A 114,908-nucleotide genomic window follows, 5' to 3' on the forward strand; every position below is an offset into this window, starting at 1 on the left:
AGTTTTATCTTGCTCTCTAGTCAGAAATACCCTTAAACGGCTGCCCATATCGCTGTTACCTTTGTAGACACATTGTACGTATTTACTTATCTTTACATAGTTTGGTTTTTTCACCTTGTTCTACTTAGTACTAAGAATCAATCATTATCTAGGATCAAACTCTTTAAAACTGCTTTGTCTACAAAGAACTTGGAGAGCAAATTACTGTTTAGAACTATTTTAAAAGTTTAATTGTGAATCAAATGGTATTATTTAAAAATATTCATAAATTCTGATTAATACTTAATTACAAATACTGTAATCTGAAAATATGCAAGTTAAATGCTTATTAGCAGCTCACATGATTTTTTAGTTTTATGAGAACTATCTGGTGCTGGGGGCAATGGCAAGAAAGGTTATATTTGTCAGATACTTCCACCCTCCACCTAAACCCCCTCTATTTGCTAGGTTATAGATATTGAGAAAAAACGTGTTTTATGCTTTAGTGATTGGACTTACTTTTAGTAAGTTCAATGCTAATTTTGCCACCAAAGTCTGGAATAGGTGCGCCAGGTTTGCTTAGAATGACTTGGACTTGTGTTACACGATCGCATTCTTGGAGAATAGAATCTGCGATCGTTGCTACCAATTTCTCTATCAAAGCAAACTTAGACGTTTTGACCAGATGTTGTATCAAGCTGATGACGCTGCGATAATCTAAAGTGTCTTCGATCGCATCAGTCTTGGCCGCTGTGGAGATATCCAACCATAACCTCACATCCACCTCAAACCATTGTCCTAGTACCTGTTCTTCTGGCAGATACCCAGTGTAACCATAGCAGCGAATTCCCGTTAAATGAATGCAGTCCATAAAAGTTTGAGAGCAAATTGGGCATTTTGTAGAAAGTGGAGCAAGTTTGTTTGGAGATTTTCTTCCCCACAAACTTGCGTGGCGTGTTGGGTTCCATCTCCGTATTTGTGAAACTTTCCCAGATGGATTTTAAATTGAATTTCCTTAAATAAAATCTAAAATTTAAGATTGTTTTATAGCTATGTTTGATTTCATGCCGATCGCCTTTAGAAATGTTAATCAAGTTTGGGCTTATATTTTAACAGAGACGCTAAAGCGGTTGGGATTGAAGTGTGCCATCATTTGTCCTGGCTCGCGCTCTACACCCTTAGCAGTAGCCTTTGCTCAACAAGCACCTGAGATTGAAGCGATTTCCATTCTTGATGAACGCTCCGCCGCCTTTTTCGCCTTGGGACAAGCTAAAGCAACCGGACGCCCTGTGGTACTACTTTGTACCTCTGGAACAGCAGGAGCAAATTTTTATTCAGCAGTAATCGAAGCCTCATATAGTGGTGTACCACTGTTACTGTTAACTACCGATAGACCGCCAGAATTGCGAGATTGTCACTCTGGGCAAACTGTAGATCAATTGAGATTATATGGAAACTACCCAAATTGGCAAACAGAGTTAGCCTTACCCTCTGCTGATATGGGAATGCTAGCTTACCTGCGACAAATGGTAATTCATAGCTGGGAAAGAGCGCAAACTCCTACAAAGGGGCCAGTACATTTGAATATTCCCTTTCGCGATCCTTTAGCACCTCTTCCTGATGGAACCGACTTGAGTTATTTGCAATCACACTTCCACCCAGAAGACTTTTTCGCAGGAGTAACAACTAATACCCCATTCCCCATTCCCCATTCCCCATTCCCCATTCCCCAACAATGGAAAGAATGCGATCGCGGCATTATTATCGCAGGTGTTGCCCAACCGTTGCAACCAGAAGAGTATTGTAGAGCGATCGCGCACCTTTCCCAAACTCTCAAATGGCCAGTGCTAGCTGAGGGACTTTCCCCAGTGAGAAATTATGCTGAACTCAACCCTTATTTGATTTCCACTTATGACTTGATTTTGCGAAATCAGCAACTAGCAAAGCAGCTAGCGCCCGAAATGGTGATTCAGGTTGGAGAAATGCCTACAAGTAAAGAACTACGAACCTGGATAGATGCAACACAACCGCGACGTTGGGTAATTGACAAGAGTGACCAAAACCTTGACCCTTTGCATGGAAGGACGACGCATTTGCGGATATCTGTAGAAGACATCAAGGTAGAGGAGGGAAATTTATCTTTATCCTCAGACTATGGAAAGCAATGGTGTGATGCGGAAGCTAAGGTTAGGTTAGCTGTTGACCAGACGATGGAGAAAATAGATGAAATAATTGAGAGTAAAGCAGCTTGGTTAATTTCTCAGATTTTACCGCCAGGAACGCCTCTGTTTATTGCCAATAGTATGCCTGTGCGGGATGTGGAATATTTCTGGAAACCGAATAATTTAGGAGTGCGATCGCACTTTAACCGGGGTGCAAATGGCATCGATGGCACATTATCCACAGCTTTAGGAATTGCCCATCGCCAGCAAAGTAGTGTGATGTTGACGGGAGATTTAGCTTTGTTGCATGATACCAATGGTTTTTTAATCCGCAATAAGTTTGTCGGACATTTGACGATTGTATTAATCAACAACAATGGCGGTGGAATTTTTGAAATGTTACCTATTGCCAAATTTGATCCACCATTTGAAGAGTTTTTCGGCACTCCCCAGGATATTGATTTTGCTCAATTGTGCGCTACTTATAATGTGCAGCATGAATTGATTACTTCTTGGGAATATTTGCAGCAAAAATTAAATCCGCTTCCAACTAAAGGGATAAGGGTTTTAGAGTTGGCGACAAATCGGAAATTAGATGCTAAGTGGCGACAGGAAAATTTGAGGAGATTTGCCGCAGATATTTAATATTTAAGTATGTCGTTAGATATTGCTAAATAGAAGTATGAAATATACCGATTAAGTCAAAGACTTTATAGTTCTAAATGTTAAGTTTATTCTTGGCATTACAGGCTTTGAGGTTTTAGGTATTTGGTGCTGCCAATATTCTTGTGTTTTACCTTTCATAATTAAAAGGCTACCATGAGTTAAAACCAACTCTACTTTTTTTAATTTTTTATCTAATTTATGCCTAAGTTGGAATTTTCTTTCACCTCCAAAACTAACAGAATAAATAATAGGATATTTACCTAATTCTGGCTCATCATCAGAATGCCAAGAAACACTATCTTTGCCATCACGGTAAAAATTGAGAAGAACACTATTAAAGGAGAATTGTGCTATCTCTTCAACTCTCTTCTTTATTAATAACAACACTGGTGTCCAAGGCATTGGATTCATTTTAATTTTTGAATATGTATAACATTTACCAGTGTCGCCATACCATGCAGTCAGTCTGGGTAAGTCTATCTCTTTGCCATAGCATTTTATTTTGTCTTGTTGCCAATTAACTTCTATAAATAACCTCTGGAGTATTTCATCACTTTCCTCCACTGTAAAATAGCTAGGATAGTATGTAATTTCTGCATCAGATACAGAAAGTTGGTCTACCTGCAAGTGTGAAGAATGTGCAGATTGCTGCCACAAGTTCAGGCTTAATTGATTATCAGTATCATATTCCATTCAATAAATGAAATCTTTATTTTAGATTATTGCTTAACGCCAATACTAGATACAACATTCCAAGTCAAATGCGGTTTTCCGCTTTCTTGAATAGCATCATAAATTTGACCTAAATTGCTTGGCTGTTCACTAACTAGTCTATCAGTCGCAGATATCACCCTCCTCTGCGCTTCCAGGTAAAACTTACCCCCTTACTTCACCTCCTAACCACCCTTCCAAATCAGCAAGAGTAGAGAAATCCAACAAAGCATCACCTAAAGCTTCCAACTGTTCGACCGATAACCCTTGAATCTGAGACAGAAGCGCATCAGGAATTGCACCCACAAGTCGGTTTAACTGTCGTAAAATGAGCGATCGCGCTTCTTCCTCTCGTCCTTCTTCCTTTGCTTCCCGAATCGCCCGTGGTTCTTCCAAATTTAGTCCTAACATCGTTGCAATCTCCTCTCGACTCAGGTTAGAAAACTTGTAGACAATTATCGTCGTCACTAAATCAATTATCGCTTGCTCCGATTGTTGCCGTGCTTGCTCCAGCAAAAACCGCGCCCCTTCAACTGCTTCCGTTTCAGAAGTAACATTTGTTAGCAACATCAAACCCAATCCTAAAGGTTGTTCTCGCAAATCCCCCAACTCATCCAGATAAACCCGCCTAATTTGACCACTTTCCAGCAAAGCGCGGTGAATCGTTGAGTTGGAAGGTTCTAGGCTGCCAGAGCCAAAAATTATTACACCAAACCAGTCATCGTAACGAATCGAGTTGCGGTAGAGAAACAAAAATAATTCGCTGAAGAAACGGTGATATAGGTCTTCGTCCTTTTGAAACTGCACTTCAGCAAAAAAGACGGTTTTGGAAACTGCATCAACCGGAGGTAAAAATACTCCATCAATCCGAAACGCGGTTTCTTTCACTTCAACTGATTCAAACTGGTAGTTTTCTGCTTCTGGGGGTGGTTCATCTACTAATTCAAACAGCAATCCCGGAAATTGCTTAAATAATTTGTAGAAAATGGTGTCAGGTCGCATTTTTATTCCTCAGCACCCAGACAATTACCAGATTGTAAAGGCTTGAGACACCAATTTTAGTGTAGGCGTAGCCCACTGCAGGTATCGCTTGTCCCTGCGTCCGCGATAAAATTCTCAAGCACAACACCGCATTCCATACCAATGCAAATTAACTGGCAAACTGCCAAAATCTACGAAGATATTCTGTATCACAAAACTGATGGTATTGCGAAAATCACCATCAACCGTCCCCATAAACGCAATGCCTTCCGTCCTGAAACAGTCTTTGAACTGTACGACGCTTTCTGTAATGCTCGTGAAGATACTACTATTGGTGTTGTCCTATTTACAGGCCATGGCCCACATACCGATGGCAAATATGCCTTCTGTTCTGGTGGCGATCAAAGTGTGCGGGGACATGCGGGTTATGTAGACGATACTGGCATCCCCCGCTTGAATGTGTTGGACTTACAACGCCTGATTCGTTCCATGCCGAAAGTGGTGATTGCTTTAGTAGCTGGATATGCGATCGGTGGTGGACATGTCCTACACTTAATTTGCGACCTTACCATTGCTGCCGATAACGCTATTTTCGGACAGACTGGTCCGAAAGTCGGCAGTTTCGACGGTGGTTTTGGAGCCAGCTATCTCGCCCGCGTTGTGGGACAAAAAAAAGCTAGAGAAATCTGGTTTCTTTGCCGCCAATATGATGCACAACAAGCGCTAGAAATGGGCTTAATTAATTGTGTCGTCCCAGTCGAACAACTAGAAGCGGAGGGTATTCAATGGGCGCAAGAGATTTTAGAAAAAAGTCCGATCGCAATTCGGTGTCTCAAAGCCGCGTTCAATGCTGATTGTGATGGACAAGCTGGTTTACAAGAACTTGCTGGCAATGCCACCCTACTCTATTACATGACAGAAGAGGGTTCTGAGGGCAAACAAGCCTTTCTCGAAAAGCGGCCACCAGATTTCCGCTCTTTTCCTTGGCTACCTTAAAACTGCAAAAATCGCACCCCGCTCAAGGGTGCGATTTTTGTATATATCAACTTTTACAGCACTAAAAATCTTAAAAACAAATCTTATTTTAAGCAAACTAAAAAATCAGTTCAGTAATAATGGATGACTAAATAACCACTGCTTTAGTCTTTACCTGTTCAGATACAGAGGCAGTTATTTCCTCTACAGGGATAAGAGCAGCATTGTCTAAATCTGAGGCTAAGGAATGAGAAGATGTTAAAACTGGGGCTGCATCTGGCAAACTCCAAGCATCTTCCAAGGTTTCCCAAGAAGGTGCAAAAGGTGGAAGCGCTAAAGAGCAAGCCTTCCAAGTTCCTTGAACTGGCGCTCCCAATTGCTGGCACGTTCCGCCACGGCGACCTTCTGGCTGGTAATGACGGCAATATTTACAGGCAGATGCTAAAAATTTAATGGGTTTCATTTGGATTTATTTTTAGTGCCGTTTCCGGCTGAATCTCACCTCTATATTTTGCTTCTATATATAAAGACGTATAAAAGCCAAAAAGCCATTATTTTCTATAGGTTTCAGCGATCCCAACGAAAAAATAAACTTTAGGATATTTTTATATTCTTGTTATATTTTTAAATAATGCTTAGAGCGGTTACCTATGGATTTTGGCTAAAACTTATTAGGGATCAAGACTAAAACTAAAGCTTTTGATTTCTTTAGCCTTTTAACTTCCTCCTTAACAATAGCTTAAGGCATATAATTTCAGATAAATAGTCTGATTTTATTACCACATTAGATAGATGTTAGCGGCAAAACACATTTTTTCTTAAGAATTAGAACTATTTTATATGGCAGCAGCAAGTTACTTTAAGATAAATTCTGCTTAATAAATAATCGCTAACTATTTTGCTTTTAATTTAGGTCAGGGCTGATTAGTTTCAAAACTGTTTAGCCGCACAGACAGAACAGACTTTCCAGCGCTCTAGTTCACCGGGTGGGGTGGGAGATTCACATTGGGGACAAAGGGGTAAGCCATGCAATCGCGATCGCATGATCTTCGCCCAATGCCCAAAAGCAGCATCCACACCCTTGGCGGGTGTAACATCAGGGCGGCTAATCTCATCACCAAGGTAACTGGGATGCTCATGGGGCGAAACCGTTTGTTGTTGTTTTCTCTCCACAGATGGATTCTGCCAGCCAGCAGTAGAGAAGCGAATATCAACCAAAGGCGTTGGCAGCTTTTTATTCAACTTTAAAAGCAAAGACGTGCGACCAAAAGTTAGGTTTTGCGCCCAAGCAGCACTAGAAGTTGCTACCGACAAAACATCGCGTTGAATCGACAATGGTCGAGTATGTGCAGCAACCACTGGGTCAACAACTTCTGCCCAACACTTGAGCAGCCGTTGGAATGGTTGTTCTTGCCATTTAGCCTGCTTTTCGAGAACGCCTAAAATATCATTAATTGATTTCAACGACATCGTTAAAAGTGGGGAGTAGGGAGTGGGGAGTGGGGAATGGGGAAGATAAGGGAGATGAGGAAAAAGAAAGAATAACTAATGCCCTATGCCCAATTCCCAATCCCCAATCTATTTAGATAATTTTCGCTACTATTGTCACAAATATATCTAAAGTTAATTCCAGCAATCTACGTTTGAGGCACAGAAGCAATGACTCAAAACCCCCTGAACGGTTCCGATTCCGATACTCAATCGTCTAAAACACCTGGGTTGAAACCAGCACTAGCAGCAGCACTAGCGAGTTTAGAGGTGCCCCTAGATCAAGAGTTAGCTCGATACCGACGCACGCGAACTGGTTTGGTGTCATCAAAGCAGCTGCGTGTTGCAAATTACATGAGCAGTCAACGGCTGGGGTTGACTGCCATCCCTACAACATTGGGCACAACTCAGTCATCAGTAACGGAAATTAAAACTGAGGTGCCACCTACACCTGCATTTGTAGCTGTGAATCCTCAAAGTAACCCAGCGCCAGCTACGGCAAAAACTGATGTACCACCTCCACCTCCGTTTTCTCTAGCTGTGAATCCTCAAAGTAACCCAGCGCCAGCTACGGCAAAAATTGAGGAACTAAATAATCTCAACGTGCCTTCCACTCCCAATTCTGCGAAAACACAAACTCAACTTCCACCACCCCCACCCAACTTTAGTAGTAGCATCGTACCAGTACTCGTTAAAGATACTAAGAGCGAAAATCTCTTGCAGCCAAATGACACCCCTAAGCACCCAGATGACTATTTAGAATCTAGTGAAGCACTGCTGCGAAGTCTGGCAGAAGAACAACCAGAAACTAAAAAACCAAGTAATTATAGTGACAGTCTGCTATCACCTTTGGGTATCGGCTCGATGTTGCTGCTATTGATGGCAAGTCTTACCTTAGGTTATGTAGTATTCAATCCCAAAGGCTTGTCACAATGGAATTTAGGAAAGTTATTTGACGGAAACTCGTCTCCCATACCAGAAAATGCTGAGAAAGTTGGGAGTAATGTCCAACCTCAGATCCAGTCAGCAAAAACATCTATACCCAAGTATCCCAATCTAGCTGCCCAAGAGTTTCCAGAGGTGAGAAGCCCCAATGATCTAGTTGGCTTAACACCCAAAGCAGTAGTGCCTAATCCAGCCGTTCCCCAAAACCCCGTAAATCCTCAAGCGGCATTACCTGACCCCAACACAACCCTAAAACCGACAAATCCGATCGCTTTAGCACCAGCACCGACGGTACAGCCCTTGCCTCCCTTGAATTTGCCTCCCACTTCAACGGCAAAAACCTCGCCTAACCCAATCGCAACTTCACCAGAGCCGGATGCAGAAATCAAACCAGCAACAGATGGGTTCTATCATGTAGTGATAGATAATAAAGGCGAAGCTTTAGCCTCAGCACGGGAAATCATTCCCGATGCTTATTTATCACCTAGCAAAGAATTGGTTTTTCTGGGTGCTTTTAAGACTAAAGAGCAAGTACAACAACATATAAAATTGTTAGAGGCAAAGGGAATCAAGGCACGGGTTCAGCAGCCATGAGTTGTAAAAATCTACGATACCATGAGATAACAGTCCTGAGTCATGAGTGCTGAGTCCTGGATCAAGAGTCTTGAGTTAAAAGATTGCTACGCCATTTTGAGGCGACTGCTCTGCGTATGTCTTACTAAAGTACATCAGTACGCAGTAGTTTTTCTTTACTCAGCACTCAGATAGTTGAGGTGTGGCATCCAAATTATACGGTGATGAGTAATTATCAAAACTCATTACTCAGCACTGAATTTCGTGAATGGAGAGCCGACATGGAATTAATCAAGCGTATCCTGCGAGTGATTCGCGCTAATCTCAATAGTTTGATCGGTGGTGCAGAAGATCCAGAAAAGATTCTGGAGCAAACTGTCCTAGAGATGCAGGAAAATTTGGTGCGGTTGCGGCAGGGTGTAGCACAAGCGATCGCTACCCAGAAACGCACTGAACGACAAGCAGCAGCTGCCAACTCTCAAACGGAAGAATGGTATCGCCGCGCCCAGTTGGCCCTGCAACAAGGCAACGAACCTCTAGCACGGGAAGCTTTGACTAAGCGCCAAGCCTATAAAGAAACCACTACAGCCCTCTTTTCCCAGATAGAGCAGCAAAACGATATAGTAGCTAGGCTAAAAAAGGATATGCGATCGCTAGAGTTAAAAATTTCCGAGGCGAAAACAAAAAAAGATATGTATATTGCTCGGGCCCGTTCTGCTGAAGCGTCTTCTCGCCTCCAGGAAATGCTGGGCGGGGTTTCTGCCACCAGCAGCCTGAGTGCTTTTGAGCGGATGGAAGAAAAAGTTTTACAGATAGAAGCTCAATCAGAAGCGATCGCTCAACTCAGTAGCGACGACTTGGAAACACAATTTACTTCCTTGGAATCTAGTAATAATGTAGATGCCGAATTGGCGGCGATGAAGGTACAGGTTTTAAATGGGGCAGAAAACACACAGCACAACAATCTCCTCACCCCGGAGAGCCAGAATACACAGCCTCCCCAACAGCAGTTACCCAAAACTCAGGACTCTTGAAGTTCGGCTAATTACCCCACTTTGGAGATATCTTAACAATTAAGAGCTGTTTGAAGGTACTGATTTAAACCGGAAAGATTACATTGAAATAGGTAGCTATTAAAAAATAAAAAAGCTAACTGTCCAGCAAAAAGCGTAAACCACACAAGGAAAAACAAAGTTATGGGATTATTCGATCGCATTAAGCGAGTAGTTAGTTCTAACCTCAACGACCTGGTTAACAAAGCCGAAGACCCCGAAAAAATGCTAGAACAAGCCATCCTGGAAATGCAGGAAGACTTGGTTCAGCTGCGTCAGGGAGTAGCCCAGGCGATCGCCGCCCAAAAACGCAGTGAGAAACAGTACAATGATGCCCAAAATGAAATCAATAAGTGGCAACGCAATGCCCAATTAGCGCTGCAAAAAGGTGATGAAAACTTAGCAAGGCAAGCTCTAGAGCGCAAAAAAACTTATACCGACACCAGTGCCGCCCTCAAAGCTAGTTTGGATACCCAAAGCACTCAAGTTGAAACCCTCAAGCGCAACTTAATCCAGCTGGAAAGCAAGATTTCTGAGGCTAAAACCAAGAAAGAAATGCTCAAAGCTCGGATCACTACTGCCAAAGCCCAAGAGCAACTCCAAGGCATGGTACGTGGGATGAATACCAGCAGTGCAATGTCTGCCTTCGAGCGGATGGAAGAAAAAGTCTTGATGCAAGAATCCCGGGCCCAGGCACTAGGAGAGTTAGCAGGTGCAGATTTAGAAACCCAATTTGCCCAGTTGGAAGGTGGTAGCGATGTTGATGATGAGTTGGCAGCTCTAAAAGCGCAAATGCTACCACCTGCCACTCCAGTAACTCAAGCACAACTGCCACCGCAACAAGAAACCACTGCTCCTAAGTCTAATGAGGTGGTTGATGCCGAGTTGGATTCCTTACGCAAGCAATTGGATCAACTGTAAAATTGGTAGAAAACTTATTTGAACCAGTCCCACACCTGTTGGTTGTGGGATTTTACGTCATTAGTCAATAGTTAATAGTCAAAATCACTATGAATTATTGACTATTAACTATTGGCTACTTTGGGATAAAGTATTGTGTGTGCCAACTTTGATCGCCCCCTGATGGAGACTGCAATGAGTAAGGCTGTAATCACCATAACTGATGCTGAGTTTGAAACAGAAGTGTTAAAAGCTGAACAGCCTGTATTAGTTTACTTTTGGGCTTCCTGGTGTGGGCCTTGTCAATTGATGTCGCCCCTGATTAACTCAGCTGCTACCAAATATAGCGATCGCCTCAAAATCGTTAAAATGGAAATTGACCCTAACCCAGTGACTGTTAAGCAGTACCAAGTGGAAGGTGTACCAGCCCTCAGATTATTCCACGGCCAGGAAGTTTTGATATCAACTGAGGGAGTCATCGGCAAAGATAAATTACTCGAACTCTTAGATACGCACTTAAATAGTAATTAGTCATTGGTCATTAGTCATTGGTCATTAGTCACTTAGTACTGAGCATTGCCGTAAAGCCTGCGGCATAGCTACGCTTAGGGCGCACCCTCTCCAAGAGTTGTAACAAAGGACAAATGACAAATGACAAAGGACAAATGACAAAGGACAAATGACTAATATGCAATTTGCAAAGCGTTTACAACCCCTGCAATCTAATGTATTTGCTGATATGGACAGAGCCAAGGCAATCGCTTTGGCATCTGGACAACAAGTAATTGATTTGTCGCTGGGGTCTTCTGATTTACCAACTGAGGCACACGTCATTGAGGCGATCGCCCAGTCTCTCCATGATCGCAGTACCCACGGCTATCTGTTGTTTAACGGTACCTTTGGGTTTCGCGAAGCAGCAGCCAAATGGTACGAAGAAAAATTTGGTATCAAAGTCGATCCTCAAACTGAGGTATTACCTCTAATTGGTTCTCAAGAAGGCACAGCCCATTTACCCCTAGCAATACTCGACCCAGGAGATTTTGCGCTGTTGCTCGATCCAGGTTATCCCTCCCATGCGGGGGGAGTCTACCTAGCTAGTGGTCAAATCTATTCAATGCCACTACGGGCAGAAAACGCTTTTTTACCAGTGTTTGCTGATATTCCTGCCCCAGTCTTGGCCCAGTCGCGGATGATGGTATTAAGTTATCCTCACAATCCCACTGCTGCGATCGCTCCTTTATCTTTCTTCCAAGAAGCTGTCGCCTTTTGTCAGCAACACAATCTCGCCCTGGTTCACGATTTCCCCTACGTAGACTTGGTATTTGAAGGGGCTGGCGAGTGGGCAATGAATTCTTCCCAATACCCAATACCCAATACTCAGTCACTAGCCCCTTCAATTCTGCAAGCTGATCCAGAGAAAAGCGTCTCGATTGAATTTTTCACCCTTTCCAAGTCCTACAATATGGGTGGCTTCCGTATTGGGTACGCCATCGGTAATGCCCAGTTAATTAACGCCTTACGCCAAGTAAAAGCAGCCGTTGATTTTAATCAGTATCGGGGAATTTTGAATGGTGCGATCGCAGCCTTGACTGGCCCTCAAGCTGGGGTAAAATCTGCTGTCGCTACCTTCCAGCAGCGCCGTGATGCTTTCATCACTGCTTTACACCGCATTGGCTGGAATGTTGCCACTCCCAAAGCCACAATGTACATTTGGGCAAAATTACCCTCAGCTTGGAGTCAAAACTCCATCGAATTTTGTACTCAGTTAGTCAAACAAACTGGTGTAGCCGCTTCCCCAGGTGCTGGCTTTGGTAAATCCGGCGAGGGGTATGTTCGTTTTGCCTTGGTGCATGAGCCACCTTTGTTAGAAACTGCTGTGGAAAGAATGGCTGAGTTCCTTCATTGAATTTCTTCTTAAACTGAACATCAAGAGTTTGAAACCCGCCTGCGCGGGTTTTGTTTTGACTGTGTAGACATGGTTTATAACCGCCGATTTCAGGTTAAGTTGACACCAATGACAGACGTGCGCTTTTATTATGTATGTTTTATAACTTGCTAAATTCAATAAAATATGTAATTAAACGTATAAAAATATAAAAACATTCGTCATTTTTTCATTGATAATCAGCATTAACTTTACCCAATCAAGTCTCCCCGTTTCTTAAACTGGTTTTGTACGCTCAACTACCAAAGATGGCTAAAAATGCAGGTCGCGCTTTAAAGCCGCCGTATTGCTAAAAAGCCTGTAGCCAAAACAGCTCAAGCCTATAAGTAGCAGTAGTTTAAAACTTAACTTTCAAACTGGCAGAGACTTGAAGAAATGAAAATGACTTTTCACAAACTTGTAATTGGTGCTTCAATAGCTATTGGCGTGAGCGTTGCCACTACACCAGCACACGCTACATCTTTTAGTTTTAACAACCCAAACGAAATTAAAACTTATACTGGTGGGTCAAATGGTAATTTTATAGCAAATGATACTGTAGCTGCTTCCCAAGCCCTGAGTGATGGTAATCCTTCCTCTAACGTCGAGCTTTGGTATAGCAGCGAAAACCCAACTTCTAACGTTGGCTTCACCGCCACACAAGGAAATTACAGCGCCACAGTTAGCAGCGTTACTGCTAGTGACTGGAATAGTTTTGGTTCGCAATGGCTGGGTGATTTGTTGAGTGCTTATACTCCATTCCAGTCAGTGTGGAATGGGTTTTCAGCAAATACCCAATTATTAGTAGCAAGTTACTTTCCTTTATTGGGGATGGGAGATCCTAATATTGGTAGCTTCCAATTCGGTCAAAATGGCGGTGTAGAACTGACATTAGTTGGTCACTTGGATGTCAAGACTAAACTCTCAGATACACTTTCTAGTAAGCTTACCGAAGCGTGGAATGGAGGAGTTAAATTACTATTTTTAGGTGCAACAAGTTTACCAACTGCTTCAGAAGTTCAAACTAAGATTTCTGCACTTCAACAAACGCTGAACTCGCCTTTAACTTCTGCTTTCATAAAGCCAACGCTACAAACTCAAATAGCTCAACTGACGTCATTCAAAGATGTACTCACCCTGCAAGCTACATTAAACGCCTACCAAGGTAAAATCGGAGCTAGTGAAATTGCCAAGGTAGTTAATAACAATAACACTTACTACGCCTATAGCTTTAACCCTACTGCATCTGGAATTACAGCCTCTGATGATGGCATATCCTACAGCGCCTATTACACTTGGAACACGCCTGGATATACACCTCCTTCAACTCCAGTACCAGAACCATCAATAATACTAGGTCTACTCGGTGTTGCTGGCGTTTTTGCCACACAACGCAAATTTAAAAAAGTATCTATTTAAGATTGGGGATTCAAAACGACAAATAAGTAAGGGAGCTAATGGCTCCCTTTTTTTATGAATACTTCCTTCCAGCTAGAAGATGATTTTAAATTTAAAACTTTTAAACTTAAAAATGGATAGGTTATGAGAGCCTACATCTTTATGCTCTAACAATATAAGAGGGTTTTCATAAAATGGTATTATTTAGCTTCACAACTAGATAAAAACTGTTTTACAAAGGAAAATTACCTTACCGTTCTTACAGTATTGCTGAAGTAGCGTTACTCATCACAATTAGACTATTTTAATTTTAAAAACAGTATTTTATTTAATACTATTAAATATAAAAATAGCGTAAAGTAACCTTTAAGTTTTAATTAAAAGGTTATTAATATTATTATTTACAATTATAATAGTACAGTTAAATTGAATTAGTTAACATTTTTCAGTAGATTACATAAATAAGGTTTATATCTATTTCACTATTTAAATGCAATACGTTTTAGTTTATGGTAATAATTGTTGGCTTTTACTTAAGATAATAGGTAGCAATGACAGCACAATTACTCAACATAGATCAGCCATTGCGGTCACACAAGGTTAGACGAGTTTTGTTAGTTGAAGACCATTATCTCAATCGGATGTTGCTGAGTGACTATCTGAGTTACTGTGGGTACGATGTCGAAAGCTTATCAGAAGGCTCTACTTTTTTCTCAACTATAGATAAATTTGAGCCAGATTTGATTTTATTAGACTTAAAATTACCAGATATTGACGGTTATTCACTCTTAAAACAAGTCCAGCAAAGACCTGATTTGTCAAAAATACCTATCATTGTAGTTTCAGCCTTTGCTTTTAAAGCAGATCAAGAACTAGCTCTGAGTTTGGGCGCACGTCGCTATTTTGTAAAACCTTTAGAACTCAAGGATCTCATTCTTACAATTGAAGAAGAGTTTACTTTTAGCCACAGATAAGCTTTTCTGCTGGACGTGCATTTATTCAGCTTTTTGCTCTGCAATAAACTCTTCTACTTGCTCACTAATATGTTGCATAGAACTGCCAATTTTTGAAATTTTATGTTGTACTTGCACTAACAGCAAAACTGCTGTTTGCAGATCGTTGAGTGTTTCAGCCATAGCTTCCCGGTACTGGGCTTCAAAGTCTTGCGGGTTCATAGTTTAGATATTACTTGAAATTATTATAATTGCTATATTTCTATTTCCAATCATATTCGTAAATTTAACTTACTAAATCCGTTAAATCGCTTAATGTTATAAGTTTGCCTAAAAGTCAAAAAGATTGTTTAACAACAACTATTTGAATAATATTTATACAATTGATATATTAAAAATATAATTACTTTCAATAATCAAAATACAAGTTTATCTGAATTAATAAAAAACTATTTTATATATAAGAATGAGTTTTTAAATAAGAAATTATTGCCGATTTTAAAATCTTAGTTATAGATTCAAAAAGCCAATTTTTTATTCTGACAGTAGTAGTCTGCGACTAAAATCACGGCTAGACAAACTCTCATCTACTTCAAAGCTCTGACGGTTGTAGCAGAATGTATAGCAGGCTATGGCGGAATTTGCACCTTTAACAAGAGGATTTTGCCCCAAGTCTTGTTAATTGAGATGGTAGCTGGATTTACGCCATGCTTGCTGCACTATCTCAAAAACCGAGCCATGTTGCGGGAAGTGCAGACTAAAAGCCTACCTAATTTACATTTACTTGATAAATACTCTGTTAAATCGGCAGGAAGAAATAATTTTTCTTAAAATAGAGAAAGATTACCTAATTTTGGTTGTGGCAATATCTACTCAAATATTATCGTTGGTTAAAGAACCAGAACGACTGGAAAATCGTCTAGCTGAAATTCCACCGGAACCGGGGGTTTATTTCATGCGGGACAGTAGCGATCGCATTATATATATAGGTAAATCACGTAAGTTGCGATCGCGTGTCCGTTCCTATTTCCGGGATGGCTACAACAAGAGTGAACGCATCGCCACGATGGTGAAGTTGGTGGCAGAAATTGAATTCATCGTCACTGATACCGAAGCCGAAGCGTTAGCCCTAGAAGCAAATTTGATCAAGCAGCACCAGCCATACTTTAACGTGCTGCTCAAAGATGATAAAAAATATCCCTATCTCTGCATCACTTGGTCAGAAGATTATCCGCGAATTTTTATTACCCGTAAACGTCAATTCGGCAAAGAAAAGGATAAATTTTACGGGCCTTATACTGATGCTGGTCTTTTACGAGAAATTGTCCGCCTGTGCAAGCGGATCTTCCCACAGCGACAACGACCTCAACCACTTTTTAAAGACCGTCCTTGCTTAAATTATGATTTAGGGCGTTGTCCGGGTGTATGTCAACAGATGATTTCACCAGAAGAATATCGCAAAATTGTACAAAAAATAGCGATGGTCTTCCAAGGGCGAACTCAGGAACTGATTGATATTTTGACTCAACAGATGAATGCAGCAGCTGAAAATTTGAACTTTGAGTCAGCTGCGCGGATTCGTGACCAAATTTCTGGGTTAAAGTCGCTGACAGCCAATCAAAAAGTCTCTTTACCAGATGATACAGTTTCGCGGGATGCGATCGCGCTGGCAGCTAACGAAGAATACGCTTGCATTCAACTATTCCAGATTCGCGCTGGGCAATTGGTAGGACGCTTGGCCTTTGTAGCGGATGCTCACGCAGAACCGGGAGCTATTTTACAACGAGCTTTAGAGGAACATTACCAAACTGCTGACTCAGTGGAAATACCTTTAGAAATTCTGGTACAGCATGATTTACCAGATAGCGAAATATTGGCGGATGTCTTAACTCAACGTAAAGGGAAAAAAGTTACAATCTTGACTCCTTTGCGGCAAACTAAGGCAGAATTAATTGAGATGGTAGAGCGAAATGCCCAGTATGAATTGCAAAGAATGCAAAAACTAGGCGATCGCAACGACCAAGCAATGCAAGACTTAGCAGCCATTCTCGATTTACCAGATGTACCCCACCGCATCGAAGGTTATGACATTTCCCATATTCAAGGGTCAAATGCAGTAGCTTCGCAAGTCGTGTTTATCGATGGATTACCTGCTAAACAGCATTATCGCCACTATAAAATTAAAAATCCCACTGTGACGGCAGGACATTCAGATGATTTTGCTAGTCTTGCTGAAGTTATTCAACGGCGGTTCCGTAAGTATGGGGAAGATCCACAGTTGTCACGTTTGGGTAATCCAGATTGGCCTGATTTAATCATGATCGATGGCGGTAAAGGTCAATTATCATCAGTTGTCGCCGTTTTGCAAGAGATGAATTTATTAGAAGACTTGCGAGTTGTGAGTCTGGCGAAGCAACGAGAAGAGATTTTTTTACCGGGAGAATCTAAACCCTTAACAACTGATTCAGAACAAGCAGGGGTGCAGTTGTTGCGGCGGTTGCGGGATGAAGCGCACCGATTTGCAGTGACTTTCCATCGTCAGCAACGCAGTGATAAATTGAAGCGATCGCGTTTAGATGAAATTCCTGGCTTAGGACATCATCGACAAAAGCAGCTACTAGGGCATTTTCGCTCAGTTGATTATATTCGGCAAGCTGCACCCACACAACTTGCTGAGGTTCCAGGAATTGGGCCGCGTTTGGCTCAAGAAATTTACGATTATTTTCATCCTTCTTGATATGGGTGAAAAGCATAAGCTATTATGCCTTTAAATTACACAATAACTCATCAGATTTGTTGACTGCTGACCGTTGATTCTTAACTGTCAGCAGTCAACAGTCAACACAGAAAAATGTGCAACTTAGATGGGCGATAGCTTATGACATAAGTAGTTGAAATTTTCAACGAGTGAAGTCTTAATTCCAAGGCAGCAGTATTACTCAGCATCTATACTGTAGTATCGATTCTCAAAAGTTGTCGAATTCTTCTGTGCTTCCCTAGAAAGCCAAAGCATCACGTAGAGGCCAAAATATTGTTGTTTTTCTTTTTCGTTATAATTCACAAATTTTTCAGCCTGTTGATATCGCTCTAAGGCTTGCCGAAAATTCTTTTTTGTAACTTTCTCTCCTAATGCTTGAGATAGCAATTGCCATAACGTAGACCCTACATCCTTCTTTATATAATCAAGGCAGTAGCCGCGATCGTTGGCAAACTGTTCGTATGTCTGATTTTCAGAAGATGCTTTTAACAAATCACTTTGTAAATCAGTCAAATGTCTGCCAGATGACTTCTTTACCACTTTATCCGCAATAGTTAATAACTCTTGAATGCTCATACTTAAAATGAATCTAATGAATTTTATGCAGATGTTTAATTATCGAAAAAAGAGTTTAAAATACCTTCTATCAAAGTGAATTCACTACGTTGCTGGGGTTCTTTGAGTTGTAAAAAGTGGTGTAAGAGGCTGCACCAAAGCACACGGTTATTTTAAATTGTTAATAGTTGATATAGCAATGCGGTTGAATTTATCAACTTACTTGTGAAGACCGAGAACACGAAAGAAGAGAGGTAGAGGAATTGGACATTTTTTCAAAAGCCAAATAGGAGTCATATAACATTTATGAATTTGAGATGAACTCAACTCTAGTTTCTCTAAGTATCACTAATGGTACAATGGTATTAACTTATTTTTCAGGAAGTTTATTTGATCTTTAACAAATTTTCTTTTATTGATTAGTTTTTAAAAAATTTTATTTAAGCTTCATTTTATCTTTAAATTTTTATCATCATTGCTTTAAATTTTTGCTTATTCTCTCCTCATTTATAACGGCTAAATCACCATTAGTAGTATTATCGGCTTGGATCGATATTTCTACAGATGACAATAGCGATCGCAAGTGCTTGTAGAAAATCCACCGATAACAAAGTTACTCGAAAAACAAATTTTGAGAGATTTTGAGCAAATTATCTTCATCTAGCTCAAATTAATAGCTAATAGCGTAATTATTTGAGATGCTGCGTGTAGCTTGCTTCATTTTCCGTACAGCGTCCAGTATGGAAGGAGTACGCAAAATTTTAAATTCAAAATGCTTGTGACGGCAGCCTTTTGACTGTCTTTATCGCAACTTCCTTTCTGCCGTGTTGTACTAATTAGCAAATGACAGAGCCAAGTTAATAAACTCGACTAGAAGCTTGATATAAGAATGTTACTTGTTTTTTGAAAACGCAGATTAGTAAAAGCTTTATTTAAACCAAGCTATATAGTCTCAGTATATTAGCAGAAATCAAGCTGGAATTTTATATTTGCTCTATGAATATTAATATTTGCCAACTTCCCACTTAATCCCACAAAACCCCCCTGGTGTTTTTATTTGATCATTGGGAATATTAATTTGTCAGAGATAACGAACAGCAAAAGTTCATAAACCTGAGAACCGAATAGGTCAGCATAAAAATTTGTCGTTGGGATAAGGCAGGAAGTAGGAGGTAAGAAGCAAGAAGAAAGACAATTTTTTCTTAATTTATCTTTCTTCATAGAGTTTGGTTTAATTCTGCCAACTTACTTAAGCCATGACTCTTAACATCCTTACTTTGCAATATCTAAAAAACTTCAAATGTTTAAAAAAGCTCTACGATTATTTACTAACCATTCCTTATTATGTCTACTTGGAGTAGCTAGCATAAATCTCGAAGCCCAAGCACAATCTGTAACTAACTCTGTTAATTCTCAATCTCAGCCTAATCAAGAACAGACTCTTGATAACCAACAAAGGAACTCGGCTGCAATTAATCAAACAGGAGTTTATAACCTTGGTGAATCGGCTACTTATAAGATTCAAGGATTAGCTGGAATACATGTTGTGTGTCCGCGACCATCTTTAATATTAGGGACTTCTTTGAGTTCATATGACGGGATTAGTTTTTCCAATAATGCCTCTTATGGTGTGAATGCTGCTATAGTTTTCCCTCTTGGCGGAAGCCTAGAGAATACTTGCAAGCGAATGGCTGAAACTATTTCTCGTAAAACTCAATATGATGTAGAGATTATCAATGCTCGTGCCTGTGCTGAACTAATCGGTGCTGGTATCCAACTAAACTCCGACAGCTTTCCTACTATTTCTGCTGTCTGTCAAGGGGTTGCTATAAACAGAACTAATACAAAAGAACCTAACAAACTTCCCCGGTTCCAGTCTCAAGAATTACCCAACAATGAGGCTGAAAAAGACAACTAATTTATAACGAGGATAAACTCATGAAAAAAATTCTTGGTTTGGCCATCCTTGCTACCTTCTTTGCTACCCCTGCTTTTGCTGGTGAAACTTTTGTTCGTAATGAGTGGACAGATAGTCACACCAAAAAATACACTGACTTAAATCTCCATTCAACAACCCATTCAACTCGAAATGAAGATTATAGTTCTTGGGCTGATAAGGTTTATATTGATGGTGGTCTTGATACTAAAGGCAAAAAAGGAGTTTCCTTTAATGAGTTCACTGTTCATTCTGCTGGTTCTGAACTAGAAGGTAGCTTTCATGAAAGCATTTTTAGCAAAATAGAAGGTACTATTAAGACCATTACTAATACTGATACTACTGCTCACGAAACCAGTGCAGGTGTTCGTTAATCCTAATAGGATTTGATACTGATTGCAACGATTCTAGGGTGGATTAACCACCCTGGAACTTCCTTTAGTTCCTTTGACGAATTAATTTTTCTGATAAAGGCAACTAATTTATCATGAGGACGAAGTAATGAAGAAAGTTCTTTGTTTAGCTATTCTTGCTACTTTGTTTGCCAGCCCTGCTAAAGCAGGTGAAACTTTTGTCTTAAACCACTGGACAATTCAGCAGAGCAGAACAGAGACTAATTTAAACATCGATAATGTAACCAATTCAACTCGCACCCAAAATTATAACTCTTCGTCCAATCAGATTTACATGGATGGTAAGGTTGAGAACGAATACAACAATGGTAAAGTCGAAAAAGTTTTTAAGGGTTTTACTATTCAAAATACTGGTACTGAACTAAATGGTAGTTTTCATGAACAGATGACAACTAGAGTATGGGGTACAATCAATACTATTATTCATTCATATACCAGCATCCACGAAAGCAGTGCAGGTATTCGTTAGTTGTGACCACGCTTGATATAGTTTGAGATAATTTTAGGGTGGTTATTCCGCCCTTTTTTTATGAAATATTCAATATTATTAGCTGTTGTTTTATTGGCATGGATTACCTTTATCTATGTCCATAGAGTTGTTTCTATTACTCCGATGTCTACCTTTTTTATAAACTCTATGTTCAAAATTTTTCCTCAAAAGCCCAATAAGGCTATACAGATTAAACAAATAAATTTGTCATCTGAAATCAGGGAAAATTTATATAACTCTATATCTACGGGTATGTCATATGATGAAGTTCGTTCCATTCTAGGCTGGGATGGTATCTTGATTTATGAAAACAATATCGATTCTGCTGATGGACAAATACATGAAAAGATTTACCAGTGGAATAATCAAGATTTTTATTTGACTGATTACGAATCTCAAAGAGCAGATGTTATCAATCCATACTGGAGTTTCACACTTAGATTTCAAAACGGTATCCTTATCAATAAAGCATCCTTTAACCCACAAACCTAGAGGGGCGATCGCTAATACTATCTGTATGAACACTTAGTACTTATTGATATGAGGCAGGGAGTAGGGGAAAAGGTACAAACCTTGCCCCTTGTGGGCAAAAGCCCCTCTGCTCCAATTCTTTCGAGGGTTGAGAGCAACACCCGCAAGTGGCGTAGTTTTTCTCCCCTGCTTTTTCACTAATGCTACCCAGCAACGGTTAACCATACTTATAAACACTACATTGCTAACCTGTTGCTAAAAATCTTCTTGCACAGTCGAAACCTGATCGACAATTTTATCCCTTGCTAAAACGCCTATTCAGTAATCCTGGAAGAACCTCTCCCCCAACCCTGGTAGGGTAGTTAGGTTTTGATTACTGAATCAATGCTCTAGGTTGCGCTTGTACCCCCTAGTAGTGCAGAAATCATACGCCAAGAGAATCTTGAGCGAAAAAAGCTGTTGCTTTAGAAGTTCGCTAGTTTTAATGAAACTACCTCACCAGAATTAATCTTATAAATCTTGCTAACAAATATTAACTAAATCTTAAGATAGATATTTTGTGACTAAATATACAGTATTTTCCGGGTTTTAATTTTTGAATACAAGAATGGCTTTTTTTGTATCCGTCTGAAATAGCTATAAATAAGGCTCTCTCAAGGCATTACCCATAGGGATCAGTAAATATCTAAGCAGCATTTAATTAAAAAACAATTTATGTATCTAAAGCGGGAGGGTAATATCACTGAAATCATAGGATAATATACAAAGATATCAAAAAGTTTTGAAATCTGAAATTTTGTTTAAAATAATCAACAAATATTACAGCAGTTTGTTAAGTTGGGTCGAGCCAGAATTTTTACTGGTTTAACTTCTACCTTTCCCAAATAAAAAATAATTACAACCAGGGGTTTTAAAATGCAGATAGTACAAAAAATTTACTGCCCCAATTGTGGCAGCAATGCTGAACGTTATTATATTTCTGATAGTCAATTAACTCGGACACAATGCCCAAGTTGTGACTATTTAATGATTAGTTGTACTCGCACTGGCAAAGTGATTGAGGCTTATGCTCCAGGAATTATTGCACACCGCTAGATAAGAAAAATTAAAAATTGGAGAATGTTTTCTCGAATTTTTAATAATAAAGCTATTACTCAGAAATTTTGAAGACTTTACAAATTGTTTTTCTGTTGTCTGAGTTGTTGCTGTCGTATCTGTTCTTGTAATCTTAAATCTTGCTGTTGTCTAATTTGTTGATCTTGTCTGAGTTGTTGCTGTTGTATTCTTAATTGTTGCTGTCGTGTAAATTCTTGCTGTTGTAGTCTTGTTTCTTGCTGTCGTATTCTCAGTTGTTGCTGGCGTATTAGTTCTTGCCGTTGTTGCGTAAATTCTTGCTGTTGTAGTCTCAGTTGTTGTTGTAGTTGTGGTTGCTGAAACTGTTGCCGAAGCAATGTTTCATTCAATTGCTCTTGTGTTCGCTGATTTCGCTCCTCTTGTTGTCGTCTCATTCTTTCTTGAAAAGACTCAGGTAGCTGAGGATTCGTCGGAATCATTTGTGCATAAGCAGGAGAATTAATCCATAAAGCTTTTGCAAGCACAATCAATAATAGCCATGCTTTAACCATTAATAAGCGATTCAACATACAATTTTTTCCTCAATTGTTATATGGTTGGGTTTAGCGTCACTAAACCTTTAAAATGTCAATATCATTATAGATAAACAGAGATAATTCTCAGGATGCATCTGCGTTTATCTGCGGTTTCATGTTTATTGATAAAATTGACTGCAAGAGGTTTAATTCTTACTTGCTCTCAGTTGTCCACAAGCAGCATCAGCTTCTAAACCACGGGAATAACGAACACTAACAGCAGTATTTTGCTGCTTAAGGACGTTGACAAATGCTTCAATCCGATCGCGGTTAGGACGTTTGTAGTCTACTTCTTGAATAGGGTTGTAAGGAATCAGATTCACATGACTTTGGAATCCTCGCAAGCGTTTTGACAGTTCTAATGCGTGTTCTGGTAAATCGTTGACACCAGCAAGAAGAACATATTCAAAGGTAACGCGCCGCCCAGTGATTTCTACATATTCCCGACATTCAGCCAACAAATCTTCTAGAAGATAGGCGCGGGCGCTGGGTATGAGTTTTTCTCGTAGTGCTTGGTTGGGTGCGTGAAGACTAACAGCAAGAGTGATTTGCAAATTGTTTTGCGCGAACTGACGAATACGATCGCGAATACCAACTGTAGAAACTGTAAGCGATCGCTGTCCTATACCGACATCTTGATTCAGAGATTTCAGGGCCGCTAGGACATTCTCAGTATTCAACAACGGTTCACCCAATCCCATAAATACGACATTGCTAACTCGTTGCTGAAAATCTTCTTGCACAGTTAACACCTGATCGACAATTTCGTGCCGTGCTAGGTTGCGCTTGTAGCCTCCTTTACCAGTAGCGCAGAAATCACACCCCATTGGGCAACCAACCTGAGTAGAGACGCAAACTGTTAAACGGGATTTTGGGCCATCTCCCCTTTCTCCGAAGGTGGGAATGCCAACAGTTTCAATAATTTGATCGTCTGCTAATCGTAAAAGAAATTTGACTGTGCCATCGGGAGCTTCAGAGCGGTAATGTAAAGTTGAGCGCCCAATGGGGATTTCTGCTACTTCTTTGCGCCATTGCTTGGAGAAGACAGAAATATCAGCTAGCGATCGCACTCCCTTGTCATAGATCCATTCATGCAGCTGCTTTCCTCTATAAGCAGGTTGTCCTTGCTGCTGCACCCAAGTGCTTAACTCCGCCAGAGAAGCACCTAGAAGAGGAGGGATTAATTCTGATTGTTTTGGGTTGTGTAAGTCAACCTGAGATACAAGAGGCGTAGCAGACATAAAAAATCAAAAGTTGATGTAGGATCTCTATCCTACACCTGCCAGATTAACTTGGTCTTGACTAAAGAAGACGGGGAATTAACCAAATGTTGTGCCGTTCCAGCCCCACATCGCACCTTTAGCGTCTGCAAACTCTATATAAATGCGATTTTTAGGCACACCTAGAGTTTGGTTAATCTGCTGGCAAAAGTCCTGACTCATTGCTGCGGTTTGATCTGGCTTCATCGTGCCAACGCTCTTAATTTCAATGTAGCAAACTGGGTCTGTATTCCCCGCAAAAGTCATAGGAATTTCTGGTTCAAAAGCAGTCATGACGTATGATTCTGGTTTTCCCAAATGTTTCGCTAACTTGGCTGATAAGTTTAAAAGCATTGATTCAATTTCAGCTTTTTGAGGAGCAGATCCAGAAGTTTGCACTTTAATTAATGGCATAGTAACGAATTGGGATTTTAGATTTTATTCACATTGTTAAGTTTACCGAACCGCAAAAGAGATGAGGGAGAAGAAAAAAGAATTAATCACCAATGCCCAATTTTTACTGATGAGATGAGCGGAATAGATGACTATGTTCGGGATTATATAAACGCGATCGCCCTTTTGCTGCCGAGAGTGCTGGGCTGATGATATAAAGTGTAGTGCGAATTAGTTTTTCTTGATGAGTGCAGTCTGCCATTTCATTCAAGGGGACAACCTTGATTTTTTCATCGGGCCATCCGATGCGAAAGCAAATTGCAATGGGGGTTTCGGCTGGATAGTGTTCGAGTAGTTTAGCTTGGGCATTTTCGACGTGACGCGCACTTAGATATAAGCAGAGGCTAGCCTGATGTGCTGCGAGAGAGGCTAATTCTTCAGTGGCGGGGACTTCTGTACGTCCACTGATGCGCGTCAAAATGATAGTTTGGACTAAACCGGGGACAGTCAGTTCTACTTTGAGTTTGGCAGCTGCGGCTTGGAAGGCGCTGATACCAGGTACGATTTCAAAAGGAATATTTGCCTCTGCGAGGAGGTGCATTTGCTCGTGGATGGCGCTGTAGAGACTAGGATCGCCAGAATGGAGACGGACTAAAGATTTGTGCTGCGATCGCACCTTATCGATCATGATCGGCAAAATCTCTTCTAAAGTCTGATTCGCAGTTCTAATTATCTCCGCATCTTTTCGGCAAAGTTCTAAAATCTGTTCGGGTACTAAAGAATCAGCAAATAAAATCACATCAGCAACAGCCAGTAGCTTCTGCGCCTTCACCGTTAATAAATCAGGATCTCCAGGGCCTGCTCCCACAATATACACAGATGGTTCTATAGCATATAGTGTTTTTTTATAACTCAGGTTTTCTGTATATTCACTTTTAGAAGAACACACGGCAATCCCTCAAAAACTTTTTTGATATTTTCTCAGTATCTTTCCGGATTCACCCTCTTTCCCTAGTAGAGAGTAATGGTAGATGCACCCTGGTTAAGCCCTAGAGAATACTCTGGGGCATTTTTTATTTTTTGGGTATTGAGCATTGGGCATTAGTTATTCTTTCTCCCCCTGCTCCCTCATCTTCTCATTCCCTCACTTCTCCATCTCCCTTGGGAGTAGGCACTACATCGGGTAAAGGGCGTTTGAGTAAGTAAAGCCAAGCTAATCCAACTAATCCAAATAAAATTCCTAGACTGCTGACTAATTGTGCTATCCGTAACGGCCCTAGCATCAAGCTATCAGTGCGAAAACCTTCAATCCACAAACGTCCTAAGCTGTACGCTGGCCAGTAAATTAAGAACAGCGTGCCTACCTTCAAACGTGGCTTACCGGATAAAGACCGGAAAAACAACGTTATGAGCAGCGCAAACACCATTAGATCCCAGATAGACTCGTACAGGAAAGTGGGATGGAAGTAATCGAAACTCGCATACTCTAAAGGACGATGCTCTGGTGGAATATACAGCTTCCAGGGTAAATTTGTCGGATCACCAAAAGCTTCAGAATTAAAGAAATTGCCCCAACGCCCGATCGCCTGCCCTAAAATCAGTGAAGGCGCTACTAAATCTGCTAACTGCCAGAAAGAAACCTGCTTGATTTTGGCAAAGATTAACGCAGCTATAACCCCACCAAGAATCGCTCCATGAATAGCAATACCTCCTTCCCAGATAGCAAAGATTTTTCCTGGAGTTGGGGCATATTTTGACCACTCAAAGAAAACGTAATATAGCCGTGCACTAGGAATTGCCCCAATCAACAACCAAAAGAATAAATCGCCTAGCAACTCAGGATTAACATTACGGCGTTTTGCCAAATGCTGGGAAAGGATGACGCCAATTAATACTGCTGTGGCAATCAATAAGCCATACCAACGGATACTTAGTGGCCCTAATCTCACCAGAATGGGTCCTGGAGAAGTAAATTGAAACGCCAAGGGCAAGGTGGGAAAATCCAGTGCCATGAAAAATTACCTAGAATAGTTCGTTAACTACCCACGCACTTTGCTAAGTACGGAGTTTCTTGCATCTCGAATACTGGAACTGTACTTAAATCCTCCACAACATTGCGGGGATGTAGGTAAAAAACCAGTATCCATATTTAGGAGTCTAATTCCTAACGCCCAGTTGAGCATAACTTGTAACACCAAAACAATTGAGTTTAGCATCCTTCCCCAAAGCGCAAGATGGTAAATTTGAGTAGGTTAAACAAAACTGCTTCGATATAATCACCTAAACAACTTTGATATATTTAAAATTGTGATTGCTATTTATCCTGGTAGCTTCGACCCCATCACCTTGGGACACCTTGACCTCATCCAGCGCGGTAGTCGGCTGTTTGAGCGGGTAATTGTCGCTGTACTGCGGAACCCCAACAAAATGCCACTTTTTAGTGTGGAGCAACGGCTAGATCAGATCCGGCATTCTACACAACATCTGCCTAATGTAGATACAGACAGCTTTGATGGTCTTACCGTCAACTATGCCCAAATGCGACAAGCACAAGTTTTGCTTAGGGGTTTACGGGCTGTGTCAGATTTTGAAGTAGAGCTGCAAATGGCTCATACCAATAAAACTCTTTCTACCCAAATAGAAACAGTTTTTCTTGCAACCTCAAATGAGTATAGTTTTTTAAGTAGTAGTGTGGTAAAAGAGATTGCAAGGTTTGGTGGCTCTATCGATCATCTCGTTCCCCCACACATTGCCCTAGATATATACCAATGCTACAATCACAACTCTCCAATGTTGAACCCAATCTCAACGGAAGCAATCCCCCCCCTCAAGAATATGTCGGTGGAGAGGGAAGCATAGATATTCAGCAGGAACTCAACCGTCTAGAGGAAATGGTTCTCTCTAGTCTGAGGATTCCTCTGACGGGACGCACTCTCATAGATGAAGAAAAGCTACTCGATCAGCTTGACTACATCCGGCTTGCTTTACCATCACTGTTTCAAGAAGCAGCAGCTGTCCTCGACCAAAAGGACGAAATTCTGCTGGAAGCGGAAGAGTATGGACAGCAGGTTGTTGAGGCCGCGCAAGCAAAAAGAGCGCAAATTTTAGCTGAAAGCGATATTATTCAACAGGCAGAACAAGAAGCTGAACAACTGCGGCGACAAGTGCAGCAAGAGTGTGAGGCAATAATGCAAGAAACCCTCACCGAAATTGACCGTAAGCGGTATGCTTGTCAGCAAGAATTAGACCAAATGCGACAAACTGCGATCGCTCAGGCTCAAGAAATTGAAGATGGTGCTGATGCTTATGCTGATGGCATTTTAGGAAATATCGAGCAGGATCTCAAAGATATGTTGCGAATTGTTACAAACGGACGGCAACAATTGCAAATTGATAATCTCACCCAGCGTAATTCACCTCCTAGTAAGAAAAAATAGAGGTTCTAAGGAGAGATGGGAAAAATTATAGGTTGGGTTTCGCTATTGCTTAACCCAGCAATTTTCATTAAGGGAAACTTTTGGTTTTCTATACCTAACTGGTAATAGAAGCAAAACTATCTTTCCACAAAAGTTTCAGTTTAGGCGTTCGTGCAACGGCTTTGCAGGAGTATGACGTTGCAACAAAAATGGATAAATTCGACACAAGATGATTACAAAGTGTATGTAAAATCTTCCACCAGCATACCGGGAACTAAACTACCTCCAAGTTGGCGACTTTCATAAGTTCCTACTTCGGGAATAAATTCTTGAAAATCGGTCAAATCTACTAACTTATCTCCCCAAAAGCGGTAGAGACTTTCATCAAAACGTAAATTTTCAATGGGGGCAATGATTTCTCCGTTTTCTACCCAAAAACAAGCATAACGAGTCATACCTGTAATTCTACCAGTGTGGCGATCGCTCCAATTTAAGTAATGCAAATTTGATAGATACAATCCTGTATCCAATCTCGGAAGAATCTGCTCAAATAGTAAATTTCCTGGAGTCACTTCTGGCGCACGTAGAGTCTCTGAATCATTAGCACCATTGGCAATTTTTTGATATTCTTTAGCAGTCCGAGAATTCACCAAAGTATTTATCAAACGTCCTTTTTCTATTACAAATAACTCCGGTGCTGCTATTTCTCCTAATTCATTAAATCGTGGCACTAAGCCTTGTTGAAAGTTTTCTTTCAAACTAAATCTTGGGGAAAGTTGTTTTTCTTGACGCGATAAAGCAGCCAAAGCACTATTTCCTTGTTGGATATCGGCTTCGCTTACTGCTCCCCAAGAAAGCATCAGTAATAAATCTGCAACAGCAGCAGGTGCAAAATATGTTTTATATTGTCCCCGTGACAATTCTTTGGCTGGGCGAGCAAGCAATTCTAGTTGCTTTTTGCCTTCGCTGATTTTGCCTATATAAGCAGATTCATCCCAATCACTCCCTGCAAATGTACCTTTAACTGCTTGTCCAGAAGTGGAAAACAGAGAATAATCTAAGGTAAAAGAATCAGTAGCAAACCAGTGTTTTTGACCGTTGGAATCACCGTAAGCTTTAACTACCACTCCTCCTGCATATATTCCTGTAAAATCCAATTCGGCAACTAGCTCTAGCACAGTTGGTACTACTGCTTCCGCCGCCAACAAATTCCCGGAATGTATTTCTCGACTAGTATTATTTCCTGATGGTAAAACTAGATACGGATCGATGGGAAGTAAAATAAGTTCGTCACGTAATTCTTGCAAAGCAGTATATGCTAACTGCCAATCTATATCCCAATTTCCAGTAAAGGGAAACTGCCGAACACTGCTGCGCTGATCTGCCATCAAAGTAAGTTCGATCCAACCATCAGCAACACAACCCGTTTGCCGCACTTTCGCATGATTGAAACGAGTAAATTGACTTCTTTCACTGCTGAGTTTGATAGTGAATTGTTCACTTTCGGCTTTTTTAATTATTAGAGTTTCAATTAGTTGATTAAAGCTGACTTCTAATGCAGATAATTCTTCAATTTTCATGGATATTAAATATTAATAGTGAATAATGAGGAGAAAAAGTTAGGGCTTAGGAGTTTTTTAATTCAAAGTTTCTAAGTAGCTAGGCATAAATAAATAAAAGTTTTTATTAAAAACTTTAGTCATAATAATCTTTGTTTTGAGTGATGAATCGCTGCACTACGAACTAAGATTTTATGTTTAATAATGCCTACCTATTTAAGTACCAACTCTTCCCTCCTAACTCTTAACTCCTAACTTTTTCAACTTCCTCCACCAAAAACTTCTACATTAGCAAATACACAAACAGGTGAACCGTGTCCTACCCAAATAGCTTGATTTGGTTCTCCTTTGCCACAATAAGGAGTACCATACATTTGCCAGTTGTCAGTACCTCCTACTTGGATTAAGCTATGCCAAAATTCTGGTGTTGTTGCCCGATAATTGGGATTACGGAGGGTTTTGGTGAGTTTACCATTTTCAATTAATTTAGCGTACTCGCAACCAAATTGGAATTTGTAACGGCGATCGTCAATTGACCAAGATCGGTTAGATTCCATATAAACGCCGTGTTCTATCCCAGCAATAATGTCTTCAAAGGTTGCATTTAGAGGTTCTAAATTTAAGTTACCCATGCGATCGATCGCTGGTCGATTCCATGAAGAAGCACGGGCGCAGGCAACTCCTGCTACACCTGCTCTTGCTTGACTCTCTAGACTGCCTATACCTCGTTGGAGTACACCTTCTTTTACCAAAAACTCCCGCGTTGCTACAGCACCCGTATCATCAAAGCCATAGCTGGCAAATTCACCAGGCACGGTAGGATCAAAGGTAATGTTCATCAGTGGCGAACCATATACTAGGTTGCCAAAATCACTTTTATTAACGAAGCTGCCCCCAGCATAGTTACGCTCATCCCCCAAAATTCGGTCAATTTCTAGGGGATGCCCGACACTTTCATGGATTTGCAGCATCATTTGATCTGAGGCTAAAACTAAGTTGGTGCGGGTGGTTGGGCATTCCTCTGCTGTCAAGAGTTCTACTGCTTGTTCGCCAATTTGCCGCACCCGATGCCATAAGTTTTCTTGTTTTAAAAGTTCTAGTCCACCTTGGTAACAGTTTGCCTGAGAGCCGTTGTTGCTGCGCTGCTGTACAACCACTCCATCTTGGGCGGTGGCTCCGTAATGAGTGCCTATAGATAGAGTTTTTTGATAGACTTCTGAGCCGTTGCTGCTAACAAACCAAGACTCTCTCTCAATAGTGCTAGCACTGGCTATAGTTTGCACAATTTTGTCGTTGACTTTCAGTGTTTGGCAGATCCGAACCAGTAAATCGTTGATTTCTCCCGGACTCAAAGTATCTAATGGCTCAAGGAATGGAGACTCATATTCACCAACGACTTTAGGGCGCTCACTTTCACGGAAGGGATGTATCCACCATTCACTGGCTGCTAGTGCTTGTTTATAGGCTGTTTGGGCAGCTGCTTGTAGGGAAGGCAGTTCTAAGGAGTTAGTTGCTGCATAACCCAGACAGCCATTTACTAAAACTTCCAGCATGGCTCCTACAGTGAAGGATTTGCCATTTAGTTGGGGTAAGCCGTCCCGGACTGAACGGGTAGTAGAAGTCTCCTTTACGGCTCTAATACCGATCCAATCAGCAGGAATATCGAAACTAGCGATCGCTTTTTTTAGAGTAATCAACATAATAATTTAAAATTTAATTCCGGTGCCAGCGTGTACCATCACGGCTATCAATTAGCGTAATACCTTCTGCTTGGAGTTCGTCACGAATGCGATCGCTTTCGGCAAAATTCTTGGCAATACGTGCTTCTCGCCTTTGCTGAATTCGCGCCTCAATTTCTGTATCGCTTAAACCATTACTCGTGGGAGTTTCTGTTTCTATCTTGGCTTCTAAACCTAAAACTCCCGCTAATGTGACGAGAGTTTGCCATTGACGCTTTAACTCATCAGGGGAAGTTTCGGTTTTCCCTTCATGCACAATAATATTTCCTTCACGGCGCAGTTCTTTGGCTAATTCAAACAGCACTGTTAACCCACCAGGAAAATTAAAGTCGTTATTCACAGTTTCTTGGAAACGTTCAACAGTTTCAGGGAGTAGTGAGGCAGTTCCCACTCCCCACTCCCCACTCCCCACTCCCCATCCTAGTTTTTTGCCGTATTGGTAGCCGAAAAGTAACCCTTCTCTAATGGTGTGCCAACCGTTGGTTGCTGCGGCGATCGCTTCGTCAGTAAAATCTATGGGTGTACGGTATTGAGCAGTCAGTACAAATAACCGCACTGCCATCGGGTCAACTCCTCGATCCAGCAAGTCTCGAATGGTGGTGAAATTGCCCAAAGATTTAGACATTTTTTCACCATCTACCTTCACCATGCCGTTATGCAGCCAGTAACGCGCCAGGGGTTTTCCTGTTACAGCCTCAGATTGGGCAATTTCGTTTTCGTGGTGGGGAAAAATTAAGTCAGCACCACCAGCATGAATATCTATGGTATCACCCAGGCGATCGCGCACCATTGCCGAGCATTCAATGTGCCATCCCGGACGACCTGCGCCCCAAGGTGATTCCCAAGCAGGTTCTCCTGGTTTTGCTGCCTTCCATAAAGCAAAATCGAAGGGATCTTTCTTTTTCTGGTACTCTGGATCTTCTACATTGACGCGATCGCTTTTCCCGGCTTGCATATCTTCTAACTTGCGTCCAGAAAGCTTGCCATACTCAGCAAATTGCCGGACTGCATAATACACATCACCATCAGCAGGGTAAGCAAAACCCTTATTTTCCAACTCATGAATTAACCGTTGAATGCCATTCATCGTATGGGTAGCACGGGGATATTCATCAGCTTCTTTGATTCCCAACCGCGCCATATCCTCAAAATATGCTTTGATAAAGCGATCGGCTACAGCTTCCATTGATGAATGTTCAACACAGGCTCGATTGAGAATCTTGTCATCAATATCGGTAAAATTTTGGATATATCGGACTTCATAACCGATAAACTGGAGGTATCGGCGCACAACGTCCCAAACGATGCAAGCTCTGGCATGACCCAAATGGCAGTAGTCGTACACCGTCACGCCGCAGTAATACATCTTAACTTTGCCTGCTTCGACTGTTTCAAACGGTTCTTGACGACGGGTGAGGGTATTGTAAAGGGTTAGGGTCATAACAGAGTAATGCTGAAATAAGGAGATACGTAATAATAGGGTAAAGCAGCTGGGATGACAGTCCAGCATCCCTATGCTAGTACGTCACGGCGGAAATCAACATACTATTGGACAAAATCTCGAGAGCTTAGAAATCAAGGCTTTTGACTTTTGATTTTTGACTTCCACCTTGCGGCGCTAGTGTTTTCTGGACTATCTGCGCTACATTACTATTTTTTGATTATTAGATAACAGCGCTATGCAATCAGCAGTTACATCCGAATCCTCGGCAATGGATACGCCCAAACAAGGAATGCCAGTAACAATTATTACGGGTTTTCTCGGCAGTGGCAAGACGACTTTACTCAATCATATCCTCAACAACCAACAGGGTTTGAAAACCGCCGTTCTCGTAAATGAATTTGGCGAAATTGGCATCGACAACGAGCTAATAGTTTCCACTGGTGAGAACATGGTGGAGCTAAATAATGGTTGTATTTGCTGCACTATTAATAATGATTTGGTAGATGCAGTTTACAAAGTTTTAGAACGCCAAGAAAATTTAGATTATCTAGTAGTGGAAACAACTGGATTAGCAGATCCGCTACCAGTAGCTTTAACATTTCTGGGCACAGAATTGCGAGATTTAACTCGCTTGGATTCGATTATTACCGTGGTAGACGCGGCGAATTACAGTCTAGATTTATTTAACTCTCAAGCAGCATACAGCCAGATTGCCTATGGCGATGTAATTGTGCTGAACAAGACTGATTTGGTTGATGAAGCCACTTTGAATGAGTTAGAAACAAAAATTAACGAGGTTAAGGAAGGAGCAAGAATTCTCCGCACCACGCGATCGCAAGTGCCGCTTCCTTTAATTCTCAGTGTTGGTCTGTTTGAGTCTGATAAATATTTTGACACAGTGGTGGATAAACACGACCATCACGATCATGATCATCACGCTCACGATGATCATGACCACTCAACATGCGGTCACGATCACCATGATCATGATCATGATCATGACCACCATGACCACCATCATTCTGACCATTTAGAAAATGATGGTTTTACTTCCATCTCTTTCCAAAGTGACAAACCTTTTTCTATTAGGAAGTTTCAGTATTTCTTAGATAACCAGCTACCCTCAAATATCTTCCGAGCTAAGGGGATTATGTGGTTTGACGAAAGTCCGAAGCGTCATATTTTCCACCTTTGCGGTAAACGGTTTACTTTGGATGATGATGAATGGCAAGGTCAATTGAAAAACCAGCTAGTGCTGATTGGTCAAAATTTGGATCGTGAGGCTTTAATTAGTCAACTCGAAAACTGCATTTGTCTACCTTCAACCTCTCGCGGTAAAGGTTTTGGCAAATAATATTTAGAAGTTAGAGACGCGATTTATCGCGTCTGTAGAAAAGTTTAATACTCGTTCCCAGGTTCCACCTGGGAATGCATTCCTAATGGCTCCGCCATCGATTTTGATCAATGAGAATTAGAGAATAGCGTAGGCGTAGCCCGTTGTAAACATAGCTTCTTCACTCCCCTACATTTACGCCCGAGTGTTTCGCCAATAATTACGTTAGCGCAGCGTAAAGCCTTCGGCATGGCTTCGCTTAGAGCGACGTAGGAGCGTCATTACGAATTACGAATTAGTTAAAATGCGCGTTCTTATCCAGCGAGTTAAATCATCTCAAGTTACAGTTAATGGTGAAATTGTTGGCAAAGTTGGGCGGGGGCTAAATTTACTCGTAGGCATAGCCAATACCGATACTGATGGTGAAATAGACTGGATGGCGCGTAAGTGCTTGGAATTACGGCTGTTTCCTGACGAGGAAGGAGACGATCGCTGGCAAAAATCTGTACAAGAAATTGGCGGTGATTTGTTAGTAGTCAGTCAGTTTACCCTTTACGGTGACTGTCGCAAAGGCCGCCGTCCTTCTTTTGACCGTTCAGCCGCTCCCCAATCAGCAGAAGATTTGTATAATCGTTTTGTTATCAAGTTAAAAGCTAGCGGTTTGCAGGTCGAAACAGGTGAATTTGGTGCAACGATGCAAGTAACAATTGAAAACGATGGCCCCGTAACTTTGTTACTTGAAAAAGAAGCGATTTAAGTATATTCACTAAAAAAATGAATAACAGTAGCCTCTAGACTGTGGTGTTCTAATTGATGAGAGAATATTAAATTAACCATCACAAAAGTTTAAATTCAATTCATCATGGCGAAAATCCAGTTTTCTAGAGGTCTTGACGAAGAAGTAACTCCAGAGGTACGCTTGACGCGATCGCGTACTGGTGACAGTGGGACAGCGACATTTATTTTTACCAATCCTAAAATTTTAGATCAAGGTAGCACCGAAGATATTACCGGGATGTACCTGATTGACCAAGAAGGAGAGATAATTACCCGTGAAGTTAAAGCTAAATTTATCAACGGGAAACCGGAAGCATTAGAAGCACTTTACGTGATGAAATCTGCCCAAGAATGGGAGCGCTTTATGCGCTTCATGGAGCGGTATGCTGAAGAAAACGATTTGGGACTGAGCAAAAATGAGGCGTAGGGTATAGGGCATTGGGCATGGGGCATAGGGAATTGTCATGTTCAATGAATGCGCCATAGACCATGCCCAATTATCCATTAGTCAAAATTTATGAGTAACATATAATGCCACAACCCCACCCAGACTCGCCTGGAATTACGGTAATTTGTGCTGTGGTTACTGTCAGCGATACACGCACTTTTGAAACAGACAAAAGTGGTCAGCTAATTCAGCAGTTACTACTTGGTGCTAACCATGCTGTAGGAGCTTACACAATTATCAAAGATGAACCAACACAAATTCAAGAACAGATAGAAAATCTTGGTAAAAGCTCAAATTTGGATGCTGTAATTTTCAATGGTGGTACAGGTATTGCACCAAGAGATACCACCTACGATGCTATTGAAAAGTTACTAGAGAAAACTTTACCGGGGTTTGGTGAGTTATTTCGTTTTTTAAGTTATCAAGAAATTGGTTCGCGGGCGATCGCTTCTCGCGCTGTTGCTGGTGTTTATCAAGATAAATTAATTTTCTCACTTCCTGGTTCCAGTAATGCTGTGCGACTGGCGATGGAAAAACTGATTTTACCCGAACTCACTCACTTGGTAAGTCAGGTTTCTAAGGAAGTAAAATAAGCAGCCTTTCAGAAAGTTATTATAAGAACTTTTGTAAAACTAAGGCATAAAATACTAAAATCATCCCTTTTATTCTTACATCTTGAGCCTATCCAGAATTATAGTGAATCGGATGTAATGTTAATATCAGGTCAACAATGGAGCCTATTTACTGGAATTGCATAATTGCTCATGGCATTACTGCATTTTCATACTTTGGTATCCCTACAGTAATAGGGGTTTTCTTTGCTAAAACTAAGGCAACTATCCCTTCTAAGTTTTGGCTAGCCTTTTTCTTATCAGGTGGATTCGTACTATCTTGCGGATTTCATCACCTTTTGGCAGCCTTTGAACCACATTCGACAGTGTCGCTATTGCACTTAGGCGTACTTGATGTAATGGCGTTTGTTTCTTTGTCTGCTTTAATCTACTTGATGCCAACCGCTTATCAAATTGTAGAGGCGATCGCTAAATCTCAAGAAGATACCAGCGAACTTCAACGCAGCCAGCAGATGCAACGGTTATTCCTAGATCAGGGCCCGTTTGGAGCCTATATCAAAGATGAGCAATCCAGAATGCTCTATTACAATCAGGAGTTGCAATCTAAATTTTTGGTAGATTCACAAGAATGGTTGGGAAAAACGGATGGTGAATTCTTGCCAGATCCAGAAGAAGGGCGGAGAGTAATGGAAAACGATCAAGTCGTTTTGAAGACTTTACGCCCCTTAAAGCTGATTGAAGAGGTAAAGATATCTGATAACGATCAGCCGTGCTACTGGCTATCATTTAAGTTTCCGTTTACCGATTACGCAACGGGTGCTTACCGTATCGGTGGCATTAGTATCGATATTACAGAATCTATAGAAGCACAGCGATCGCTCACTAGTCTAAATCGCCAGCTAGAAGAAAAAACATTGAAATTAGAGGCAAAAAAACAGGAACTTATATATCTCTCAGAGATGGCGGATATGCTTTATTGCTGCGAATCTGAAGATGAGATGTATCAAGTGGTTGCTTTAACCTGTTCCAAACTTTTTCCTAATATGAGTGGTTGTATCAATATAATTGCTAATTCCAAAAATTATGTTCAGATGAATAGTTTTTGGGGAGATGAAAGAAACAGTAAAGAAATATTTTCACAATCTGAGTGTTGGGCATTGCGGAGAGGAAAATTCAACCTTTTATCGCCTCATCACTCAGGACTGATGTGCAGCCATTTAATCCAGCCTATTAGCGGCGTACATTTGTGTGTTCCATTGTTTGGACAAAGCGAATTAATTGGGGTTTTACACATCTATGCCCATGAAGAAATCAGCCCAGAAGATCAACAAGTTACTGAGATTATTGCTAGAACTTTAGGCTTTGCACTGAATAATCTATCCATAAAAAAACGTCTAACTTATGATAACTTGCGGGATGGGATGACCCAACTATTCAATCAAAACTATATGCAAACTATAACAGAACAGAGATTAGCCGAAGCTGACCGATCGGGACAACCTCTTAGTATTATTTTCCTAGATATCGATAACTTTAAATTTTACAACTCGCGCTATGGGCATTTGACTGCCAACATTGTTATTCAAGGATTAGCAAAGTTGCTGTTAAAATCTATTCGCTCCTTTGACATTGCTTGCAGATGGGGTGGCGAAGAATTTGTGATTGTGATGCCTAATATGACGCTGGAAGTTCTCAGGAAGCGAGTAGAACAATTAAGGGTAGATGTTGAACAAATGCAATTGAAAGACGGCGATCAAATCCTCGAAAGAATCACCGCTTCTTTTGGAATAGCTGTATCAGAACCAGGAATTACAGTTAAGGATTTTCTGAATCGGGCAAATCAAGCGATGCTTGAGGCAAAGCGAGCAGGAAAGAATCGGGTTATGGAATATGTAAATACCTATATTAATGGATAAATTCGCTTGCTTTCAAATTTGAATCTTTAAATTTAAAATTCAAAATTTAAAACCTAAAATAAAAACAACTCCCAGAAAATGTAGGAGTTGTTATTTTATATTCGAGCAGTTTTTCAAACAATTCAAAATGGAGCGATGCCTGCGGCGGGCTGCGTCTACGCCAAGCAGATGGTAGCCAATATAGCAGCGATGACATAAAAGACTCCAACCACTTGCAATTCTGACCAGCCAGTGAGTTCTAAATGATGGTGTAAGGGTGCCATTTTGAAGAGGCGCTTGCCTTTGCCATCAGGCCCTTTAGTGGCTTTGTAATAACTTACCTGTGCCATCACCGAAAGAGTTTCTACGAAGAAGATACCACTGAGAATGAATAGAGCGACTAAGGTGTTTGTCAATAGTGCTACAGCAGCTAAAGCTCCTCCCAGTGCTAAAGAACCGGTATCTCCCATGAAAACGCGGGCTGGGTTACGATTATGGGCTAAGAAACCTAAGCATCCACCACTTAAAGCCGCACAGAAAACCATCAATCCAGGTGCTGTTGGTGCAACTAAAGCACCTAATGCTAAAAGGGCGATCGCTACTGTTCCTGCTGCCAAGCCATCGATACCATCTGTTAAATTAGTCGCATTACTTTCTGCAACTAAGACAAAACCTGCTAAAGGCCAAAATAGAAATCCTAACGGTAGCGTGAAGCTCACCCAAGGTAAAGCAATATTTGTAATATTAGAAGGTTGATTAAACATCAGCCATAGACAAAACACAGCCGCAAAACCCACCTGCAAAGCCAACTTTGTTCCAGGAGATATACCTTTATTTGATTTACGGCGGAGAATTTGCCAATCGTCAAGCCAGCCAATCAATCCGTAGCTGATTGTCAAAGCCGAAACTGCAAGCACGTCTGTAGCAAAGTTAGACAAGATGCAAGCAATTATCACACCTACAGGTATAAAAAATATACCACCCATTGTTGGCGTGCCTGCCTTTTTTAGATGGGCTTGGGGGCCATCTTCACGAATTATTTGTCCAGTTTTGAGTTCTTGAAGTAGGGGTATTACCCAATAGCCCAAGGCACCTGAACCCATAGCACACAAAATTAGTGGCAGGGTTAACGACATAGGTTGCCACGGTAGCCTATTGGCCATCGAATCCAAGAAAAATGCTGTTGTACCTAGCCCTACGGCTAATAAAGAGGCTAGAACGATTCCAGAAATATTTAAACCTTGGTCAGGAGATAATTTAGCGTCCACAAAAGTTTCCCTTCACTCCACACTTATAAAATTAAATAACAGTAACTAGGGATACTACCAAGTCCCTAGCCTGAAAAGGCTAATCCTCAGCGATTCCTATATCGTCATCATCATCAAGGTCGTAGCCAATTCCATCTTCTACACTCATTAAAGAGTCTATTTCTTCTTCGTCATCTTGAAAATCCGGTTCGTGAACCTCACGCGCGATGATCCTACCGTTGGTTTGCAACCAGTCCAACAAAGAGGACTCTTGCTTTAGGGGGATGACATCGGCTCGCTGATTACGAGGTTCTTCACGTAATGGAGAGTTCAACATATCGAGGAGGACAAGAAAATGTTTACGTAAGTTGACATTTAGAGTCTATCACTTGGCACGGATTTATTTAGTTATCTTTTCAACCCTTTATTTGATAAATCCGCATTCAGATAGAAATTTTTTATTTAATAGGCATATTGCTTAGGTCAAGCAATTATTAGGAATTTTTCTAGCTCTACACATAGGTCATGAATATCTTGTTTATGCTGATGGAAAGGACTGATTTTTGAGGTGACAGGCGATGATGGGAAAAGCGGCTCTTATAGATGCGATCGCTGGTACAAATCGCGGTCTACTGGCGACCCAAGCACAGAAGCAAGGTATCTTAACTGCGATCGCCAATTTAGAAGATTTTAATCCTACACCCCGTCCGGTAGAAGCGAACAATTTGCTAGATGGCAATTGGCGATTACTATACACCACCAGCAACGCTCTTTTAAACTTAGATCGTCTACCTTTGTGCAAACTAGGTCAAATCTATCAATGTATCCGGGTAGATACTGCCAGTGTTTACAACATAGCTGAGATTTATGGCCTACCTTATTTGGAAGGATTAGTCAGCGTTGCTGCTAAATTTGAGCCAGTTTCAGGTCGGCGTGTCCAAGTAAAATTTGAGCGGTCTATTATCGGCTTACAACGTTTAATAGAATACAATTCTCCGGTAACTTTTATCCAACAAATTGAAGCAGGTAGAAAATTTCCGGGAATTGATTTTGCAATCAAGAGTGATAGACAGCAGGGCTGGTTAGATATCACCTATATAGATAACGATCTGCGGATTGGCAGAGGTAACGAGGGAAGCGTGTTCGTATTGAGTAAAACATAAGTTTATGCAAAATTACTGTTGCGAACGAAGGTACGCCATAACGTGTGCCTTGTCAAGTAGGGGATAATACCATTTTTTGGGAGTGAGGAATGGGGAGTAGAGAATGGGGGAGATAAAGGAGGTGAGGGAGAAAGAATAATTAATATTCAATTCCCAATTCCCACTCCCCAGTCCCCAGTCCCTAGCCGCTAATACCCAATTCAGACAAATAACTTAACAAAGGCTCTTGCTGCGACCTTCAGGTTGTAGAGTGAAATCAATTAGCCCTCTAGATTGGCGATTGATAACTAAAAGGGAAAATAATCATGGTTCAACGTGGTTCTAAAGTACGTATTCTCCGCCCTGAATCCTACTGGTTTCAGGATCTAGGAACTGTGGCTTCCATTGACCAAAGCGGTATCAAATACCCAGTAATTGTCCGCTTTGACAAGGTAAATTACTCTGGTATCAATACCAACAACTTTGCTCAGGATGAATTGGTAGAGGTAGAAGCACCAAAGGCTAAACCACCCAAAAAATAGCAGCAAAGCTACAACGGGGTTGTTTGATGCGATGATGAAGGGTAGCCTTAAGTCTGAAGTATGAAGTCTGAAAATTTCAGTTCATTCATTCTTCACCCTAGCCTACCCTAATCTATGAGAGCCGCCCTGCGGGTATTTACGGTTTCTCTTGGGTAATAATACGAGCAATTTATGGCTCTGTAAGTTACTACCCCATCTCTTCTTTCTTAAACCCCCAAGTACATCAGAATTGTCTGCTTAATCACTTTGAATGCCTGAACTGCCTGAAGTTGAAACAGTCCGAAGGGGTCTAAATCAATTGACCCTTAACCAAGAAATTACGGGTGGAGATGTGTTGCTCGATCGCACCATCGCCTACCCGTTTTCTGTTGGTGAGTTTGTTGATGGAATTAAAAAGAATGCCATCGCTACTTGGCATCGTCGCGGTAAATATCTCCTGGCCGAACTCTCTTCCACAGGTTGGCTAGGGGTTCATCTACGAATGACCGGTCAATTACTATGGCTGCATCGAGATGAACCATTACATAAGCACACGCGGGTTAGATTATTCTTTGGGGAACATCAGGAATTACGGTTCGTTGATCAGCGTACTTTTGGGAAAATGTGGTGGGTTCCGCCTGGCGTTGCTGTAGAAAGTATTATGACTGGTTTGGCAACACTGGCAGCAGATCCATTTTCAGCCGAATTCACTGTCGAATATCTAGCTCTCAAACTCCAAAACCGCCGTCGTCCAATTAAGACTGCACTACTTGATCAATCGGTAGTGGCGGGATTAGGTAATATTTATGCCGACGAAGCATTGTTTCAGAGTGGAATTTTACCTGAAACCTTGTGTATAGATTTGCAGCTAAAGCAAATTAAGCGTTTGCGAACAGCCATAATTCAAGTGTTAGAAACCAGCATTGAGGCTGGCGGTACAACTTTTAGTAATTTCTTAAGTGTTCAGGGTGTCAACGGCAATTATGGTGGTGTTGCCTGGGTTTATAACCGCACTGGAGAACCCTGTCGAGTTTGTGACACTCCAATTATGCGGATTAGGTTAGCTGGGCGATCTAGTCACTTTTGCCCACAGTGTCAAACACTACGGGGGGTTAGGAGTTAGGAGTTAGGAGTTAGGAGTTAGGAGTTAGGAGTTGGAAATTGGGAATTTTCACTTCTAATTCTGAAGTCTCTTAAAATGCAGATAAAACAATCTAGAAATTTGAGAGAGGAATTCATGGCAGTTAAAAAGGGAGATATGGTTCGCGCTATCCGCGAGAAACTGGAAAACAGTCTGGAAGCAAAAGCCAGTGATACTCGTTTTCCTCCTTATTTGTTTGACAGCAAGGGTGAAATTGTAGATATCAAAGGTGATTACGCCCTTGTTAAGTTCGGGAAAGTGCCAACGCCAAATGTTTGGTTACGTGTGGATCAACTCGAAGAATTTAAATAATAGGCTCATCCCACCCCTAAAAGGGGATGGGATTTCACATTAACTGTTAACAGTTAACAGTCAACCGTCAACAGTTAACTAAATTCTTGTTGATAAAAATTGCACTTTAATGATTATGTTTTCTTCCCCTAACTCCCCAATTGTGTGTAATTTACCTCGTGTCACCATCGTGGGTGCGGGTAGGGTTGGCAGTACTTTAGCCCAACGGGTTGCGGAGAAAAACCTGGCTGATGTAGTTTTACTAGATATTATTGCGGGAATGCCTCAAGGTTTGGCGCTGGATTTGATGGAAGCCAGGGGAATTGAAATACACAATCGCCAAATTATTGGCACGAACAATTATGCTGATACATCTGGTTCTCAAATTGTGGTAATTACCGCAGGACTTCCCCGTAAACCAGGTATGAGTCGGGATGATTTGCTGAAAACTAATGCCAAGATTGTGGTGGAAGCGGCAAAAAATGCGATCGCTCATTCTCCCAATGCTATTTTTATTGTCGTCACTAATCCGTTGGATGTGATGACTTATTTGGCATGGCAAGCAACAGGTTTACCACGCGATCGCATTATGGGTATGGCTGGCGTTTTAGATTCCGCCCGCTTTGAAACTTTCATTGCCTTAGAATTGGGCGTTTTGCCCGCCGATGTCAAAGCAATGGTATTGGGTAGCCACGGTGATTTAATGGTTCCCTTGTCTCGTTATGCTACCGTTAACGGCATTCCCATGACGGAATTGCTGGATGCGGCCACAATTGAACGCTTGGTAGAAAGAACCCGCAACGGTGGTGCAGAAATTGTGGAATTGATGCAGACGGGTGGTGCTTTTTTTGCTCCGGCATCGGCTACTAGCGTGATGGTAGAATCGATTTTGCTAAATCAGTCGCGGTTGTTGCCTGTGGCGGCGTATCTGCAAGGTGAATACGATTTAGAAGATGTTGTGATTGGTGTTCCCTGTCGGTTGGGATGCGGTGGAATTGAAAGTATTTTGGAATTAAATCTGACCGATCGCGAAAGAGAGGGTTTACATACTTCAGCCCAATCTGTGCGTAAAAGTATTGAGCGATCGCAAGAAATTTTGGCTGAGTAGATCCCCATAAATTAAATCCCCCTTAAAAAAAAGGGGGACTTTGACTCAGTTACCCCTTTTTTAAGGGGGTTAGGTTTCGCCTTAACGGCGGTAATCGTCATCTGCGGGATCGCCGTAGGGATCTTCGCTGGCTGGACGGACGTTACCAAATTCCCCTTGGTCTGCGGGGTCGCCGTAGGGGTCTTCACTGGCTGGACGTACATTACCGTAAGACGCGATATCTCCGGGGTCGCCGTATGGGTCTTGGCTGGCTGGAATAAGGTTGCCGTAAGAGGATATATCTGCGGGGTCGCCGTAGGGGTCTTCACTGGCTGGACGTACATCACCGTAGGAAGATATATCTGCGGGGTCGCCGTAGGGGTCTTCGCTGGCTGGGCGGACATTGCGACCACGGTATTCAGCATCCTCAGATTGATCGCCGTTCCCTCCTAAGAAGAGATCCTTCGCCTTTCGCAAAAAGTCATCTACCATAATCTGTCTCCTGATTTAAATTAGTGTTTCCGACGTGCGCGATCGGCGTTATTCTCCGGGAAACCCGCTTTCTTATTTACACACGCTTCGTTATCTAAAGTGCTGGAGCTGCGGATGAAGTTAGGCCAGTTAGATCGCGACCTGAAGTATTGCCGTTATAGCCTTGGAATTGCCGATATTGTTGTGCTTGAGATTCTGGTACTCGAATTCCTTCTGATGGTGGAGTTACCCAGTGAGCGCGATGTTCAGCATCGCGGTAGTATACACGCCCGTTCTTAGAAAGATAGTACTTACCTTGCGCTCCTTCTTGTGGGGCATTCTTATGTTGGTTGTACATATAGTAAAGTGCCGCAGCTCCCGCCAAAAGTGCTACTTTTTGCCCTGTACCCATTCCCTTCTTAGCTTCGGTTTGGCGATCGCTCACTGTTCTACCAACAACGGTATCATCAACAGGTGGTGGCGTAGCAGTTTTAGAACCACCTCCGCAGCTACTCAGCAGAGGAACCATAAGCAATGCGGAAAGCAGCACTGCAAATAGACGCGAAACTATTTTACGTTCTTTATATATTGTGTTCATCGGATTTCGTCATCACCTGTATTTACTAAAAGCCTTGCTGTTGCAAATACAAAGTTGGAATTCCTGTTATTTCACCTGGAATTGAAAGAACATATACCACTCAATTTACAACTGCACGGCTACAACGTTTCACTATTATGATGATCGATTTTCTCAACTATTCCATCCTGCCTTTGAGAGAAACTGCATTCATCCGAAGGAAATATCTTATTGATTTTTTGATTAATCAATTTAGCCCAAACGCCGAAATATTCAGCAATTTCTCGGTTATTTTTTTGGTGTAAATAAATTAAAAAGATACAGCTACTATGATGATCTTTGCCAAAAAATACACTCAAATATGACATCAAAAAATACAGCCCAGACTAGAACTCGTCTCCTTTTGGCTTTGTGGAATTTGGGAGGAACGCAGCAGGAAGTGAACAAACGTCAACTTCACGACCGAATTGTATCTAAAAGCCAAAAGGTAGCAGATTATCAGGGCATATTCGAAGAATTGCAGAATCAGGGTGCGATCGCAATTTCCAAAAAGGGATACTCTCTGACATTGCCCAAGGGTTTAGAGGTATTGGGTGAGGGTTTGAGAAGTTCTGATTTTAAGTTTGAAGGGACGATTGTCGGGACTTGGGCGGCGAATGCGTTGGTGAAGTGGATTAGTCAGATTGATGTTGCGGTAACTAGTGCAAATGTACCAGTTAATGGGAAGAGTGTATTAGCGGAGCTTTCCAAAGGAATCGCATCTTACGAGGAGTTTAAGTCTGTGGCGTTGGAAGTGTACGACAAGCTAAACCAAAACTACAACCTAGATGATCTTGTGCCAATTTATCGTATCAGGAGAGAAATAGGCGATCGGGTTAGCCGTACAGAGTTCAGTGATTGGTTGCTGGAAATGCAAGAGAAAGACATTTTACAACTTCAAGGTGGAAGTTTACCAGACAACGACCTAAGCAAACTGGAAGATTCCGTAACTACTGAAGTAAGTGGACTGCGTTGCTATGCCAAACGTTTAAACTAGTCCACCAATTTTTGAAGTTTTTGGTAATTCTCTGCTAGACCTCATACACAACTATTTTTCATAAATCCATGTCTAAGTTTAATGATTTAATTAATGCAATTAACAACCATAACCCATTTAAAGGTCGCTTAGTAGTTAAAGATCATAATGTTTGGGGACAAGGTTTTCCTGATGAGCCATCTTTAAATGCTCATGTTTCCAATGCTGTTTATCAGGCAATTGAGGAAGTTCGTAGTGAACAGCAAAAAGTCATCGGTATTACTATGACAGCAGAAAGGGGGTTAGGAAAAAGCCACGTTATCAGCAGAATTCGCCATCGATTACAGGTTGATGGTAGTGCTTTATTCGTTTATATGAGTCAATGTAATAACCTAAACCGGATTAAAGCAGAGTTTTTAAATACTCTTGCAAATAGTCTTAAACAAAGAGGTAGTAAAGGTGTTAGTCAATGGCAGGAATTAGCAACAGCTTTAATTAATGAAGCTTTCAAGAAAAACTATACATCTCAACAGCTAATAAATCAATTTTCTGGAGCATTAGCTAAAAATCCCAAGGTAGTTGAAGTTTTGCGAGATAAGGTACTTAGTATTAAGCCTGATATCCAAAATCCGGATATTCTTACGGCAATTATATGGACACTTTCTCCTGATCCAGCTTATGAAATATTTGCTATTCGATGGCTAGCTGGTGGTAACTTGCCACAGACAAAAGCTGATGCAATGGGTTTAGCCAATATAAGTGCAAATGACCAAGAAGCTGAATCTTTCAATACAGTACGGCAAATTCTTGATTTGATTAGCGATTATAAACCAATAGTCGTTTGTTTTGATGAAATGGAAAGCGACCACTGTAATGAAATAGGATACACTGCACGACAAGTTACGGCTATTTTAGCTAAAGACTTATCTGACAAAATTAAACGAGGCGTTTTGCTAACATCAATTTTCCCCGATCATTGGATTCATGAGGTTAAAAAATTATCAAATGCTGACTCAGTCGTAGATAGAATTGCTGAACAATTGATTGATTTAAAGTATCTGAATTCTGATGATGTTGTTACTTTGGTTTCTCGATGGCTTGAAGAGTTTTATCAAGAAAAAGGATTAATACCTCCTTATACTCTTTATCCATTTGATGAAGAAAAGCTGAGAGCATTAGGCAAGGAAAAACCAATTGTTAGAAAAGTATTAAAATGGTGTTCAGAAAATTTTAAATCAGGTATTGAGGTAATAGAGCCAGTAGAACATCCAGTAGAACCTGCTTATAAACAACAAATAGCTGCTTTAGAAACTACTATACAAGATTACATGGAGGATAAAGCTACTCTTGCTCAAGCATTACGATTAGGATTTAATTCTATCAAAGGAGAAGTGTTAGAAAATGTTCAGGTTTTAGATATAGTTGATGTTCAAGTTAAAGCTGTAGATAGAGGCTACATTGACTTTAAAATTGTTGGTAAGGAAAAAGGTAAAGATGTCAAAATTGCCGTAGCAGTTCTGCAAGAATCTGGAGGCTTATTCGTCCAAGCTACATTGAAAAGGTTAATTCGCTACAAAGATTTTGATTTAACTCGTGGTTGTTTAGTTCGCTCTAAGCAAATTAATAAAGGTGCTACTAAAGCACAAGAACATTTAAAGACGCTTTTATCAAAGGAATTAGGCGGTGAATGGGTTTTATTAAAACCTGAAGATATAAAACCACTATTAGCATTGCATTTCGTGATGAAAGGTCGTGAAGATGATGAGTTAAGCGAAGAGCAAATTATTGATTTTATTCACACAAAACGGATAGCAATTGATAATTATCTTATCCGTGAAATTCTCAGCGATCCATCAGGACAAGTTCCTAAAGATGCAATTGATGAAGAAAATGAGAGTAGTAATATGACCTTAATAGAGGTTAAAGATGTAGTAAGTGTTGCTTCAGATGATTTATTCCAAGAATAATGATGAATACAGCATTACGTTTACCAGCACCAGAAATTGAGGCATTGTTGCAAGGGAGAATAATTGCAGTAATGCCTAATAAATTTATTACTCCGGGGCGAGAATTTGCCCTTTGCCCAGCATATACATCAATTAATTTACTACCAGTTGAGCAGTATTATTGCTCAAGTTTCTTATCTATTGCCCAAAGTACATTTGCACAACTCAATAGTCAGGGCGTTTTAATGCAACCTCAGCAAATGAGTTTACTTCCAGAAGAGGAACAGTTAAAACTACCCCTTTTAGCGTATGAAACAGTCTTACTTAAAGCTTGGGCTAAGTGTGAACTGTGCCAGATTATAAACAATGCTGGATCTTTGGCTGCTTTATCACAGCTAACTATTTGGACAACAGAAGCTTTAAAGGAAATACTAAGGCAAAAGCAAAATATTTTTTTGGCATATTTGCGAGTATATCAGTTACCTAAATCAATTGAAGTCCCGATAAAATCAAATAGCCAGTTTGTTGCATTACCGCAACCTGTGAATCTTTCTGAAGCCAACCCAGTATTAAACGATCGCACCTTCGCCCAACGCAAACACCAATTAGAAAAGCTAGAACCCCCACTGCATCATGAATTGGAAGAATTGCAGGGAGCGATCGCATCCCTAACCATTAGCCAACCAGCAGCTAAACAATTAGACGACGATATCAAAGTATTTTTGGGTTGGTGTAGCAACAAGCTAATTAAGCAACCCGATCCAGATTTAGCTTGGATAAATGATATTGCAAAATTGGGCGATCGCAGCATCGAACAAGACGAGGGTAAAAGCAACTATCAAGCTGGTACAGATTTTGAAAGCATCGCACGCCGTAGCCTTGATTTTTTAGGATTCAAAGTTGAAGAAAACTACAAAGGCGGTGCAGGTGGCTTAGACTTATTTTGCTCACAACCTTATCCTCTTGTTTGCGAATGCAAAGCAGGTAAAAGCATTCCTGATCGTGCAGTAGAAGAATTAGATAGGATTGGTAGAAGGCATTTAAGAGAAAATTATCTTCAAGCTGTAAGGTTAATTATTGGCCCAGGTAAACCAACTAAAAATTTGAAAGAATCTGCTGAAATATCGAAAATCAGTATTATAAATGTAATGACTTTACAAAAGCTCGTTGAATTCAAAGCAAAATATCCAGGTGCTATTAATTTAATGGAATTACAGCAATATTTAGAACCTGGGCAAATTGACTATAAAATTAATGAATATATTGATAAAGCTGAGAGAGAGATTAAGTTGCGATCGCATATTATCCAGCTTGTCAAAAATCATCTAGAAAAAACAGGTGATGTAAATGTTGGAGTGGATGCCCTTCACATAGCATACATTTATGGCAGTCCACCTGAGTCTTTGAAAAATAAAGAACTTTACGAAATTCTGATTGAGCTTTCCTCACCTTTAACAGGCTATTTAGGACGAATAAAAGGCAGTGATTGGAATAGCGATCGCTTTTACTTTCTCCGCGATTTACCTATTAACTAATATAGTACAATATATCTCTTTTCTCACCTTCGCGCTCTTTGCGTTCTTTGCGGTTCGTTTCAAAATAAATCAAGTAAGTAAGCGTAGCCAATCGTAGGCATCGCAGTTATCCCAAAGTTAATATACCAGCCTGGTAATTCACCACCAACGGCAGAATTTTTAGCCACTCTGAACTAACAGAAATTATGTAATTTCATCGCCTGCATAAACAGGGATTTGATACTCTTGTTCGTTTAATATCAACTTGCCTAAATATATTTTAAACAAGGTTTCTCGCTGTGCAGTTCGCAAAGTTTCCTTACCAATATAAAACCAGTCTAGACTATCTAAATCTTGTTTGTTAATAGCTAGAAAACCTGTGAAACCAGTATCTAGCATGGCATCCACAGGCAAATTTAATCCATCATCAGTTATTAAATCAATTGCAAAAGATAGTTGACCCTTTTCCCCAAATTTACCCTGAATCATATTGTGCCAGTGTGCCAGTGGTTCCTGTTTCATTAAAACAAAAAACACAGTGGTCAGTATTTGGGTATTTTTCAAGCGCTTTTTTATGAGCTTGCATTTTATCTGCATCAATCAAGTAATCACCACTATTTGGCTCTACAGCAATATACCAGCCGTAGTGTTCCTTAATCAAATCTGGACGTACACGCTCAAAAATTTCCCGACAACGGCGATAAAATACCTCATCTTCAGCTTTGCGTCTAGCAAGTTCTTTTGGTGGTAAAGTACGTTCTGGAAAGATTCTGCCTCGACGTGCAGGTTGTTTTGCTGTTGATTCAGTCATAGTAATTACCCCTATTTGTTAATACTGCCTGAACTTTATGTTAGGGCAAGCAATTAGTTCCTCTGTCCTTCAATTGCGAATTACGAATTATACAGTGAAGCATCCTAGACTGAAGATATATCTTCTATCTAGGATGCTTCACAATAAAAAATTGTTGCTGATACAACAATTAATGAACAAAATGTGATGTTTAGACTAGAGCTATCAGCTAGTAGAAACGGTTAAACTGCCGGGTTTCTGAAGATCACCTTGCAAAACCACACCTCGATGATTGGCATGGATATGACGCAAAATCTTGTAAATTGCCTCAACTTGCTCTGATGCGCCTGCTTTCTCGGCGAGTTCATCAAGAGAAATAGGAGCTTTTTCTTTTTGCAGCACTGCTACCACTCGTGTTTGCAAATCGAGAATGGAGGCGGCTGCTTTTTTGCCAGCTTCTACACCTGGTTGATGGTAGGCGTTGACGTTGACTAAGCTAGCGTATAAACCAACAGCGCGTTCATACAAAGCAATTAATGCCCCTACAGTTCGGGGGTTAACTTGGGGAATGGTGACTGTAATTGAATCGCGGTGATTTTCATAAAGCGCTTGTCGGGTTCCTTGAAGAAAACCTGATAGATAATCGCCTGATGTAACTCCTGGATCTATTTCAGTGGATGGGCCGTGACGATCTTCCAACACTTCGATGAAGGTAGCAAAGAAATTCGCTACACCCTCACGCAACTGCTGGACGTAAGCGTGTTGATCTGTTGAGCCTTTGTTGCCATAAACGGCAATTCCTTGATGGACAACGTTACCATCTAAGTCTTTTTCCTTGCCCAGGGATTCCATCACCAGCTGTTGCAAATAGCGGCTGAATAAAAATAAGCTGTCCTTGTAAGGTAAGACAACCATATCTTTTTCGCCCTTTCCGTTACCAGCAAAGTACCAAGACAAAGCAAGTAAAGCTGCTGGGTTATTTTTCACATCTGAGACGCGGGTAGCGTCATCCATTTCTTTTGCGCCATCTAGCATGGCACGAACATCAATGCCCTGCAATGCGGCTGGTACTAGCCCCACAGCAGACATTTCTGAGGTGCGTCCTCCTACCCAGTCATACATAGGAAATCTAGCCAGCCAACCTTCGTCTTTGGCCAGTTTATCGAGGTTGCTGTCAACGCTGGTAATTGCTACCGCATATTGAGCAAATTCTAAATTGTGTCCGGCGTAAGCTTTTTTAACTTCAATCATGCCGTTACGAGGTTCCGGCGTTCCTCCAGATTTGGAGATTACCAAAACCAAAGTGCTGGCAAGGCTATTTCGTAAATGATTGATAACGCGATCAATACCTGCCGGATCGTTGTTATCGATAAAGTGAATTTTCAGGGGCGGGAAATCAGGAGCGAGAGCTTCCGCGACGAATTGGGGACCGAGGGCGGAACCACCAATGCCAATGGAGATAATATCCGTGAAGCGGCTTGCTCTGGGAGGATGAATAGCACCTGTTTGGACTTTTTCCGCAAAAGCTTCGATTTGTTCTAGGGTTTGGACAATTTCTTGTGTAAGTTCTGGAGTTGGCGCTAAATCAGGATTTCGCAGCCAGTAGTGTCCAACCATGCGATTCTCGTCAGGATTTGCGATCGCACCCTTCTCCAGTTGAGCCATATCCGCAAACGCCTTGTCAAACTTCGGCTGCAACGATTCCACAAAGGCATCATCGAACCGGATTCGACTCACATCTAAGTACAGTCCCAATCCCTCGTGGAAATATAACCAGTTTTGGTATCGTTGCCAAAGTGCCCTAGCATCCATAGGGAAATCTCAAATAAAGTGTTTTTCAAAAACCAGTTTAATGGAAGGTTATAGCGATCCCTGCCTAGCGTTATACAGTTTACAGTTTTAAGTGTTCCCTTAGCTCCTCAATTCACACATCTGGCATAGGGATGACACGCAGAAATTTCACAATTTCACCCCTTATTTCTATACCAATCAGGTAATTATCTAAGGTGAAGCGGTGAAAAATGCCCTCACCATCAAGCTGTCGCAGTTCTTTTAAATCACTCAGTTGCCACTTTTGGGCTAACTCAATAAAGACAAAATCATGCACCCGCTCGTAGGCAGCAGGTTCTAAATTTTTCAGGTCTAGCAAAAAAGACCTTGCATAGCGCATTTCCAGACTCACTAGGCGTTACCTTAACCAAAACTTGAGGGGTCACTGGCACTAGAAAAGAAAGCGCTGCTGAATTAGAAAAACATCAACAGTCGTATCGCTTCTTCATGGGTTAAGATATCCCACGGTTGCTGCGATCGCTTAACTTGTTGTATCGCTTTAAGCATATAAAAGTCACAATGTAAAGCTTCCAGAACATCCCAAATGTCTTGCAAATCTTCATCGGCTAACTGCTCGATTAAATGATGCATCCTCAGTCGCAGCAAATTCATAGGCTAATTTTTACCTACAACCCAACACTCAACAATAAATAGTATTCCCATAAAATTAACTACGCTCAAGCTACGCTAAAATTTATTCGCCCAGCGAGGAGGGGAGAGCAGCAGGGGAAGTAGGGGGAGATGAGGGAGTTTTAAGCGGGGAATCTCACTTTTTTACTCTCAACTCCTAACTCCTAATTCCTAACTCCTAACTCCTAACTCCTAACTCCCAACTCCCAACTCCCAACTCCCCATTCCTTAACATGGTTGACTATCTAATTTTCTTAGCAATTTCTACAGCACTTTTTGCTCTATTCGCTCTAGGACTCAATTTACAGTGGGGCTTTACGGGGTTAATTAACTTTGGTCATATTGCTTTCATGACCCTCGGAGCATACACAACCGTATTATTAACCTTAAAGGGTGTCCCTCTACCGATATCGGCACTGGCTGGGGCAATTGTCGCCGCCTTATTGGGTTTGGTAATTGGTTTTGCAACTCTACGCTTACGGGAAGATTATCTAGGAATTGTCACCATTGGTACGGGCGAATTAATTCGTTTGGTAGTAAATAATCAGGAATTACCTGTGGGTGACACCTGGATTTCTGGGGCGTTTGGTGTGCAAAGTTATCCCATCCCCCTATCCACAGAGCCGAATTTGTTGGTCAGATTTGTGATGATTGGGCTTTTGACACTGTTAGCTGCTGTAACTTTCTTTTCATTGTGGCGATGGGTTCGTACCACCCAAATATCTCGAACTACTGATTTAGGCAAAAGGACAACTAGCAAACAAGAATTTATATCCCGCTTGGGAGTGGGAATTGTTTTAGCAGCTTTGGCAGCAGCGATTTATATTTCTGGGGTGATCGGACTGTATAATTACAACCCAAAAGCGGGTTTAATGCTGGTGTTGCTGTTGGTTTTAGCATTTGTATACTGGCGCTTAGAAATTTTGGTGCGATCGCCTTGGGGTAGAATTCTCAAAGCCATCCGTGAAGATGAAGAAATTCCCAAGGCGTTAGGGAAAAATGTTTTTTGGTATAAATTACAATCTCTCATGTTAGGGGGTGCGATCGCAGGTATCGCTGGTGCTTTCTTCGCTTGGCAACTCAGTGCGATTTATCCTGATAATTTTCAACCGCAGATTACCTTTGACACTTGGATTATGGTGATTTTAGGCGGTTCTGGTAGTAATGTTGGCACAATTTTAGGTGCAGTAATTTTCTTTGCTTACGATGCGCTGACGCGAGAAGTTCTACCCAGAATCGTTACCCTTGATGAAGCGCGTTTGGGTGCATTTCGGATCATGGTAATCGGACTAATTCTGATGGTACTGATGATTTGGCGACCTCAAGGTATTTTAGGGAAAAAGGAGGAACTTACTCTTGGTAAATAATCAGTCACCGCCACTTCCCCTTTTGGTAGCCACTGGACTTTCTAAAAGCTTTGGTGGTGTCAAAGCAGTTAATGAGGCCAAAATCGAAGTTGCTAAAGGCAGCATTACGGGCTTGATTGGCCCCAATGGCGCTGGTAAAACTACTTTATTTAACTTACTCTCAAACTTCATCCGTCCAGATAAGGGGCGAGTGATTTTTGACGGTGAACCGATTCACAATTTGCAACCATATCAAATCGCCCAGCAAGGAGTAATCCGCACCTTTCAGGTTGCACGAACTCTCTCGCGGTTATCGGTGTTAGAAAATATGCTGCTGGCGGCGCAAAAACAAACGGGTGAGAACTTTTGGCAAGTGCAGTTGCAACCGCACATCGTAGCTAAGGAAGAAAAGCAACTGCAAGAGCGAGCAATGTTTCTATTAGAATCAGTGGGCTTGGCAAAAAAAGCACACGATTATGCTGGTTGCTTGTCTGGTGGACAACGCAAGCTGCTGGAAATGGGACGGGCGTTAATGACTAATCCCAAGTTAATTTTATTGGATGAACCAGCTGCTGGGGTGAATCCAAGATTGATTGATGATATTTGCGATCGCATTATCACTTGGAACCGTGAAGATGGGATGACCTTTTTGATTATCGAACACAATATGGATGTGATTATGTCCTTGTGCGATCGTGTTTGGGTACTTGCCGAAGGGCAGAATTTGGCTGATGGTACACCCGCAGAAATTCAAACTAATCCCAAAGTTCTAGAGGCTTATTTGGGAAAATAGAATGCGATTGGCTTTGTGTTCCAAAGCTCTCCCACACAGGGAGAGAGGCTTTTATTCTTACTCTGATTTGCTGCTAGGAAACGGTTTAAAGCTTAGGTTTGAGAGAAAGCCGCACAGCACACGGTGTCAAATTTTCGGAAATTTGGCTCTTGTTAAAATCGAGTTGTATATCTCAGTGGAAAAAGCTTTTTATGTCAATTATGACAGTTAGAGATTTAGAGCAAGTTCAAACCGCTTTTACTGAAGCAGGTTTAGATTACCAGCTGGAACTCGAAAATGGAAAAATTTCAATTATGGGTCCGTCAGATATCGTATCTAGCGAAATCAGTAGTCGTCTCATCGCCTTTCTCTTTGCTTGGATAAATCCTCGTTGCTGGGGAAGAGTATTTGATTCTGCTGGCGGTTTCATCATGCCAGATACAAACCTCAAAGCACCCAATGTTTCTTTTGTTCGTGCTTCCCGACTTCTCCAAAGTCCTCGTTACTTTGGAGAACTTGTCCCTGACTTGGTGGTAGAAATTAAATCTCAGAGCGATAAAATTAAACTTATAGCAGCCAAAATTCTGAAATTTATAGAACTAGGAGCAGTTGTCGGGATTTTGATTGATCCTGATGAAGAGACAGTTACAATTTATCGCTCTATAGGCGAACCAACAGTTTTAGAAAATGGCGAGATTTTAACTATACCAGAACTTTTTCCAGGTTGGGAATTGCCCATTACTGAATTGTGGCCTCCTATCTTTACTGAGGAAGAAACACAAATTTAGTGAAGAATTTTGGTAGCTACTCGCTAAACAATTTCAAGCTAATTTTGTTGGATAAAACAGTATCTGCGGTGAATTGGAGCTTTATTTTTTAATCTTCGTTATTTTCTGCAAAATTTACTTGCTCATAAAGGTCGCGCAATTCAATTTGAAAATCAACTGTTTGCAGCGATAAAATTGCAGATTCATGTTCAAGTTCAGTAAATAACCATTGACTTTCGGCAGTTTTTACATATTGCATCACATGGTACTGATATTGGTCAATTAAAATATATTCTTTGAATTCTGGAATAGAGCGATAATAAAGAAACTTATCGCCTTGGTCATAATTTTTAGTCGATTTAGATAAAACTTCAGCAATTAATATCGGGTTCATGACCGTTGTTGTGCTGGTTCCTGTATAAATAGGTTGTCCCTCAATCACCATCACATCGGGATAGGTATGCTGTCGATAACGGGGTATCCATAAACGCACATCACCAATATAAACATCATAATTCTTGCCTCTCAAACCAAACTTCAAATAAGCATAAAAGTTGCCTGCAATTTTATTATGATTTGTAGTGCCACCCGTCATCGGTACAATTTCTCCATCACGGTATTCGCTTTTATATTCTGCCTTTTCTTCAATTTCTAAATACTCTTCAGGTGTGTAATATAATTTTTGTGTTTCTAATTGCATAAATATACGACCTATGGTTGTGCGGTTATTGCGCGGCTAAAATTTTTGATGATATAACGGCTTTCAAGTTGGTGAGGTACATAAGCTAAGGCTCAAAGACAGGCATAGAGACTGTTTTACTTCTGTTAGCGTCGCAGGGTGTAGTCTATTTTGACCGGAGGCGGAGCGTCTCCGGCTCCGCTCCTGAATTCTGCTATATTAATTTGCCATAGATCATAATCATCTATGTTTAAATCTGTAAAAGTATTTGTTTAAGTTTTTGGCTAATTTCTGCTGCTTCGGCATCACTTACCCACTTGCCTAAACCTAGTTGATTGAGTAAGTTTTTTATTCGTAGATAAATTAACAGTTTGAGATTTCCTATAGGCATAGTTGATGAGCGAGGAATAATGTGAAAGTGGATGTGCTTGACTTGTTCACCCCACGAGCAAACATGAATCTTAGCGGGTTTAACTACTTGTGAAAGGGCTGAACAGGTGTTTTGGATAATTCCACCTAATGCACTCGCTTCTTCTGGTGTAAGTTGCGCTAAATTTTCACAATGACGTTTAAGTTTGATAATTAAATATCCTGGTAACAAAACAGGATTCAAAGAATGTTCTACAACCCAGTAATTATCTTCATAAATAACTCCACCAGGTGCTTGTACTTTTCCAGCCAGTACACTGCAAGCAAGGCATTCATCCACTAGCATCCATCATCTCCTTGTCACTGAAATTTAGTACATAACTTTCATAATTTATGTTGTACGCCAATAAACACCATTTTCTCGCTGCATTAACTGGCAAGCAATGAACTCCCGTCGCAGGGTGGCGCAGTCGGGATGGTAGCGTTTGAGAATGTCATTTACCAGGTGTTCAGGGTAGTTGACTCCTATATCAAACTGGTTTGCTAACCACTTGAGAATTACTAGACGCTTTTTACGACTAGCGGGGATTTCCTTAAGGTATCCGCCTTCAAAATAGTTTTTCAAGACTTTGCTTTCCCAAGCCTCAGTATCCACATCCTCAATCAAAGATGCTATCTTCTCAGGTGTAAAAATTTCCTTACTGATGCTTTGCAAAGCCTCGCTATCCAACTGGTACAGACGGCTATTGCCTTCAGGACGCATTGTCAGCAAATTTAGCTCTTTAAGTTTCGCTAAATGATGAGATACCGTCGGTTCCTTGAGTTGCAGTAGCGCCGCCAATTCTTCGACACTGCACTCCTGATTCGCCAGGATACCTACAATCTTCAATCGGCTATCATCCGCTAATGCCTTGAAAAAGCGGAGTAAGATGTTAAATTGCTCTGGTTGCATAACTAACTTCTAATTAGACATCTATCTAATTAGAAGTATATCTAATCGAAAAGCTCAAATCCCCAACTTCTCACAGAAGCCAGGGATTTTGTTGTTAAATTTAACTAAATTGTTCCTCTGCATCCAGGTTGAACAGCATTTGCAGAGTTTGCATACAGCGCCGTCTGGCTTCCACATCTTGCTGCGATCGCAACTGTACCATCGGGTCATGTAAAATTTTATTGACAATTCCCCGTGTTAATGCTTCAATCACTTCTTGATGTTTTTCAGCGAATTCCGAACCCAATCTCGACAAAGCTTTTTCTAACTCTTGTTCACGGATGGTTTCGACTTTATTTCGCAGACAGCTAATAGTAGTAACAGTTTCTAAACTGCGCCACCAAATATCAAAAGCTTCCACTTCTTCCTCTAAAAGTCGCTCGGCTTCTTGTGCAATCTTCCGACGGCTTTCGTAGTTTTGCGCCACTACAGCCTTCAAATCATCCACATTAAACGCCTGCACATTTTCTAGTTCATTGACATCCGCATGAACATTACGCGGCACAGAAATATCAAATAACATCAAAGAGCGCTGAACTTCTAAAACCATTTCTAATTTGGCGCGGTCAAGTATTGGCTCTGTTGCCGAAGTACTTGTAAACACCAAATCACTTTCGGCAATCACTGCCATCATTTCTGATAACGGATGAATTTGAATAGGTTGCCCAGGGAACTGCTTCGCCAATTCTTGGGCACGTTCACGAGAGCGATTTACAATACTAATTTCCACAGCACCTTTAGAAAGTAGGTGCTGCACTAATAGCCGCGACATTTTACCAGCGCCCAGAATTACCACTCGGCAAGCAGCTAAATTTGCGACTTTTATCTGCGCCAACTCTACAGCTGCCGAACTGATAGAGACAGCACCAGTACCGATACTAGTTTCAGTGCGAACCCGCTTACCAGCTGTTAGCGCTTGTTTAAATAATCGATTCAAAATGGTTTTTATACCGTTATATTGCTGCCCCAGTTTGTGAGTAGTTTTCACCTGAGCCAGAATTTGACCTTCTCCGAGTACTAGACTATCTAAACCACCTGCTACCCGCATAATATGCATCACTGCATCATCATGTAGCAGCATAAATAAGTGTTGTCTCAGAGAAAGCACGGGCAATTTACTATATTCCGCAAGAAACTGAGTTATTTCTCGAATACCTTGGTCTGCTTCACTGGTAACAATATAAATTTCTAGGCGGTTACAAGTGCTAAGAATTGCAACTTCGTCAATATGAGGATAGCTGACCAGTTGAGCGATCGCACTTTCAATTTGTGGTTCTGGAATGCTCAGTTTTTCCCGGACTTCTACTGGGGCTGTTTTATGGCTTAACCCCACCACTGCTATATTCATTTGCTAAATCGTAGTTACTAGTTGGTAGTTGAAAATAGGGCATTGAGTGAGAATAGGGAATGGGGAATTTTTGTTTATTGGTTGGTAGTTATTCCCAGCAACAAACAACTATTAATCACTAACTACTAACTACTAACTACTGTTAGAGGAAAGCATTTTGGTGAATATTTTTCCGTTTGAGAAAAAAATTTATTCCCAAATACTTCGCCCCTACTTTTACTATTCCCCATTCCCTAAAAATTAGTTCAGTTGGAGAGTCTTGGGTTTACCAAACATGTGAATTGTATCAACAAATCGAGCCGTATTCGATTGGTTGGAAATTACCAAGCTTTGAGTTCTGGCTCCACCGCTGAAGAAACGTACACCATTCATCAGATTACCACTGGTAATGCCGCAAGCAGCGAACAGAACAGTTTGACCGGATGCCAGTTCATGAGCATCATAAACCTTATCGGGGTCATTGATATTCATAGACTTTAAGCGATCAATGTTGGCTTCTCTGCTTTCTCCAATCAGACCTGTTTTTACAACTGCTGGATCGTAAATCAGTTGACCTTGGAAGTGTCCACCCAAAGCACGCATTGCTGCTGCCGAGATTACACCTTCAGGAGCCGCACCGATACCCATCAGCGCGTGAATATTAGTTCCAGCAAAACCACAGCTTATAGCTGCACCGACATCACCGTCTGAAATTAGGGCGACTCTCGCTCCAGCCTCACGGATTTCTTTAATTAAATCGTTGTGGCGTTCGCGCTTCATAACCACAACTACGAGTTCTTCAATAGAGCGCTCTAGACACTCAGAGAGAATCTTCAGGTTTTCTGTTGCTGACTTGTTGATGTCTACCTTGCCTTTAGCTGCGGGGGGTGCTGCTAACTTCTTCATGTAAAAGTCAGGAGCAGCAAATAATCCACCCTTTTCAGAAATTGCCAAGACAGCCATCGAACCAGGTTGTCCATAAGCTACCAAGTTCGTACCTTCACAAGGGTCAACGGCGATATCAATTTCAACTAGTTCATCAGGATTACAGAGAGCTTCGGCATTTGGTTGAGTACAGATACCAACTTCTTCCCCGATGTATAACATAGGCGCGTCGTCGCGTTCACCTTCCCCAATCACAATGCGACCACGCATATAGATTTTATTCATCCGCTCCCGCATAGCTTCCACGGCTACTTGGTCAGCGATGTTTTTTTCGCCTTTACCCATCCACTTTGCGGATGCGATCGCGGCTTGCTCTACTACTTCAATAATCTCTAACCCAAGTGTATTTTCCACAGAGTCTGCCCTCTCAACTGCTTGAATTTCTGCCGCTTTATCTGGCTATTTCAGTCTTCAAGTCTACCAAAGGGCGGATACACCTGGAAGAAAGTTAAGTTTTACTGCTAACTCGTTATAAAAGTGCCAGTTAACACATCCTCATTTTTTTACTCCTAACTACTCCAGTATAAAGCGTATTTAAAAGTCACTAAGTTAAGAAGTGGCATAAATACGTAGCGGTGTATATCGAGAACATTGCTTTTTTTCAGTGTTGATCTTTAGGTATAAAATAATAAATAAAAAAAACTAGTGAATTCACTAAAAGCTGAAAAACAAAGCGCAGAGTAAATAGCTTGTCAAATTAAGAGGTTAATCATGTTTATCGACTACATCACACTCATGTTGATCAATATGGTAGCTGGGCTATTTCTACTGGCTGACTATGTGTATCGTGGTATAGATAGTTCTAATCAAAGACAGTGGATTCCCGGTTTTGGAATTACGGGTGCGATCGCACTCACGACTGGGTTACACATGAGTTTCACCTGGCCTGTTACTGGTAGCTTTAACATTGCCTTTGGTGAGACAAGTATCCTATTTGGCATCTTGTTTATTGCGGCTGCGATCGCCCTGGCTCAAGGTTGGGATTTATTGACAATAGCAATTTACGGTTTCTTTGCTGGTGTTGTTGCGATCGTAGTGGGTATCCGCATCATCAATTTGAATTTGACACGCCAACCGCTTTTGTCGGGAATCGGCTTTATTTTAACTGGCTTAGGAGGTGTTTTTGCAGCGCCAACCCTCTATTGGAAAACTAACCGCACCTGGCGGCTAATTGGTGTAGCTGTGCTGATAGTCGCCGCTCTAATTTGGGCATTCACTGGATATTTAGCTTACTGGAATCATTTAGAGGGTTTCCAAAAGTGGGTTCCAGCCCCAATGCGGTAAGCAATGCCAGCAATGATCTAGGCTAGAGACATAGTTAAAATCTTGCTTAAGAAAATATGCTGGACTTTCTGAATCCCCTTTTAAATCGCCATCCAGAGCGAGTTAAAGCCAATGTCGAAATTTATACATGGCAAACTTGTCCTTACTGCATTCGTGCCAAAATGCTGCTGTGGTGGAAAGGTGTAAATTTTACCGAATATAAAATTGACGGCGATGAAGCAGCCAGAGTTAAAATGGCAGAACGCGCTAACGGACGCCGTACTGTACCGCAAATTTTTATCAATAACCAGCACGTTGGCGGCTGTGATGATCTCTATCAACTAGACACACAAAATCAACTTGATTCTCTTTTAGCCCAATCCGCTATTTAGAAATAAAATTAATCTTCAACGGTTGGCTTGCTAAATTGTAAGAATTTTGAATTATATAGCCCCAGGCTGAGAAGCCTGTGGGCTACATACTTTTTATGTTTTGTAGGATGGAAGTTGCCCGTCCAAAGACGAGCAGAACTTAAAATTTTTGTATTGATAAGAATATGCTAACTAAATACACAGAATATCTTATACATCAACAATGGATGAATTCTGCCTTAGAATTAGCAAAAGCAGCAGGTGATGCAGGTGAAGTCCCTGTAGGTGCTGTTATCATTGATTCAACAGGCAAATTGCTAGCACAAGGAGAAAATAGAAAAGAGCGTGACAAAGACCCTACCGCTCATGCGGAAATTCTCGCTCTCAAGAGAGCTGCAATAACTTTACAAAATTGGCATCTTAATGAATGCACCCTTTACGTAACTCTTGAACCTTGTCCAATGTGTGCAGGTGCGATCGTCCAAGCGCGATTAGGGCTACTTGTATATGGAGTAGACGATACAAAAACTGGCGCCATTCGTACAGTTATTAACATCCCCGATAGCGCTGCTTCTAATCACCGCTTACAAGTAATCGGAGGCGTTCTAGAGTCAGCTTGTCGCGAACAATTACAGACTTGGTTTGCCAATAGACGGCGTAGTGTAAACTAACGGACAGAGGTAAAACTGTCCATCTAATACGACATAAGTCACACAAGAGAATCTACGGTGTAACTAATCAGACTTTTCTTTAAATTTTACCCGTCAATCAGCTGCATTCGTCATGATGGAATTTTCCTCTTCATCCGATACCTGCCAGCACACCCCAGCAAATAATCAGGTGACTGGTACTATCTCAAGGGTTTCTCCTTGGTTAAGTCCTCTAGCATATTTATTAGGTCGTCACTGCCTATTACCATTATTCTTTGGACAAATTAGAATAACCGGACAAAAAAATATCCCTACAACTGGGCCTGTGATTCTCGCGCCTACTCATCGGGCGCGTTGGGATGCATTGCTCGTACCCTACGCTACTGCTGATTGTCGAGGAGAACAAGACCTGCGGTTTATGGTAACTGTTGACGAATGCCAAGGTTTGCAAGGCTGGTTCGTCAAACGTTTGGGGGGGTTTCCTGTAAATTCTAAGCATCCGTCAATCCGCACGCTGCGGCATGGAGTTGAGCTACTTCAGCAGAAAAAAACCTTGGTGATCTTTCCAGAAGGTAATATTTTTCGTGATGGCCAAGTTCACCAGTTGAAGCCGGGAATTGCTCGTCTTGCCTTGAGTGCTGAATCTAGTTATTCCGCGCTAGGGGTAAAAATTATACCCGTAGGCATTAACTATAGCCAACCTTATCCAAATTGGGGTACAGATGTGAGTGTTGACATTGGCTCCCCAATCAGAGTAGCGGATTACATGAGTGGCTGTATAAAACAAGATGCCAAAAGTATCACAACTGATTTAGCAAAGGCACTACAACACTTAAGCCATCAAGAAAGAAAAATTACTAATCGCGCATTTGCAGAAATTACTAATTCTTGATCTCGTAAAGCGTCAAGAGTTCTAAGACTGGCTCTTAAGCATTGGTCATTAATCGTGCATGATTAAGAAACTGCACATTTTCAAGGTTTGACACGAATTGCTAACTGTTATATTCATCCTGAGTAAGTCACAAAAGATTAGTGCTATTTTGCAACCTTTGAGGATGTATATGATGTATATATAGATTACCCTCTATTAACAGGATATTCAGCCAAATTGGCATTTTTTTGAGCGAATAGCTAATAATTGTCGTAAACGTGACGCAGTGCTTTGGGAAGATTCTCGTACCAAATATCTTACTTAAGCTGAGATAATTATTGGGGAAGTCGGTAGCGGGACGGATGGTGAAGCAGCCTAAAACTTGTTCTCAAATCAACTTTTCGCCAGCGCCTTGTCAAACTACTCCCAAAGTGCTTGCTGGTAAACCGATGATTAAAAAATCAGAGGAACTAACGCGATCGCTCATAGCGACGATTTTAGTTAATTAGTATACAGGGGCAATGGGAACTCTATTAAACCGATTTTCAGTCTAAATCAAAGAAACTTAGAATGCAGCTTTGCTTTGTCCAAGACCAAAACAGAGTTAAGATACCCGAAGTTTCCATAAATTTTCTGTATAGTTGTTGAACTAATTGACCCCATGAACACTGCTGTCGCTGTTACCTTGATGCGTCGTACCTTTTTATCAGTCATAGCAGTCCTCAGCCTGCTATCACCTGTGAATGCTCAGGTATCACAGTTACCAGGCACTAATAGCCCACAACCCATTGATCCCAACGCTCCCAATAATCTTCGCCCCATAACCCAAAGTAACAGCCTTTTGAGCATTGAAGGGGGCGATCGCCTCGTGAAAGAGGCAGAACAATCCGTTTCTGCTCAAAACTACCCCTTAGCTGCCAAGAAACTGCAAGAAGCACGTCAGGTTTATAATCAGCTATCTAATTTTTATCAAGAGTTAAATTCTAGCTTTTCGGGAATTGACAATAGAGTTTCTGATTCTCAGCGTCAAAAAGCTCTATTAACAGCCCAAAAGCGAGATGAAGCCACCTTTCAGCTAGCATTAGTACATCGGGCACAAAATCAGCCAGAATTAGCTGTGCCGTTGTTGATTCAAATAATTAAGAGTCAAAACCCAACACGGGATTTAGGCAAAAAAGCTTATCAACAGTTGTTTGAGTTAGGTTTTGTTGATTCTCCCTTTCCTACAGCAGGTGGTAGTTCATCTTCCTCATCCCCAAAAAAATAAATCTTTCTTGTCTGTTTTTCTCCATCTCCCTCATCTCCCCCATCTCCCCCATCTCCCCCTCCCTCTGAGCAGCAGCTTGAGAACATCTCCAGTGCTAGGATAGGATTATCTACCGTAGCTTTGAGCTAGCGTCCTCAAAAATCCACCTCAGAGGTGCGTTTATTTCTAGCCTTGCCAAAACCTGAACTTGGCACAGGCATTGCTCCATATCTGTTAATAATAGAAAAGTAAGTTTTTTCAGGAATAGCGATGATTAGTCCGCAGCAGGTTGAGGCAATGATCAAGGCGGAACTGCCAGACGCTCAGGTTCAGGTGCAAGACTTGACTGGTGGCGGTGACCACTATCAGGTAACAGTAGTTTCATCGCACTTTGCAGGTAAGGGACTAGTGCAACAGCACCAGTTAGTTTATGGTGCTTTGGGGCAAGCTATGTCAACTGAAGCAATTCATGCCTTGGCAGTAAAAACATATACTCCTGAATCTTGGCAAGCAACACCAGCTTCGTAAACATAGAGTTAGGAATTAGGAGTTAGGAGTTATGAATTTTTAACTTCTCACTCGTCATCGTTGAATGTAACATAGGAAACACAAATACCATGACGCCAGAACTCAAAGAGAAAATTGATAACTTGCTACAACAGAACAAGATTATGGTTTTCATGAAGGGAAACAAGTTAATGCCCCAATGTGGTTTCTCCAACAACGTTGTGCAGATTCTCAATACATTGGGAGTTCCCTTCGAGACAATTGATGTTCTCTCAGACTCTGAAATTCGCCAGGGGATTAAAGAATACTCTAACTGGCCGACAATTCCCCAAGTGTATATCAATGGTGAATTCGTTGGCGGTTCTGACATCCTAATTGAAATGTACCAAAAGGGTGAATTGCAAGAAAAGGTAGAAGTAGCACTAGCTTCGTAATCTCTCTTTACGCAAACCAGAAGGTATACTGCTAAATTTGCGCTTCGCAATCAAGGCAATTTGCCATTTTTAATGTCCTTGAAAAAGAGGCAAGGGAGCGGGGAGCAGGGAGCAAGGGGGATAGAACAACAAGGGGATTCAACTCCACCTGTTGCGCTAGCTTCCCGTAGGGTACGAGAACCACTGGTGGAGAAGTGGGGGACGTAAGAATATGTTCCCCCCTTCATTACACGGCAGGAGTCAGGGGGCATTTCCCCCAGATAATAGCCCCCAACCAAGAGTCTCTTCGTTGAATCCCGTTCTAAATTCCTGCCTCCTGCCTTCTTCACTGGGTTTGTGAAAAAACATACTTGAGCTATATTGGAACTTATTTCATAGCTAGTCAACAATCCCCTCAGTCGCATTGGCAAGACCAATATAGGACTGAGGGGATAGGTTTTATCAATACAATATCTCCAAAATTTCACACCACGGCACTAGTTGACGCATACAGATAATATGCTATGATCATCTGCGGTAATTAAGGATTACTATCAATTACCAGATAAATGGTACTTAGTAATAATCGCGTAGTGGCTGTGGTTGCGGCACTTCAAAATTTGATCCATCGTACAAGTAGCGGCTGGCTTCCTCTTCTAAGCGATGAATCAGAATAGGTTCAAGAATATTGCCATGTCGTAATGCGGCTAGATATCCATCCAAATACATCCGCATATCATCAGTGCGATAGCCGCGATTCCATAACTCGACGAAGGCGTCGGTGAGTCTTTGGTAATAGCGGATGGTTTGTGTGTCTTGGAGCATAACTGCTGTATTAATCTCTTTGGAATGAGAATTGTAAATGATTCACGCTCAAATGTGAACTGTAATTTCACTTTGGCATTAACTAAAACTCAATACATCTACTTTGGGCAGTACCCTCCTAGCAACTACAATCTACTTTAATCCTATTCCAGAAAACATCGATTCTAGTTCTCTGCTAAGTTATTTTTATGATTTTCATAGTCAACACCCCGATTGTATTGGTGATATATTCGTGGGTGGAGAAAGTAATTTCTGCAAGATATAATCCACTAGCATCAGATTAAAAAACTATTGTGGTAATAGCTAGCTGCTTAGGCTATAGTTTTTTGGTAGATGATATCCATCTAAAAGCAGAATGTTAAGGTAAAAGAACTTTTCATAAGTCTAACAACACTTTTGATAAATTTAATAAAAATTTAATAATATTTCTAATCGCCCTCAGCAAGGCACAAATTAAAGATATTGCCGCTATTTCTATGAGGAAATGTAAAGCTAATAGCAATTGAGGTAACAAAGGCTACAAAACCTTAGAGATGGGCTTGTTACTTTGAGAGTCATCGACGCTAAGGGGTCTTGCCGCCGTGGGTTCGGTTTGTATAGAAATCATTGAGGGGAATCCCCATTTAAGGTCGTTGCTGGGTTGGCACTTGCAACAACTGGAATACCGTGTGCATCAAGCTGCCAGCATTTATCAAGCAAGGGAAGTATTTTTAAGTCATCAACCAACACTGGTAGTTTTGGATGCAGACCTGCCTGATGGTGATGGCATTGAGTTTTGTCGTTGGTTGCATCGTCAGCAGCAGCCTTTAATCTTAATGCTATCTGCCCGTAATAGTGAAGGTGATATCGTCGGAGGTTTAAAGGCGGGTGCAGATGATTATTTAAGCAAACCTTTTGGGATGCAAGAATTTTTGGCACGGGTAGAGGCACTGATTCGTCGGAAGCGCACACCTACAGCACCAGCTTATTTGGATTATGGCACTTTGCAAATTGATTTAGTTCAGCGCCGTGTCCGCTTCCAGGGGGAGTTCATTGACTTAACGCCGCAAGAATTCAGCTTGCTGTACGTTTTGGCACAAGCTGGGGGAGTGCCTTTGAGTAGGTCAGAATTGCTGCGCCGTGCTTGGCCTGACGCTATCGATAACCCTCGTACCATTGATACTCACGTTTTATCGCTGCGGAAAAAGGTTGAACTTGATCCTCGCCAACCCAACTTGATTCAAACTATCCGCAATGTAGGATACCGTTTTAATATGGAAATTTTGAATACCAATATTTCACAATCACAAACAACAAAGTTACCTAGAGAGAGATTTAATAATCAACGTTCAACACTTAGTACTAGTCAAGTTTGATGCGGCATTAGGCATTGGGCATTGGAGTAAGGGGGAGTAAGAAGATTACTCCTGATTGCTGTCTCATCCAAAATCTAAAATCCAAAATCGTCTTGATTTTCTGCTTGAATTAAGCTTTCTCGTAATTCAACCCAGTTTATTTCAGAGACTTTTTGCTTTGCCAATAAATGACCTTGCTGTAGATGTAACAACCGAGTGCAAAACATTTGGGCTAGTTCCAGTTGGTGATTTACCATTAAAATCGTGGTTTGATGAGTTTGACTCAACTGGGTTAAGACTTGCATTAGATGAGAAGCAGTACCAGCATCAAGGGCAGAGGTTGGCTCATCTAATAATAATATTTTAGGCTGGATAACCAAGGCACGAGCGATCGCTACTAGTTGTCGTTGTCCCGCAGAAAGTTGTACCTCTGTTCGCCCTAACCAATCACTGGGAATATGCAGTTGTTCTGTCCAGTGACTGACTCGTTGCTCAATTGTCTGTTTGGACAAACCACGCAAGACTAAAGGATAAGCCAAGGCTTGCCCAACTGTCATCCCCAAAAGTTTTGATTCTTGCAATACAAGTACAACCATCTGGCGTAGCTGGATGACGGGAATTTGGCGATATTCTTGGTTTTCTAAATAGATTTTGCCACTTGTGGGTTCAATTAGGCGGTTGAGGAGGCATAGTAACGAAGTTTTACCAGCGCCAACTGGCCCTACAATTGCAATGCGTTCGCCCTGTAATGCCTCCAAGAAAATATCTTGCAATATGGGGTATCCTTGCTGATTGCCTGGAAGTTGGGTTTTCAGCCTTGTAAACAGATTAACTTGCTCTAGCCTGAGTGTGGCTTTTGCTGTATTCAAGGGGAGTGGGTGAGTAGGGAGTGGGGAGATGGGGAAGCAGGGGAGGCAGGGGAGGCAGGAGAAGAAGAACTAACTATTGATAATTGATTCTTAAGCCATGCCCAATGCCCCATGACCTATGCCCCATAGCAATTTTAAGTTAATTGTGCAGTAGTTAAAGCTGTAGCGATCGCCCAGCCATCGACCAATAATAACAGCAGTGTGAATACTAGTAAAATCAAGTACATCCACGGCTGTGCTAAAGGGCGAACATCTGTGGTATCAATGCCCGTCTTTGCTTGGACAATCTGCACGAAACGGGCAAATCCAGCTACACGCATCGGTAATAAATAAGCTTTCCCATCCTGGCTAAGGAAGTAATAAACTAGCCCTCCTTGACCAGTAGTGCGGGGTTTTAACTCTTTCACCTCTGACCAAGGTAAAAACCAGCCTTTACGAAAAAAGCGAGGCACCCAGGCGGGGTAAGTAACCTGAATTCCCTGGTCATCTACCGTTACTCGTTCAGTCAATACAGCATACAAGGCAACAAAGCCGATGCTAATCCCTATCCACAATAATCCTGGGGGTACGGGTGCAGCTGTTACCTGCGACAAGAAAGGTAATGGAACTGTGAGTGCTATGTATAGACTCAGCAGGGTTATCCGAATCAAAGGAGACAGACGAAAAACAGAAGCGGAAATATTGGCTGAGGTTGCTGTCACGGCTCAATTACAATGCTTTTCTTCATTGTAGGGTAGGTCTATGTCCTAGCTGGACTGTTCAATTCGTAATTCGTAATGACGCTCGTTCGCTCTTAGCGTCTCCCTTTGGGAGAAGACTCGCTAACGCTGCGCTAACGTAATTCGTAATTCTTTAAGGTAAATACTTTTGCACTACAATCCAACCAGTAAGGGATACCCAGGCAAATCCTACAAACAAAATAATATTTACGCCGATGTGTAAGGGTCTAGCCCAAGGTTGTTTGGCACTAATTTGCGTGGCACTGAAAGCAGACAGTAAAACTAATGCTACCACTATCAATCCAGCAACTAAATGTGATGAGTGACCCAAGGAGCCAAAATGACCAAGAGTACCAACAATACCGATCGCCAGCAATAGTAGTACTAAACTTACCATGCTGATGCCCATTAGATAATGGAGCGATCGCACTCCTTGACGTCCGCCCATAAATTGGGTATTAAAAGGAAATTGCTGCGAAGTTCTCGCCCGAAACATCCAAACGCCGGTGACTGCTAACATCAGGTATGCCAGCAGGGATAACCCCATCGACCAGGCGGCTATTTTCCACAACCAAAGAAATGAAGGCAGATTCATAAGAATGATTGTAGATGAGATTGGGGAGATGAGGGAGATGAGAGAGCAGGGGAGGCAGGGGGAGCAGGGGGAGCAGGGGGAGCAGGGGGAGATGAGGGGGACAAGGGGACAAGAGGACAAGGGGTGAGAACTTGAAACAAGTCTTTCCCCATGCCCCATGCCCCATCCCCAATTCCCAATAAATAAACAAAAAGGGCTGCTGAATTAGCAACCCTATAAATGTAGTAAATTTTTTTTTAATCAACCGATGCTAAACCAACAATTTGTAAGGGTTTTGTACTATCTCCAATTTTTGTATTAATTTGCTGCACCATAGGTCTGGTATTAATAAGGTCTTCTCCATCTGATGAGTCTGTATCAAACTCATAAGCGCTAGGTTCGTCAAGCATTAGGCGATCGCATGGAATTTTATCGGATAAAATTGCACTTGCCATCATCCCTGTATGAATCTCCACTTGAGCTTTTCGTGGAGCTTCAAACACTAAACGTTGTCCAGGGAAAACAACCCTTTCAAAGTACCAATTTGGAATATCGGAGATGCGAGCTATCTGGATTTTGCTGGTGGCATTAATGTAGCAGCAGAGAATTTTTCCCGATTGCTCAGGTGGTAGAGGATCTAATATTTGAGCCATAACTGCTGAGGAGCTTTACGCCACAATTTTACATTACACCAGCCAACCCTAGCATTGCCTGATCCCCAGTTGCTGTAGCTCCGACTACCAACTGAAATCTTTGTAGATTATTTCTACCTAAAGATATAGGCAGGTTGTGAAAACTTTGTAAATATTTTTGCTTTCTCTGCAATTTTACACTATGTGAACATTTTTAAGTTCTTAATTTACCGCAAAAAATCTTCAACTTTCTGAAGGCGGATAATTACAGGGTAGCTATGGCGAAGATCCCATTAGCTGGAGATAGTTCAGGAGTATATTTTTGTGTTTTAGCGATCGCAGGATTAAAAGCCAGGGATCATCGCTTAATGAATGAACTCGATGTTATCGTAAAGCTATATGAAAAATGTCTTCATAAAGCTTCTCTTGATCTCTTGCCTTTGGTATGCAAAGCAGTTTGATTGATTCGTACATCTGTGAAAAATTCACACTTATCAATAATCGGCTTCAATGTCAAGCAAGATTGTAAGAGATTAAAAACAGTCAAAACAAAAACACACTTTAAAAACAGGAATTTATCTCGCTTTCCCCAAAGATTGGCAAGATGGAAGTCAAAATACCCATGATGGAAAATCGAATTCTTTACGTTCGCCTTCCTTGTAACCCTATCTTTCCCATTGGGGTTGTCTACCTGAGCGATCATGTTCACAAACAGTTTCCTAATATCGAACAGCGCATTTTTGATTTAGGAACAGTGCCACCTTTAGATTACAGTTCCGCCTTGGATCGTTGTATCGATGAATTTAAACCGACACTGCTAGTATTTTCTTGGCGGGATATACAAATTTATGCTCCAGTTGGTGGACGTGGTGGTAACCCACTACAAAACGCCTTTGAGTTTTACTACGCTAAGAATCCTCTATTGAAACTACGCGGGGGATTAGGCGGTTTACGGATCTTCATCGCTTACTATGTAGAGTTATGGCGCAATCAGGGCTTAATAAAACGTGGTTTAAAGCGTGCCCAAAAATATAATTCTAATGCCCGTGTAGTTGTAGGTGGTGGTGCGGTCAGTGTATTTTATGAACAGTTGGGTAAAAGCTTACCTCAAGGGACAATTATTTCTGTGGGTGAAGGGGAAACCCTGTTAGAAAAGCTTTTAGGTGGCAGAGATTTTCGAGATGAGCGCTGTTACGTAGCGGGAGAAACTCAACCACGGAAACGCCTAATTCACGAACAACCCACTCCACTAGAAAAAACAGCTTGTAACTACGACTATATCGAAAGCATCTGGCCGGAATTTAACTTTTACCTGCAAGAGCAAGATTTTTATATAGGTGTACAAACTAAGCGTGGTTGCCCTCACAACTGTTGTTATTGCGTCTACACTGTTGTCGAAGGTAAACAAGTACGCATCAACCCAGCAGATGAAGTAGTTGCTGAGATGCGTCAATTATACGATCGCGGCATTCGCAACTTCTGGTTTACCGATGCCCAATTCATCCCAGCGCGAAAATTTATCGACGATGCCATAGAACTCTTGCAAAAAATCGTCGATTCTGGTATGACAGATATCCACTGGGCAGCATATATTAGAGCCGACAATTTGACACCAGAGTTGTGCGACTTGATGGCGAAAACCGGGATGAACTACTTTGAAATTGGGATTACCAGTGGTTCTCAAGAACTCGTGCGGAAAATGCGGATGGGGTATAACCTGCGAACCGTTTTGCAAAACTGCCGCGATTTAAAAGCAGCTGGTTTTAACGATTTAGTTTCCGTCAACTACTCCTTTAACGTCATTGACGAACGTCCCGAAACCATCCGCCAAACCATTGCTTACCACCGCGAACTAGAACGGATTTTTGGTGCTGATAAAGTCGAACCGGCTATCTTCTTTATTGGACTACAACCCCATACCCATCTAGAAGAATACGCTTTCAAAGAAGGCATCCTTAAACCAGGATATGATCCAATGAGCTTGATGCCGTGGACAGCTAAAAAACTTCTTTGGAATCCCGAACCCCTTGGTTCATTCTTCGGTGAAGTCTGCTTGCAAGCTTGGCAACAAAACCCCAACGATTTCGGACGCGAAGTCATGAAAATCTTGGAGGAAAAATTGGGTTGTGCCGACTTAGAAGCAGCACTTTCCGCACCAATAGAAATGAAAGAAAAACAGTTAGCGGGTATATCCTAGAAAACGCAATAATATGGGGATATTCAAAATTATGAATTTCTCCCCTTCTCTTTCTCTGTGTCCTCTGCGCCTTTGCGGTTATTTTTACCAAATCCCATGTTAGAAGGTTCAATCCTGCAACAGCTAGAAACAGCCCATCGCCATACCACCAGACCGATTCGATTCGGTGTTTACTACAAAAATACCCTAGTTGCCTTGTGCCATGCTTTAGAAGACCATATTTTAACCGACGACGGTACACCCTTAGTCATCACAGCCTTTCAACGAGGTAAATGGTATCTGCAAGAAGCCGGGCGATATGCAGACATCGCCCAGCGCAGCCGCGAAATTGCCATCATGGCTGCCTCTGAATCCGGCTTTGCTGAACATCCTACCAGCCAGCTACCCAACGTAGACTTAGTGGCAATAGATCTAGTCGATCCAGTAGCTCAGGAGTGGCACTTAATTATTTTATCGCCTAAATACACAGCAATGGTAATTTGTCAAGAATTATCAGAGGCTGATTATGGCAGCACTGGAGTACCGACATCAGATTTAGAGCGCAAATTCTATGGCTTGTGGACATTTGAGCCAGAGTTAGTGCAAGAGACAGCAGAAATAGCGATCGCTCACATCAAAAAATACAACCCAGAACTGGCCCAAAAACTCACAGCCGAGAAACAACAAATTGTACCGTCAATGGACAGATCAGAAAATTTAGGTGCAGTTGTTTCCCGTGTAGTAGATTACCTTCAGACTGGGCAAGATAATTTATCCGTACCAACAGCGTCTCACCAAAAAACCCTAGATCGCAACTTGGTTTCCAACGAAATCCAAGCCTTTTTGCGAATGGCGCAACTGATGGATATGGCAGATGTCAACAATCCAATGGCAGCTGCGGAAGTAGTAGCTCTTGCTGAAGCGATCGGCCAGCTTTTGGATCTTCCTGCATGGCAGATTAAGAGATTGCGGCTAGCGGCTCTGTTGCATCGCATAGATCCATTACAGAAAGCAGAAAGCGTACTCAGTGACGGTATAACCACACGTTACCAAGAAGATGCTCCCAGTTGTCCCTTAACTTGTCCCTTAGTACCGGGGGCGCAAGTATTGCGAACCATGCCACGACTACGAGCAGTTGCCCAAATTATTACTCATCAAAGCGAGTGGTGGAATGGCACAGGGGAACCAGCAGGTTTAGCTGGAAATGAAATTCCCCTAGAGTCGAGGATTTTGGCATTATTGGCAGACTTTCAGTGGCGAGTCAATGAGCGAAAATCGTCAAATCAAAGCCGGGAACAGATATTTACTCAAGCTTTAGATGAGTGCAGACAGCAACAATCTACCCGCTTTGACCCTAAACTTGTAGATACCCTAACTTTATTAGTTATGGGTTTACAACAGGGACTTGACTTACCCGTCATGACACCCAAAGTCAGCGCTGGCATCTGGATACTTGATTCCCAATGGGATAGTCACAGCAAGATAAGTGAGGAGATTGGTAGTTACTTTACATGAATATTGAAGCCATTAAATTAGGAAAACTCAAACAACTTCCAGGGGCGAATTTAGAAGACGAGGAACTCTCTCGACTGGATTTAAGCCGCATTAATCTTGCTGGTGCTATCCTTGTTGGCACTAATTTCGCTGCTTCCAAACTCGAAGGCGGGCATTTGGAGGGGGCAAATCTGATGGGGGCTAACCTCCAAGAAACTGACTTGCGGGCGAATTTGATGGGAGCAAACCTGATGCAAGCAGATTTAACAGGTGCTGACTTGCGGGGTAGCAATTTGCGTGGTGCTAACTTGATGGGAGCAAGACTCAGTGATGTGTCATTAGTGGGTGCTTTCTTGAGTGGTGCCAATTTGATGAACGTGAACTTGCAAGGCGTTGATTTGCGGGGTTCTGACTTGCGCGGTGCAAACCTGACTGGGGCAAATCTCAAAGGTGCAGATTTGAGTCGCGCCGATTTGCAAGGGGCATTATTGAGTGAAGCAAACCTTGAAGAAGCTGACTTGCGGGGGGCGAATTTGGCAGGGGCAAATTTAACGGGAGCGAATTTACTCTGTGCAGAGTTAGAAGGTGCAAATTTAAGCGGCGTTAATTTTAATAAAGCGTGTTTGGTGGGTACTGTGGTTGAGACGAGTTTATGAGAATCGCAAAAAGTACTGTTCTATCGGGGAAAGGTGTAGCCTTTTCTCCTTCATACAACAAAGCCACAAAATGTTTTAAGATTCAGGTAGATTAACCACGCTACCGATAAGATTTTAACGCAGAAACTCATGTGCTGATTTACGAAATGCACCTTCCGCAGATGAAATCGATATAGCCCGTAGTGAAGAATGGGCTAGCTTTCCACGGGAGGACATTTGATGCTGCGTGTCGTAGCCACTTTTTCATTACCAAACCCGCTGAATATTATAGGCATCAAAAGCCGAATCACGACTAATCAAAACAAGGGAATGATTCATCGCCTGTGCCACCACAATACGATCAAACGGATGTCGATGATGCAGTGGTAAATAACGGAATTGAAGAGTATCGGTAAAGGTAATAGGCAGAATCAATCGTTATACCCGCAGCAGTTAGTTTAGGTTCAATCTCTTCAAAAGCACCCTGTAGAGATAGTTTTCCAATGTTGAGTTTAATCGCCATTTCCCAAACACTTGCAATACTAAAGAAAACAGCCTCAGCAGATTCAATTTTTTCTCTAGTTAACACTGGCAGGGTGGCATCATTCGAGACAAACCAGATAAAAGCATGAGTATCCAATAGTAATCTATTCATTCCATATATTCTTTCATATCTTGAAGCGGCTCATCAAAGTCATTAGGCAATGGCAGAACAAACATTCCTTTCATCGTTCCAGCAACGCAACGCTTGTTTGTCTGCTTTTCTTCGGTAGAGTTTTTAGCGTGCTTCTCTATCAAAAACTCAATGTTGTAATGAAGCACTTCTGTCTGAAGGGACTCAGCGAGTTCTTCTAATTTTTCTAAAATGACTGGCTGTATCATTGTTTTTTCTCCTTGGCAATTTTTATGAAAAACATCACAGCTATATTTGTTTAAATGTTAAATACATTTAAATACGGTTTGATAAGCACTTTAATATCATGTCCGCTTGATTACTTACTAAACCCCAAGAACCCCACCCCGCAGACGGCTATCCATTACCCGGATCTTTCTTAACGAAGTAAAAAAATTAAATGGAAAAATAAATGGAAAGTAAAGAAGACCTACACAGAAGCTAGTAGCATTTTCTAACATCCACTGCATCCAAAAATCACTATCAGTCTGCTGATTTATCATAAATAAATAGCTGATACGATTAATATTTTTATTTTCATATATGAAGCGATCGCTCAGTTCGCCCTCGTATCCACAAAGCTAGTACACTCATTAACAACACCCCCATCACTCCTTGCAGGGGATTATTATTCACACCAGTTACCCAATCAGGAACTTGACCAGAATATTTCACTAATTTACCCACATTAATAATGTAATAGCCCCATACGAAACCACCATGTAAACCAATTGGTAAACCCAAACGTCCCCTCCGCCAACGCTTTGCCCATACTTGCGTTAACCCCAGCAATACTAAAGCTGGAAATTGCGGCAGTGTATGAATAATTGCTTCCAAGGGTTTAATAAAGTGCAATGTAGCAAACGCAATTGCATCTGTCCACATTGCCACACGCGGACTGTAATCTCGTTGTAATTCATCTAACAACCAGCCTCGGAATAACAATTCCTCAGCAAATCCGATGCCCAAGCCAACAAGTAAACCCTCTAAAATTACTTTCAGCAAAAAAACTTTCGGTTGTTGCCACACCAACCAACCCAATAAACTTTCTACTCCAAAAAGTATCAGAATATTGATTATCCCCATAGCCAAGCCACGCAGCAAATCTACACCGTTTTGTCGCGTGACTTCTAAGCCATAATGCCGCAGAATTTGGGGCTGCTGGTAGACATATTTGCCCCATAGTCTCAGGAGAAAAATAAATACTGCATATAACAATACCAATGTCAATATACTTTCTAAGTTTGAATCATCCACTAGAAAGTATATTGGTGCAGCCAATGGCAACCATAGCAGCAATAAAGTCAAAATAAAAGAACCCAGCCTAATAGGGGCAGGGCGTTCAGCTAAATGGATAAGGTTTTTTTTCATACAAAATAAGTCACCAATCACCAGTCAATACTCTAAATTTTGACCAATGACCAATGACCAATAACTATTCGTCAGGTTCAATTGTGCTACTTAAACCGTGACTTTTCAACGTTTCGCAATAGAACTCAGCGTGTTCCAGGGCGCAAGTAATAACTAAAGCTAGCCCGTTAGTATGGGCTTCCATCATGATGCTAACAGCCTGGGGTTGGGTAAGGCTCGGCACAGTGGCTATTAGTGACTGCACAACATGCTCCATAGAGTTGTAGTCATCGTTATGGAGCAAAACGCGATAGCGAGGCGCTAGCTTACGGGTTGTGGAAGGCTTTTGAATAGTTTCAACTGACACGGCTCTTTGCTCTTTTCTTGTTGATTCACTACTACAAAATGTCTGTGTAGCGATCGCTTAACAGTTATTCACCTATTCTATAGTATTTCTGTTCAGATACTATGCTAGAAAAACCCTTTGCTGCTAGGGATTGGTCGTATTAGTTTTGCATAGCCACTTGTGAAGTACATATCTTAAGACATGGTTGCTGTGAGAGTGCTACCTTAATGTTACAGAGGCTTCCTTTAAAAGTAGCGCATTCTCACTTTTAAAATTAAAGAAGTTGCAAAATAATCGTTGTCCCTGCCCAAACTGCATAATGATGGACATTAGCCTAGATTTTCTTCAACCAGGACAAATTGTGTCTTTAGAGCATGGCGACAGGAATCTGTATGCAGAAGTCATTCAATTTGTAGTTTCCCGTCAGTTGTGCTGGGTACGTCCTTTATTAATGGTTACTTTCATTCAAGAATCGCCGCTAATTACTGATTTGCGAGATGCATCTGACCTGCTTTGGCCTGCCAATTTATTTAGACCAGCATTAGACACAGAAGTAATTAGCTTGTTGAGCCAAGTTTTAGCAAAAGAACCAAAAAGTGAACCTGACTCAGCCGCCAAGCAGCAACTTAATCAGTTTATTCACCAACTTTGGCAAGCATACCAAGATAGTGCTGAGTGCTGAGTCAATAAGCTTGAGTTAAGCTTCTCAGTCTCATACGTGTACCTCATCCAACAGAGATACATTATAAAACCCCATGCCTAAGCAATTAGAAATATCCCAAGCTAGGAACTAACTTAACTCTACCAGCATCCATCTCCGACATTAATAATTCCAGAGCTTCGTAGTCAACGTCAGAAATGTAACCCAGTTCTGTTAGTTCTGAGTTGATTTCATTTTCTATCTCAGGAGTTAGTTTTTTAATGTCTAGAGCTTTTTCTACCAATTTCCGAATAGCGTACTGAGTTCTCATACGTAATCAACCAACTGTATATGATATTAATTATCCCAGATAAGCCTAAGTATAAAGAGTGTTCAAATCATAACTTATTAGTGATATATATCACTGGTAAGTTACATAAATAGATAATTCGCTATGACTATGTTGTAGGCTACCAGCAACCCTAAAGAGAGAGATTTACTTACCGTTAAGACTTAGCTAAATTAATTCTAGTTATGACTAAGCAAGTTTTATCAGCATGGTTACTGATGATTTGTCTGCTCTAAATCTGTCTATGTTGATTGTTTTTGAACTGACATAAAAAAAAAGTATACATAAACACACTTTAATCGGGAATTATGACAATCTTTAAACAGACATACTAAAGAAATAAAGATTCAGCAAAGAGAGCTAATACATATGGTCGATGCAACAAAATAGAGTTTATGTTCAAATAATTCTTAGCTTGACGCTTCAATAATTCTCAATAGGATGTAACTATGCAAGCAGTGCTTAACTATCCCAAGATTGCAGTCATTCGCCCGCAAGGCTATTTGAATGCTACAAACGCCTTGGAATTTGAACGAGATATGACCACAGCGTTGGCACAAAATGGTATTTCCATGTTGGTAGTAGACCTCGCAGCAGTAGAATCGTTAGACAGCTCGGGGTTGATGGCATTGTTATCTATACACAAGCTGGCTCTTAGCTTGGGAAGGGGTTTTCGACTTTGCGCTGTTGCTCCCTCAATTAGAATTATTTTTGAACTAACGCAACTCGATAGGGTGTTTGAAATATTGGATGGTGAAGTTGAGTTGGCTGCAACATAACTTTATGTAAAACAAAGCGGGTAGGAAGTGGACTTTATGTAAAGGAGTTATAAGTTGCAACGATAAACTCTGTTAGAATACCTAATTCAATGCTAAGGTTGGGTTTGATTAGCTGTAATTAAGGTAGCTAGAAGATAGCACAGTGGCTGTTGCAGTTGAAAAATTAATAACATCGGATATTTTAAAACCAGGACGTTACCTGGGTAATGAGCGTTTAGCAGTACATAAAGCTTGGGATACGGCAGCAATACGCTGGGTATTAACTTACCCAGAAGTATATGAAGTCGGTGCATCCAATTTAGGGCACATCATTCTCTATAACATCTTGAATGCCCAACCGCGTCAATTGTGCGATCGCGCCTACCTACCAGGGCAAGACCTGGCAACCAAACTACGCGAAACCAATACGCCATTGTTTGCGGTAGAGTCAAAGCGATCGCTCACAGAATTCGACATTTTAGGCTTTAGCCTCAGTTACGAACTGGGTGCAACTAATATCTTAGAAATGTTGGATCTGGCTGGAATTCCCTTGACGTGGAAAGAAAGGCAAAAAGCAAGGGTAGCAGGGGGAGAATTTACGAATCTCCAGTCCCAATTTCCGTTGATTTTTGCTGGTGGGCAAACAGCGACATCGAATCCTGAACCTTACGCTGACTTTTTCGACTTCATCGCCCTTGGAGATGGAGAGGAATTGCTGCCAGAAATCGGTTTGGTATTGGAAGAAGGAAAACAAGCAGGATTGAGTAGGGAAGATATATTACTGGATTTGGCACAAATACCAGGCGTGTATGTTCCCCAGTTTTACGACATGGCAGAGGGTGGCTCAGTCCATCCTCGTCGGTCAGACGTACCAAAACGAATTCTGCGACGGGTTGCAACTCCCATACCAGCATATTCCATTGGGTTAGTTCCCTACGTAGAAACGGTGCATGACCGTTTGACCATTGAAATTCGGCGCGGTTGTACTCGTGGCTGTCGCTTCTGTCAACCAGGAATGCTAACTCGACCAGCACGGGATGTAGAACCCAATAAGGTTGTAGAAGCAATTGAACAGGGGATGCGGGCAACTGGTTACAATGAGTTTTCCCTATTATCTCTGAGTTGTTCAGATTATTTATCCCTACCAGCAGTAGGGATGGAAATCAAAAATCGCTTAAAAAATGAAAACATTTCTCTGACTCTACCAAGCCAACGGGTAGACAGATTTGATGAGAATATTGCCAACATCCTTGGAGGTACGCGGCAAAGTGGACTGACTTTTGCTCCAGAAGCTGGAACTCAGCGGATGCGAGACATTGTGAATAAGGGTTTGACAAATGAAGAATTATTGCGGGGGGTAAAAACCGCTTGGGAGCAAGGCTGGGATAAAATCAAGTTGTATTTTATGATTGGCTTGCCCGGTGAGACGGATGTGGATGTTTTAGGCATTGCGGAAACAGTCAGCTGGCTACAGCGAGAATGTCGGGGCAAGGGTAGAAAACCTCTAAACTTTAACCTAACGATTTCTAACTTTACGCCCAAGCCCCATACACCATTTCAATGGCACTCAGTTTCTACCACTGAATTTAAGCGTAAACAAAACCTGTTGCGGCAAGAATTCCGTCGGATAAAGGGAGTGAAGGTAAATTTTACCGATGTTCGCATTTCGGCAATGGAAGATTTTGTGGGACGAGGCGATCGCAATTTGAGCAAAGTAGTCCGCCGCGCCTGGGAATTGGGTGCAGGTATGGATTCCTGGTATGAAAATTTAGATCAAGCTTTTAGTGCTTGGGAAGATGCGATCGCCCAAGCCGATCTAGATTGGAAATACCGCCAAATAGAAAATGGCGAATGGAATTTGTTTCACGCACAAGATCAAAATAGCTCGGAAGACACGGAAAATGCCCAATTCCCAACTCCTAACTCCTCACTCCTAACTCCTAACTCCCCACTCCCCACTCCCCACTCCCTCGATACTCCCCTCCCTTGGGATCATATTGATACCGGAATTGATAAAAAGTGGCTCCAAGAAGACTTGCAACGCGCCTTAGAAGCTGCGATTGTACCCGACTGCTCTTTTGAAGGTTGTTCTCACTGTGGCGTATGTGGAACCGACTTTGGCCATAACGTCGTCATTGAATCACCTGCTATTCCGACATTCACCGGCGAGTTTGTTCCCAACACAACTAAGGCACAAAGACTGCGAGTTTGGTTTGGCAAACAGGGTAATATGGCTTTAGTAAGTCACCTAGATTTAATCCGTCTGTTTGACCGAGTTGTGCGACGAGCAGGCTTACCAATAGCTTTCACTGGCGGGTTTCATCCAATGCCGCGGATTTCTCTAGCAACTGCTTTGGCTTTAGGAGCTACTAGTAGTGGTGAAATTGCGGATTTTGAATTAACTGTGCCAGTGTCCGTCGATATTATTCGAGAACAGTTGGTTAGGGAAATGCCCACAGACATACCTATATATAATGTGGAGCAGATAGATTTAAAAACTCCGGCAGCTACTCAACTGCTAGAAACCGCAGAATATTTAATTACCGTAGCAGCACTTGAAGAAACAATACCCATACAACAATGGCAAGAATGGATTGATACCATCAAAGCAAAAGATGAGATTTGGTATGAGCATACAACAAAGTCAGGCAAGAGCCAGTTAATAAATCTGCGCGATCGCTTATTTGAACTGGAATTGGTAGAAACCCCTAAAAGCATTGCAGAATCTATATCTGTTATCCGTTATGTAGGTAGCTATCGCCAAGATGGTTTTCTATTGCGTCCTGAACAAATCCTGTTTATGCTAAGGATAGTGGCTAATGTAGAATTTCAACTCCTGCACATCCACCGCAATCGGCTAATTTTAGGGGTATAATCCTTGTAGGGCAGCTTGCTAGTAGCTGTCCTAAAATGGCATACGTCGGAATTGATTTTTAGCAAGGTTGCGTTAGAATGGGGTGAAGAGAAATTTTCTGACGCTGCATTGAATTAGCTGATTCACTACCCTGGTGTTCAGGGAGCGAAAGCAAAGATATTAGAGTGCAACTTCTAGGATTTTATCCCAGACAAACTGAGGCAGATTAAAGAACACACTCTCTCTATAGCTACCTTGTGAATCAGTAATTAACAGCAGGCTCGGTTAGCTTCTCTAAATCCATGCTTTTTAAACAACTGCTGAATGTTCAATCCACAGGAGTGCCCAAGAGCTAGTGAGCTACTTTTCTAGAGTTGTTCGCCCTTGGCGTTCCCGTAGGGTAAACAACTGTCATCAGTTAGGCCGAATTTGCAGACGTTCACATACGCGCAAAGCGCGGCTTAAATTAAAGTAGGGTAGCAGCTGGCGTTGCTGAGTATAACCCTAAGGATAAATCCGGGGAATGGAAAATAGAAATAGTTTCTTTTTCTTAACGACATCAGTAGAACACTCTCAAATGAAGCTTCCTGAGTTAAAAACTCACTCAGGATTCGGAACTTTCAACTCAAAACTCTCTTTATTGAGGGTATTGCATCATAAATCAACCACGGACGGTTGATTTAATTGCTTAAACATGCAGCTGTTCTGGAATAATCCGCCGTAAAAATGCTCTTAAGAGCGCCAATAGCTATTTAATTTAGAAGCTCACGTTTGCGATTTTTATTATCAGTAGCGCCTTTTGAGGGTTGCAGGGGCAACAAAGGTAAAACAAACCTCCAGACCTATTGGTGCTGCCAATTTTGAGGAAATTGAATGCCAAAACAAATTATCATCGCGGAGCAGCACCAAATTGCTGCTGTCTTTTCTGAAGATCAAATACAGGAACTAGTTGTTGCTACAGGTCATCACCAAATAGGTGATATCTACTTAGGAGTAGTAGAAAACGTATTGCCTGGGATAGATGCGGCTTTTGTCAATATTGGTGACCCAGAGCGCAACGGTTTTATTCACGTCACCGACTTGGGACCATTGAAGCTAAAGCGTACCGCAGCAGCAATTACAGAATTACTAACACCACAACAGAAAGTTTTGGTGCAAGTAATGAAAGAGCCAACGGGGACAAAAGGGCCCAGGCTCACGGGTAACATCACCTTACCCGGACGTTATGTAGTACTGATGCCCTATGGTAGAGGCGTAAATTTATCCCGACGAATTAAAAGTGAAAGTGAGCGCAACCGCTTGCGGGCACTGGCAATTTTGGTCAAACCGGCGGGAATGGGTTTGCTTGTGCGCACAGAAGCCGAAGGCAAACCCGAAGAAGCGATTATGGAAGATTTGGAATTGCTGCAAAAGCAATGGGAGGCCATCCAGCAGGAAGCGCATTCCACTCGTGCTCCAGCCCTACTCAACCGTGACGATGACTTCATTCAGCGCGTATTGCGGGATATGTACGGCGCGGATGTCAACCGGATTGTCGTTGATTCCAGTACTGGTTTGAAGCGCGTAAAGCAGTACTTACAGAACTGGAGTGGAGGTCAAACACCGCAAGGATTGTTGATTGACCATCATCGCGATCGCTCCCCAATTCTAGAGTATTTCCGCATCAGTGCCGCGATTCGAGAAGCCCTCAAACCGAGAGTAGACCTACCTTCGGGAGGCTACATCATCATTGAGCCGACAGAGGCATTAACCGTAATTGATGTTAACTCAGGTTCCTTCACGCGATCGGCAACAGCTAGAGAAACAGTTTTGTGGACAAACTGCGAAGCTGCAACAGAAATTGCTCGCCAGTTGCGTCTGCGGAATATTGCCGGAGTGATCGTTGTTGATTTTATTGATATGGAATCACGACGTGACCAACTACAAGTTCTCGAACACTTTAATAAAGCACTCAAAGCAGACAAAGCTCGTCCGCAGATTGCCCAATTAACCGAACTGGGTTTAGTAGAACTGACTCGCAAACGTCAGGGTCAAAACATTTACGAATTGTTTGGTGAAACTTGTCCCACCTGTGGCGGTTTAGGACATACCGTGCGTCTGCCTGGAGAAATCGAAAACCGATTACCAATACCAGCAGAAACACCAGAGCGTGAGCGTGAGCGTTTTGTGTCCTTGCCTCACCGAGAACCACGTCAGCCGGCTGCCCGCATCCCAGAACCACGAGAAACCTATGATGGATTTGGGGAAACATTTGACAGCGACTCAGAATTGAGTAATTTAAATCTGATCAATCATCCTAGTTATCAAGACCTTAATGATAATAAGCGTCGTACCCGCACTCGCCGCAGTCGAATTGGCATCAATGGGTTAAACGGGAAAGATGAAGCTCGGGTTGTAGCCAATCCACTGCCTTTTGTTAATGAGCCAGACTTAGACCTTGATGTTGAACCAGAACTAGGAGTTGCACCAGATTTCCCCTCGCCCACCCTTGGTAAACCAGGTTGGAGTGAAAGAGTAGAGCGCACTGTAGAGCGTACTAAAATTATCAAGGCAGAGCCAGTCAAACCAGTGGTAGAACCACCGGAGATTAGGACTGTAGAAATGAGCCTTCAAGAACAGGATATGTTTGCTTTGATGGGAATATCTCCCTTAGTGAAGTTAGACCAAGAGGTTAAAAACACCAAGTCTGTGATTATTAACGTGATTCAGCCTGGTCAAATGCCAACGGCTCCAACTGAATCAACCTCAGAATCAACTACTACCCAAAAAGTAACACCAGAAGTAATTGTAACCAAAGTACCAATTCCAAAAGTTATTGAGCCAGAACAAAAATCTTTGATAGAAGAGGCAACTGAACCATCTGAGTTGACTGCTAGCCCCTCGGAACGTTTCCCTACAAAAGCTTTCGCCGCCAACGCCATCGCAGATGAAAATGATGCGAACAGCGCCGCCACTGCTAGCCGTCGCCGCCGCCGTCGTTCCTCAGCGATCGAGGATAATTAATTTGCCTTATGGTAGAAACGTCACCAACGCCTTTGGAACAATCCAATTGGCTGGAGTTTTCTACCTTGTCAGGGATTCCAGGATTGGTTGCAGGTGTGGATGAAGTAGGGCGAGGTGCTCTATTTGGCCCTGTGGTGGCGGCAGCAGTGATCCTACCAGATCATGCTTTGCCAATACTGATGGCAGCTAAAATTAAAGACAGTAAAAAGTTATCTAGTTCGCGTAGAACTCAGCTAGCGCAGCAAATTTGTGGGCTGGCTATAGACTGGAAAATTGGGTTTGCTTCTACTGCCGAAATTGACAAGATAAATATTTTGCAAGCGACACTATTAGCAATGAAGCGGGCTGTACTGAAGTTAAAGGTACAGCCTGCAATTTGCTTGGTTGATGGCAATCAGTCAATCAAAGACTTGTTATTGCCACAACAAACAATAGTTAAGGGCGACGAGCGATCGCTCGCTATTGCCTCTGCTAGTATTGTTGCCAAGGTTTGGCGTGACGAACTAGTACTGCGTCTAGCATTAAAATACCCTATGTACAACCTGGAGCGTAACAAGGGTTATGCTAGCCAGCGGCATTTGCTAGCTCTGCAACAATACGGCCCTTCGCCCTTACATCGTCAGTCTTTTCGTCCTTGCCAAATCAAAATACCGAACGCTGAGTAATTATTTAATTACTCAGCGTTCAGGATTGGCAATTCAGTATTGTCATCGTCAAATCCTCTATCTCTCGTTTGTGATACCACCCAGTAGCGATAATCCGCCAAAAGTTGATTTAATAAGCGTTGCTTCACCGACAACAGCACGCTTTTGAGCAAACCATTGCCAGTAGCTTCTAAAATCGGCTTGGGAGTAAAAGAAAATGGCGGTGGCAAATCCACCAACACTTCTAAATCAGCTTTTCCTTGCAGGCGAGTGCCAGTACTTGACTCTTTAGGAGACAAATGCCCTTTTAAATTGAGAGCAAAGCGCTGGTTAATATACTCGAAACCCAGTATTTCACAGCCGAGCGATCGCAAATTAATTATTCCATTTGATTCTGCCCAAACTCTCATGTCTACAGTAGGTTGAATACTCAATGACATAAAAGTTAACGGACGCATTTTCAAGCGAAATACTTCCTCAGAAAGCTGCTCAATCCGACTGTTATCAGCCAAAGCCTTAACCAGACGTTGAGGCTGGCGTAAGTAGTGCTGAATGGGAATAGGCTGCTCTGGAACAGCGATTTCAACCGATTGGGAGGCAGTAAACCGGGTAGCCATGAGCGAATAAAAATATCTGTTTCTTAATTTTAATATTTTTTAATAAATTAAAGCTGATTATTGAAAAGTACAAAATTTCTTGAACATAAAAATGATTGTTGCTTATCAGCTATACATCACTAGCAAAAAGTTGGTACGCTGATCACTATCTTTAGTTCAATAAATATAGATTAGAATTTAAGCCTTGACACAAAAACCAGAGTATGCGTGAGTATTAAGTCAGAAACCAATATGATTGCTTTTAAATTTTTTAGAAGAATTTAGCAACAAAACTGCCAGGAAATCTATTCGCTAGAAAGTTGATTTCCATAACTTGTTTTCCTCGATATTTATTTCGGTCTATTAGTTCAGTGCGTAAATTTTAGAGATAACAGTGTTTAGTAAGAGTAGATGTTGGATATATAGCAATTCTAAATGAGTCGTGAAAATCTCCCATTCTTCTCTCTGTGTTCTCTGCGCCTCTGCGGTTAATTTATTTTTACAAATAATTTAGAACTGCTATATTTGCCAAATCCAAAATATCATAATCTCTGTTTACGCATTAAACTTGTAACTCAAGGCTAAAAGGATGACTTTATTGATCGCACATTTAGGACCTCCTGGCACTTATGCAGAACAAGCAGCTAATTTTTATGCCAACTGGCTAACCAAAAGTACAGGAGTTGAAGCTACATTATCTCCCTATCCCACCATCTCCCAGTCACTGCACGCCGTTGCAGATGGTCAATCCCACTTAGCTGTTGTGCCAGTGGAAAATTCTATTGAAGGGAGTGTTACCACAACACTGGATACACTGTGGCAGTTAGACAGCTTGCGAATTCAGTTGGCTTTGGTATTACCCATTGCCCATATGTTAATTTCTTGCGCGTCTAGCTTAGATAAGATTAAAACTGTTTACTCTCACCCGCAAGCTTTGGCACAATGCCAGGGATGGTTAGAGCAGTTTCTTCCGACTGTACAGATTATTCCCAGCAATTCTACAACTGAAGCACTACAGCGATTGGAAGAAGAAACAACAATAGCAGCGATCGCTTCTAGTAGAGCCGCTCAACTATACAACCTGCCAATACTTGCTAGCGGCATCAACGACTATCCAGAAAACTGTACTCGTTTTTGGGTAGTAAGTCAGGGTGAAGTGAACGCTGGATATCAAGCATCAACAACAAATGCTAGCCACACATCGCTGGCTTTTAGTATGCCTACCAACACACCCGGAGCATTGGTCAAACCTTTACAAATATTTGCTCAACTAGGAATTAATCTCAGCCGGATTGAATCTCGTCCGACGAAGCGATCGCTAGGCGAATACTTATTTTTTATGGATTTAGAAGCGGATGCCAAGGAAACACAAATGCAATCTGCTTTAGCAGAATTAACTATCCACACAGAGATTTTAAAAATTCTTGGCGCTTACAATGTTTTGCCGATCAGCGCTTTTACTTGAGGAGTTAAGAGTTAAGAATTACGAGCTAACAAGCTTGGACAATTTCCGTTAATAAATCTACCGTCGCCGTTGGTTTCGACTTCACTGAACCAACTAAGGGATTGAGAGTTGAGCCTTTCCGTAGCGTCTTACAGAGAAGTCGAAACTCGTCAACCTGGGTATATTCTTTGTCAGAAATCACCTTAGTTATCAGTTATCAACTAGAGAATATAAATTATTTTTTGTTATTTCTTCCTAACTCCTAACTTCTCAGTTCTAACTGCTCACTCATCACTTTTCATTAAATGTGTCTTTAAGAACAGCGCGAGCTGCCAAGTGATTACGAGTAGAGGTTAAAATTTCTGCTTCCCGCTCTAAACGAGTTGCAGTATCTTGCATTTCTAACAACAATTGCTGCTCTGCAGCAACACCGTAAAGATTACTAGCTACCCAATAAGATAACTCTGTTGGTAGGTCAGGCAAATCTTCTGGTAGTTCGATATTTTGCTCGGTTAATTTACTTGACAGACGCACAACATCTCGCAGTAGTTGTTCTACCTCAGAAGACAAAGGTCGCAAATCTTTTGTGGGTGGTTGATCTTCAATCCACTCAACTAAGCCAACGCGGTATGGCTTTTCACGAACATACTCTAACACACGGAATCTTTGCTGCCCTAACGTCAACATCTTGATCCGATCATCTGGCAATCGTTGATGATGAACGATTTCGGCACAGCAACCAGTGTTTGCAATTGTACCTGTGGCTGGATCGAACATCAAAACACCAAACCTGCGATCGCTCTCCAGAATCGTGTTCATCATGATTCTGTAGCGAAATTCAAAGATGTGCAAAGGCAATGGTCTAGTAGGAAACAGAACTAATTCGGGTAACGGGAACAGAGGTAGTTCACGAACTGCAATTTTAGAAGATGATGTCATTGTTACCTTGGTATAAACTTAATCTTTAAAATTTATTTTTCTCTGCTTTTCCCGTACTTTATCTACATTCTATCATTTGTTTCCTAGCTAAATAAAAGCCCTGAGATATATTTCTTCAGGGCCATGTAAAAATTCATACTAATATCATTTGTCTTTTGTCCTTTGTTAATGACTAATGACCAATGACTAAATTAAAGTTTAACTTCGATATCCACACCCGATGGTAGATCCAATTTCATCAGGGCATCAATAGTCTTAGAAGAAGGCTGATAAATGTCAATAATCCGGCGATGAGTACGAGTTTCAAAATGTTCTCGTGAATCTTTATCTACGTGAGGTGATCGCAGTACACAATAGATCCGGCGTTTTGTTGGTAAAGGAATTGGGCCTACGGCTGTAGCATTGGTGCGGTTAGCTGTGTCTACAATCTTCTCGCAAGATGTGTCTAATAAGCGTCGGTCAAAAGCCTGTAAGCGAATTCTAATTTTTTGCTGCTGTAGAGTTGCCATCTTTAATTGTCCAGGTTCTGCGTAATTAAGGGAGTATTTACAGGTTAAAGGTTACAGGGTAAAGGTTACAGAAAACTATTACTTGTCCCCTGTAACCTATTACCTTATTTATGGAGGGAAGAGAAAGGAGCAGAGAGGCATTATACCATCTCTGCTCCTTTGTTATGAGCGAAAAGGTGCTATTTGAGAATTTTGGAGACGACACCAGCACCGATGGTGCGACCACCTTCGCGGATAGCGAAGCGCATTCCTTGTTCAATAGCGATCGCGTTGATCAATTCTACTGTCATCTTGATGCGATCGCCTGGCATCACCATTTCTACTTCTTTGCCTTCATCGGAGGTGTAGGCTTTGATAGTACCAGTTACATCGGTTGTCCGTACATAGAACTGGGGACGGTAGCCAGCGAAAAATGGAGTCTTACGACCACCTTCTTTCTCTGTTAGGACGTATACTTCACCTTCAAATTCCATGTGAGGTTTAATTGAACCTGGTTTGGCGATTACCATACCCCGTTCAATATCAGCCTTCTGGATACCCCGGAGTAGTACGCCAGCATTATCTCCAGCCATACCTTGTTCCAGACTCTTCTTGAACATCTCAATACCAGTTACGGTAGTGGCGCGAGTATCTCTGATACCCACTAGTTCAACGTTATCGCCAACTTTGACAACACCCCGTTCAATCCGACCGGTGGCAACAGTACCACGACCTGTAATTGAGAATACGTCTTCTACAGCCATCAGGAAGGGCTTATCAACATCCCGCTCAGGAGTGGGGATAAAAGAATCCACAGCGTCCATCAATTCGTAGATTTTATCTACCCAAGGATTTTCGCCTTTTTTGGTCTTAGGATTCTTGGTCATTGCTTCAAGAGCTTGCAGACCAGAGCCTTTGATAATGGGGATATCATCGCCAGGGAAATCATAGCTACTTAATAGTTCTCTAAGTTCTAGTTCAACTAGTTCTAAGAGTTCTGGGTCATCCATCAAGTCTTCTTTGTTCAAGAATACAACTAGACTGGGAACGCCCACTTGTTTTGCTAACAGAATATGTTCGCGGGTTTGGGGCATAGGACCATCGGTAGCAGCTACTACGAGGATACCTCCATCCATCTGAGCAGCCCCGGTGATCATGTTCTTCACATAGTCAGCGTGTCCAGGACAGTCTACGTGAGCATAGTGCCGATTTTCGGTTTCATACTCAACGTGAGCAGTGTTGATGGTAATACCCCGTGCCTTTTCTTCTGGCGCGTTATCGATTTGATCGTAGCCCTTAGCTGTAGCTTGACCAAGAGCTGCCAAGGTCAAGGTGATAGCTGCTGTTAACGTGGTTTTACCGTGGTCAACGTGGCCAATAGTACCGATATTGATGTGGGGTTTATTTCTTTCAAACTTTGCGCGTGCCATGAATGCTCATTTCCTTATTTTAACTAAGCGTTCCCTTTGCTTTTTGCAATGATAGTTTCAGCTACGCTGCGAGGCACCTCTTCGTAGTGGCTGAACTCCATCGTGAAGATACCCCGACCTTGCGTTTTTGATCGGATATCAGTGGCGTAGCCAAACATGGTCGCCAGTGGAACTTTGGATGCGACCTTAGCAAGTCCCTGTTCGGTGCTTTGGCTTTCAATCTGCCCTCGGCGGGCGATGAGGTCGCCAATGACGTTCCCGATATAGTCTTCAGGAACTTCAACCTCAACTTTCATCATAGGTTCTAAGATGACAGGTGAAGCTTTCAATACAGCTTCTTTCATCGCCATTGAGCCAGCGATTTTGAAAGCCATTTCCGAAGAGTCTACATCGTGATATGACCCATCAATTAGCGTGGCTTTAACGTCAATCAAGGGATATCCAGCTAGAACACCGGATTCACAGCTTTCTTTCATTCCTTGTTCTGCGGGGCCAACGTACTCTTTAGGTACTGAACCACCGGCAATTTTGGAGACGAATTCAAAGCCAGTACCGGGATCTCCAGGCTCCAAATTGATCACAACGTGACCGTATTGACCTTTACCACCACTTTGGCGGATGAATTTGCCCTCAACTTTGTTCACGGCTTTCCGAATTGTTTCTCGGTAAGCTACTTGAGGCGCACCTACATTCGCTTCCACCTTGAATTCTCGTAACATTCGGTCTACTAGAATTTCTAGGTGTAACTCTCCCATCCCCGCGATCACGGTTTGGTTTGTTTCCGGATCGACGCGGACACGGAAGGTGGGGTCTTCTTCTGAGAGAGATTGCAGAGCCTTGGACAGCTTGTCCATGTCGTTCTTGGTTTTGGGTTCTACCGCCACCGAGATCACAGGCTCAGGAATGAATAGGGATTCCAGAATTACTGGTGATCCATCATCACAGAGCGTATCACCTGTCAAGGTGTCTTTTAATCCAAGAGCTGCTCCTAAATCACCCGCCCGCAGTTCGTCAACATCTTGCCGATCGTCTGCTTTCATTAGAACTAAGCGGGAAATCCGTTCTTTTTTATTCTTACTAGCGTTGAGAACGTAGCTGCCCTTTTTCAGGACACCAGAATAAACGCGAACAAATGTCAGGCGACCATAAGGGTCAGCCATAATCTTGAATGCCAGAGCTGCTAGGGGTTCGTTGTCATCAGCCCGCCGCTCAACAGTATCACCATTGGGCAGTAAGCCTTGAATTGGCGGTACTTCACTTGGCGCTGGCAGATAATCTACAACAGCATCCAGCATCAACTGCACGCCTTTGTTTTTAAATGCTGAACCGCAAAGTACTGGTACAATCGTCCCCGCAATTGTACCTTTACGCAGGGCAGTCCGAACTTCCTCTTCTGTAAGTTCTTCGCCCTCGAAGTACTTAGTCATCAGAGCATCATCGGTTTCTGCTGCGGCTTCTATTAGCTTGGTGCGGAATTCGTCTACCTGGGCTTGTAATTCTTCCGGAATATCCGTTTCTTGGATATCAGTACCTTGGTCATTGGCGTAAATATACGCACGTTGCCGTACTAGGTCAACAATACCTTGGAAGTCGTTTTCACTACCAATTGGTAGTTGAATAGCGATCGCATTCGCCCGTAAGCGATCGCGTATTTGATCGTGAACTTTATAAAAGTTCGCTCCGGTGCGATCCATCTTGTTGATAAAGGCTATCCGAGGAACTTTGTAGCGTTCTGCTTGCCGCCACACTGTCTCAGACTGCGGTTGCACGCCGCCCACAGAACAAAATACTGCGATTACACCATCCAACACGCGCATGGAACGCTCAACTTCAATTGTGAAGTCTACGTGACCCGGAGTATCGATAATGTTTATTTGATGATCTTTCCAACTGGTACTGATAGCAGCAGCAGTAATCGTAATTCCCCGCTCCCGCTCCTGATCCATCCAGTCTGTGACGGCAGTTCCTTCATGAACTTCGCCAATTTTATGAATTATCCCAGAGTAAAATAATATTCTCTCTGTTGTTGTTGTTTTGCCCGCATCTATATGCGCCGCAATACCAATGTTGCGTACTTTCTCTAGCGGGATCGTGCGTGCCACAGCTACCTCCTATAGTTTTTGCCTCATGATATCTTGTATATTACTCTTTGTTAAGATTCTATACTTTTAGGGAAAACCGTCTTTTTTGTAAATCTTACGATATACCGCTTCAGCAACGCGATATATCGCTTTTTTACTTAATAACGATAGTGTGCAAATGCTTTGTTAGCTTCCGCCATCCGGTGCGTTTCTTCGCGTTTCCGAATTGCATTGCCAGTTTCATTGGCAGCATCCATTAACTCATTTGCCAGTTTGCTTGCCATTGTCCGGCCTGGTCTCGACCGAGAATATTGCACTAACCAACGCAGTGCTAGGGTAGTACCGCGTTCTGTACGCACTTCCATTGGTACTTGGTAGGTTGCTCCACCTACTCGCCGAGCTTTTACTTCTACTAAAGGCGTGGCATTTCGCACTGCTCTTTCAAAGGTTTCTAAAGCACCAGCACCAGTGCGTTCTTCAATAGTTTTCAACGCTTCATAAACAATCCGTGCGGCAAGTGATTTTTTGCCATGACGCATGATCCGCCTGATAATCATGCTCACAAGGCGACTGTTATATACGGAGTCAGACGGAACTGGGCGCCTTTGAATAACACCACGACGAGACATACTTCACCTTTAATTCGGAATTGGCAACGAAATTATATGCTATCAGACACCGGAAAGTAAAAGCTGTGGAACCCAACCCTCAGACTTTCTCAATTTTGTTTTTGACTGTTGCAGCAAGACTGACCTATTTGACTGCCAGTTTTGGATTAGAGTTTTTGGTAGATGTTCCGACCACAAGGATTGGAAAAAATCAAAAGTCTATAAGCCTCATCCCCTTGTGGGTTCGACCAATCCAAAATTGCAAATCTAATAATCTAAAATTCATTGACTTGCTACCTGCAATTAAATACTCAAGGCGATAATATTCTAAACCTCAATGTCCAGATTAGAATTTTGCTGTGGATTACAGCGTTATCCTCAGAACTTCTACACTTGCTCGCTTAGTGTAGGTGTAGTTTGCTTAATTTTTTTAACAGACTTGAGCAGTTTTTATCACTGCTCTTAGAACACAGACCCTGATAGCTTTTTGTACTTCGGCACTTCTCAGGTAGACGATTAATCGTGTTGGGTTCGATTAATCGTCTAATCCTATTTTTTCGCTTCTTTCGGACGCTTGGTTCCATATTTGGAACGTCCTTGTTTGCGGTCTTTGACTCCGGCTGTATCTAGGGTGCCACGGATAATGTGGTATCTCACGCCTGGTAGATCCTTTACCCGACCGCCACGAATCATTACAACTGAGTGTTCTTGTAAGTTGTGACCAATACCTGGAATATAAGCTGTGACTTCAAATCCAGAGGTAAGCCTGACTCTTGCTACTTTACGTAGAGCTGAGTTAGGCTTTTTTGGTGTGGTCGTGTATACTCTGGTACAAACTCCCCGACGTTGGGGGCATTGTTTCAGAGCCGGGGACTTGGTTTTCTGACGCGCTTGTTCGCGCTCGTTACGTATTAGCTGCTGTATTGTTGGCATGAGTTACAGCGCGTAAAGCTGCTTATATGTCTAAGTTTTAACAAATCCTAATTATATCTTTTTTTATGGTTTTATGTCAATTGTTATTTTTCCCTAATCATTGGTCATTTTTCTTTTATTATTTATTGGCAAACGATCGCTAATTAAGGACTATTGACTAGTTGTAGAGAATGAATTACCACAACCACAGGTTGCCATCGCTTGCGGGTTGTCGAAGCGAAAACCACCACCCATTAAGTCTTCTGAATAATCCACCCTCAACCCGTTGAGGTAATTTAAGCTACCAACATCTATAACTACTTTAATTTCATCCAAGTCGAAAACTTGGTCGCCAACTTTTATTGCTTCATCGAAGGACATATCATAAAATAACCCGGAACAACCACCTGGTTTGACTGCCAATCGAAACAACACATTTGCCTGCTGCTTGGACTTTATTCGTCCAATTTCACTGGCGGCTGCTTGACTCAGATGAATCATGGAACTCGTTTTTTGCAATTAAATACCCCATCTTCATTTTACAGACAGATGGGTTAACTCTCGCTTCTCAAATATTCCAGATTATCCAAATTATGAGCGCGATCGCTATTACTACATTTATAGCACAATGTGCTTCAGTCCCTACCTTAACTAGGTGGGGACTTCTGGGGTGCGGTGTTCACCAAAGGCGGTTTGCACAAAAATGTATTAAGTTTTTAAATTAGAGCTTTAATCCTTAGTACGGGCATAGTCATCTTGGTAGCGGATAATGTCATCCTCTCCCAAGTATTCGCCATTTTGCACTTCAATTAACACCAAGGGGATCACACCAGGGTTCTCTAAACGATGAGATGTACATTGGGGTACATAGGTTGATTCATTATTGCTCAGTAGCACTTCTTTCTCGCCACAAGTTACCCTAGCTGTACCAGATACGACAATCCAATGTTCACTGCGGTGGTGGTGCATTTGTAGACTGAGGCGGTGTCCGGGCTTAACTTCGATGCGTTTGATTTTGTATCCGCGCCCTTCTTCTAAAACTGTAAAAGCACCCCAAGGACGTAATTCAGTTGCAGCAACGCCTCTGGAAGTAATGCTTGGGGGTATGTGTAGAGTTTCAGTCTGTGTAGTTTCTTGATATCGAGCCATCGTTACCTCATTTGGAGACATAACAAACCGTTAATACTCTTAAACTATTGATCAAAAATCTGGCGCTATCTTGCAACGTTAGAAATCAGCAATTTTGTCGCACCTTGATAAACATAGCAAAATCAAATGCGACGGTGTAAATCATCACTACTAAAACTCTTGATCTACACTAAGTCTTTATCAAGCAAAATGACAGCTTATTCTAAACTTTAAAAAAATGGGGCATTGGGAATTGCTGATTAAGAGACTTTTTCACTTCCCAATACTTCGGTTGCCCTCAGTATAAGTTCCCCATTCCTTACTTCCTACTACCTCATTATCGTGGTTTCAGGAAAATACCAATTCCATTATGAACACGAGCCGCGGTATTAGGCGATCGGTCGAGTAGCTGTCCTCCTAAATAAAGGCTAGTAGAACTACCACCGTCCAAATTTAGGGCATCCACACAGCCCATCTGTTGCATCAATTGGGCGTGTTCTGCCAAATTAGGTCCATAACCGCCTGCACGATTATGCACAGCAGTAATCATCAATGTGCCTGTTGCTGTTGTGCAAATACCGCTACGAGTAGCCTTTTCGGCAATAAAGGCATTGCTGAATTTTTCGCCTTTGGCATCAAGGACAATTTGACGATTTTGGATTAGTAGTGGGCCAGCTCCGATAATGTGCGGATAACGACTAAAATCGGTGGGAGCAGTGGCGCTAGAAATGCTTACTGCGGTTCCGATAGGTAGCTGTGATGCCGCACTAGCAGCATTGGCGCGTAAGGTTAATAGGTAGCCGCCATCCTGGGGAATAGGAACCACCGTCTCACCAACTTTACCTCCTGGTAACTGTTGAGTGACTTGGTTTTTCTGTATTACTAAAATAATTTCGTTATCCGTCAAAGGCGTATAAGTTGCTCCCCAAGCTGAGGTGTAACGAGCAATCCCACTCTGGACATAACCACTATTGAGGAACAGAATTGGTAGGCGCTGGCCATTTGCCGTAATTAAAGTTTCTTCCAAAGTGAGACGACCGAAGTAAAATTGGCCTGAATCATTCCAAGCGATCGCACCTCGATTAAGAATAGGGCCTGATAACCACTGACCATCCCGACGAATTGCACCCAAAGGCAATTTGTTATTGCGGTTAAAATAACCACCGTTAATTCCACCTAATGCTAAGTAACGTTGTGCTGTTTGAATTAAGGGAGCAATACCCGCAAGCCCATCAGGACTAGCCCACATGGGTTTCAACGTTAACCCAAATTTGCGGGGATTAACTTCTAACCAGACCACCGGAAAGCGTTCTGTGCCTAAGTTGACATAGTTCTGTCGCCAGCGCAATCCTGGAGCCCAAGTAATATCTCGTTCTTCTAGAGGATCGGGTCGAATATCGATAATCAGGCGATTGGGGTTAGCTACAGTACTAACTTGAGGCGATAGACCGAAGGGAACGCTCAGACTAATAATGGTTCGGTTTTTCACCACCTGCACTTGTTGAATTAGTGGTTCAGGCGCTGGGGCTGGTGCTGGTTCTGTTGGTGTAACTGGTAATAGTTGTTTGAGCAGGTTTGGCAGCAGTGTTGGTGGTGCTGGTGGCTGGGGGGTATAGCGTTCTATCAAAACGGGATCGGCTATTCCATCCAGGGTAATTGTCCACTCTCGATTTGGCGGTGCAGTGGGTTTGGGAATTGGCCTGTCTAGATCAGAAGATGGAGTTGGAATTTTTTTAATAACTGACCCTTGCGCAACTTGCCAGGGAGTTGGACGATCTAAATCGACAAGAATCCGAGCGTGTTGAAAAGGGGCACTCGCATATAGAGGTTCCTGGCTCTGAACAATATTTGTGACTTGAGTTTTTGGGGTAGCAATCACTAAAATGTTGCCATTGGTTCGGATTTCCCATCCAGATGTTTGAGCAAAATTGCTAATATCCAGATAGCGATATGCTCCTAGTAGCCTAGTGGTTAAAACCAGTGGCTTTGTCACCGATGAAAACCACTGTATTGGTTGCCTGGCTGAGTTACTACTATTTAAGAAATTTACTCCAATTAATTGCCTAAATACGCCATCACTGAGATGAGTTGTCATCTGACCACCTTTTCCAGGTCGCTGCAACCAAGTTCCTGGTAAAGTACGCCCATTGAGAGAAATTTGGTTACCAGAGGATACTGCGCCTGTTAAAGGAGGCGCAGGTGACTGTGAGATCAGCCTTGGTATTGATTGGGCGTTTTTTGGAGACTCCTGGGCATTGGTAGCACAGGTAGTAGTTAAGCACAGTAATGTTAAAAGTATTGGTGAGACAGTAGTCCGGAAAAATCTGCGTTCGCCAATCCCTGATTGCCAATAATTAGGTATTTTTACCATAATTTACTAGGTACTTTTGAAAACTATTACCTAAGGTATAAACTAACTAATTATTTGGAAATATAAAAAACATGACTTCCTTTATTAAAAAATATGTTATTCTATATATTGGCTAGTTATCTCTTTTAAATATAAGAAAAATTTAGACGCTAAAGCCACAGCAATCAAGTGTTTTAACTGGCACTCATTTTAGCTACACCATACACGGTAGTTTTGGTAACCAAAACTGGATTAAGATATTCAATCCTGACTGAAGGTTGCTACCGTTGTTACTTCAGTGAGGTTTAGAGTAATACATATTGCTACTGGTAAGTAGCACAACTTTAGACAACAACGATATTTGGGAATTGTCAAATGGGTATATATTGTAATACGCTGTTTTTATTGCTGGATCAGGATGGCTTTAGCTTTAGAAGATAATACAGCATTCAGTTTTAGTTTTGGTTTCAGGTGAGCCGAAATAGGCTCTATGAGTAGCTAGCGTGCATCTGGAAAAGAGAATTGAGAAAATACTTAGCTTCAAAATATAAAAAAGAAACTGTCAGGGCAAAAATGATGTCTTGGCGGAGGTAACTTGTCTAACACCGCATAAATACATAAAAAATACGCAAACATTTTAACACGGGTTAACTAACACAGTAAAACCGAAGTTAAAATTTTTTTTCCCTAAATTTCGGTGCTTATATATTTCTCCATCGCTGAATTTAGAAAATTTTTCCCATAACGTAGTGGCAAAATTGGTAACTCAATACTTCAGGAACAGGGTATGAATAATAAACCGATGAATCAAGATCAGAAAATCACAGCGAATATAAACTCAAGAGATACCTATCAGGGGCAAAAGTGGTTAGTAGAGGAGCGAGATGCCTGTGGTGTCGGTTTTATTGCTCATCGCCAGAATCATACTAGCCACGAAATTGTAGAAAAAGCTTTAGCTGCTTTAAGCTGCTTAGAACATCGGGGAGGTTGTAGTGCTGATCAAGACTCTGGTGATGGTGCTGGAGTATTGACAGCTATCCCTTGGGAGTTGTTTCAACAAGACTTTGCCCAAAGAGGGAAATTTTCATCCACTAATAATATAGCTGTGGGGATGATATTTCTACCACAAGACCAGGAAGCAGCGCAAAAAGCTAGGGCGACAGTTGAGCAAGTAGCAGCAGAAGAAAAATTGACTGTACTGGGTTGGCGAGTAGTGCCAGTGCAACCTGATTTACTGGGGGTACAAGCCAGAGAAAATCAACCCCAGATTGAACAAGTTTTGCTAGCTTCCGTTGACAAAAGTGGGGATGAATTAGAACGACAGTTGTATATTACCCGCCGCCGAATTAGTAAAGTTGCAACCAACATCTCAGAAGAATTTTATATCTGCTCGTTATCAAGCCGCACAATTGTCTACAAAGGCATGGTGCGTTCCACCGTATTGGGCAGCTTTTATCAGGATTTAAAAAATCCAGCTTATAAAAGCGCTTTTGCTGTCTATCACCGCCGCTTTAGTACTAACACAATGCCCAAGTGGCCCCTAGCTCAACCAATGCGGCTTTTGGGTCACAATGGCGAAATCAATACCTTGTTGGGTAACATCAACTGGATGATGGCACGAGAAGCTACCCTGAATCATCCTGTATGGGGCGATCGCATCAAGGAACTCAAGCCATTAGTTCATATTGATAACAGCGACTCAGCTACCCTAGACAACGTACTGGAATTGTTGGTTTCTTCTGGACGCAGCCCCTTGGAAGCTTTAATGATTATGGTTCCAGAGGCTTACCAAAATCAGCCTTCTTTGCGTGACTTTCCAGAAATTGTCGATTTCTACGAATATTACAGTGGTCTGCAAGAAGCGTGGGACGGGCCAGCACTTTTAGTATTCAGCGATGGCAAAAAAGTTGGTGCAACACTAGATCGTAATGGCTTAAGACCAGCTCGCTACGTGATCACCAAAGATGACTACATTGTTGTAGCTTCCGAAGCTGGTGTAGTGGACTTCCCAGAAACCGATATTGTTGAAAAAGGTAGACTCGGCCCAGGGCAAATGATTGCCGTGGATTTAGTAAACTATGAAGTGCTGAAGAATTGGGAGATTAAGCAGCGCATCGCCAAGCAACACCCTTATGGAGAATGGCTGCAACAGTACCGTCAAGAACTCAAACAAATTGTCACTAGTCAGTCGTCAGATGTGAATGGAAATGGAAATGGAAATGGACATCTGGCTGTAGAAAATGGTAACGGGCATAGTACAACTGACACAATTGACAAGCAAACCTTACTTCAGCGTCAAACTGCCTTTGGCTACACCACAGAAGATGTAGAAATGGTGATTCATCCAATGGCGATCGCAGGTTCAGAACCGACTTTCTGCATGGGGGATGATATTCCTTTAGCAGTGCTGTCAACAAAACCCCACCTGCTTTATGACTATTTCAAACAGCGCTTTGCTCAGGTGACGAACCCGGCAATTGATCCCCTGCGGGAAAAGCTAGTGATGTCTTTGAAAGTCGAACTGGGTGAACGGGGTAACTTATTAGAACCTAAAGCCGAATATGCTCGAAGATTGAAACTCGAATCGCCAGTGTTAACAGATGCTGAATTAGAGGCAATTAAGCTGTCGGGATTTGCCACGGCTGAGTTGTCAACCTTATTTGCGATCGCTACCGGCCCTGGAGGATTAAAGGCCGCAGTCCAATCCTTACAAGCACAAGCAGCCCAATCAGTCCGGGCAGGTGCAAAGATTTTAATCTTAAGCGATAGGGCAAATGACGGTATTAGCCCAGAAGATACATACATTCCTCCCCTCTTAGCGGTGGGTGCTGTACATCATCACCTGATTCGGGAAGGGTTGCGAATGAAAACATCCCTAATTGTCAATACTGCCCAATGCTGGAGTACCCATCATTTTGCCTGTCTGATTGGCTACGGTGCTGGTGCAGTTTGCCCGTATATGGCTTTAGAGACGGTGCGTGATTGGTGCATTGATCCTAAAACCCAAAAGTTGATGGCTATGGAGAAAATTCCAGCTCTCACCGTAGAACAAGCTTTAGGAAACTATCGCAAAGCGGTAGAGTCAGGTTTGCTAAAAATTCTCTCCAAAATGGGAATTTCTCTGCTCTCCAGCTATCAAGCAGCCCAAATCTTTGAAGCTATTGGCATCGGTGGGGATTTAATCGAATTAGGATTCCGTGGTACGACTTCCCGCATTGGTGGTTTGAGTATTAGCGAACTCGCTGATGAAGTACTTTCCTTCCATGTCAAGGCTTTTCCAGAACTGACGACCAAGAAGTTAGAAAACCTGGGTTTTGTGCAGTATCGTCCTGGTGGCGAGTACCACATGAATAGTCCAGAAATGGTTAAGGCGCTGCATAAGGCTTTAGATGGTAAAAACTACGATCACTACGAAGTTTATAAAAAGCACCTCCAAGGTAGGCCAGTAACCGCATTGCGGGACTTGCTGGATTTCCAAGGCGATCGCACTCCGGTTCCTATAGAAGAAGTGGAGTCGGTAGCTGAAATTGTCAAGCGCTTCTGCACTGGTGGTATGTCTTTAGGCGCTTTGTCAAGAGAAGCCCATGAAACTTTAGCGATCGCTATGAACCGCATTGGCGGTAAATCTAACTCTGGAGAAGGCGGCGAAGACCCGGTGCGCTATACAGTTCTAGATGATGTAGACGAGTCTGGTCACTCGCCAACCCTACCTCATTTAAAAGGACTGCGGAATGGTGATAAAGCCTATAGTGCCATTAAGCAAGTTGCATCAGGACGCTTTGGTGTCACACCAGCATACCTAGTCAATGCCAAACAAATTGAAATCAAAATTGCCCAAGGTGCTAAACCTGGGGAAGGTGGACAGCTACCAGGGCCTAAGGTGAGCCAATACATTGCCATGTTAAGGCGCTCGAAGCCAGGTGTTACATTGATTTCGCCACCACCACATCACGATATCTATTCCATTGAAGACTTAGCGCAACTGATTTTTGATCTACACCAAATTAATCCCAAAGCCAAGGTGTCGGTGAAGCTAGTTGCAGAAGTTGGCATTGGCACGATCGCGGCTGGTGTAGCTAAGGCAAACGCTGATATTATTCAGGTTTCTGGGCATGATGGTGGTACAGGTGCATCACCACTAAGTTCCATTAAACACGCTGGTTCACCGTGGGAACTCGGTTTAAGTGAAGTACATCGCGTCTTGATGGAAAATAGCCTGCGCGATCGCGTGATTTTACGCGTAGATGGCGGACTCAAGAGTGGCTGGGATGTGGTAATAGGTGCATTAATGGGTGGTGAAGAATTCGGTTTCGGCTCCATTGCCATGATTGCCGAAGGCTGTATCATGGCGCGAGTTTGCCATAAGAATACTTGCCCTGTGGGTGTTGCTACTCAAAAAGAAGAACTCCGCAAGCGGTTTACAGGAATACCAGAACAGGTTGTCAACTTCTTCTACTTCATCGCTGAAGAAGTGCGTAGTTTGTTAGCACGACTTGGCTACCGTTCTTTGTCAGAAATCATTGGACGTGCAGATTTGTTGAAACTGCGCGAGGAGGCAAAACTTACCAAAACGCAATCACTGAACCTGGACTGTTTACTGAAGCTACCAGATACCAGAGAAAATCGTAGCTGGTTGCTGCATGAAGAAGTCCACAGCAACGGCGTAGTTTTGGATGACAAGATGCTTGCCGATCCTGACATTCAGACTGCTATTAGGGATCAGTCTAGTGTTACTAAGACTTACCCTATTGTGAATACTGACAGAACAGTAGGCACAAGATTAGCCGGAGCGATCGCTTCTCAATACGGTGATAGCGACTTTGAAGGACAAATTAATCTCAATTTCACAGGTAGTGTTGGGCAAAGCTTTGGTGCGTTCAACCTCCCCGGCATAATTCTGACCCTGGAAGGAGAGGCAAACGACTACGTAGGTAAAGGAATGCATGGTGGTGAAATCATTATCAAACCTCCAACTGATGCTACCTATAACGCATCACAAAACGTCATAGTTGGCAATACGTGTCTCTATGGTGCTACTGGTGGTATGTTATTTGCCAACGGCCTAGCAGGAGAGCGCTTTGCTGTAAGAAATTCCAAAGGCATAGCAGTGATTGAAGGCGCTGGGGATCACTGCTGTGAATATATGACTGGTGGTGTGATTGTCGTCCTCGGCAAAGTAGGACGTAACGTAGCAGCTGGAATGACTGGTGGACTGGCGTACTTCTTAGATGAAGACGACTCATTTCGTGAGTTAGTCAACCCGGAAATTGTCAAAATCCAACGGGTGATTACAGAAGCAGGTGCAAAACAATTGCAAGAGTTAATCAAAACTCATGTGGAACGCACTGGTTCACTAAAGGCGAAAAAAATTCTCCAAGACTGGCAAGAATTTTTGCCGAAATTCTGGCAGTTGGTTCCACCTTCTGAAGCAGATAGTCCAGAAGCTGATCCTGAAAAAACAACTGAGTTCAGTTTAGTAAGCAGTCATTAGTAACTGTAACCGTTCTCATACTCAGCCTTAAGCTATTCTCTCGTCGGATAACCTGTACAAACAGGTTCTCTGTGAAAACACCTTAGGATGCCCAAAGTAGCCGCCTGAATTTACCACTTAAAAAGACCGTAGCGAGAAAAAAATATTCCCCCTTTTTTAGGGGGAAATATTTACTAACTGATTCACCACTGGACTTTAGGCTAAGGGTACAAAAGTGACTGAGCAATCAGATCCTGTGAAAGCCTAGGCAACAAAGTCGGGATTAGCACTGTCCTGAAATCTACCTAATTGGGTATAGAAGGCATTACCTCAATGCTGGTAAACTTTCATAGAAATGTTTACTAACAAGTAGGATTTGTCTATAAAAATGCTTATAGAAGAGCAAGCTCCCGATCGCAAAACTTCTGAAGAAGAACGTTTCCAAGATGATTATTATTCATACTTTGAAGCTCCTGAAAATGCTACCCGATACACACCATCAGTTTGGTATCTTGATCAGGCTTTTAAGCAACGTTCGTTCTCTTTGTTAGATTTAGGATGTGGCAATGCGGCTTTAAACAAATATCTACCTGAACGATGTGACTACCTTGGGATAGATCATAGTGAAGCTGCGATTCAGTATTGTTCAAAACTATATCCCAACAAAAAGTTTGCTACCAGAGATTTATCGGTAGCACTGCCAGAATTAGCTTCAGAAAATCAAAAATTTGATGCTGTAGTGCTAGCCGGCTTACTATTTCATAATGTCGATAAGGAAACACTAGAACAAAAGGACGATAAAGAACTCGTTCAATTCTGTTTGGAGAAGCTAATAAGCGACAAAGGATATTTGGTGCTTATTATACCTTTTGCTTATGGTGACCATCCATCCCATAATCTTTATGTTCGGGCAGAATGGCTACAAAATTTGGTAGAAAAATTGCTGGAATCTGTAAACGCAAAAATCGTTTACGAGAATATTTCTCTACAAATTGGCTTGGACAAAAAGGTTCAACAGCAGAAGACCACTCCTGATTGGTTTGTTCCCGATAGCACTACTGACTATTCCAATAAATATGCTGGAACATATATGGCAGCTTGGACAGTTATTGCTTCTCCATCACTAGGTTAAACTGTCTTTTGAATAACTAAAATTATTCATCTACTTTTAAGTTTATTTGTTCTTTAGTTTCGCACCGGGAACTAGACAAAACTACTCTTAACCAAAAAATATAATTTTAGTTGTCAGCGAATTAATACTGACCAATTATCCACAATTAATAATTATTACTTTTTGTTAGCAAGCAACTTTTGGTCTGTATCTTCTATTTCTAAAAGCTCTGGAATAGTAACAAAGCGATAGCCTTGCTTTCTAAAGTTGCTAATAATTTCTGGTAAAGCTTGCACAGTTTTAGAACGATTGCCGCCACCATCATGCATTAGCACAATCCCACCAGGTTTTGAATCTTTAATTACATTATCGATCAACTTTGGTACGGTTGGCAATTTGTAATCTATGGAATCAGCAGACCACATCACTACAGTATATTTTTGGCCTTTAGCATAAGCAGCTAATCCATTGTGCAGGTTGCCACCAGGTGGTCGGAAGAGGTTTGTTTTAGCACCTGTAATTTGATAAATTAGGTCTGTTGTGCGGTCAATTTCAAAAGCAGCTGCTTGTGGATTAAAGGAGTGATACCAGTGATGCCAAGTATGGTTGGCAATGACGTGACCTTGAAAGACAATCTGCTTTCCTAATTCTGGATAATTTTTTAGGTTCTGACCGACGACAAAAAACGTCCCTTTAATATTATTTGATTTCAGAATATCTAGCACTTGCTCTGTGGTTTGAGGCCAAGGCCCATCATCAAAAGTGAGAGCAATTACTTTCTCCCCTTTAGTCAGTTTTGCCGCTTTAACTATTGCCCCTTGAAAACGTAATGGTATAGCGTAGGATAGTCCTTTTTTTTGTGCTTCTTGTTGCCAGCTTGTAAGCATCGCCGCCTTTAATTTTTCAATCTGCTGCTGAGTTCCTACATTTGCAGCTACATGCTTGACATTTATACTTTGTCTAATCTGAGCCTCTGAAGGATTTGGTCTTAGAAGCATCATGAAAGCAAGGCTAAAAACACCACATAAGGCAAGCAGTGCAATTAATATTCCTTCTGGCCACAGAAACGACTTATTGTTTTCCACTTTATAGCTCCTTCAAAGATCGAACCATCAACCACGTTATGACGGTACGTTATAGCACATCTTTTTTAGATATCTTAGATATCGGCTGCTTTCTGGTAATCCTGAAAATTAGAATTGAGACTAACGTAAATTCATAATTGAGAAGACAAACTATACAGCTTTAACTAAAATTTAGCTGCTCTAGATTTGGACAAATGTTTATACAATACTTAATAATGTTTAATGTCAATCCATTCATAAAAACCAAGGTCTGAACTTCTACATTCTTATTGCTAATTCTAATAAGGAGGACAATCAAATAATTAATTACAACCCAAAATCTTCTTAATAGGAGCTATGAATTAGTTTATGTCTTTCATTTCACCTCTAAGTCAGCATTCTGCTTTTAAGCTTTATAGGTTTGCAAATAAAATAAGTTAAACTGTCGTGTCTACAATTTGCATTTTTGACAGGCTGAAGTTTTTATAACAAAACTTCTCTAAAAAAGTTGTATAATTTACAGCTGAATAAATTATTTAATTAACATCAAAAACTACTTATAAGGCACGGGTATCTTCCAAAAAGAGCCTAATAAGTTATTAGTTCTATTCTTGATAAGATATATATTACTGTCATCTGCTATTACTTACTTTTTAAGAAAAAGTTAAATTTTCAACCGACAGAATGTTACCTTGGAGTTTCTATGAAATAAACAGACGAAAATTGATTCAATATAGTTTCTCATTGCCAACAGGCATTTTGTAGTTAATATAGATACTTTTGAGCAATTAAGCAAAAATGATTTTATCGACAGCTTAGTTCTATTTATGATGCTGATCCTTTAGCCTAAATTGCTCGTAGCTTTTTATCCGTTAATGTTTTTCTCCAAGATTTAAGAAAATCATATATTATTAATAGTACAATTTAATATTCAATGTCACCGTATAATTACGGTAATCACTAGCATTTATATATTAAGCTTTAGATTTAATTTTTGAAATATGCGTAGAGAGCCTGTGCATTACGGTGAGGAGTCCGCAAAAGATGGGTTTTCCCAGATGAGCGAGTACCTCATCTGCAAGAATGTTCCCAACGCTTGTTGGCCTTGCAACGCTTTAGGAATCATACGGCGAGTGTCTCCCCTTTTCTTAGGAGGCGCTACGAAAAGGGAGAAGCGCAGCGTTAGGGCTTTGCTTTAGCAGAAAGTACGGCATCGACCAAAGGTTTCGATACGTTACTTATATTACATATACTACTTGCGTACAAGGCTGAAATGTTACAAATAATAATGACGTTAGTTTAAGGATTATCAAAGCTTTTCTCTGTTTATCTAATGCATAAATTTAAGTTTGTCACACCACTACATATACTTAGATTTTTCCAAAATAAAATCAGATTTTTATAGGCAGTTATTAGAGCATATCTGAACTCTACTGTCGGAAATAATAATACACAGTTTTCAATGTGTGAAAATCATCTCATAACTTGTCTTATAATTGCATCAATTAGAATTAAGATTTTTAATTATCTAAAAATCCTAATCATTAGCTTATATTGCCTTAGACAGGTCACAGTTGATTTTCAGTACTTTTGCTTATCTTTGGTAGATGTAATAATTGTATTATTTAATATCTGTGTGGGTTGATGCATAACCCAGCTTGTCTATGAGTATACCTTTTAAGTCAAAATAATCAAGGTATTTGTTCCACTTCTGAAACTGGCTAGAAACTTTTATGATTCCTCACGAAAGTGATGCAAAACAAGAGCGTGCTTCGTTAAAAGTATTGCGTAGTTGGCAAGAAAATCTGATTTTGATTGCGATCGCATTGTGTTTGGCATTCCTAATTAGGACTTTTATCGCCGAACCGCGCTACATACCTTCTGATTCGATGCTGCCTACTTTACATACTGGCGATCGCTTGGTAGTTGAAAAAATATCCTACCATTTTCACCCTCCCATAACTGGGGATATTATTGTTTTTCAGCCACCCGCAGAACTACAACGCCGAGGATATCCCAAAGACCAAGCATTCATCAAGCGGGTTATTGGCCAGCCTGGTGAAGTAATTAGTGTTGCTTCTGGCAAAGTCTATCTCAACGGTCAAGCTTTGGCAGAAGACTACATCGCTGAACCCCCAAATCAGCCATATCAACCAGTGAAAGTTCCAGAAGATGAATTTTTTGTGATGGGAGATAACCGCAACGATAGTAATGACTCTCGCTATTGGGGCTTTTTACCCAGAAAGAATGTCATCGGCAGGGCAACATTTCGCTTTTGGCCTCTCGATCGTATTGGGTTTATTTAATTAATTAGTTAGGAGTTAGGAGTTAGGAGTTATATAGACCTAACCCCAACCCCTTACTGACTACCGTTGGAGAGAGGTGAAAATATATTACATACAAACGAAAAACCCTATATTTTAAAACTTTTCACTTAAAACCTTAAATAATACATCAGTTGAGCGATCGCATCACCAGATAACTCTAATCGCCGTTGGAAATCAGCCAGGTTACGGTACGGCCCAACTGATTGCCGATTTTCAACCACTGCTTGCGCTAGAGACAAATCGATAAATGGAATTTGGGCTAACTTTTCAATTGTTGCTGTATTTGGGTTGACTAAATGGGTGGGATTTTCTAGAGATTCGTGATCATAGTAAATAAAATTCAGCAGAGGCGTTAATGGTTCTAGCCGTTGCGCTGGTATAGCCAAAGCCGCAGCGATATCTTCAATACAGTAAAATTTAACACCAGAATGCGACAGTTCTACAAGCGATCGCGCTTGGTGAATTGACAAACCTGGTAAGCGTAACCAATCATCTACAGTCGCTTGATTAGCATCAATGCGAATACCTAATTTAGCGGCTAGCTGAATTTCTTCCCCAGATTGTAGGCGATAGTAGGGATCGTTGATGAGCTTGGCGCGGAGTTTTTGCAACCTGGGGTTCAAAGGTAGCCAGTTATTCATGTTGTCGCTTACCTCAAGAAATCTGGTCTAGCAATTGGCGGCGCTTTTGCTCAAATTCATACTCTGAAATTAGCCCGTCCTGTCGCAAAGCATCTAATTCACGCATTGCGTCAGCGATCGCTCCTACCTGATTACTCACCCGTTGTGAGTTTCTTGTTGCTGACTTCCCTAGATTAAAATTACGATCAAAAGCTTCTTCGTCTTGGGCTAAATACCAAACTCCTTCAATCGCACTAGCGACCTTGGGGATAGGTGTCCAGGAAAGCAACACATACAAAACACCCCACAACGGTTGTCCCAGATAGAATTTATGTAATCCTGAAATTGTCAGTGTGCCAGAAAAAGCTAAAACAGCAGCAACACTTCGGCTTTTGCGCTTAGTCAACATATTTTTAATAAATATACCAATACCACAGTTTCTACAATAAGATAGTCAACTACCTTGCCTTGCCCTTCAGACTTTTAGATGGGGAGTCCCACGCACAATTGAATTTAGTATTTGAAAAAATTTGAGTAAGTTTCACATGACTGTGCATTGAGCTTTGATGCTAATTTTAAGTTTTTAACAGCTTTATTACTACTATGTCACAGACTTTCCTACCACCAAAATGGCTTGAACAGCTTTGTGATCCTTACGCTGTGCTAGGAATTTCTGTGATTGCTGATGATCGTCAAATTTTTAAACGCTATCACACTGTAGCGAAGCTGTTACATCCCGATCGCTACACTAAAAGCTGCAATTCAGACCCAGAATTAGCAACGGCAATATTTAGCCGTTTAATCAATCCAGCTTATGAACAACTGAAACATCGACAGAAGCGCTTGATTGCCGTAGCTACGCTGCGATCAGACGCAATTTCGGAGCAGCAAGCTTTGTCTTCTCAAAGTGCCACAGCTCAGAAAATTATGGAAATGTCTCCACCCCAAGCAGAATTATTTTACGAAGAAGCGATCGCCTGCTATGCAGAAGCTCAATACAAATCATTAGATCAGTTTTATCAAGTTACGCAACAAATTAGGATACTGAATTTAGTATACTTACGGTTGCATAAACCAGACCTGTTCCTATTGGAAAAAGCTGTTCGCATCATCTCTGAGATAGAAGCCAAGCCAGTTGAATTGAGATTAGATGAAGAAACTGATGTCAAACCAGTTTTGACAAACTACGCTCAACGTCACTATCAGCGAGCTATTGAGTACGTTAGGCTAGCTAAATGGCCTCTAGCCGTGCAAGAACTGCGCGATGCCATCAAGTTAGAGCCAAATAACAGCGACTATTATGCCTTATTAGGTTTGGTACATCTCCAACAGAAATTTATCGGGATGGCTAGGGTTTACATATCTCAAGCATTAAAACTGAACCCGCAAAACTCACTAGCCTTGAAATACGCTCCCAGACTGAAAATTCAACCGGGTGAAAATACCAATCCTAAATCAATGGCCAAAGCTATGAGTATTGCGGCTTTATTAAATCGGTTTACAAAAGGGAAAGGATCTCAAGTCAAGTGTTGAAATTTCGGTAACAAACCGTACTAAAACCGAAGCTTTGCCACGAGGTTACTCACCTAGACTAAAATAATAAATAGAAGTAAAGCTATTAAGCTGCTGAGTCTAGGCGCTCAGTTTAATATAAGCAATATGGGATTCTTCGATTCTGAGATAATTCAGCAAGAAGCAAAACAACTGTTTGAGGATTATCAAGCGCTAATCAAGCTTGGTAACAACTACGGCAAATTTGACCGCGATGGCAAAAAGTTGTTTATCGAGCAAATGGAAGCCATGATGGATCGATATCGCATCTTTATGAAGCGCTTCGAGCTATCAGAAGACTTTATGGCACAAATGACAGTAGAACAACTGAAAACGCAATTAGGTCAGTTCGGTGTCACCCCGCAACAAATGTTTGACCAAATGCACCTTACTTTAGAACGGATGAAAGCCGAGTTAGAAAAACAAGCTTAACAAGAGTTAGGAGTTAGGAGTTAGGAGTTAGGAGTTCTCAATCAACTCATAACTCATAACTTATCACTCCTAACTTTAATTTGACTTGGGACGAGAAAACTGGGAAGGTGGCTTGAAGTTTTCTACTGGTACATTCTTAAGTGCCTTTTCCATAAAATCTTTCCAGATGGGAGCAACCATACCACCGCCTGTAGCACGGCTAGCTAATTGTCTGTTGTCGTCTCTCCCCACCCAGACAGCAGTTGTTAGTTGTGGCACAGTGCCAACATACCAAATATCCTTTTCTGACGAAGTTGTACCTGTCTTACCGGCACTGGGGCGACCGATGGCAGCACCTTTACCTGTACCACTAGTAACTACCGATCGCATCACATCGATAATGGCTGCTGATGCCCAAGGGTCTAAAACCCTCTGGGGTTTAGGGGTGTTATCTAATAACACGTTACCACTACTATCGGTGACACGGGCAATTACAGTTGGTGGAGATTGCCAGCCATAATTAGCAAAAGTAGCATAGGCACTAGCCATTTCTAGAGGAGTCATACCAATTGCACCCAGAGGTAAAGAGGTAACTGGTTCCATCGGACTCATGATGCCCAAGGTACGGCAAGTTTCGATCACTCTATTCATGCCAATAGCCTTACCAATCTTGATCACGGGAATGTTGCGTGATTGGGCCAAAGCTGTGCGGATTGGCATCGGGCCGCTAAAACCCCCATCATAATTTCTGGGAAAGTACCGACCATTACCATCTTGATAGCTGACTGGAGAATCTACCACCGTTGTGTCTGGACCATATTTACCAGTAGCAAAAGCAGCATAGTAGACAAACGGTTTAAAAGAAGATCCGGGCTGGCGTTGAGCTTGAGTTGCACGATTGAATTCACTAACCTTGGGATCTACACCGCCCACTAGTGCTTTAATAAAATGCGTGCGTGGGTCAATTGCTACCAAAGCGATTTGATTCTTAGATAATCCCTGCCCAAGCAGTGATTTATGCCACTTACCGACAGTTTCTTCTGCCATAATTTGGAAGTTGGCATCAACTGTAGTTTGCACCCGCATCCCGCCTTTGAGTAGTGTTTCACGCCCAAACTTCTTAGCCAACTCCTGAGCTACAGTGTTGGTTATATAAGGTAGGGCACTACCTTGAAAGGATTTGATTTTACCAAGTTTGATTTCCTGCTTGAGCGCATTGTCGTACTCTGACTGGTTGATCCAGTTTAAATCCAGCATCCGCCCCAGCACTTCTTTTTGTTTCTGTTTTGCCAGCTTCATGCTCACAAAGGGGCTGAATTCTTCTGGTGCTTGGATCAAACCCGCCATCATTGCTGACTCACCCAAGGTTAAATATTCTGATGACTTATTAAAGTAACTGCGGGCTGCCGTTTGTACACCATAATTATTATGACCCCAATAAACTTGATTGAGGTACATTTCTAAAATTTGATCTTTGGTAAGAATTTGTTCTAATCGAATTGCTAGCACCCCCTCCGCTAACTTCCGGGTAAAGGCACGCTTGCGAGACAAAAACAGGTTTTTTACCAATTGCATAGTAACAGTAGAGCCACCTTCTTTGACTCCACCTGCTACAGCGTTAACTACTAAGGCCCGGCCAACACCACTGGGGTTAATACCGTGGTGATCGTAGAAGTGGCTATCTTCACTTGCTAATACTGCTCGTTTTAAATTCGGGGAAATTCTATCCAGGGGTACGACTTCTCGGTTGGCTTCCCCGTGGATACTGGTTAAAAGTTTACCTTTAAGGTCATAAATGTAAGTTGTTTCTGAGGGAAAGAAATTACGTAGCTGTCTCACATCTGGCAAATTGCGGAAACTAATGGCTAAACCAACCAGTCCTCCGGCTACAATGGAACTTGCCAGCATGGTGATTGACAGGAGAGTACCGCCAGCTACCTGACCGACTCCTTTCAAAAACTCAAAACCTGATGAAGCCCGACGTTGTGGCTGTTTATCTTCAAAAGTCCTAGAAGACGACACGGCGATTTTACTTCCTCATTTATAAAGTTAACTGTAATTGATTGGACGAAGCAAGGCGGTTAATTTTTTGCAATTATAGTAGTTTGGCAGATGAGAAAGCGGATAAATTGCAAGTGTTTATAACCAACTTAACTTCTAGTGTGCAAAACATAGCTAACAGTGGATTTTCTAATATGACGCCAGATTTTGCTTGGCTGCGTCGTGGTGTAGTAGAAGTTTTCCCACAACCAGCTGATGTTAACAGTGAAAGTCTAGAAAAGCTTTTGGTAACTACAAACCAACCTTTGAGGATCAAATTGGGCATTGACCCTACGGGTACTGATATTCATCTTGGTCATAGCATACCAGTACGGAAACTGCGAGCGTTTCAAGATGCAGGCCATATAGCAGTTCTAATTATTGGCGATTTTACAGCACGGATTGGCGATCCGACAGGTAAATCTGAAGTGCGTCGTCAACTTACAGAAGCAGATGTAGCGCAAAATGCTCAGACTTATCTTGATCAAGTACGTCCTATCTTGGATTTTGACACACCAGGAAGGTTAGAGGTGCGTTATAACTCCGAATGGCTCTCTAAGCTCAACTTAGAGAAAATTTTGGAGTTACTCTCCACGATGACGGTGGGGCAAATGTTGGCTAAGGAAGGATTTGCCGATCGCTATAGAAAAGAGAATCCGATTTTTATCCATGAGTTCCTATACCCGTTAATGCAAGGTTTCGATTCCGTTGCTGTTGAGGCAGATGTGGAATTAGGAGGGACTGATCAAAAATTTAACATTGCTGTGGGCAGAGATTTGCAACGCCATTTTGGTCAAAAACCGCAGTTTGGGATGCTGCTGCCAATTTTGATTGGCACAGATGGGGTGCAAAAAATGTCCAAGTCTTTAGGTAATTATATTGGGTTATCAGAACATCCGGGGCACAAATATCAGAAGTTACAAGGAGTTCCAGATAATCTGCTGGAACAGTATTTTGAACTGCTGACGGATTTACCTTTAGATAAGCTGCCAGAAAATCCCCGCGATCGCCAGACACTTTTAGCATGGGAAATTGTCAAACAGTACCACGGCGAACAAGCAGCCCAAGAGGCCAAAGAAGCCGCTCAAAGTGGCGGAAAGGAAGGTGCAGTTCCAGAATTCTCTCTAGCTGAGGTATCGCAATTTCCTACTAAGTTAGCGTATATTCTCAATGTCACTGGTTTATGCAAAAGTACAGGGGAAGGTAAGAGAAAAATTCAAGAAGGTGGAGTGCGCTTAGATGGTGATCGCATTACCGATGTTGATACGACTTTTGCTGATCCTGCCCAGTTACAAGGTAAGGTTTTACAAGTTGGGAAAAATAAGTTTGTGCGTTTAGTGGATTAAATGGGGAATGGGGAATCGCAAATGAACGCAGAAAAACAAATTATAGTGCCTTTGGATGTGTCGGATGAGCAAAGTGCGATCGCTCTTATAGATCAACTCCCGCAAGTGGTTTGGTGGAAAGTTGGCTTAGAGTTGTTTACCAGCACTGGCCCGAAAATTCTAGAAGTGCTAAAATCCAAGGAAAAACGCATTTTCTTGGATTTAAAGTTTCACGATATCCCAAACACAGTCGCTGGTGCTTGCCGTAGTGCTGCTTGTTACGGGGTAGATTTGTTGACAATTCACGCTACTTGTGGGAAAGATGCTCTCAAAGCTGCAACCGAAGCGGCACAAGAAGGGGCTAACCAAGCAGGTATAAAACCGCCTAAATTAATTGCCATAACTTTATTAACGAGCATTTCTGCTAGACAGCTGGCGTTTGATTTAAAGATTCCCCTAGAGTTACCAGAATACGCCCTAGAAATGGCACTACTAGCTCAAGAGGCGGGATTGGATGGGGCAGTTTGTTCGCCCCAAGAGGCGGCACAACTACGGCAAACTTGTGGAGATGACTTTTTACTAGTTTGTCCGGGGGTTAGACCAACTTGGGCAGATAAAGGTGATCAAAAGCGATCGCTCACCCCAGCCGAAGCAATTATTGCTGGTGCAGATTATCTAGTGATTGGGCGTCCTATTACTACTGCTACTGAGCCGGAGCTAGCCTGGAAGAGGATTTCTGATGAGTTAAGCACGGTAGCATGAAGCTAAAAGTCAGTGAAAAACTGGGGGATAGGGTGCAGAGTTTAGAGGAGAACAATCTTGCCTCTTCACTCAAGAAAAAAAATTATATTTGGCTTTTAGCTTGTGGCTTCTGGATTTTAGGATCAAATAGCTTTGCTTACCCAGCGTTCTCGATAACCCTCACCGCTAAACCCTCTGTGGTAGCAGAAAGGGAAACTGTCAACGAGGGGAAGGGGGCGAAGTCTTTATGTTCTGAGCAAAATTTAGAAACATTTACTATACAGCTACTGCAAGATTTACCTAGTTATACCAATCGCGCTAGTCAACGCGCCCGCCGCCTCAAAAGAAGCAGTGATATTTACACTTATATGCTAGTGGCAGGAAGACCTGAGTTTACACCTCTGCCCCTTAACCTTGAAGAATATAGTGCAGATGCATCTAAAAGCTCTGCATCAGGAGTTGAGCAAGTTTTTTTTACTACCTTAGAGCGGCAGTACATAGGAAATAAAGCGGTAGAATTGCAAGAATTCCACTGGCTATTGTTGACTAAAACTGAAATTGGTTGGCGTTTAGTGATGATGTTTTCTCAAATTGGTTCCTATTCAGCACAGCAGCCAATATCTCCGCCACGCGATAGTAGTAACGGCACTGTTGCCCAAGGGGTTAAAACTTGGTTACGCGATTGTCAAGCTGGAAGTGTACGAAGGATGCGATCGCCGAACTGAGCAATGGGATGATGTATACAAACATCTGCTGAAAAAGAATGTAGAGGTGTTTCAATGCAACGTCTCTACAAGCGTTTCAAGTAACACATAATTAATTGCTAGAGATATTTACACAGTAGTCCAGAAGTTACACGATTTTTACCATTTCCACTGTCAATGCGAAAATGTAATGTTTCGCATTAATCCAAAAATACTAATTAAGCAGCACTGACAATTTTACTGAGCTAGCTTAGTTAGAACGAGGCCGTTTTAATCAGTTTTGTTCTCCATTAATTTTCAAGCTAGATACTTGTTTTCAAACAAAATAAATATGCATAATTCAACTAGCTTGTATCAGTGTAATTGCGCCTATACCTTAGGGAGGATTTTCAGGAAAATAGCTGATAAATGGCGAAAAAAAGCAGACATTATTTAAAAACCAAAGCTGGCTTGAATTTAAGCGTTGTGACTCCTGTTTTTTGGCGATAACATGGAAATAGGTTTATTTCATACTTTTCAAACCGCATTTGGTGTCAGTTTTTTATGGAGATTCAATTAATCAACATCGGCTTTGGTAACATCGTGTCTGCCAACCGAGTAGTTGCCATTGTCAGTCCAGAGTCTGCCCCGATTAAGCGGATTATTACTGATGCACGGGACAGAGGTCAACTTATTGATGCAACTTACGGCCGTCGGACTAGGGCTGTAATTATTACCGATTCCAGCCATGTAATTCTGTCAGCAATTCAGCCAGAAACGGTAGCGAATCGCTTTGTGATTTCTCGCGATCATCAAACTGTAGATAATTGATTAGGAGTGGATTAACAATCTCATTTCTATTTGCACCATATCGGTAGTACCATGTGAATTAGATAAGTTTTATGTCACCCTTGCTACAAATTCTTTGGTCACTAGTGGGCTTGGGCAGGAACACAAGACTAATGAATAATATCTATTGATTCACAGGTTGAAGGGATGATGCCAGTTTTACCCATCCAGAGTATTGCTACTACCGAAGAATGCTTACATTTAGGCAGATTGATTGTTTTCACTGGTCCTAGTGGGGTCGGTAAAGGTACTTTAATGCGATCGCTCCTACAACGTCATCCAGAACTTTATTATTCCGTATCCGTGACGACGCGTTCTCCCCGCCCAGGGGA

General features: G+C 41.8%; 116 protein-coding genes and 1 pseudogene (1 of these 117 running past the window's edge). 62 read left to right on the plus strand and 55 right to left on the minus strand.

The annotated features are described in order from the left end of the window. Nucleotides 1-481 precede the first annotated feature (481 nt). Entirely contained in the window at nt 482-850 is a 369-nt protein-coding gene (gene folB, locus H6G96_RS23375; protein WP_190913906.1) for a dihydroneopterin aldolase, read from the minus strand. A gap of 181 nt (nt 851-1,031) precedes the next feature. Here folB and menD point away from each other — a divergent pair, with 181 nt between their 5' ends. Next, nucleotides 1,032-2,786, plus strand: a complete 1,755-nt coding sequence (gene menD, locus H6G96_RS23380; protein ID WP_190913909.1) for a 2-succinyl-5-enolpyruvyl-6-hydroxy-3-cyclohexene-1-carboxylic-acid synthase — start codon at nt 1,032-1,034, stop codon at nt 2,784-2,786. 51 nt (nt 2,787-2,837) lie between these two features. On the opposite strand, the gene H6G96_RS23385 is transcribed toward menD, so the two are convergent. Both H6G96_RS23385 and H6G96_RS23390 read right to left on the minus strand, forming a co-directional pair. Next, nucleotides 2,838-3,500: an alpha-ketoglutarate-dependent dioxygenase AlkB gene (locus H6G96_RS23385; RefSeq protein WP_190913911.1), complete on the minus strand. Its 663-nt coding sequence runs from the start codon at nt 3,498-3,500 to the stop codon at nt 2,838-2,840. Nucleotides 3,501-3,683: 183 nt separating this feature from the next. After that, nucleotides 3,684-4,520 (minus strand): DUF2887 domain-containing protein, encoded by an 837-nt coding sequence (locus tag H6G96_RS23390; RefSeq protein WP_190913913.1) that lies wholly within the window; start codon nt 4,518-4,520, stop codon nt 3,684-3,686. Between the two features lie 141 nt (nt 4,521-4,661). On the opposite strand from H6G96_RS23390, the gene menB reads away from it, so the two are divergent. Continuing rightward, complete coding sequence (menB, locus tag H6G96_RS23395; RefSeq protein WP_190913915.1) at nt 4,662-5,495, plus strand: 1,4-dihydroxy-2-naphthoyl-CoA synthase; 834 nt, start codon at nt 4,662-4,664, stop codon at nt 5,493-5,495. 127 nt (nt 5,496-5,622) lie between these two features. Here the strand turns inward: menB and H6G96_RS23400 are convergent, their stop codons facing one another. Then, a complete protein-coding gene (locus H6G96_RS23400; RefSeq protein ID WP_190913918.1) occupies nt 5,623-5,937 on the minus strand; it encodes a hypothetical protein in 315 nt (104 codons plus the stop codon). Between the two features lie 467 nt (nt 5,938-6,404). Then, on the minus strand, nt 6,405-6,944 hold the full coding sequence (locus tag H6G96_RS23405) for a DciA family protein (protein ID WP_190913920.1): 540 nt from the start codon (nt 6,942-6,944) through the stop codon (nt 6,405-6,407). Between the two features lie 189 nt (nt 6,945-7,133). Between H6G96_RS23405 and H6G96_RS23410 the strand changes: the two genes are divergently transcribed. The 7 genes from H6G96_RS23410 to H6G96_RS23440 all read left to right on the plus strand — a co-directional run bounded on the left by H6G96_RS23410 (nt 7,134) and on the right by H6G96_RS23440 (nt 14,728). Beyond that, the gene (locus tag H6G96_RS23410; protein WP_190913922.1) at nt 7,134-8,501 is read left to right on the plus strand and encodes a hypothetical protein; all 1,368 of its coding nucleotides are present in this window, start codon (nt 7,134-7,136) and stop codon (nt 8,499-8,501) included. A 260-nt stretch (nt 8,502-8,761) separates the two neighbouring features. Next, nucleotides 8,762-9,514, plus strand: a complete 753-nt coding sequence (locus H6G96_RS23415) for a PspA/IM30 family protein (protein ID WP_190914188.1) — start codon at nt 8,762-8,764, stop codon at nt 9,512-9,514. A gap of 162 nt (nt 9,515-9,676) precedes the next feature. Next, entirely contained in the window at nt 9,677-10,453 is a 777-nt protein-coding gene (locus tag H6G96_RS23420; RefSeq protein ID WP_190728225.1) for a PspA/IM30 family protein, read from the plus strand. A gap of 174 nt (nt 10,454-10,627) precedes the next feature. Then, entirely contained in the window at nt 10,628-10,963 is a 336-nt protein-coding gene (locus H6G96_RS23425; RefSeq protein WP_190913925.1) for a thioredoxin family protein, read from the plus strand. A 148-nt stretch (nt 10,964-11,111) separates the two neighbouring features. Beyond that, entirely contained in the window at nt 11,112-12,338 is a 1,227-nt protein-coding gene (locus H6G96_RS23430; protein WP_190913927.1) for an LL-diaminopimelate aminotransferase, read from the plus strand. Nucleotides 12,339-12,758: 420 nt separating this feature from the next. Next, a complete protein-coding gene (locus H6G96_RS23435; RefSeq protein WP_242063379.1) occupies nt 12,759-13,775 on the plus strand; it encodes an NF038130 family PEP-CTERM protein in 1,017 nt (338 codons plus the stop codon). A 530-nt stretch (nt 13,776-14,305) separates the two neighbouring features. After that, a complete protein-coding gene (locus tag H6G96_RS23440; RefSeq protein ID WP_190913932.1) occupies nt 14,306-14,728 on the plus strand; it encodes a response regulator in 423 nt (140 codons plus the stop codon). A gap of 21 nt (nt 14,729-14,749) precedes the next feature. On the opposite strand, the gene H6G96_RS23445 is transcribed toward H6G96_RS23440, so the two are convergent. Beyond that, entirely contained in the window at nt 14,750-14,929 is a 180-nt protein-coding gene (locus H6G96_RS23445) for a hypothetical protein (protein ID WP_190913934.1), read from the minus strand. 637 nt (nt 14,930-15,566) lie between these two features. Here H6G96_RS23445 and uvrC point away from each other — a divergent pair. Next, entirely contained in the window at nt 15,567-17,444 is a 1,878-nt protein-coding gene (gene uvrC / locus H6G96_RS23450; protein WP_190913937.1) for an excinuclease ABC subunit UvrC, read from the plus strand. Nucleotides 17,445-17,642: 198 nt separating this feature from the next. Here uvrC and H6G96_RS23455 read toward each other — a convergent pair whose 3' ends face one another. Then, a complete protein-coding gene (locus H6G96_RS23455; protein ID WP_242063380.1) occupies nt 17,643-18,041 on the minus strand; it encodes a hypothetical protein in 399 nt (132 codons plus the stop codon). 1,279 nt (nt 18,042-19,320) lie between these two features. Between H6G96_RS23455 and H6G96_RS23460 the strand changes: the two genes are divergently transcribed. The 5 genes from H6G96_RS23460 to H6G96_RS23480 all read left to right on the plus strand — a co-directional run bounded on the left by H6G96_RS23460 (nt 19,321) and on the right by H6G96_RS23480 (nt 22,425). Then, entirely contained in the window at nt 19,321-19,938 is a 618-nt protein-coding gene (locus tag H6G96_RS23460) for a hypothetical protein (RefSeq protein WP_190913939.1), read from the plus strand. A 20-nt stretch (nt 19,939-19,958) separates the two neighbouring features. Then, nucleotides 19,959-20,330 (plus strand): hypothetical protein, encoded by a 372-nt coding sequence (locus H6G96_RS23465; protein ID WP_190913941.1) that lies wholly within the window; start codon nt 19,959-19,961, stop codon nt 20,328-20,330. Between the two features lie 127 nt (nt 20,331-20,457). Continuing rightward, nucleotides 20,458-20,838, plus strand: a complete 381-nt coding sequence (locus H6G96_RS23470) for a hypothetical protein (protein WP_190913944.1) — start codon at nt 20,458-20,460, stop codon at nt 20,836-20,838. Between the two features lie 60 nt (nt 20,839-20,898). After that, on the plus strand, nt 20,899-21,351 hold the full coding sequence (locus H6G96_RS23475) for a hypothetical protein (RefSeq protein ID WP_190913946.1): 453 nt from the start codon (nt 20,899-20,901) through the stop codon (nt 21,349-21,351). A gap of 894 nt (nt 21,352-22,245) precedes the next feature. Continuing rightward, nucleotides 22,246-22,425 (plus strand): replication restart DNA helicase PriA, encoded by a 180-nt coding sequence (locus tag H6G96_RS23480; protein WP_190913948.1) that lies wholly within the window; start codon nt 22,246-22,248, stop codon nt 22,423-22,425. Between the two features lie 77 nt (nt 22,426-22,502). Here H6G96_RS23480 and H6G96_RS23485 read toward each other — a convergent pair whose 3' ends face one another. The 5 genes from H6G96_RS23485 to lgt all read right to left on the minus strand — a co-directional run bounded on the left by H6G96_RS23485 (nt 22,503) and on the right by lgt (nt 26,643). After that, nucleotides 22,503-22,973, minus strand: coding sequence for a hypothetical protein (locus tag H6G96_RS23485; protein ID WP_190913951.1), 471 nt, complete (start codon nt 22,971-22,973; stop codon nt 22,503-22,505). Nucleotides 22,974-23,125: 152 nt separating this feature from the next. Next, nucleotides 23,126-24,220, minus strand: a complete 1,095-nt coding sequence (rlmN, locus tag H6G96_RS23490) for a 23S rRNA (adenine(2503)-C(2))-methyltransferase RlmN (protein ID WP_190913953.1) — start codon at nt 24,218-24,220, stop codon at nt 23,126-23,128. Nucleotides 24,221-24,298: 78 nt separating this feature from the next. Continuing rightward, nucleotides 24,299-24,652 carry a phenylpyruvate tautomerase MIF-related protein gene (locus H6G96_RS23495; protein ID WP_190913955.1) on the minus strand — a complete coding sequence of 118 codons (354 nt, stop codon included), beginning with the start codon at nt 24,650-24,652 and terminating at the stop codon, nt 24,299-24,301. Nucleotides 24,653-24,755: 103 nt separating this feature from the next. Next, nucleotides 24,756-25,580: a precorrin-4 C(11)-methyltransferase gene (gene cobM / locus H6G96_RS23500; RefSeq protein WP_190913958.1), complete on the minus strand. Its 825-nt coding sequence runs from the start codon at nt 25,578-25,580 to the stop codon at nt 24,756-24,758. A gap of 187 nt (nt 25,581-25,767) precedes the next feature. After that, on the minus strand, nt 25,768-26,643 hold the full coding sequence (gene lgt / locus H6G96_RS23505) for a prolipoprotein diacylglyceryl transferase (protein WP_190913960.1): 876 nt from the start codon (nt 26,641-26,643) through the stop codon (nt 25,768-25,770). A 295-nt stretch (nt 26,644-26,938) separates the two neighbouring features. Here lgt and coaD point away from each other — a divergent pair, with 295 nt between their 5' ends. Together coaD and H6G96_RS23515 are read left to right on the plus strand one after the other, a co-directional pair. After that, a complete protein-coding gene (gene coaD, locus H6G96_RS23510) occupies nt 26,939-27,490 on the plus strand; it encodes a pantetheine-phosphate adenylyltransferase (RefSeq protein ID WP_190728237.1) in 552 nt (183 codons plus the stop codon). Continuing rightward, complete coding sequence (locus tag H6G96_RS23515; protein ID WP_190913962.1) at nt 27,400-28,068, plus strand: DivIVA domain-containing protein; 669 nt, start codon at nt 27,400-27,402, stop codon at nt 28,066-28,068. The genes coaD and H6G96_RS23515 overlap by 91 nt, the downstream gene beginning before the upstream one ends. 212 nt (nt 28,069-28,280) lie before the next feature. Here H6G96_RS23515 and H6G96_RS23520 read toward each other — a convergent pair whose 3' ends face one another. From H6G96_RS23520 to cysS, 3 genes are all read right to left on the minus strand, one after another. Beyond that, nucleotides 28,281-29,627: a TldD/PmbA family protein gene (locus H6G96_RS23520; protein WP_190913964.1), complete on the minus strand. Its 1,347-nt coding sequence runs from the start codon at nt 29,625-29,627 to the stop codon at nt 28,281-28,283. Between the two features lie 239 nt (nt 29,628-29,866). Further along, nucleotides 29,867-31,306, minus strand: a complete 1,440-nt coding sequence (locus tag H6G96_RS23525) for a TldD/PmbA family protein (protein WP_190913966.1) — start codon at nt 31,304-31,306, stop codon at nt 29,867-29,869. Nucleotides 31,307-31,319: 13 nt separating this feature from the next. Then, nucleotides 31,320-32,786: a cysteine--tRNA ligase gene (gene cysS, locus H6G96_RS23530; RefSeq protein ID WP_190913969.1), complete on the minus strand. Its 1,467-nt coding sequence runs from the start codon at nt 32,784-32,786 to the stop codon at nt 31,320-31,322. A 238-nt stretch (nt 32,787-33,024) separates the two neighbouring features. Between cysS and H6G96_RS23535 the strand changes: the two genes are divergently transcribed. From H6G96_RS23535 to H6G96_RS23555, 5 genes are all read left to right on the plus strand, one after another. Beyond that, on the plus strand, nt 33,025-34,143 hold the full coding sequence (locus tag H6G96_RS23535; RefSeq protein WP_190913970.1) for a GTP-binding protein: 1,119 nt from the start codon (nt 33,025-33,027) through the stop codon (nt 34,141-34,143). 283 nt (nt 34,144-34,426) lie between these two features. Continuing rightward, nucleotides 34,427-34,879: a D-aminoacyl-tRNA deacylase gene (dtd, locus tag H6G96_RS23540; protein WP_190913971.1), complete on the plus strand. Its 453-nt coding sequence runs from the start codon at nt 34,427-34,429 to the stop codon at nt 34,877-34,879. Nucleotides 34,880-34,984: 105 nt separating this feature from the next. Then, nucleotides 34,985-35,326: a photosystem II reaction center protein Psb28 gene (gene psb28, locus H6G96_RS23545; RefSeq protein ID WP_190728246.1), complete on the plus strand. Its 342-nt coding sequence runs from the start codon at nt 34,985-34,987 to the stop codon at nt 35,324-35,326. A 101-nt stretch (nt 35,327-35,427) separates the two neighbouring features. Beyond that, complete coding sequence (locus H6G96_RS23550; RefSeq protein WP_190914190.1) at nt 35,428-35,940, plus strand: molybdenum cofactor synthesis domain-containing protein; 513 nt, start codon at nt 35,428-35,430, stop codon at nt 35,938-35,940. A gap of 137 nt (nt 35,941-36,077) precedes the next feature. Continuing rightward, a complete protein-coding gene (locus H6G96_RS23555) occupies nt 36,078-37,835 on the plus strand; it encodes a diguanylate cyclase (RefSeq protein ID WP_190913990.1) in 1,758 nt (585 codons plus the stop codon). 155 nt (nt 37,836-37,990) lie between these two features. Here the strand turns inward: H6G96_RS23555 and mraY are convergent, their stop codons facing one another. Beyond that, nucleotides 37,991-39,082: a phospho-N-acetylmuramoyl-pentapeptide-transferase gene (gene mraY / locus H6G96_RS23560; protein ID WP_190913994.1), complete on the minus strand. Its 1,092-nt coding sequence runs from the start codon at nt 39,080-39,082 to the stop codon at nt 37,991-37,993. 79 nt (nt 39,083-39,161) lie between these two features. Then, nucleotides 39,162-39,398 carry a DUF3134 domain-containing protein gene (locus tag H6G96_RS23565; protein ID WP_190913996.1) on the minus strand — a complete coding sequence of 79 codons (237 nt, stop codon included), beginning with the start codon at nt 39,396-39,398 and terminating at the stop codon, nt 39,162-39,164. 241 nt (nt 39,399-39,639) lie between these two features. Here H6G96_RS23565 and H6G96_RS23570 point away from each other — a divergent pair, with 241 nt between their 5' ends. The 5 genes from H6G96_RS23570 to mdh all read left to right on the plus strand — a co-directional run bounded on the left by H6G96_RS23570 (nt 39,640) and on the right by mdh (nt 43,264). Continuing rightward, nucleotides 39,640-40,224, plus strand: coding sequence for a PAP/fibrillin family protein (locus H6G96_RS23570; RefSeq protein ID WP_190913998.1), 585 nt, complete (start codon nt 39,640-39,642; stop codon nt 40,222-40,224). Between the two features lie 305 nt (nt 40,225-40,529). Continuing rightward, the gene (locus H6G96_RS23575; RefSeq protein ID WP_094332781.1) at nt 40,530-40,745 is read left to right on the plus strand and encodes a photosystem I reaction center subunit IV; all 216 of its coding nucleotides are present in this window, start codon (nt 40,530-40,532) and stop codon (nt 40,743-40,745) included. Nucleotides 40,746-40,995: 250 nt separating this feature from the next. After that, nucleotides 40,996-41,847 carry a DNA-formamidopyrimidine glycosylase gene (locus H6G96_RS23580; RefSeq protein WP_190914001.1) on the plus strand — a complete coding sequence of 284 codons (852 nt, stop codon included), beginning with the start codon at nt 40,996-40,998 and terminating at the stop codon, nt 41,845-41,847. A 114-nt stretch (nt 41,848-41,961) separates the two neighbouring features. Next, nucleotides 41,962-42,177, plus strand: coding sequence for an NAD(P)H-quinone oxidoreductase subunit O (locus tag H6G96_RS23585; protein WP_100899786.1), 216 nt, complete (start codon nt 41,962-41,964; stop codon nt 42,175-42,177). A 115-nt stretch (nt 42,178-42,292) separates the two neighbouring features. Continuing rightward, nucleotides 42,293-43,264: a malate dehydrogenase gene (gene mdh, locus H6G96_RS23590; RefSeq protein WP_190914003.1), complete on the plus strand. Its 972-nt coding sequence runs from the start codon at nt 42,293-42,295 to the stop codon at nt 43,262-43,264. Between the two features lie 81 nt (nt 43,265-43,345). On the opposite strand, the gene H6G96_RS23595 is transcribed toward mdh, so the two are convergent. Together H6G96_RS23595 and H6G96_RS23600 are read right to left on the minus strand one after the other, a co-directional pair. Beyond that, a complete protein-coding gene (locus tag H6G96_RS23595; RefSeq protein WP_190914005.1) occupies nt 43,346-43,735 on the minus strand; it encodes a translation initiation factor in 390 nt (129 codons plus the stop codon). 94 nt (nt 43,736-43,829) lie between these two features. Then, nucleotides 43,830-44,312, minus strand: a complete 483-nt coding sequence (locus tag H6G96_RS23600; RefSeq protein ID WP_190914007.1) for a hypothetical protein — start codon at nt 44,310-44,312, stop codon at nt 43,830-43,832. A gap of 340 nt (nt 44,313-44,652) precedes the next feature. On the opposite strand from H6G96_RS23600, the gene H6G96_RS23605 reads away from it, so the two are divergent. The 3 genes from H6G96_RS23605 to H6G96_RS23615 all read left to right on the plus strand — a co-directional run bounded on the left by H6G96_RS23605 (nt 44,653) and on the right by H6G96_RS23615 (nt 48,787). Further along, complete coding sequence (locus H6G96_RS23605) at nt 44,653-45,327, plus strand: hypothetical protein (RefSeq protein WP_190914009.1); 675 nt, start codon at nt 44,653-44,655, stop codon at nt 45,325-45,327. 68 nt (nt 45,328-45,395) lie between these two features. Then, nucleotides 45,396-47,273 (plus strand): P-loop NTPase fold protein, encoded by a 1,878-nt coding sequence (locus tag H6G96_RS23610; RefSeq protein WP_190914011.1) that lies wholly within the window; start codon nt 45,396-45,398, stop codon nt 47,271-47,273. Beyond that, nucleotides 47,273-48,787, plus strand: coding sequence for a DUF1802 family protein (locus H6G96_RS23615; protein WP_190914013.1), 1,515 nt, complete (start codon nt 47,273-47,275; stop codon nt 48,785-48,787). Before H6G96_RS23610 ends, H6G96_RS23615 begins: the two co-directional genes overlap by 1 nt. A gap of 106 nt (nt 48,788-48,893) precedes the next feature. On the opposite strand, the pseudogene H6G96_RS23620 reads toward H6G96_RS23615, so the two are convergent. The 5 genes and pseudogenes from H6G96_RS23620 to H6G96_RS23640 form a co-directional block, all read right to left on the minus strand. Continuing rightward, nucleotides 48,894-49,255, minus strand: a pseudogene (locus H6G96_RS23620) (aspartyl protease). After that, nucleotides 49,242-49,577, minus strand: a complete 336-nt coding sequence (locus tag H6G96_RS23625; RefSeq protein ID WP_190914016.1) for a hypothetical protein — start codon at nt 49,575-49,577, stop codon at nt 49,242-49,244. The pseudogene H6G96_RS23620 and the gene H6G96_RS23625 overlap by 14 nt, the downstream one beginning before the upstream one ends. A 204-nt stretch (nt 49,578-49,781) precedes the next feature. Continuing rightward, complete coding sequence (locus H6G96_RS23630; RefSeq protein WP_190914018.1) at nt 49,782-51,368, minus strand: glucose-6-phosphate isomerase; 1,587 nt, start codon at nt 51,366-51,368, stop codon at nt 49,782-49,784. 112 nt (nt 51,369-51,480) lie between these two features. Further along, nucleotides 51,481-51,738, minus strand: coding sequence for a cytotoxic translational repressor of toxin-antitoxin stability system (locus H6G96_RS23635; protein WP_334996173.1), 258 nt, complete (start codon nt 51,736-51,738; stop codon nt 51,481-51,483). A gap of 62 nt (nt 51,739-51,800) precedes the next feature. Continuing rightward, the gene (locus H6G96_RS23640; protein WP_190914020.1) at nt 51,801-51,998 is read right to left on the minus strand and encodes a hypothetical protein; all 198 of its coding nucleotides are present in this window, start codon (nt 51,996-51,998) and stop codon (nt 51,801-51,803) included. Between the two features lie 251 nt (nt 51,999-52,249). Here H6G96_RS23640 and H6G96_RS23645 point away from each other — a divergent pair, with 251 nt between their 5' ends. From H6G96_RS23645 to H6G96_RS23655, 3 genes are all read left to right on the plus strand, one after another. Then, nucleotides 52,250-53,383: a branched-chain amino acid ABC transporter permease gene (locus tag H6G96_RS23645; RefSeq protein WP_190914022.1), complete on the plus strand. Its 1,134-nt coding sequence runs from the start codon at nt 52,250-52,252 to the stop codon at nt 53,381-53,383. Next, the gene (locus tag H6G96_RS23650; protein WP_190914024.1) at nt 53,373-54,155 is read left to right on the plus strand and encodes an ABC transporter ATP-binding protein; all 783 of its coding nucleotides are present in this window, start codon (nt 53,373-53,375) and stop codon (nt 54,153-54,155) included. The genes H6G96_RS23645 and H6G96_RS23650 overlap by 11 nt, the downstream gene beginning before the upstream one ends. A gap of 191 nt (nt 54,156-54,346) precedes the next feature. Beyond that, on the plus strand, nt 54,347-54,922 hold the full coding sequence (locus tag H6G96_RS23655; RefSeq protein WP_190914026.1) for a Uma2 family endonuclease: 576 nt from the start codon (nt 54,347-54,349) through the stop codon (nt 54,920-54,922). 88 nt (nt 54,923-55,010) lie between these two features. Here H6G96_RS23655 and H6G96_RS23660 read toward each other — a convergent pair whose 3' ends face one another. The 5 genes from H6G96_RS23660 to glpX all read right to left on the minus strand — a co-directional run bounded on the left by H6G96_RS23660 (nt 55,011) and on the right by glpX (nt 59,566). Continuing rightward, nucleotides 55,011-55,601 (minus strand): Uma2 family endonuclease, encoded by a 591-nt coding sequence (locus tag H6G96_RS23660; protein WP_190914029.1) that lies wholly within the window; start codon nt 55,599-55,601, stop codon nt 55,011-55,013. 229 nt (nt 55,602-55,830) lie between these two features. Next, on the minus strand, nt 55,831-56,295 hold the full coding sequence (locus tag H6G96_RS23665; RefSeq protein ID WP_190914031.1) for an HIT family protein: 465 nt from the start codon (nt 56,293-56,295) through the stop codon (nt 55,831-55,833). Between the two features lie 45 nt (nt 56,296-56,340). Continuing rightward, nucleotides 56,341-56,901, minus strand: coding sequence for a metalloregulator ArsR/SmtB family transcription factor (locus H6G96_RS23670; protein ID WP_190914033.1), 561 nt, complete (start codon nt 56,899-56,901; stop codon nt 56,341-56,343). A gap of 100 nt (nt 56,902-57,001) precedes the next feature. Continuing rightward, entirely contained in the window at nt 57,002-58,288 is a 1,287-nt protein-coding gene (locus H6G96_RS23675) for a glutamyl-tRNA reductase (protein ID WP_190914035.1), read from the minus strand. Nucleotides 58,289-58,528: 240 nt separating this feature from the next. Beyond that, nucleotides 58,529-59,566, minus strand: a complete 1,038-nt coding sequence (gene glpX, locus H6G96_RS23680) for a class II fructose-bisphosphatase (protein ID WP_190914037.1) — start codon at nt 59,564-59,566, stop codon at nt 58,529-58,531. 357 nt (nt 59,567-59,923) lie between these two features. Between glpX and H6G96_RS23685 the strand changes: the two genes are divergently transcribed. From H6G96_RS23685 to grxD, 8 genes are all read left to right on the plus strand, one after another. Next, nucleotides 59,924-60,496 (plus strand): DUF981 domain-containing protein, encoded by a 573-nt coding sequence (locus H6G96_RS23685; RefSeq protein ID WP_190914039.1) that lies wholly within the window; start codon nt 59,924-59,926, stop codon nt 60,494-60,496. A 56-nt stretch (nt 60,497-60,552) separates the two neighbouring features. After that, the gene (gene grxC, locus H6G96_RS23690) at nt 60,553-60,867 is read left to right on the plus strand and encodes a glutaredoxin 3 (protein WP_190914041.1); all 315 of its coding nucleotides are present in this window, start codon (nt 60,553-60,555) and stop codon (nt 60,865-60,867) included. Between the two features lie 164 nt (nt 60,868-61,031). Then, nucleotides 61,032-61,517 (plus strand): tRNA adenosine(34) deaminase TadA, encoded by a 486-nt coding sequence (gene tadA, locus H6G96_RS23695; protein WP_190914044.1) that lies wholly within the window; start codon nt 61,032-61,034, stop codon nt 61,515-61,517. Between the two features lie 112 nt (nt 61,518-61,629). Then, nucleotides 61,630-62,388: a 1-acyl-sn-glycerol-3-phosphate acyltransferase gene (locus H6G96_RS23700; RefSeq protein WP_190914047.1), complete on the plus strand. Its 759-nt coding sequence runs from the start codon at nt 61,630-61,632 to the stop codon at nt 62,386-62,388. A 341-nt stretch (nt 62,389-62,729) separates the two neighbouring features. After that, nucleotides 62,730-62,876: a hypothetical protein gene (locus tag H6G96_RS23705; protein ID WP_190914050.1), complete on the plus strand. Its 147-nt coding sequence runs from the start codon at nt 62,730-62,732 to the stop codon at nt 62,874-62,876. A gap of 152 nt (nt 62,877-63,028) precedes the next feature. Continuing rightward, nucleotides 63,029-63,634, plus strand: a complete 606-nt coding sequence (locus H6G96_RS23710) for a hypothetical protein (RefSeq protein ID WP_190914052.1) — start codon at nt 63,029-63,031, stop codon at nt 63,632-63,634. A 249-nt stretch (nt 63,635-63,883) separates the two neighbouring features. Next, entirely contained in the window at nt 63,884-64,141 is a 258-nt protein-coding gene (locus H6G96_RS23715; protein ID WP_100899811.1) for a BolA family transcriptional regulator, read from the plus strand. An 89-nt stretch (nt 64,142-64,230) separates the two neighbouring features. Further along, nucleotides 64,231-64,554: a Grx4 family monothiol glutaredoxin gene (gene grxD / locus H6G96_RS23720; RefSeq protein ID WP_190914054.1), complete on the plus strand. Its 324-nt coding sequence runs from the start codon at nt 64,231-64,233 to the stop codon at nt 64,552-64,554. A gap of 555 nt (nt 64,555-65,109) precedes the next feature. On the opposite strand, the gene H6G96_RS23725 is transcribed toward grxD, so the two are convergent. After that, the gene (locus H6G96_RS23725; protein WP_190728277.1) at nt 65,110-65,358 is read right to left on the minus strand and encodes a DUF6761 family protein; all 249 of its coding nucleotides are present in this window, start codon (nt 65,356-65,358) and stop codon (nt 65,110-65,112) included. 581 nt (nt 65,359-65,939) lie between these two features. On the opposite strand from H6G96_RS23725, the gene H6G96_RS23730 reads away from it, so the two are divergent. Next, nucleotides 65,940-66,713, plus strand: coding sequence for a response regulator (locus H6G96_RS23730; protein WP_190914057.1), 774 nt, complete (start codon nt 65,940-65,942; stop codon nt 66,711-66,713). Nucleotides 66,714-66,787: 74 nt separating this feature from the next. Here the strand turns inward: H6G96_RS23730 and H6G96_RS23735 are convergent, their stop codons facing one another. The 5 genes from H6G96_RS23735 to H6G96_RS23755 form a co-directional block, all read right to left on the minus strand. Next, the gene (locus tag H6G96_RS23735; protein ID WP_190914059.1) at nt 66,788-67,561 is read right to left on the minus strand and encodes an ATP-binding cassette domain-containing protein; all 774 of its coding nucleotides are present in this window, start codon (nt 67,559-67,561) and stop codon (nt 66,788-66,790) included. A gap of 134 nt (nt 67,562-67,695) precedes the next feature. Further along, nucleotides 67,696-68,262: a hypothetical protein gene (locus tag H6G96_RS23740; RefSeq protein ID WP_190914061.1), complete on the minus strand. Its 567-nt coding sequence runs from the start codon at nt 68,260-68,262 to the stop codon at nt 67,696-67,698. 151 nt (nt 68,263-68,413) lie between these two features. Continuing rightward, on the minus strand, nt 68,414-68,875 hold the full coding sequence (locus H6G96_RS23745) for a DUF4079 domain-containing protein (RefSeq protein ID WP_190914063.1): 462 nt from the start codon (nt 68,873-68,875) through the stop codon (nt 68,414-68,416). A 236-nt stretch (nt 68,876-69,111) separates the two neighbouring features. After that, nucleotides 69,112-69,507, minus strand: coding sequence for a DUF1830 domain-containing protein (locus tag H6G96_RS23750; RefSeq protein ID WP_190914065.1), 396 nt, complete (start codon nt 69,505-69,507; stop codon nt 69,112-69,114). 28 nt (nt 69,508-69,535) lie between these two features. Further along, nucleotides 69,536-69,679, minus strand: a complete 144-nt coding sequence (locus H6G96_RS23755) for a hypothetical protein (protein ID WP_190914067.1) — start codon at nt 69,677-69,679, stop codon at nt 69,536-69,538. An 85-nt stretch (nt 69,680-69,764) separates the two neighbouring features. On the opposite strand from H6G96_RS23755, the gene H6G96_RS23760 reads away from it, so the two are divergent. The 4 genes from H6G96_RS23760 (at nt 69,765) to H6G96_RS23775 (ending at nt 73,812) form a co-directional block, all read left to right on the plus strand. Continuing rightward, nucleotides 69,765-69,947, plus strand: a complete 183-nt coding sequence (locus tag H6G96_RS23760) for a hypothetical protein (protein WP_190914071.1) — start codon at nt 69,765-69,767, stop codon at nt 69,945-69,947. A 143-nt stretch (nt 69,948-70,090) separates the two neighbouring features. Further along, complete coding sequence (locus H6G96_RS23765; RefSeq protein WP_190914073.1) at nt 70,091-71,683, plus strand: photosystem II high light acclimation radical SAM protein; 1,593 nt, start codon at nt 70,091-70,093, stop codon at nt 71,681-71,683. Between the two features lie 96 nt (nt 71,684-71,779). Further along, on the plus strand, nt 71,780-73,177 hold the full coding sequence (locus tag H6G96_RS23770) for a DICT sensory domain-containing protein (RefSeq protein ID WP_190914075.1): 1,398 nt from the start codon (nt 71,780-71,782) through the stop codon (nt 73,175-73,177). Beyond that, a complete protein-coding gene (locus H6G96_RS23775) occupies nt 73,174-73,812 on the plus strand; it encodes a pentapeptide repeat-containing protein (RefSeq protein ID WP_190914077.1) in 639 nt (212 codons plus the stop codon). Before H6G96_RS23770 ends, H6G96_RS23775 begins: the two co-directional genes overlap by 4 nt. 340 nt (nt 73,813-74,152) lie before the next feature. Here H6G96_RS23775 and H6G96_RS23780 read toward each other — a convergent pair whose 3' ends face one another. From H6G96_RS23780 to clpS, 4 genes are all read right to left on the minus strand, one after another. After that, nucleotides 74,153-74,446, minus strand: coding sequence for a PIN domain-containing protein (locus H6G96_RS23780; RefSeq protein WP_242063381.1), 294 nt, complete (start codon nt 74,444-74,446; stop codon nt 74,153-74,155). Beyond that, entirely contained in the window at nt 74,443-74,673 is a 231-nt protein-coding gene (locus H6G96_RS23785) for a DUF2281 domain-containing protein (protein WP_190914080.1), read from the minus strand. Before H6G96_RS23785 ends, H6G96_RS23780 begins: the two co-directional genes overlap by 4 nt. A 328-nt stretch (nt 74,674-75,001) precedes the next feature. Further along, on the minus strand, nt 75,002-75,835 hold the full coding sequence (locus H6G96_RS23790) for a type II CAAX endopeptidase family protein (protein WP_190914082.1): 834 nt from the start codon (nt 75,833-75,835) through the stop codon (nt 75,002-75,004). Between the two features lie 64 nt (nt 75,836-75,899). Next, the gene (gene clpS / locus H6G96_RS23795) at nt 75,900-76,181 is read right to left on the minus strand and encodes an ATP-dependent Clp protease adapter ClpS (protein WP_069070124.1); all 282 of its coding nucleotides are present in this window, start codon (nt 76,179-76,181) and stop codon (nt 75,900-75,902) included. 301 nt (nt 76,182-76,482) lie between these two features. Between clpS and H6G96_RS23800 the strand changes: the two genes are divergently transcribed. Continuing rightward, nucleotides 76,483-76,842, plus strand: coding sequence for a hypothetical protein (locus H6G96_RS23800; protein ID WP_190914192.1), 360 nt, complete (start codon nt 76,483-76,485; stop codon nt 76,840-76,842). 85 nt (nt 76,843-76,927) lie between these two features. On the opposite strand, the gene H6G96_RS23805 is transcribed toward H6G96_RS23800, so the two are convergent. Next, nucleotides 76,928-77,131, minus strand: a complete 204-nt coding sequence (locus H6G96_RS23805; protein ID WP_190914085.1) for a hypothetical protein — start codon at nt 77,129-77,131, stop codon at nt 76,928-76,930. A 467-nt stretch (nt 77,132-77,598) separates the two neighbouring features. On the opposite strand from H6G96_RS23805, the gene H6G96_RS23810 reads away from it, so the two are divergent. From H6G96_RS23810 to H6G96_RS23825, 4 genes are all read left to right on the plus strand, one after another. Further along, nucleotides 77,599-77,928 (plus strand): STAS domain-containing protein, encoded by a 330-nt coding sequence (locus H6G96_RS23810; RefSeq protein WP_190914087.1) that lies wholly within the window; start codon nt 77,599-77,601, stop codon nt 77,926-77,928. Between the two features lie 142 nt (nt 77,929-78,070). After that, the gene (locus tag H6G96_RS23815) at nt 78,071-80,782 is read left to right on the plus strand and encodes a TIGR03960 family B12-binding radical SAM protein (protein WP_190914089.1); all 2,712 of its coding nucleotides are present in this window, start codon (nt 78,071-78,073) and stop codon (nt 80,780-80,782) included. A gap of 852 nt (nt 80,783-81,634) precedes the next feature. Continuing rightward, nucleotides 81,635-83,764, plus strand: a complete 2,130-nt coding sequence (locus H6G96_RS23820) for an Rne/Rng family ribonuclease (protein ID WP_190914092.1) — start codon at nt 81,635-81,637, stop codon at nt 83,762-83,764. 8 nt (nt 83,765-83,772) lie between these two features. Then, nucleotides 83,773-84,429, plus strand: a complete 657-nt coding sequence (locus H6G96_RS23825) for a ribonuclease HII (protein WP_190914095.1) — start codon at nt 83,773-83,775, stop codon at nt 84,427-84,429. A gap of 8 nt (nt 84,430-84,437) precedes the next feature. On the opposite strand, the gene H6G96_RS23830 is transcribed toward H6G96_RS23825, so the two are convergent. Further along, on the minus strand, nt 84,438-85,025 hold the full coding sequence (locus H6G96_RS23830; RefSeq protein WP_190914097.1) for a DUF1997 domain-containing protein: 588 nt from the start codon (nt 85,023-85,025) through the stop codon (nt 84,438-84,440). Between the two features lie 568 nt (nt 85,026-85,593). Between H6G96_RS23830 and pheA the strand changes: the two genes are divergently transcribed. Then, nucleotides 85,594-86,469: a prephenate dehydratase gene (gene pheA, locus H6G96_RS23835; RefSeq protein ID WP_190914099.1), complete on the plus strand. Its 876-nt coding sequence runs from the start codon at nt 85,594-85,596 to the stop codon at nt 86,467-86,469. Nucleotides 86,470-86,494: 25 nt separating this feature from the next. Here pheA and H6G96_RS23840 read toward each other — a convergent pair whose 3' ends face one another. From H6G96_RS23840 to H6G96_RS23885, 10 genes are all read right to left on the minus strand, one after another. Next, nucleotides 86,495-86,650, minus strand: coding sequence for a hypothetical protein (locus tag H6G96_RS23840; protein ID WP_190914101.1), 156 nt, complete (start codon nt 86,648-86,650; stop codon nt 86,495-86,497). Between the two features lie 89 nt (nt 86,651-86,739). Then, on the minus strand, nt 86,740-87,387 hold the full coding sequence (locus tag H6G96_RS23845; protein WP_190914103.1) for an LON peptidase substrate-binding domain-containing protein: 648 nt from the start codon (nt 87,385-87,387) through the stop codon (nt 86,740-86,742). A gap of 191 nt (nt 87,388-87,578) precedes the next feature. After that, nucleotides 87,579-87,896, minus strand: a complete 318-nt coding sequence (rpsJ, locus tag H6G96_RS23850; protein WP_017320518.1) for a 30S ribosomal protein S10 — start codon at nt 87,894-87,896, stop codon at nt 87,579-87,581. Between the two features lie 179 nt (nt 87,897-88,075). Continuing rightward, nucleotides 88,076-89,305, minus strand: a complete 1,230-nt coding sequence (tuf, locus tag H6G96_RS23855; RefSeq protein WP_190914106.1) for an elongation factor Tu — start codon at nt 89,303-89,305, stop codon at nt 88,076-88,078. 23 nt (nt 89,306-89,328) lie between these two features. Continuing rightward, nucleotides 89,329-91,407 (minus strand): elongation factor G, encoded by a 2,079-nt coding sequence (gene fusA / locus H6G96_RS23860; RefSeq protein WP_190914108.1) that lies wholly within the window; start codon nt 91,405-91,407, stop codon nt 89,329-89,331. Between the two features lie 137 nt (nt 91,408-91,544). Continuing rightward, nucleotides 91,545-92,015 carry a 30S ribosomal protein S7 gene (gene rpsG, locus H6G96_RS23865; RefSeq protein WP_190914111.1) on the minus strand — a complete coding sequence of 157 codons (471 nt, stop codon included), beginning with the start codon at nt 92,013-92,015 and terminating at the stop codon, nt 91,545-91,547. Between the two features lie 528 nt (nt 92,016-92,543). Then, nucleotides 92,544-92,927, minus strand: coding sequence for a 30S ribosomal protein S12 (gene rpsL, locus H6G96_RS23870; RefSeq protein WP_012410236.1), 384 nt, complete (start codon nt 92,925-92,927; stop codon nt 92,544-92,546). Between the two features lie 150 nt (nt 92,928-93,077). Continuing rightward, nucleotides 93,078-93,407, minus strand: a complete 330-nt coding sequence (locus H6G96_RS23875) for an iron-sulfur cluster assembly accessory protein (protein WP_190914114.1) — start codon at nt 93,405-93,407, stop codon at nt 93,078-93,080. A 228-nt stretch (nt 93,408-93,635) separates the two neighbouring features. Next, on the minus strand, nt 93,636-94,055 hold the full coding sequence (locus H6G96_RS23880) for a cupin domain-containing protein (RefSeq protein WP_190914194.1): 420 nt from the start codon (nt 94,053-94,055) through the stop codon (nt 93,636-93,638). 316 nt (nt 94,056-94,371) lie between these two features. Further along, on the minus strand, nt 94,372-96,405 hold the full coding sequence (locus H6G96_RS23885) for a phosphodiester glycosidase family protein (protein WP_190914116.1): 2,034 nt from the start codon (nt 96,403-96,405) through the stop codon (nt 94,372-94,374). Between the two features lie 766 nt (nt 96,406-97,171). Between H6G96_RS23885 and gltB the strand changes: the two genes are divergently transcribed. Together gltB and H6G96_RS23895 are read left to right on the plus strand one after the other, a co-directional pair. Continuing rightward, nucleotides 97,172-101,875, plus strand: coding sequence for a glutamate synthase large subunit (gene gltB / locus H6G96_RS23890; protein ID WP_190914118.1), 4,704 nt, complete (start codon nt 97,172-97,174; stop codon nt 101,873-101,875). Nucleotides 101,876-102,242: 367 nt separating this feature from the next. Then, nucleotides 102,243-102,986 carry a class I SAM-dependent methyltransferase gene (locus H6G96_RS23895; protein ID WP_199339717.1) on the plus strand — a complete coding sequence of 248 codons (744 nt, stop codon included), beginning with the start codon at nt 102,243-102,245 and terminating at the stop codon, nt 102,984-102,986. Between the two features lie 155 nt (nt 102,987-103,141). On the opposite strand, the gene H6G96_RS23900 is transcribed toward H6G96_RS23895, so the two are convergent. Then, nucleotides 103,142-104,050 carry a polysaccharide deacetylase family protein gene (locus H6G96_RS23900; protein WP_190914122.1) on the minus strand — a complete coding sequence of 303 codons (909 nt, stop codon included), beginning with the start codon at nt 104,048-104,050 and terminating at the stop codon, nt 103,142-103,144. Nucleotides 104,051-105,762: 1,712 nt separating this feature from the next. Here H6G96_RS23900 and lepB point away from each other — a divergent pair. After that, entirely contained in the window at nt 105,763-106,335 is a 573-nt protein-coding gene (gene lepB, locus H6G96_RS23905) for a signal peptidase I (protein WP_190914124.1), read from the plus strand. Nucleotides 106,336-106,463: 128 nt separating this feature from the next. Here lepB and H6G96_RS23910 read toward each other — a convergent pair whose 3' ends face one another. Then, nucleotides 106,464-106,997: a ComEA family DNA-binding protein gene (locus H6G96_RS23910; protein ID WP_190914127.1), complete on the minus strand. Its 534-nt coding sequence runs from the start codon at nt 106,995-106,997 to the stop codon at nt 106,464-106,466. A gap of 13 nt (nt 106,998-107,010) precedes the next feature. Continuing rightward, entirely contained in the window at nt 107,011-107,385 is a 375-nt protein-coding gene (locus tag H6G96_RS23915; RefSeq protein ID WP_190914129.1) for an NINE protein, read from the minus strand. A gap of 194 nt (nt 107,386-107,579) precedes the next feature. Here H6G96_RS23915 and H6G96_RS23920 point away from each other — a divergent pair, with 194 nt between their 5' ends. Further along, nucleotides 107,580-108,509: a DnaJ domain-containing protein gene (locus H6G96_RS23920; RefSeq protein WP_190914131.1), complete on the plus strand. Its 930-nt coding sequence runs from the start codon at nt 107,580-107,582 to the stop codon at nt 108,507-108,509. A 126-nt stretch (nt 108,510-108,635) separates the two neighbouring features. Further along, nucleotides 108,636-108,959 carry a DUF1825 family protein gene (locus H6G96_RS23925; RefSeq protein ID WP_109011164.1) on the plus strand — a complete coding sequence of 108 codons (324 nt, stop codon included), beginning with the start codon at nt 108,636-108,638 and terminating at the stop codon, nt 108,957-108,959. A 75-nt stretch (nt 108,960-109,034) separates the two neighbouring features. Here the strand turns inward: H6G96_RS23925 and H6G96_RS23930 are convergent, their stop codons facing one another. After that, the gene (locus H6G96_RS23930) at nt 109,035-110,960 is read right to left on the minus strand and encodes a PBP1A family penicillin-binding protein (RefSeq protein ID WP_190914133.1); all 1,926 of its coding nucleotides are present in this window, start codon (nt 110,958-110,960) and stop codon (nt 109,035-109,037) included. Between the two features lie 173 nt (nt 110,961-111,133). Between H6G96_RS23930 and tyrS the strand changes: the two genes are divergently transcribed. The 5 genes from tyrS to gmk form a co-directional block, all read left to right on the plus strand. Beyond that, a complete protein-coding gene (tyrS, locus tag H6G96_RS23935) occupies nt 111,134-112,324 on the plus strand; it encodes a tyrosine--tRNA ligase (RefSeq protein WP_190914135.1) in 1,191 nt (396 codons plus the stop codon). 21 nt (nt 112,325-112,345) lie between these two features. Next, nucleotides 112,346-113,065, plus strand: coding sequence for an orotidine-5'-phosphate decarboxylase (gene pyrF, locus H6G96_RS23940; protein ID WP_190914137.1), 720 nt, complete (start codon nt 112,346-112,348; stop codon nt 113,063-113,065). Then, on the plus strand, nt 113,062-113,769 hold the full coding sequence (locus H6G96_RS23945) for a hypothetical protein (protein WP_199339718.1): 708 nt from the start codon (nt 113,062-113,064) through the stop codon (nt 113,767-113,769). The genes pyrF and H6G96_RS23945 overlap by 4 nt, the downstream gene beginning before the upstream one ends. A gap of 522 nt (nt 113,770-114,291) precedes the next feature. Continuing rightward, nucleotides 114,292-114,558, plus strand: coding sequence for a DUF370 domain-containing protein (locus tag H6G96_RS23950; RefSeq protein WP_012410221.1), 267 nt, complete (start codon nt 114,292-114,294; stop codon nt 114,556-114,558). 165 nt (nt 114,559-114,723) lie between these two features. Beyond that, a protein-coding gene (gmk, locus tag H6G96_RS23955; RefSeq protein WP_190914139.1) for a guanylate kinase crosses the window boundary here: on the plus strand, nt 114,724-114,908 show its start. It continues 415 nt past the right edge of the window; 185 of the gene's 600 nt are visible here — the first part of the coding sequence; it begins with the start codon at nt 114,724-114,726; the stop codon falls past the right edge of the window.

The organism is Nostoc sp. FACHB-892 (assembly GCF_014698795.1).
GTDB lineage: Bacteria > Cyanobacteriota > Cyanobacteriia > Cyanobacteriales > Nostocaceae > Nostoc.

What these genes read in the sequence shown, in the direction of transcription:
- folB (WP_190913906.1), bottom strand. Translation starts at nt 850, where the DNA reads ATGGACTGCATTCATTTAACGGGAATTCGCTGCTATGGTTACACTGGG.
- menD (WP_190913909.1), top strand. Translation starts at nt 1,032, where the DNA reads ATGTTTGATTTCATGCCGATCGCCTTTAGAAATGTTAATCAAGTTTGG.
- H6G96_RS23385 (WP_190913911.1), bottom strand. Translation starts at nt 3,500, where the DNA reads ATGGAATATGATACTGATAATCAATTAAGCCTGAACTTGTGGCAGCAA.
- H6G96_RS23390 (WP_190913913.1), bottom strand. Translation starts at nt 4,520, where the DNA reads ATGCGACCTGACACCATTTTCTACAAATTATTTAAGCAATTTCCGGGA.
- menB (WP_190913915.1), top strand. Translation starts at nt 4,662, where the DNA reads ATGCAAATTAACTGGCAAACTGCCAAAATCTACGAAGATATTCTGTAT.
- H6G96_RS23400 (WP_190913918.1), bottom strand. Translation starts at nt 5,937, where the DNA reads ATGAAACCCATTAAATTTTTAGCATCTGCCTGTAAATATTGCCGTCAT.
- H6G96_RS23405 (WP_190913920.1), bottom strand. Translation starts at nt 6,944, where the DNA reads ATGTCGTTGAAATCAATTAATGATATTTTAGGCGTTCTCGAAAAGCAG.
- H6G96_RS23410 (WP_190913922.1), top strand. Translation starts at nt 7,134, where the DNA reads ATGACTCAAAACCCCCTGAACGGTTCCGATTCCGATACTCAATCGTCT.
- H6G96_RS23415 (WP_190914188.1), top strand. Translation starts at nt 8,762, where the DNA reads ATGGAATTAATCAAGCGTATCCTGCGAGTGATTCGCGCTAATCTCAAT.
- H6G96_RS23420 (WP_190728225.1), top strand. Translation starts at nt 9,677, where the DNA reads ATGGGATTATTCGATCGCATTAAGCGAGTAGTTAGTTCTAACCTCAAC.
- H6G96_RS23425 (WP_190913925.1), top strand. Translation starts at nt 10,628, where the DNA reads ATGAGTAAGGCTGTAATCACCATAACTGATGCTGAGTTTGAAACAGAA.
- H6G96_RS23430 (WP_190913927.1), top strand. Translation starts at nt 11,112, where the DNA reads ATGACTAATATGCAATTTGCAAAGCGTTTACAACCCCTGCAATCTAAT.
- H6G96_RS23435 (WP_242063379.1), top strand. Translation starts at nt 12,759, where the DNA reads ATGACTTTTCACAAACTTGTAATTGGTGCTTCAATAGCTATTGGCGTG.
- H6G96_RS23440 (WP_190913932.1), top strand. Translation starts at nt 14,306, where the DNA reads ATGACAGCACAATTACTCAACATAGATCAGCCATTGCGGTCACACAAG.
- H6G96_RS23445 (WP_190913934.1), bottom strand. Translation starts at nt 14,929, where the DNA reads ATGAACCCGCAAGACTTTGAAGCCCAGTACCGGGAAGCTATGGCTGAA.
- H6G96_RS23455 (WP_242063380.1), bottom strand. Translation starts at nt 18,041, where the DNA reads ATGAGCATTCAAGAGTTATTAACTATTGCGGATAAAGTGGTAAAGAAG.
- H6G96_RS23460 (WP_190913939.1), top strand. Translation starts at nt 19,321, where the DNA reads ATGTTTAAAAAAGCTCTACGATTATTTACTAACCATTCCTTATTATGT.
- H6G96_RS23465 (WP_190913941.1), top strand. Translation starts at nt 19,959, where the DNA reads ATGAAAAAAATTCTTGGTTTGGCCATCCTTGCTACCTTCTTTGCTACC.
- H6G96_RS23470 (WP_190913944.1), top strand. Translation starts at nt 20,458, where the DNA reads ATGAAGAAAGTTCTTTGTTTAGCTATTCTTGCTACTTTGTTTGCCAGC.
- H6G96_RS23475 (WP_190913946.1), top strand. Translation starts at nt 20,899, where the DNA reads ATGAAATATTCAATATTATTAGCTGTTGTTTTATTGGCATGGATTACC.
- H6G96_RS23480 (WP_190913948.1), top strand. Translation starts at nt 22,246, where the DNA reads ATGCAGATAGTACAAAAAATTTACTGCCCCAATTGTGGCAGCAATGCT.
- H6G96_RS23485 (WP_190913951.1), bottom strand. Translation starts at nt 22,973, where the DNA reads ATGTTGAATCGCTTATTAATGGTTAAAGCATGGCTATTATTGATTGTG.
- rlmN (WP_190913953.1), bottom strand. Translation starts at nt 24,220, where the DNA reads ATGTCTGCTACGCCTCTTGTATCTCAGGTTGACTTACACAACCCAAAA.
- H6G96_RS23495 (WP_190913955.1), bottom strand. Translation starts at nt 24,652, where the DNA reads ATGCCATTAATTAAAGTGCAAACTTCTGGATCTGCTCCTCAAAAAGCT.
- lgt (WP_190913960.1), bottom strand. Translation starts at nt 26,643, where the DNA reads ATGGCACTGGATTTTCCCACCTTGCCCTTGGCGTTTCAATTTACTTCT.
- H6G96_RS23515 (WP_190913962.1), top strand. Translation starts at nt 27,400, where the DNA reads ATGCTACAATCACAACTCTCCAATGTTGAACCCAATCTCAACGGAAGC.
- H6G96_RS23520 (WP_190913964.1), bottom strand. Translation starts at nt 29,627, where the DNA reads ATGAAAATTGAAGAATTATCTGCATTAGAAGTCAGCTTTAATCAACTA.
- H6G96_RS23525 (WP_190913966.1), bottom strand. Translation starts at nt 31,306, where the DNA reads ATGTTGATTACTCTAAAAAAAGCGATCGCTAGTTTCGATATTCCTGCT.
- cysS (WP_190913969.1), bottom strand. Translation starts at nt 32,786, where the DNA reads ATGACCCTAACCCTTTACAATACCCTCACCCGTCGTCAAGAACCGTTT.
- H6G96_RS23535 (WP_190913970.1), top strand. Translation starts at nt 33,025, where the DNA reads ATGCAATCAGCAGTTACATCCGAATCCTCGGCAATGGATACGCCCAAA.
- dtd (WP_190913971.1), top strand. Translation starts at nt 34,427, where the DNA reads ATGCGCGTTCTTATCCAGCGAGTTAAATCATCTCAAGTTACAGTTAAT.
- psb28 (WP_190728246.1), top strand. Translation starts at nt 34,985, where the DNA reads ATGGCGAAAATCCAGTTTTCTAGAGGTCTTGACGAAGAAGTAACTCCA.
- H6G96_RS23555 (WP_190913990.1), top strand. Translation starts at nt 36,078, where the DNA reads ATGGAGCCTATTTACTGGAATTGCATAATTGCTCATGGCATTACTGCA.
- H6G96_RS23565 (WP_190913996.1), bottom strand. Translation starts at nt 39,398, where the DNA reads ATGTTGAACTCTCCATTACGTGAAGAACCTCGTAATCAGCGAGCCGAT.
- H6G96_RS23570 (WP_190913998.1), top strand. Translation starts at nt 39,640, where the DNA reads ATGATGGGAAAAGCGGCTCTTATAGATGCGATCGCTGGTACAAATCGC.
- H6G96_RS23575 (WP_094332781.1), top strand. Translation starts at nt 40,530, where the DNA reads ATGGTTCAACGTGGTTCTAAAGTACGTATTCTCCGCCCTGAATCCTAC.
- H6G96_RS23580 (WP_190914001.1), top strand. Translation starts at nt 40,996, where the DNA reads ATGCCTGAACTGCCTGAAGTTGAAACAGTCCGAAGGGGTCTAAATCAA.
- H6G96_RS23585 (WP_100899786.1), top strand. Translation starts at nt 41,962, where the DNA reads ATGGCAGTTAAAAAGGGAGATATGGTTCGCGCTATCCGCGAGAAACTG.
- mdh (WP_190914003.1), top strand. Translation starts at nt 42,293, where the DNA reads ATGTTTTCTTCCCCTAACTCCCCAATTGTGTGTAATTTACCTCGTGTC.
- H6G96_RS23595 (WP_190914005.1), bottom strand. Translation starts at nt 43,735, where the DNA reads ATGGTAGATGACTTTTTGCGAAAGGCGAAGGATCTCTTCTTAGGAGGG.
- H6G96_RS23600 (WP_190914007.1), bottom strand. Translation starts at nt 44,312, where the DNA reads ATGAACACAATATATAAAGAACGTAAAATAGTTTCGCGTCTATTTGCA.
- H6G96_RS23605 (WP_190914009.1), top strand. Translation starts at nt 44,653, where the DNA reads ATGACATCAAAAAATACAGCCCAGACTAGAACTCGTCTCCTTTTGGCT.
- H6G96_RS23610 (WP_190914011.1), top strand. Translation starts at nt 45,396, where the DNA reads ATGTCTAAGTTTAATGATTTAATTAATGCAATTAACAACCATAACCCA.
- H6G96_RS23615 (WP_190914013.1), top strand. Translation starts at nt 47,273, where the DNA reads ATGATGAATACAGCATTACGTTTACCAGCACCAGAAATTGAGGCATTG.
- H6G96_RS23625 (WP_190914016.1), bottom strand. Translation starts at nt 49,577, where the DNA reads ATGACTGAATCAACAGCAAAACAACCTGCACGTCGAGGCAGAATCTTT.
- H6G96_RS23630 (WP_190914018.1), bottom strand. Translation starts at nt 51,368, where the DNA reads ATGGATGCTAGGGCACTTTGGCAACGATACCAAAACTGGTTATATTTC.
- H6G96_RS23640 (WP_190914020.1), bottom strand. Translation starts at nt 51,998, where the DNA reads ATGAATTTGCTGCGACTGAGGATGCATCATTTAATCGAGCAGTTAGCC.
- H6G96_RS23645 (WP_190914022.1), top strand. Translation starts at nt 52,250, where the DNA reads ATGGTTGACTATCTAATTTTCTTAGCAATTTCTACAGCACTTTTTGCT.
- H6G96_RS23655 (WP_190914026.1), top strand. Translation starts at nt 54,347, where the DNA reads ATGTCAATTATGACAGTTAGAGATTTAGAGCAAGTTCAAACCGCTTTT.
- H6G96_RS23660 (WP_190914029.1), bottom strand. Translation starts at nt 55,601, where the DNA reads ATGCAATTAGAAACACAAAAATTATATTACACACCTGAAGAGTATTTA.
- H6G96_RS23665 (WP_190914031.1), bottom strand. Translation starts at nt 56,295, where the DNA reads ATGCTAGTGGATGAATGCCTTGCTTGCAGTGTACTGGCTGGAAAAGTA.
- H6G96_RS23670 (WP_190914033.1), bottom strand. Translation starts at nt 56,901, where the DNA reads ATGCAACCAGAGCAATTTAACATCTTACTCCGCTTTTTCAAGGCATTA.
- H6G96_RS23675 (WP_190914035.1), bottom strand. Translation starts at nt 58,288, where the DNA reads ATGAATATAGCAGTGGTGGGGTTAAGCCATAAAACAGCCCCAGTAGAA.
- H6G96_RS23685 (WP_190914039.1), top strand. Translation starts at nt 59,924, where the DNA reads ATGTTTATCGACTACATCACACTCATGTTGATCAATATGGTAGCTGGG.
- grxC (WP_190914041.1), top strand. Translation starts at nt 60,553, where the DNA reads ATGCTGGACTTTCTGAATCCCCTTTTAAATCGCCATCCAGAGCGAGTT.
- tadA (WP_190914044.1), top strand. Translation starts at nt 61,032, where the DNA reads ATGCTAACTAAATACACAGAATATCTTATACATCAACAATGGATGAAT.
- H6G96_RS23700 (WP_190914047.1), top strand. Translation starts at nt 61,630, where the DNA reads ATGATGGAATTTTCCTCTTCATCCGATACCTGCCAGCACACCCCAGCA.
- H6G96_RS23705 (WP_190914050.1), top strand. Translation starts at nt 62,730, where the DNA reads ATGGTGAAGCAGCCTAAAACTTGTTCTCAAATCAACTTTTCGCCAGCG.
- H6G96_RS23710 (WP_190914052.1), top strand. Translation starts at nt 63,029, where the DNA reads ATGAACACTGCTGTCGCTGTTACCTTGATGCGTCGTACCTTTTTATCA.
- H6G96_RS23715 (WP_100899811.1), top strand. Translation starts at nt 63,884, where the DNA reads ATGATTAGTCCGCAGCAGGTTGAGGCAATGATCAAGGCGGAACTGCCA.
- grxD (WP_190914054.1), top strand. Translation starts at nt 64,231, where the DNA reads ATGACGCCAGAACTCAAAGAGAAAATTGATAACTTGCTACAACAGAAC.
- H6G96_RS23725 (WP_190728277.1), bottom strand. Translation starts at nt 65,358, where the DNA reads ATGCTCCAAGACACACAAACCATCCGCTATTACCAAAGACTCACCGAC.
- H6G96_RS23745 (WP_190914063.1), bottom strand. Translation starts at nt 68,875, where the DNA reads ATGAATCTGCCTTCATTTCTTTGGTTGTGGAAAATAGCCGCCTGGTCG.
- H6G96_RS23750 (WP_190914065.1), bottom strand. Translation starts at nt 69,507, where the DNA reads ATGGCTCAAATATTAGATCCTCTACCACCTGAGCAATCGGGAAAAATT.
- H6G96_RS23760 (WP_190914071.1), top strand. Translation starts at nt 69,765, where the DNA reads ATGGCGAAGATCCCATTAGCTGGAGATAGTTCAGGAGTATATTTTTGT.
- H6G96_RS23765 (WP_190914073.1), top strand. Translation starts at nt 70,091, where the DNA reads ATGGAAGTCAAAATACCCATGATGGAAAATCGAATTCTTTACGTTCGC.
- H6G96_RS23770 (WP_190914075.1), top strand. Translation starts at nt 71,780, where the DNA reads ATGTTAGAAGGTTCAATCCTGCAACAGCTAGAAACAGCCCATCGCCAT.
- H6G96_RS23775 (WP_190914077.1), top strand. Translation starts at nt 73,174, where the DNA reads ATGAATATTGAAGCCATTAAATTAGGAAAACTCAAACAACTTCCAGGG.
- H6G96_RS23780 (WP_242063381.1), bottom strand. Translation starts at nt 74,446, where the DNA reads ATGAATAGATTACTATTGGATACTCATGCTTTTATCTGGTTTGTCTCG.
- H6G96_RS23785 (WP_190914080.1), bottom strand. Translation starts at nt 74,673, where the DNA reads ATGATACAGCCAGTCATTTTAGAAAAATTAGAAGAACTCGCTGAGTCC.
- H6G96_RS23790 (WP_190914082.1), bottom strand. Translation starts at nt 75,835, where the DNA reads ATGAAAAAAAACCTTATCCATTTAGCTGAACGCCCTGCCCCTATTAGG.
- H6G96_RS23800 (WP_190914192.1), top strand. Translation starts at nt 76,483, where the DNA reads ATGGACATTAGCCTAGATTTTCTTCAACCAGGACAAATTGTGTCTTTA.
- H6G96_RS23805 (WP_190914085.1), bottom strand. Translation starts at nt 77,131, where the DNA reads ATGAGAACTCAGTACGCTATTCGGAAATTGGTAGAAAAAGCTCTAGAC.
- H6G96_RS23810 (WP_190914087.1), top strand. Translation starts at nt 77,599, where the DNA reads ATGCAAGCAGTGCTTAACTATCCCAAGATTGCAGTCATTCGCCCGCAA.
- H6G96_RS23820 (WP_190914092.1), top strand. Translation starts at nt 81,635, where the DNA reads ATGCCAAAACAAATTATCATCGCGGAGCAGCACCAAATTGCTGCTGTC.
- H6G96_RS23825 (WP_190914095.1), top strand. Translation starts at nt 83,773, where the DNA reads ATGGTAGAAACGTCACCAACGCCTTTGGAACAATCCAATTGGCTGGAG.
- H6G96_RS23830 (WP_190914097.1), bottom strand. Translation starts at nt 85,025, where the DNA reads ATGGCTACCCGGTTTACTGCCTCCCAATCGGTTGAAATCGCTGTTCCA.
- pheA (WP_190914099.1), top strand. Translation starts at nt 85,594, where the DNA reads ATGACTTTATTGATCGCACATTTAGGACCTCCTGGCACTTATGCAGAA.
- H6G96_RS23845 (WP_190914103.1), bottom strand. Translation starts at nt 87,387, where the DNA reads ATGACATCATCTTCTAAAATTGCAGTTCGTGAACTACCTCTGTTCCCG.
- rpsJ (WP_017320518.1), bottom strand. Translation starts at nt 87,896, where the DNA reads ATGGCAACTCTACAGCAGCAAAAAATTAGAATTCGCTTACAGGCTTTT.
- tuf (WP_190914106.1), bottom strand. Translation starts at nt 89,305, where the DNA reads ATGGCACGCGCAAAGTTTGAAAGAAATAAACCCCACATCAATATCGGT.
- rpsG (WP_190914111.1), bottom strand. Translation starts at nt 92,015, where the DNA reads ATGTCTCGTCGTGGTGTTATTCAAAGGCGCCCAGTTCCGTCTGACTCC.
- rpsL (WP_012410236.1), bottom strand. Translation starts at nt 92,927, where the DNA reads ATGCCAACAATACAGCAGCTAATACGTAACGAGCGCGAACAAGCGCGT.
- H6G96_RS23875 (WP_190914114.1), bottom strand. Translation starts at nt 93,407, where the DNA reads ATGATTCATCTGAGTCAAGCAGCCGCCAGTGAAATTGGACGAATAAAG.
- H6G96_RS23880 (WP_190914194.1), bottom strand. Translation starts at nt 94,055, where the DNA reads ATGGCTCGATATCAAGAAACTACACAGACTGAAACTCTACACATACCC.
- H6G96_RS23885 (WP_190914116.1), bottom strand. Translation starts at nt 96,405, where the DNA reads ATGGTAAAAATACCTAATTATTGGCAATCAGGGATTGGCGAACGCAGA.
- gltB (WP_190914118.1), top strand. Translation starts at nt 97,172, where the DNA reads ATGAATAATAAACCGATGAATCAAGATCAGAAAATCACAGCGAATATA.
- H6G96_RS23895 (WP_199339717.1), top strand. Translation starts at nt 102,243, where the DNA reads ATGCTTATAGAAGAGCAAGCTCCCGATCGCAAAACTTCTGAAGAAGAA.
- lepB (WP_190914124.1), top strand. Translation starts at nt 105,763, where the DNA reads ATGATTCCTCACGAAAGTGATGCAAAACAAGAGCGTGCTTCGTTAAAA.
- H6G96_RS23910 (WP_190914127.1), bottom strand. Translation starts at nt 106,997, where the DNA reads ATGAATAACTGGCTACCTTTGAACCCCAGGTTGCAAAAACTCCGCGCC.
- H6G96_RS23915 (WP_190914129.1), bottom strand. Translation starts at nt 107,385, where the DNA reads ATGTTGACTAAGCGCAAAAGCCGAAGTGTTGCTGCTGTTTTAGCTTTT.
- H6G96_RS23920 (WP_190914131.1), top strand. Translation starts at nt 107,580, where the DNA reads ATGTCACAGACTTTCCTACCACCAAAATGGCTTGAACAGCTTTGTGAT.
- H6G96_RS23925 (WP_109011164.1), top strand. Translation starts at nt 108,636, where the DNA reads ATGGGATTCTTCGATTCTGAGATAATTCAGCAAGAAGCAAAACAACTG.
- tyrS (WP_190914135.1), top strand. Translation starts at nt 111,134, where the DNA reads ATGACGCCAGATTTTGCTTGGCTGCGTCGTGGTGTAGTAGAAGTTTTC.
- pyrF (WP_190914137.1), top strand. Translation starts at nt 112,346, where the DNA reads ATGAACGCAGAAAAACAAATTATAGTGCCTTTGGATGTGTCGGATGAG.
- H6G96_RS23945 (WP_199339718.1), top strand. Translation starts at nt 113,062, where the DNA reads ATGAAGCTAAAAGTCAGTGAAAAACTGGGGGATAGGGTGCAGAGTTTA.
- H6G96_RS23950 (WP_012410221.1), top strand. Translation starts at nt 114,292, where the DNA reads ATGGAGATTCAATTAATCAACATCGGCTTTGGTAACATCGTGTCTGCC.